This is a genomic window from Enterobacter sp. Acro-832 (assembly GCF_011752745.1).
GTDB classification, from domain to species: domain Bacteria; phylum Pseudomonadota; class Gammaproteobacteria; order Enterobacterales; family Enterobacteriaceae; genus Enterobacter; species Enterobacter quasiroggenkampii.
Map to the genome: position 1 here is coordinate 1 of NZ_VWWX01000007.1, position 115,343 is coordinate 115,343.

A 115,343-nucleotide genomic window follows, 5' to 3' on the forward strand; every position below is an offset into this window, starting at 1 on the left:
GCCTGGCGGCTTTAGCGCGGTGGTCCCACCTGACCCCATGCCGAACTCAGAAGTGAAACGCCGTAGCGCCGATGGTAGTGTGGGGTCTCCCCATGTGAGAGTAGGGAACTGCCAGGCATCAATTAAGTGAAGAGGCCATCCGAAAGGATGGCCTTTTTGCGTTTATACGCTGCACAAACTGATCCCCCATCACCCTGCTTATACGGTAAACTACCTGCGTTTTTGCATCAGGATAGCGTCTATGAACCACTCCCTTAAGCCCTGGAATACCTTTGGCATTCAACGCAATGCTAATCAAATTGTACGTGCCGATACTGCACAGCAGCTGCTGGATGCATGGCAAAGCGCAACAGAAAAAAACGAACCCGTACTGATTCTGGGCGAAGGAAGTAATGTCCTGTTTCTCGACGATTTTGCGGGAACGGTGATCGTTAACCGCATCATGGGAATTGATGTGGAAGAGCGTGCCGACAGCTGGCACGTGCACGTGGGGGCTGGTGAAAACTGGCACCACCTGGTGCAGTTTACCCTCGAAAAAGGGATGGCGGGTCTGGAAAACCTTGCGCTTATTCCAGGCTGCGCCGGATCGTCACCCATTCAGAACATCGGCGCCTACGGCATCGAGCTGAAACATGTCTGTGAATATGTCGACTGCATCGAGCTGGCGACCGGAACGGCGACGCGTTTAACCGCAGAACAGTGCCGTTTTGGCTATCGTGACAGTATCTTCAAACATGAATATCAGGATCGCTACGTGATTGTCGCCGTGGGTTTGCGTCTGTCGAAGAACTGGCAGCCCGTATTGACCTACGGGGATTTAACGCGTCTCGATCCGGCTACCGTTACCGCACGCGACGTTTTTGACTCGGTTTGCCATATGCGGATGACCAAGCTTCCCGATCCCAAAGTTAATGGAAATGCAGGAAGCTTCTTCAAAAACCCGGTGATCAGCGGCGAAAATGCCCGACGCTTTCTGGAGGAGTGGCCAACCGCGCCACATTACCCTCAGGCGGATGGCAGCGTGAAGCTGGCAGCAGGATGGCTTATCGATCAATGCCAGCTAAAAGGCACTTCAGTTGGCGGGGCAGCTGTTCACCGACAGCAGGCTCTGGTACTGATTAACCAACACGATGCAACCAGCGACGATGTGATACAGCTGGCTCACTACGTTCGCCAGCGTGTCGGCGAAAAATTTAACGTCTGGCTGGAGCCAGAAGTCCGCTTCATTGGTCGCACAGGTGAAGTCAACGCTGTGGAGACTATCGCATGAAGGACAATACGGTCCCGTTAACCCTGATTGGTATCCTGGCGGATGGTGAATTTCATTCCGGCGAGCAGCTGGGTGAGCAGCTGGGCATGAGCCGCGCCGCCATTAACAAGCATATCCAGACGCTCCGTGATTGGGGTGTTGATGTATTTACGGTTCCCGGAAAAGGCTACAGCCTGCCAGAGCCGATTCAGTTGCTGAATGAAGACGCGATCCGCAGCCAGATTGGACACGGCAACGTGGCGGTGCTGCCGGTGATTGACTCGACGAACCAGTATCTGCTGGATCGTCTGCCTGAGCTCAAATCCGGCGATGCCTGTGTAGCTGAATATCAACAGGCCGGTCGCGGCCGTCGTGGCCGCAAGTGGTTTTCACCCTTTGGCGCCAATCTCTATCTGTCCATGTACTGGCGACTCGATCAGGGCCCGGCCGCTGCCATTGGCCTGAGTCTGGTCATCGGAATCGTCATGGCAGAGGTGCTGCACCATCTGGGTGCGGATCAAGTGCGTGTTAAATGGCCTAACGATCTGTACCTCAACGATCGTAAACTTGCCGGGATTCTGGTCGAACTGACGGGCAAAACGGGCGATGCGGCGCAAATCGTCATTGGCGCGGGCCTCAATATGGTGATGCGCAATGTCCAGAATGACGTGGTTAATCAGGCCTGGACTAACCTCCAGGAGGCGGGGATCGTCATCGATCGTAACACCCTTGCCGTACGTATGATTAAAGAACTGCGCAGCTCGCTCACGCTTTTTGAGCAGGAAGGGCTGGCACCGTTCCTGTCGCGTTGGGAAAAGCTGGATAACTTTATCAACCGCCCGGTGAAATTGCTGATTGGTGATAAAGAGATCTACGGCACTTCCCGCGGTATTGACGCTCAGGGCGCGCTGCTCCTGGAGCAGGATGGCGTGATCAAACCCTGGGTGGGCGGTGAGATTTCTCTGCGGAGTGCCGAATAACCGGATGGAGTGAATGATGCGAAAACCCGTCTGCGCGACGCTGGCCGTCATGATGAGCTTGTTGTTCTCACCCCTCTCTCAGGCGGGGCAGGCCTGGGAGAGTTATAAAGCACGCTTTTTCAAACCGGAAGGCCGCATTGTCGATACCGGCAATGGCGGCGTGTCGCATACGGAAGGTCAGGGCTTTGCCATGCTGATGGCAGTCGCCAACGACGATAAGGCCACGTTCGATAAGCTCTGGCAATGGACAAACCGTGAGCTGAAGAACAAAGAGAACGGTCTGTTTTACTGGCGCTATAACCCCGCAGAGTCCAACCCGGTCGCGGACAAAAACAACGCCGCCGATGGCGATGTGCTGATTGCCTGGGCGCTGCTTAAAGCCGATGCCCGCTGGCATGACAAACGCTACAGCGCCGCATCGGATGCCATTACAAAAGCGCTGGTTGCTCATAGCGTCATCCGCTATGCGGGTTACCGCGTGATACTGCCCGGCGTCCAGGGATTTAAGCTTGACGGTGAAGTGGTCCTTAATCCTTCCTATTTTGTGTTTCCGGCCTGGCAGGCCTTCGCCGGACGCAGTCATTTGCCGGTCTGGCGCGAGTTGATTAAGGACGGGAAGCGCCTGTTGGGGAAAATGGGCTCGGGTAAAGCGAATCTGCCCGCTGACTGGGTCTCGCTGGCATCAGATGGCAAGCTGGAACCGGCCAAAGGCTGGCCGCCGCGGATGAGCTATGACGCGATTCGTATTCCGCTGTATCTTGCCTGGTCTGATAAGCAAAGCCCACTCCTGACGCCGTGGAAAGCGTGGTTTGGGCAATTCCCCCGGGAGCAAACGCCCGCCTGGGTTAACGTCACCACTAACGAATATGCGCCTTACATGATGGAAGGCGGCCTGTTGGCTGTACGCGATTTAACGATGGGGCAGCCTTCCGGAGAACCCGAAATCACCTCTAAAGACGACTACTATTCGGCAAGTCTGAAAATGCTGGTGTGGATTTCAGCGCAATAATAACGCACTGGCTATCCCCTCTCCCCGATGGGGAGAGGGTTAGGGTGAGGGGGAAATCAGTTACTGCGGATACGGTACCCAATCCCCGCCGTTCAGGCGAACGTACGGTTTGTTCTGATACTGAATCACCACCGCGTTGGCGTTCTCGGAGACTTCTGCCGTTTGCGGCAGTTTGCTGGTGAGCTGATCCCAGTTCACGCTATCTTCCACAAACAGCTTCCCGTCAACGGCACGGGCAACCAGTTCTGAGATTGCCAGATAGCTGGTCGGCTGGGTGATTTCAATCGGTGCGCCCTGATGGGGTGCCTTCATCCCAAAGAACTTGATGCCAGCAGGCACGTTGGTAATCGACGGGCTTGGGATATCACGCAGGCCTGACACCTGCATTCTGTCGCCTTTCAGCGCGCCACCGTGCTCAGGTACCACAACCACCATTACTTTACGGCCTGATTTTTCCAGCTCCGTAAAGAACGCGTCCAGCTCGTCGAAGAGTTTCTGCGCACGCACTTTATAATCCGCCGTTTTGCTCACGCCCGGGAAGTGGTTACCGTCGTGGAGCGGCAGGGTGTTAAAGAACGTCGCGCTGCGTGGATTACTGTCTTTTTCGATGGTCTGCAGCCAGCGTTGCAGGACAGCGGAATCGTCATAGACGGGCGAGCCGTCGAAGCCCAGCAGAGAGACAGGAAGACCGGTTTGATCCATCAGCGGTGCCTGCATCCCCCCCTGTTCGCGCACCTCTTTCAGGAAGTTACCGAACTGGCCGTTATGCCCCAGCATCAGATGCTGCGTAAAGCCCAGTTTGGCGAGGTTATCGAACAGATAACACTGGTTGCCGGCGGGTTGATACAGATTCTTATGCGATGCCTGACCGCAGCTAGCACGCAGCAGGCGGATGGCCGCCGGGCCGCTGTACGAGGTGGCAGAGTTGAAATCTTTAAACTGAATGTCGAAATGAGACCACAGCGGATGAGACATCAAACCTGCAGCGTCCACGTCTGCCCAGGAGAGCGAGCAGATGTTGATCACCAGCAGTTCAAACGGCTGAGCATCCGCCGGCAGCGCATCCGGGAATTTCGTCTGTCGCTTGTCTTCCGCGGTATAGAAACTGGAGAGCCAGGCGTTCAGGTTTGTGGAGGTCGGCGGTGCGGTCTGGGTTGGGATATCGCCCACCACAGGCGTATCGCCTGCCGTGGTGACGGTGGCCGCCGCGCTTCCCCCGGTGGTGGTCACCGTGGTGGTTGGTTGACCGGCAGGCCACAGCGAAAAGTTTGGCCCAGCCAGCGTCAGCACGTTAAGCCAGATCATAATCGCGACGACAAACACCGTGACGCGAATCCACTGTGACAGGAACAGCCAGGCAACCAGCAGCACAAATACCGCGCCTATCATCTGCCAGTTAATAAACCGCTCGGTCAGATCGAGGATATAGCTGGCGCTAAAGCCCGCCACCTGTGAGCCTTGGCTCATAATGCTGTCCGGCCCCGGTAACCAGGTATCATGCCAGAACAGCGCAAAGCCGAGAGGGATGGCTATCCAGTGACGTAAGCGATGCAGCCTGATATTCGGCAGGGGCATCAGCAGGAAGGCCATAAATACCAGGTTAAGAAGGGGATGGAAATTCAGATAGCCTGCCCACAGCAGACCAAACTTTACCAGAAAGTAGAAGTTCCAGCCGGAAAGGCCGCGCCAGTATTGCCAGAGCGGCGAGGGTGACGAAGCGGTATAGGTAGAATTAGTCATGTTTTCGGTCTGCCTTGACGTGTGATGCCCGTGTCAGTGTTCCGGCTGGTTTTACATAGCGAGGTTTTATAAACAGCACTCTGGCCGTATCACGGATACGACGTATGGAATGGCGTGCATAGTAGCCAAGCGGGAAAAAGATCAGCGCACAGACTATAACCAGTTGAATGATATCGCTGATATTCATGATGGTGCGTTCTCCGCGTTGTCCGTTAATAAGCGAAGGGGCTCCGGAACCCGACGCCAGACATGTCCATCATGTCTGGCATTGAGGATCGGTTTCGCATCGCTCTTAATAGCGAGCGGTTTAGCCCATTGTTCAGGCTGGAGCGCACGCATCTGCACCAGCTCCGCGCTGATCGTATTATCTTCGAACCAAATCATACGGTTCGAGAAAATATCCCCGGTAGGCAGGGGGAAGATATGGTTTAGCGCCGTATCGAGGTCGTTTACCCGACAGAAGGACAAAAACAGCACCAGGCGATTGTCGCCAATGGTCATGATGTCACCCGTACGATTGGGGCGACACAAGGTGAGAGCCTGTTCAACGCGGATACCGGGTACAGGACGCAGGGCAACCATAACCCCTTTTCCGTCAGCAGGAAGAAGCGTATTGCTCATCATGTTGCCGACGGCGTCGCAGAAGGTATCCCATTTTTGGTATCCACGCAGCTTCATCGGCTGCGTCATGGAGAGCAGCGTAGAAATGTCTTCCGGTACATGGCGGCTAAACTGCTGGCCCTGAACGCTTTCGATCAGCGTCAGGCAGCGTGACAGCGGCGCGTTCCAGGGAATGACCATATTTGCACCACAGCCCAGAAGCAGACGCTCATCGGTGGCGCGCAGGCTGGTATTGTTTTCGCGCACGATGATTTTTAATGCGCTTCCGCGCTGGCGGCGCAAGGTGTGGATCTGCCTTGCCAGCGTCTCAATCTGGTTATTCTGCATCAATGAGAAGATAAGGGTTGCCGCCTGGGTTGTGCGGGCTTCGTGGAAAAGGTCTTCGTTAGATTCAAACAGCGACCAGTTTTCCGACAGGGCGGGCGCCCCTTCTAAAACCGCGATATGGCTCAGGATGCGTTTTTCATCACTGCGCGGCTGCACCACGGTTTCTTCCTGCTGTGCCAGGTGCCACTTACCCTCGATGTGTTTCAGCGTAAGTTGTTGCCTGGCGCTCACGCCTTTTTCATTACACCAGAAGGCAATATCGTAGAGATAGCTGCCCACCTGGTCACGAACGCTTGCCAGACCGAACAGGGAACGATATTCACCCATTAAAAGTGAGAACAGCTTGTCATTATTACTGCCGGGATTGACTATCAATAGCGTGCAATTTTGAAATTTTGCCCATTTATTGATTTTTTCCAGCCACGGCAGCAGTTTTTCAGCAGGGATATTTTGCAGGACGTTATTTGCACATTTAAGGATCACCAAATAGTGATCCGGATCAATAGTGCACTGAACGTCGCGGGACAAAAAGTATAGACTATCGGCATCGGATGTCATGGAAAATAATCGCACCGTCTGAGGCCCGCGATCGTTTTCCAGCGTGATAATTTTCTTCGGATCTTCGCCCATGCTAATGACGGCCACGCGGGAATCCTTATCCTGGGCAGCAATTGTCTGGTTTACCAGACTGATAGCATCTTCATTCCGGTCCGTATTAATCCACCAGACTCCTCCGACTGGCATGTGGCTCAATTCGTCCCATAATGACTGGATGCCAATAGAAAATATGGAGTCCACGGTGTCCCTCTTTTCGTCTAATTTATCTGTATCTCAGTTTACTAGCGAAAGCGTAGAAATAAACCTAACATTGAAATTAAAGAACATCAGATTTAGCATGTAAATGAAATTTGTCAGGGCAGGAAGCCCCGCAACTTCTTTAGCGTGCGATTTTCCTTAAAGGGATGGAAAAAGAATGGATAATAATGAACCCGGTACCCCAGTCGACTCGACCCTGGGTTACACATTCCAAAACGATTTTCTGGCGCTGACGCAGGCCTTTTCTTTACCTGAAATAGATTACACCGATATTTCCCAGCGGGAACAGTTGGCCGCGGCTATTAAACGCTGGCCGTTATTAGCTGAATTCGCCCATCAACAATAAGGGAGCCATTGATGGCCATACTCGGATTACAGGGTGTCCGTGGGGGTGTGGGTACCACATCTGTTACCGCGGCACTGGCGTGGTCATTACAGCTTTTAGGTGAATCGGTGCTGGTTATTGACGCCTGCGCCGATAATTTACTGCGTATGTCGTTTAACGTCGACTTTACTCGCGAAGAGGGCTGGGCCCGCGCGCTGCTTGACGATAAAGACTGGCAGGATGCAGGTTTGCGCTATACCTCCCTTCTTGACCTGCTGCCGTTTGGTCAACTGACCACCACGGAACGCGAGAATGAAGCCGCATACCAGCGCCTGTTTTCGCAATTTACGCTGGCGCTGCAGAGCCTGAAGGAAAAGGGGCACTACAAGTGGATCCTGCTGGATCTGCCGCACGGTGCCGGCACGCTGACCCGACAGCTTATCGCGCAGTGCGATCATGTCCTCTCGATCGTTAACGTCGATGCGAACTGCCATATCCGCCTGCATCAGCAGGGGCTACCTCAGAATGGCCATATCCTGATTAACGATTTGCGCATAGGCAGCCAGATCCAGGACGATCTGTATCAGGTCTGGCTGCAGAGCCAGCGCCGCCTGCTTCCCATTGTCATCCATCGTGATGAGGGCATGGCGGAATGCCTTGCGTCGAAGCAGCCGCTCGGCGAATACCGCAGCGATTCACTGGCGGCAGAAGAGATCCTGACGCTGGCTAACTGGTGTCTGCTGAACTTCGCCAACCGGGCGGAGCATGCAGGGAGTGATGTATGAGTCGTCTCGCCAGCTGGTTACTCATCCCACCGGTCAGTTCGCGTTTGAGCGAACATTACCGGCATTTTCGCCGTCACGGTGCGTCGGCATTCAGCGCCGCGCTCGGCTGTTTCTGGATGATTCTGGCCTGGATGTTTATTCCACTCGAACACCCGCGCTGGCAGCGCATACGTGCCCGGCACAGTGAACTGTATCCGCACATTAATCCTGACCGGCCGCGTCCACTGGATCCGGCGCGTTATCTCATTCAGGCCATCTGGCTGGTGGCGACCTCATCCCGCGCGGAGATAAAAACGCCGCACTGGCGGAGCTTCTCCCGCGTGCAACAGTTACGTGAACGCTACCATCAGTGGCTGGACAGGCTGCCCAACAGCGTCAGCGATAAGACCAGCCATCTGGATAACCACAAAGAGCTCGGGCATCTCCACCCGGGCTTGCGGCGTTTTATCCTCGGTGTGATCGTCGTGTTCTCGCTCATTCTGGCGCTGGTCTGTATTACGCAGCCTTTCAACCCTCTGGCGCAGTTCACCTTCCTGATCCTGCTTTGGGGCGTGGCGCTGCTGGTGCGCCGAATTCCGGGTCGCTTCTCGGCGCTGATGCTGATCGTGTTGTCGCTGACCGTCTCCTGCCGCTACATCTGGTGGCGTTATACCTCGACGCTGAACTGGGACGACCCGGTGAGTCTGGTGTGCGGCCTGGTGCTGCTGTTTGCTGAAACCTATGCCTGGATTGTGTTGGTGCTGGGCTATTTCCAGGTGATTTGGCCGCTCAACCGCCAGCCGGTTCCGCTGCCAAAGGACACGACCCAGTGGCCAAGCGTCGATCTTTTCGTGCCGACCTACAACGAAGACCTGAGCGTGGTGAAGAACACCATCTATGCCGCGCTGGGCATCGACTGGCCGAAAGATAAGCTTAAGGTCTGGATCCTGGATGACGGCAACCGTCCGGCGTTCCGCCAGTTCGCGGAGGAGGTCGGCGTCGAATACATCGCCCGTCCGACGCATGAACACGCTAAGGCGGGGAACATCAACAACGCGTTGAAGTATGCCACCGGGGAGTTTGTTTCGATTTTTGACTGCGACCACGTGCCGACGCGCTCGTTCCTGCAGATGACCATGGGCTGGTTCCTGAAGGAGAAAGAGCTGGCGATGATGCAGACGCCGCACCACTTCTTCTCGCCGGACCCGTTTGAACGTAACCTTGGCCGCTTCCGCAAAACTCCGAACGAAGGCACGCTGTTCTATGGCCTGGTACAGGACGGAAACGACATGTGGGACGCCACCTTCTTCTGCGGCTCATGCGCGGTTATCCGCCGTAAACCGCTGGATGAAATTGGTGGTATCGCCGTCGAGACGGTCACCGAAGATGCGCACACCTCGCTGCGCCTGCACCGTCGTGGCTATACCTCAGCCTATATGCGCATTCCGCAGGCTGCTGGCCTCGCAACGGAGTCACTGTCGGCGCACATTGGCCAGCGTATTCGTTGGGCGCGCGGCATGGTGCAGATTTTCCGTCTCGATAACCCGCTGATCGGGAAAGGACTCAAGCTGGCGCAGCGTCTCTGCTACGTCAACGCCATGTTCCACTTCTTGTCCGGTATCCCGCGACTGATCTTCCTGACCGCGCCGCTGGCGTTCCTGCTCCTTCACGCTTATATCATCTACGCTCCCGCGCTGATGATTGCGCTGTTTGTTCTGCCGCACATGATCCACGCGAGCCTGACGAACTCCAAGATACAGGGTAAATACCGCCACTCCTTCTGGAGTGAAATCTACGAAACGGTGCTGGCCTGGTACATCGCGCCGCCGACGATGGTGGCGCTGATTAACCCGCACAAAGGTAAATTCAACGTCACCGCGAAGGGCGGGCTGGTAGAGGAGGAGTACGTCGACTGGGTGATCTCCCGGCCGTATATCTTCCTGGTGCTGCTGAATATCGTGGGCGTCATTGCGGGTATCTGGCGCTACTTCTACGGTCCGGAAAACGAAATCCTGACCGTCTTCGTCAGTATGGCCTGGGTCTTCTACAACCTGATTATCCTCGGCGGCGCGGTGGCGGTGTCGGTGGAGAGTAAACAGGTTCGTCGCGCACATCGCGTGGAAATCTGCATGCCAGCGGCGATTGCCCGTGAAGATGGCCATCTTTTCTCCTGTACCGTGCACGACTTCTCTGACGGCGGTCTGGGGATCAAAATCAACGGCCAGGCGAAGGTGCTGGAAGGGCAGAAAGTTAACCTGCTGCTTAAGCGCGGTCAGCAGGAGTATGTCTTCCCCACGCAGGTCGTTCGCGTGGTGGGCAATGAAGTCGGCCTGCAGCTGATGCCGTTGACCAAAAAGCAACATATCGATTTTGTGCAGTGTACGTTTGCCCGCGCGGATACGTGGGCTCTCTGGCAGGACAGCTTCCCGGAAGATAAACCTCTGGAAAGCCTGCTGGATATTCTGAAGCTGGGGTTCCGTGGCTATCGTCACCTTGCAGAATTTGCCCCGTCGTCGGTGAAATTAATTTTCCGGTCACTTACTTCGCTGGTTTCCTGGGTCGTGTCGTTCATTCCTCGTCGTCCTGAGCGGGATGAGGCGAAGCAGGCGGACCCGGTTATGGCTCAACAATGATGATAACGCGATGAAAACAAAACTTTTCTGGTTATGTGCAGTGGCAATGGGGATGAATGCGCTCCCCGCAACAATGGCTAACGCGGCCCCGGGTAACGCAGCGGCAACGCCTGCGCCAACCGTACCTGTCGTCGCGCAAGCAACCGATCCGGTTGTCACCGCGGCACCCGGTCAAACGGAAAACATCCTGCCGAACCAGCCAACGGAGGGGAATACCCAGCCGGCAGACGGCCAGGTCATCGGGCAGGTCATGCCGGGCGTTCGCGGGGCGAATGCGCCCGTCGTTGCGGACAATGCGCCGTCGCGTGACGTGAAGCTGACCTTCGCGCAAATTGCGCCGCCTCCGGGCAGCATGGTGCTGCGCGGCATCAACCCTAACGGCGGCATTGAATTTGGCATGCGCAGCGATGAGGTTGTCTCTAATGCGGTGCTGAACCTTGAATACACGCCGTCACCGTCGCTGCTGCCGACCCAGTCTCAGCTGAAGGTCTATCTGAATGACGAGCTGATGGACGTTCTGCCGGTCACCAAAGAGCAGCTCGGCAAGAAAACGCAGGCTCAGGTGCCGATCAACCCGCTGTTCATCACCGACTTTAACCGTATTCGCCTGGAATTTGTCGGTCACTACCGCGATGTCTGCGAAAACCCGGCCAGCAACACGCTGTGGATGGACGTCGGGCGTAACTCCTCGCTGCAGATGACCTACCAGTCGCTGGCGCTGAAAAACGATCTCTCAGCCTTCCCGGTTCCGTTCTTCGATCCGCGTGATAACCGTCCGCTCACGCTGCCGATGGTGTTTGCCTCGTCCCCGGATGTGACCGAGCAGCTGGCGGCCACCATTGTGGCGTCCTGGTTTGGTTCACGCGCGGGCTGGCGCGGCCAGAGCTTCCCGGCGATGTATGACAAGCTGCCGGACAGAAATGCCATTGTGTTTGCCACCAACGCGAAACGCCCGGCCTTCCTGCGCGATCATCCGGACGTCAACGCGCCGACCGTTGAGATGATAAGCCACCCGGAAAACCCGTACGTGAAGCTGCTGGTGGTCTTTGGTCGTGATGATAAAGATCTGGTGCAGGCAGCAAAAGCCATTGCCCAGGGCAACGTCCTGTTCCGTGGCAACAGCGTGGTGATAGATGAGGTCAAGCCGCTGCTGGCGCGTAAACCTTATGATGCGCCAAACTGGGTGCGTACCGACCGTGCGGTAACCTTTGGCGAGCTGAAAACCTATGAAGAACAGCTGCAGGCGACGGGGCTTGAGCCAGCGCCGATTAGCCTGTCGCTGAATCTGCCGCCGGATCTGTACCTGCTGCGCACCAACGGCATTGATATCAATCTGAACTACCGCTATACCGCGCCAGCCACCAAAGACAGCTCGCGCATGGATATCAGCCTCAACAACCAGTTCCTGCAATCCTTCAGCCTGCAAAGCACGCAGGATACGAACCGCCTGATGCTTCGCCTGCCGGTGCTGCAGGGGCTGCTGGATGGTAAAACGGATGTTTCCATCCCGGCACTGAAGCTGGGCGCGATAAACCAGTTGCGCTTTGATTTCCAGTACATGAACCCGATGCCTGGCGGCTCGGCGGAAAACTGCATCACCTTCCAGCCGGTGCAGAACCACGTGGTGATTGGCGATGAGTCGACCATCGACTTCTCTAAGTACTATCACTTCCTGGCGATGCCGGACCTGCGCGCGTTTGCTAACGCGGGCTTCCCGTTCAGCCGCATGGCCGATCTCTCTGAGTCCATTGTGGTGATGCCAAAATCGCCAAACGAAGGGCAGGTCACGACCCTGCTGGACACCATGGCGACCGTTGGCGGACAGACAGGATTACCGGCAATTAACGTCACGTTGACCGACGATGGCAGCCAGATTCAGAACAAAGACGCTGACATCATGGTGATTGGAACCATTCCGGATAAGCTGAAGGATGACAAACGTATCGATCTGCTGGTAAAAGCGGCCCAGTCCTGGGTTAACACGCCGCTGCGCCAGACCGAATTCCCGAGCATTATGCCGGATGTGAACGACCGTCAGGCCAGCGCGCAGACGACGATAACGTCTCAGGGGGCAATGGCTGCGGTGGTGGGCTTCCAGTCACCTTACAACGAACAGCGTAGCGTGGTGGCTCTCCTTGCGGACAGCCCGCGCGGGTATGAACTGCTCAATACGGCCATGAACGACAGCGGTAAACGTGCCGCTATGTTTGGTTCCGTGTCGGTGATCCGTGAGTCCGGCGTCAACAGCCTGCGCGTGGGCGATGTGTACTACGTAGGCCATCTGCCATGGTTTGAACGCCTGTGGTATGCGCTGGCTAACCATCCGGTTCTGCTCGCTATCCTGGCTGCGGTTAGCGTGGTCCTGCTGGCATGGGTGCTGTGGCGTCTGCTGCGAATCATCAGCCGTCGTCGTCTGAACCCGGATGAGTAAGATGTGATGAAAGCCTTTCGCTGGTGTGTATTAGCAGCGGTGATGCTGGCGGCGCTTCCTCTTCGCGCCGCCTGTACCTGGCCTGCCTGGGAGCAGTTTAAAAAGGACTACATCAGTGAGGGCGGGCGTGTCATTGACCCCAGTGACACGCGCAAAATTACGACCTCGGAAGGGCAAAGCTACGCCCTGTTCTTTGCCCTGGCGGCGAACGATCGCCAGGCCTTTGACCAGCTGCTGACGTGGACGCGCGATAATCTTGCCAGCGGCGATCTCAACGACCATCTGCCTGCCTGGCTATGGGGGCAGAAAGATAAAGAGACGTGGGCGGTGATTGATACCAACTCCGCCTCTGACGCCGATGTCTGGATCGCCTGGTCACTGCTCGAAGCGGGTCGGCTGTGGAAGCATCCGGACTATACCCGCACGGGTAAAGCGCTGCTGAAACGCATTGTCAGCGAGGAGGTGGTGAAAGTCCCGGGGCTTGGCGCAATGCTGCTTCCCGGCAAAGTCGGCTTTGCCGATGAACACGCCTGGCGCTTTAACCCCAGCTATCTTCCTCCGCAGCTAGCGGCTTATTTCACGCGGTTTGGCTCCCCGTGGACCCAGCTTCGTGAAACCAATCTGCGCCTGCTGCTGGAGAGTGCGCCGAAAGGCTTTTCGCCGGACTGGGTGCAGTATCAGAAAAACAGAGGCTGGCGGTTACAGCAGGAGAAAGCGCTGGTGGGCGGCTACGACGCCATCCGCGTGTATCTCTGGGTGGGCATGATGAGTGATAACGATCCTCAGAAAGCCCGGTTGCTGACGCGCTTCCAGCCGATGGCGGCAAAGACCATGAAACGGGGTGTGCCGCCGGAGAAAGTGGATGTGGCGACGGGGAAACGCACCGGCGACGGCCCGGTCGGGTTCTCTGCCGCTATGCTGCCGTTTTTACAACAACGTGATGCCCAGGCGATTCAGCGCCAGCGCGTTGCGGACCATTTTCCCGATAACAATGCCTATTACAGCTACGTGCTGACTCTTTTTGGGCAAGGATGGGATCAGCATCGTTTTCGCTTCACCGCAAAAGGTGAATTAATACCGGATTGGGGCCAGGAATGCGCAAGTTCACAGTAAATCTACTCAGTTTATCGCTTGGCCTGGCGCTTATGCCGTGGGCCCAGGCCGTTAACTCTCCGCAGCAAAAACAGCTGCTGGAGCAGGTGAGGCTGGGCGAATCGACACAGCGTGAGGATTTGGTTCGTCAGTCGCTCTATCGCCTTGAGCTGATTGACCCGAACAACCCTGACGTGATTGCCGCACGCTTTCGCTACCTGCTGCGTCAGGGCGATAACGCCGGCGCGCAAAAAGAGCTGGATCGTCTGAAAGGGATTGCGCCGGGTTCGAGTGCGTACCAGTCATCACGCAACACGATGCTGCTTTCTACTCCGGATGGCCGCCAGCAGCTCCAGCAGGCGCGACTGCTCGCCACTACGGGGCACACGCAGGAGGCGATTGCCGCCTATGACAAGCTATTTGACGGCAACCCGCCGGGTGGCGACGTGGCGACGGAATACTGGAACGTCGTGGCAAAAGATCCTGCTCGCCGCGGCGCGGCCATTAACCAGCTCAAGAAAATAAACAGCAGCAGTCCCGGAAATACGCAGCTGCAGGCGACGCTGTCCCAGCTTCTGTTCCAGAGCGGACGTCGTGATGAAGCCTTTGCGGTATTGCAGGAGATGGCCAAATCCACCAATGGCCGTAGCCAGGCGTCCGATATGTGGTATGACCAAATCAAAGACCAGCCTGCCAGCAGCGCCAGCGTCAGCGCGCTGCAAAAATACCTGAGCGTATTCAGCGACGGGGATAGCGTCGCGGCGGCGCGTGCCCAGCTTGAAGCGCAGCAAAAACAGCTCGCCGATCCGGCGTTCCGCGCGAAAGCCGAAGGGCTGGCAGCGGTGGATGCCGGGCAGGGAAGTAAGGCGGTGGCGGAGCTGCAAAAAGCCGTCAGCGCCAACCATGCTGACAGCGAAGCGGTGGGCGCCCTTGGACAGGCGTATTCCCAGAAGGGCGACCGCGCCCGCGCGGTGGCACAGTTTGAAAAGGCGATTGCCCTCGATCCCCAGAGCGATAACCGGGGTAAATGGGACAGTCTTCTGAAGGTTAACCGCTACTGGCTGCTGATCCAGCAGGGCGATGCGGCGCTGAAGGCGAATAATCCGGCGCAGGCAGAGCGTTACTATCAGCAGGCACGCAATATCGACAATACCGACAGCTATGCCGTGCTGGGGCTGGGCGACGCCGCCGCGGCGCGTAAAGATAACGACGCGGCGGAGCGTTACTATCGCCAGGCGCTGCGGATGGACAGCGGCAACAGCAATGCGGTTCGCGGCCTGGCCAATATTTACCGCGCGCAGTCGCCGGAGAAGGCTTCGCAGTTTATCCAGTCTCTCTCCGCCAGCCAGCGCCGTAGCATAGACGATATTGAACGTAGCCTGACCAACGAACAGCTCTCCGCCCAGGCCGAACAGCTTGAGAACCAGGGGAAATACGCGCAGGCAGCAGACATTCAGCGTCGTCGTCTGGCGCTCTCTCCCGGCGACGTGTGGATAACCTATCGTCTTTCGCGCGATCTCTACAGCGCGGGTCAGCGCAGCCAGGCGGACACCCTGATGCGTCAGCTTGCCCACCAGAAACCGTCCGACCCGGATCAGGTTTATGCTAACGGGCTCTACCTTTCCGGAAACGATCAGGACCGGGCCGCGCTGGCGCATCTGGAGACGCTGCCGCGCAGCCAGTGGAACGGCAATATTCAGGAGCTTGCCGACCGCCTGCAAAGCAACCAGGTGCTGGAAACCGCCAACCGCCTGCGCGACAGCGGCAAAGAGCAGGACGCAGAGAATCTTCTTCGCCAGCAGCCGACCTCCACCCGTATCGACCTCACGCTGGCGGACTGGGCACAGCAGCGTGGCGATCTTGACTCGGCGAAAACGACGTACAACGCCGTCCTGCAGCGTGAGCCGCAGAATGAAGACGCGCTCCTCGGCCTGACCGAGATTTACAGCGCGCAGGGTAACAACGATGCCGCGCGCGCGGAGCTGGCGAAGCTGCCCGCCGCGCAAAACGGCCAGCCGCTGTCGCTCAATATGCAGCGCCGCATCGCGATGGCGCAGGCGGGTCTGGGCGATGCCGCTGCCGCAGAGCAGACCTTCAATAAAATTATTCCGCAGGCAAAATCGCAGCCTGGCTCCATGGAAAACGCGCTGGTGCTGCGTGATGCCGCACGTTTCCAGGCGCAGAACGGCCAGCCTAAGCAGGCGCTGGAAACCTATAAAGATGCGATGGTATCGACGGGTATCACCACGACGCGTCCGGCTGATAACGACAGTTTCACCCGTCTGACGCGTAACGATGAAAAAGACGACTGGCTGAAGCGCGGCGTGCGCAGTGATGCCGGTGAGTTGTACCGTCAGCAGGATGTTAACGTCACGCTGCAGCACGATTACTGGGGCTCCAGCGGTACGGGCGGTTATTCCGATCTGAAAGCGCATACCACCATGCTGCAGGTGGATGCGCCGCTCTCTGATGGACGCATGTTCTTCAGAAGCGATCTGGTCAATATGGATGCCGGGTCATTTGATACCAGGAACGGGACTTACGATCCTAAATGGGGAACCTGCTACGAAACGCCGTGTAGCGGCAACACCCATCAGTCAGACAATGGCGCGAGCGTTGCCGTCGGCTGGCAGAATAAAACCTGGGCGATGGATATTGGCACCACGCCAATGGGCTTTGACGTCGTCGATGTGGTGGGCGGCATCAGCTACAGCAGCGATCTGGGGCCCATCGGCTATACCGTTAACGCCCATCGTCGGCCAATCTCCAGCTCTCTGCTGGCCTTCGGCGGGCAAAAAGATACCAATACCGGCACCACCTGGGGCGGCGTACGCGCCACCGGTGGCGGCGTAAGTATGAGCTATGACAAAGGGGAAGCGAACGGCGTCTGGTCAAGCCTGAACGCGGAAACGCTGACGGGTAAAAATGTGGAGGATAACTGGCGCGTCCGCTGGATGACGGGTTATTACTACAAGCTCATTAATAAAAACAACGAGCGCCTGACGGTCGGTGTGTCCAACATGCTCTGGCACTACGACAAAGACCTGAGCGGTTATACCCTGGGCCAGGGCGGCTATTACAGCCCGCAGGAGTATGTCTCCTTCGCCTTGCCGGTGACATGGCGTAAGCGCACGGAAAACTGGTCCTGGGAGCTGGGGGGCTCGGTCTCCTGGTCCCACTCTAAAACCAAAGACGAGCTGCGCTACCCGATTCAGAATCTGATCCCGACCGATGAGCCAGACCGCTATACTGACCGGGGCGCGATGGAAACCGGCAGCAGTTCTTCCGGGACGGGTTATACCGCACGGGCAATAATCGAGCGGCGGGTCACGTCCAACTGGTTTGTGGGCATGGGCGTGGATATCCAGCAAGCGAAAGACTATACCCCAAGCCACGCGCTGATCTATGTGCGCTACTCTGCTGCAGGCTGGCAGGGCGATATGGACTTACCGCCGCAGCCGCTTATCCCTTACGCGGACTGGTAATCGGATTTTCCTTAATCCATTTGTAAGTCTCTCTTAATAGCGCGGCAATCGGGTATACTCAGGCGCGCCAGGTTTACACCCTGGCGCGCCCTGCGCTTCGAGTTTTGTGGAGAGTCATTTTGCGTGTCAGCCGTTCCTTAACAATCAAACAGATGGCGATGGTCTCTGCCGTCACCCTGCTGTTTGTCCTGCTCTTCTGCGTCATTTTGCTGTTTCATTCCGTACAGCAGAATCGCTACAACACGGCTTCACAATTAGAAAGCATCGCCCGCTCGGTACGCGGCCCGCTGTCTGCCTCCATCCTGAAAGGGGATATCCCCGAGGCGGAAACCATACTGAAACGCATTCAGCCAGCTGGTGTTGTGAGCCGGGCGGACGTCGTGCTCCCCAACCAGTTTCAGGCGCTGCGGATGAGCTTTATCCCGGAACGTCCCGTCCCGATGATGGTGATGCGCCTGTTTGAACTGCCGGTGCAAATTTCGCTTCCCGTCTATTCGCTTGAACGCCCTGCGAATCCGCAGCCGCTGGCCTACCTGGTGTTACAGGCAGACTCCTACCGCATGTATAAATTCGTCATGAGTTGGGTGGTTACGTTAGTGACCACTTGCTTACTTATGACGCTTATTCTCAGCGTGGCGCTCACCTGGTGCATCAACCGGCTGATTGTCCATCCCCTGCGCCGTATCGCCCGCGAGCTGAACACGCTCGCCCCGCAGGATCAGATGGGACACCAGCTTGAGCTGCCGCGTCTGCATCATGACGATGAGATCGGCATGCTGGTGCGTAGCTATAACCTTAACCAGCAGCGCATCCAGCGCCAGCAGGATGAACTGAACAGCAGCGCCACCCGTTTTCCGGTATCGGAGCTCCCCAATAAAGCCTTCCTGATGGCGATGCTGGAGCAAACCGTTGAGCGCCAGCAAACCACCGCGCTGATGGTCATTGCCTGCGAAACCCTGCAGGACACGGCTGGCGTGCTTCAGGAGAGCCAGCGCGAAATGCTGCTGCTCACCCTGGTGGAAAAGATCAAATCTGTCCTCGCCCCGCGCATGGTGCTGACTCAGGTCAGCGGTTACGACCTGGTGGTGATTGCCAACGGCGTAAAAGAACCCTGGCATGCGATTACGTTAGGTCAGCAAGTACTCACTGTCATTAATGAGCGGCTGCCGATTCAGGGTATCCAGCTTCGCCCGAGCGCCAGTATCGGGATTGCCATGTTCTATGGCGATCTGACCGCGGAACAGCTTTATCGCCGCGCCTTCTCGGCGGCCTTTACCGCCCGGCGCAAAGGCAAAAACCAGATCCAGTTCTTCGACCCGGCGCAGATGGAAAAGGCGCAGCAGCGCCTGACGGAAGAGAGCGACATCCTGACCGCGCTGGATAACCGCCAGTTTGCCCTCTGGCTGCAGCCACAGGTGGACCTGCAGACGGGAGAGGTGAAAAGCGCCGAGGCCCTGCTGCGTCTGCAGCAGCCGGATGGCTCATGGGAGCTGCCGGAAGGGCTGATTGAGCGCATCGAGTCCTGTGGCCTGATGGTTACCGTCGGCTACTGGGTGCTGGAGGAGTGCTGTCGTCAGCTTGCCGCCTGGCAGGAGCGTGGCGTGACGCTGCCGCTGTCGGTCAACCTGTCTGCCCTGCAGCTTATGCACCCGACCATGGTTTCAGAGATGCTGGAGCTGATCCATCGTTACCGCATCAAGCCTAATACGTTAACCCTGGAAGTGACGGAGAGCCGACGCATCGACGATCCCAATGAGGCGGTCGCGATTCTCAAGCCGCTGCGTAATGCCGGTATTCGCATTGCCCTGGACGATTTTGGCATGGGGTACGCCGGGCTGCGTCAGCTTCAGCACATGAAGACCCTTCCGGTGGATGTGCTCAAAATTGACAAAGCGTTTGTCGACGGACTGCCGGGCGACAGCAGCATGGTGCAGGCGATTATCCAGATGGCGCGTAGCCTCAACCTGCACCTTATTGCCGAAGGGATTGAAACCGACGCGCAACGCGCCTGGCTGGCAGAGGCGGGCGTGGAGAGCGGGCAAGGCTTCCTGTTTGCCCCTGCAGTCCCTTCGGATGTCTTTGAAGAACGATACCTTTCTGGCACCGATCACCACGCAAAAGCGTAATTTTGTTGCTGGCTTGTGCGAGCCAGCTCAAAGTTCTTAACATTTGTGTTTCAAATTTGAACTGAGTTTATTTCTGTCCTGTTATGTGGGTGTTATTTTAAAGCCGCAGGTTAACCATAACCTTACAAAGCCTGTGGTTTTTCTTCCCAAGGACACCTTATGAAAACCTCACTCTTCAAAAGTCTTTATTTCCAGGTCCTGACAGCCATCGCCATCGGTATTCTGCTGGGTCACTATTACCCTGAACTGGGCGCGCAAATGAAACCGCTTGGCGACGCGTTCGTTAAGCTCATTAAAATGGTCATCGCGCCGGTGATCTTCTGTACGGTCGTCACGGGCATCGCTGGCATGGAAAGCATGAAGGCGGTCGGTCGTACCGGTGCAGTGGCGCTTCTCTATTTTGAAGTGGTCAGTACCCTTGCGCTGATTATCGGTCTGATCATCGTCAACGTGGTGCAGCCAGGCGCGGGGATGAACGTCGATCCGGCGACGCTGGATGCCAAAGCGGTTGCGGTCTATGCCGAGCAGGCGAAGGATCAGGGCGTGGTCGCCTTCCTGCTGGACGTCATTCCTGGCAGCGTCATAGGCGCGTTCGCCAGCGGAAACATCCTCCAGGTGCTGCTGTTCGCCGTGATGTTTGGCTTTGCCCTGCACCGTCTGGGCAGCAAAGGCCAGCTTATCTTTAACGTGATCGAAAGCTTCTCGCAGGTCATCTTCGGCATCATCAATATGATCATGCGCCTGGCGCCCATCGGTGCCTTCGGTGCGATGGCCTTCACCATCGGTAAGTATGGCGTCGGTACGCTGGTCCAGTTGGGTCAGCTGATTATCTGCTTCTATATCACCTGTATTCTTTTCGTGGTGGTGGTGCTGGGCTCCATCGCCCGTGCGACCGGTTTCAGCATCTTCAAATTTATCCGTTACATCCGCGAAGAGCTGCTGATTGTTCTGGGAACCTCCTCGTCAGAATCGGCGCTGCCGCGCATGCTCGATAAGATGGAGAAACTCGGGTGTCGTAAATCGGTGGTCGGGCTGGTGATCCCGACGGGCTACTCCTTCAACCTGGATGGCACCTCGATATACCTGACGATGGCGGCGGTGTTTATCGCGCAGGCGACCAACAGCCATATGGATATTTTCCATCAGATTACCCTGCTGGTGGTGCTCCTGCTCTCCTCTAAAGGCGCGGCAGGCGTGACGGGCAGCGGCTTTATCGTGCTGGCCGCCACCATTTCTGCTGTGGGTCACCTGCCGGTGGCGGGTCTGGCGTTGATTCTGGGGATTGACCGCTTCATGTCTGAGGCCCGTGCGCTAACCAACCTGGTGGGTAACGGCGTGGCAACGGTGGTGGTGGCGAAATGGGTGAAAGAGCTGGATCACAAAAAGCTCGACGATACTCTGAATAATCGTTCAACTGACAGCAAAAATCCTGGCTTATCCTCTTAATCTTGTCACAAATGCCCGTATTCCCTTGTGGGGATGCGGGCTCCTGCGCATAATAACTGTTCATACCTGTCATAATTCGACAAGATTTTTTTTGGGTATATTTCACTTCGGACCGTGACGTTTTGCCGAACGCGCGGTCTAATCGACGTGTTTTCATCGTCATCTTTAAGAGTGAAGCGCGTCGCGAGGCACTCTTTTTTAACCAGGAATGTTGATCAGGGGTTCACATGCAGGGCACAAAAATTCGACTCTTAACCGGCGGTTTGCTGATGATGGCAGCAGCCAGTTATGTGCAGGCAGATGCGCTCCAGCCAGACCCGGCCTGGCAACAAGGGACATTAGCGAACGGTTTTCAGTGGCAGGTGTTAGCCACGCCGCAACGTCCCAGTGACCGTATTGAAATCCGTCTGTCTGTTAATACCGGTTCCCTCACGGAAAGCACCCAGCAAACCGGTTTCAGCCACTTTATTCCCCGGCTGGCGCTCACTCAGAGCGGCAGCCTGCAAGCGGTTCAGGTGCGTTCGCTCTGGCAACAGGCCATCGATCCAAAACGCCCACTCCCGCCGGCGGTGGTCTCGTATGACTACACCATGTTTAACCTGAGCCTGCCTAATAACCGCAACGATCTGCTTAAAGAAGCCCTGACGTATCTCTCCGATGCCTCTGGCAATCTGGCGATTACGCCGGATACCGTCAACTATGCGTTGAGCAACAGCGACATGGTGGCGACCTGGCCTGGAGATACCAAAGAGGGCTGGTGGCGTTACCGCCTGAAAGGCTCGACGTTACTCGGACATGACCCGGCCGAACCGCTGAAACAGCCGGTGGATGCTGAGCAGGTGAAAACGTTCTATCAGAAATGGTACACCCCGGACGCAATGACGCTGATCGTGGTGGGTAACGTGGACAGCCGCGCGGTGGTAGAGCAGATCAACAAAGCGTTTGGCGATCTGAAAGGCAAGCGTGAATCGCCAGCCCCTGTTCCAACACTCTCCCCGCTGCGCGCAGAGCCTGTCAGCATTATGACGGACACCGTGCGTCAGGACCGACTCTCCGTGATGTGGGATAACGCCTGGCAGCCCATCCGTGAGTCCGCGGCGCTGTTGCGCTACTGGCGTGCCGACCTGGCACGTGAAGCGCTGTTCTGGCACGTCCAGCAGACGCTCAGTAAGAACAACGTGAAGAATATCGGCCTTGGCTTTGACTGCCGCGTGCTGTTCCAGCGTGCGCAATGCGCCATCAACGTTGAATCACCGGGCGATAAGCTGAATGCCAATCTGGGCGTCGTGGCGAAAGAGCTGGCAAAAGTGCGTAAAGAGGGGCTCTCTGAAGAGGAGTTCAACGCGCTTGTGGCCCAGAAAAAACTCGAGCTGCAGAAGCTGTTCGCGACCTACGCGCGCGCCGATACCGACATTCTGATCAGCCAGCGTATTCGCTCCCTGCAGAACCAGGTGGTGGACATTGCGCCGGAACAGTACCAGAAGCTTCGTCAGGACTTCCTGAGCGGTCTGACCGTCGATATGCTCAACCAGGAGCTCCGCCAGCAGCTGTCGCAGGAGATGGCGTTGATTCTCCTGCAACCGAAGGGCGAGCCGGAATATGACATGAAGGAACTTCAGACGACCTGGGATTCCATCATGGCCACCGCGCCGCAGCCGACGCAGTCCGCGACGGCTGATGATTTACATCAGGACGCGACGGATATCCCGCAAGGGCAGTAATGGGTCGACATTCCCTCTCCCTGTGGGAGAGGGTTAAGGTGAGGGCTTAAACAGGCATCGCTTCGCGCGGAATAATCGCCCCGCGATACTGAATGACGGTGCTGGCCGTCAGGTGTCCACGCTGTGCCGCGGCTTCCGGTGTTCCACCCGTCAGGCGTACCGCCAGATAGCCCGCGCTGAATGAATCACCCGCCGCCGTGGTATCAATCACTTTCTCTTTGGCAAGCTTCACCGCCGGGACCTCAACCACTGCTTCACCCGCAATCGCGACCAGGCATGAATCCGCACCGCGCTTAATCACCACTTCACGCACGCCAGCCGCCTGCGTGCGTGCAATCACGTCTTCTACCGGTTTCTCACCCCACAGGGCGTCTTCATCGTCGAGCGTCAGGAAGGCGATGTCGGTGCATTGCAGCATCTGCTGATAGACCTGCTGCGTCTCTTCACGGCTGGACCACAGGCGCGGGCGGTAGTTGTTATCGAAAATAACCTTACCGCCGTTGGCACGACACGCGCGCAGCAGCGAGAGCAACTTTTCACGGCTGGCCGGGCTGAGGATAGCCAGGCTGATCCCGCTCAGATAGAGATAGTCGAAGGTCGCCAGCTCCTGGCAGATGGCCGCGGCGGCCTCGCTCTCCAGCCAGAATTTGGCCGCAGCTTCGTTACGCCAGTAATAAAACGTGCGTTCGCCAGTGCTGTCGGTTTCGATGTAATAAAGCCCCGGCAGGCGGTTTTCCATACGCTGAATCAGCGACGTTTCAACCTGTTCACTCTGCCAGGCCTCCAGCATTTGCTGGCTGAAGCTGTCCGTGCCCAGAGCGGTAACATAGTTCACGGTGAGCGCCTCAGGCGCAACCTGACGGGCAATATAAACCGACGTGTTTAACGTATCGCCACCAAATCCGCGGCTCACTTCCGCGCCTTTTTGTGACAGCTCAATCATGCATTCGCCAATCACGGCAATTTTTTTAGACATAATCGTGAACCTGAACAGAAGAATTAACAGCAGTGTGCGCTGAGTGAATTAACCGGTCAACTATATTAAAACAACGTTCCATTATTTTATTTGAGCCAACGCGTGTTCCTGCGCATTTCTGTCATCTTAATTTCATTTTCCCGGTGAATTGAACATAAAGTTCTCAATTGTCGCGCCGATAATCCTGTGACGAGTCCAGAAAGGCCATCCCAACAACAGGACATCTGAAATGAAGTCAGAGCAGGTTATCCAGCGGCTGAGCACCACGCCTGAGGCAAGTATTGAGAACTTGCAGGAGCATCGCTACTGGCTGCAATGTGAGCGTGCGTACACTTATCAGCCGATATACCGAACAGACGGTCGACTGATGGCCATTGAAATTTTGACCGTCGTAACGCACCCCTCAAACCCTACCCAGCGCATCGCACCGGATCGCTATTTTGCCGAAGTTGCTGTTCGCCAGCGTCTGGACGTGCTGGAAGAGCAGCTCCATATGCTCGCAACGAAGCAGCCCTTTTTCGAACAGCACGATATCCTCGCCTCCGTGAATGTTGATGGTCCCACTCTGCTGGCGCTGCGTCAGAACGCGAAATTGCAGGAGCTGATTGCTACCCTGCCGTGGGTGCGCTTTGAGCTGGTGGAGCATGTCCGCCTGCCGCAGGACTCCTCGTTTGCCTCCATATGCGAATATGGCCCGCTGTGGCTGGATGACTTTGGCACCGGCATGGCGAACTTTTCGGCCCTGAGTGAAGTGCGTTATGACTACATCAAAGTGGCCCGCGATCTGTTCATTATGCTGCGTCAGACCCCGGAAGGGCGGAACCTGTTTACGCTGCTATTGCAGCTGATGAACCGCTATTGCCAGGGCGTGATTGTTGAAGGTGTGGAAACGCTGGAAGAGTGGCGTGATGTGCAAAGCTCGCCTGCCGCGGCGGCGCAAGGCTATTTCCTCTCCCGTCCGGTACCCATGGATCGCCTCGATAGCGTGATAACTACCCTCTGATAAGCCCGCTTCCCTTTGTCTGGACTATAGTTTTACAGGACAGGTCATCAGGAAAGGGGATAAAAATGACAAGAACAACCAGGGTAATCTCCTGGACAGCAGGGATTTTCTTGTTGTTGATCGTGGTCGTCGCCATCATTATCGCGACGTTTGACTGGAACCGTCTTAAGCCGACCATCAACCAGAAAGTCTCAACCGAACTGAACCGCCCCTTCGCCATACGCGGTGATTTAGGGGTCGTGTGGGAGCGTCAGAAAGAGGAGCCCGGCTGGCGAAGCTGGATCCCGTGGCCACACGTCCACGCCGACGACATCATTCTCGGTAACCCGCCGGATATCCCGGCGGTCACCATGATCCACCTGCCGCGCGTTGAGGCCACGCTGGCCCCGCTCGCGCTGTTCACCAAAACCGTCTATCTGCCGTGGATCAAACTTCAACAGCCCGACGCGCGCCTGATCCGCCTCTCAGAAAAAAATAACAACTGGACCTTTAACCTTGCCAGCGACGGCGAAAAGGATCCGAACGCCCAGCCTTCTTCCTGGTCATTCCGTCTCGACAATATTCTCTTCGATCGCGGGCGGATCGCCATCGACGACAAAGTCAGCAAGGCCGACGTGGAGATCCTGGTCGATCCGCTGGGCAAGCCGCTGCCGTTTAGCGAGGTCACGGGGACGAAAGCCAAAGGTGACACGGCAAGCGTGGGCGACTATGTCTTCGGCCTGACGGCAAAAGGACGCTACAACGACCAGCCGCTCAGCGGTAAAGGGAAAATAGGCGGCATGCTGGCGCTCCGGAGCGAAGGCACGCCGTTCCCGGTGCAGGCGGACTTCCATTCCGGTAACACCCGCGTGGCGTTTGTGGGGACGGTCAACGACCCGATGAACATGGGCGGCGTCGATCTTCAGCTTAAATTTGCCGGTGATTCGCTGGGCGAGCTGTATGAGCTGACCGGCGTGCTGCTGCCGGATACGCCACCGTTCGAAACGGACGGGCATCTGGTCGCCAAAATCGATACCGAAAAAGCGTCTGTTTTTGACTACCGCGATTTTAACGGCCGCATCGGCGACAGCGATATCCACGGCTCGCTGACCTACACCACCGGAAAACCGAGGCCGAAGCTGGAAGGGGACGTTGAGTCCCGTCAGCTGCGTCTGGCCGATCTCGGCCCGCTGATCGGCGTGGATTCCGGCAAAGGCACAAAATCAAAAGAGGTGAAAAAGGACATTCAGCCTGCGGGAAAAGTGCTGCCTTACGATCGCTTTGAAACCGATAAGTGGAACGTGATGGATGCGGACGTCCGCTTCAAAGGGCGTAAAATTGAGCATGGCAGCACGTTGCCGTTGAGCGATCTCTCGACGCATATCATCCTCAAAAACGCCGACCTGCGCCTGCAGCCGCTGAAGTTTGGCATGGCAGGCGGAACGATTTCCTCAAACATTCACCTGGAAGGCGATAAAAAGCCGATGCAGGGCCGGGCGGAGATTCAGGCGCGCAGGCTTAAGCTGAAAGCGCTGATGCCGAACGTCGAGCTGATGCAGAAAACCCTCGGCGAGATGAACGGCGATGCCGACATTCGCGGCGTGGGTAACTCCGTGGCGGCGCTGCTGGGCAGCGGTAATGGCAACCTGAAGCTGCTGATGAACGACGGGCTGGTGAGCCGCAACCTGATGGAGATCCTGGGGCTGAACGTCGGGAACTACATCATCGGGCAAATCTTCGGCGATGATGAGGTACGGGTGAACTGTGCGGCGGCCAATCTGGATCTGGTGAACGGCGTGGCGCGTCCGCAGATTTTTGCCTTCGACACGGAAAACGCGGTGATTAACGTGACCGGAACCGCCAGCATGGCCTCCGAGCAGCTTGATCTGACGATTGACCCGGAGAGTAAGGGGATCCGTATTATCACGCTGCGCTCGCCGCTGTACGTGCGCGGGACCTTCAAAAATCCGCAGGCGGGCGTGAAGCCCGGACCGCTGATTGCGCGTGGTGCGGTGGCTGCGGCGCTTGCGACGCTGGTTACCCCAGCCGCAGCGCTGCTGGCGTTGATATCGCCATCAGAAGGCGAGGCGAATCAGTGCCGGACCATTTTGTCACAGATGAAGAAGTAAGGTGCGGCCTGTTATTGCCGGATGGCGCTGCGCTTACCCGGCCTACATTTGAATCGTAGGCCGGGTAAGGCGTAGCCGCCACCCGGCATTAGCTTACAGAGCCTGGTGCTTCGTCTCGTGCGTCAGCAGCAGCGCAATCAGCGTCAGCGCCGCCATGGCCGCCAGATAGACGCCCACATAGAACAGACCATAGTTTGCCTGCAGCCAGGTGGCGATATACGGTGCTACGGAGGCGCCCAGAATAGACGAGACGTTATAGGAGAACGACGCGCCGGTATAACGCACTTCCGTTGGGAACAGCTCTGGCAGCAGCGCACCCATCGGGCCGAAGGTCAACCCCATCAGGCTCAGGCCAATCAGCAGATAGGCCATCACCAGCGCCGGGCTGCCTGAACCCAGCAGCGGCGGGAAGACGAACAGAGCAAACAGAATGATCAGCGTGGTGATGGTAATCATGCTCGCGCGACGACCGAACTTATCCGCCAGCAGCCCCGCAATCGGAACCATCACGCCAAACCCGATCACCGCCATCATCAGCATCCACAGCACTTCGTTACGCGGCAGACCCAGCCCAACCGGCGCGGCGGCGGTACTGAAGGTCATGGAGTAAACAGTCATGATGTAGAACAGCGTGTAGGTGGCGAGCATGATAAACGTGCCCAGCACGGTCACGCGAACGTGTTTGGTCAGCAGCGTGCCCAGCGGTACTTTCACCTGTTTGTTCGCCGCGGCCACTTTCGCGAAAACCGGGGTCTCATGCAGAGAAACACGTACGTACAGGCCAATCAGCACCAGCACGGCTGAGAAGACAAACGGGATACGCCAGCCCCAGCTCATGAACTGTTCATCCGTCAGCAGCCAGGAGAGCAGCAGGAACGTCCCGTTGGCAAAGAAGAAGCCAATCGGTGCGCCCAGCTGCGGGAAAGAACCGTACAGCGCGCGCTTGCGCGCCGGGGCGTTCTCGGTGGCCAGCAGCGCCGCGCCACCCCATTCACCACCCAGGCCCAGACCCTGACCAAAACGCGCCAGCGCCAGCAGGACTGGCGCCAGAATGCCGATGGTCTCATACGTCGGCAGCAGGCCGATGGCCACGGTGGAGATCCCCATCGTCAGCAGCGAGGCCACCAGCGTCACTTTACGTCCAATGCGATCGCCAAAGTGTCCAAACAGCGCGGAGCCAATCGGACGCGCAACAAACGCGATAGCAAAGGTCGCCAGGGACTGCAGCGTGGCCGCCGTCGGATCGCCCTGCGGGAAGAAAATGTGCGGGAAGACGATGACCGCCGCGGTGGCGTAAATATAAAAGTCGAAGAACTCGATGGCGGTGCCAATCAGCGAGGCGACGACAACTTTATTGCGCGAATTTACCGGAACGTTTTCCGTTTCTGAGTCGAGTGTGGTGGCGGTTGCTTGCATAATATTTTCTTATTTTTGTCGAACGAAAGGCCATATTACGCACAGCAAAAGCGACATTTCAATCTGTAACAAAGCCGCGACCTGGTGATAAAAGCAACAAAAAGCGGATAATTTTCAGGCCAGCCAAAACACGTCTATGAAATGCTTCACAGATTTTAAATATCAGTCAATAAAACTGGTTTTCGGTTAAATAAAAGTTACGGACTGGATTTATATGCTGAAATGATGAATCGGGCTGAAATTTCAGCCCGGGAGTGGCGTTACCGGTGTGTTTTACCCGGCATTCTCGGGTCGTCTTTGTACTCGGCAGTGGCAATCCATGCTGCGCAGAACAGGGTTAAACGTGCGAAGAAATAGAAGAACGCCATTAACCCCAGCACCGAGCCGAACGCCGCGCCGGAAGGGGATTTCACCAGTGACGGCAGGGTGTAGGTCATCACGATTTTGATCACCTCAAAGCCGATCGCCGCGATCAACGTGCCGCGGATCAGCGCCTTCTTGCGCGGACGATGACGGGGCAAGCGCCAGAAGATCCAGAAGAACAGCAGGTAGTTGGCAAAGATCGAGATCGCCAGCCCAATGCTGCGCCAGGCGGGCTTCAGCCATTCGATGTAATCAAGATAGAGCGCGGAGATGATCATCTGCTGCGCCGAGCCCGCCACGGAGGTAATGGAAAGCGTCACGATGAGCGCGACGAGCAGGCCAATCAGCGAAACAAAATCACGGAGATACTTAACCCAGATTTTCTCCTGGTCCTGCGGCTTACGCTCCCAGACGTCGCGCGACTGGGCGCGAATGGCCTCGCGCAGGTTGCCCATCCAGTTAACGCCAGAGTAAAGGGCAATCAGCAAGCCGACGATACCGACGGTAGTACGCTGCTGCACGGCGGTATTGATGGTGCTTTTGAGCGTGCTGGCAAGGGTTGGGTCACTGACGTTATTCAGGATCTTATTAAAGATATCCTGCAGCAGCGTCGGGTGCGAGGCGAGCACAAAACCGGCCGCCGCAAACGACACCATCAGGATCGGGATCATCGACAGGAAGGAAAAATAGGTGATGGCGGCACCAAACTGGTTTCCCATGCGGTCATTAAAGCGTTCGGTCGCGCGTATCAGATGCGCAATCATGGGAAACTGCTGAATTCTGGCGACAATGCCGGTGACGGTCCCCAGTGCTTTACTGGCGGTACCAGGGGACCTGGCCTCTTCAGGCCCGGTTTCCATCTTTTTGACGGGCTCATACTCTAAATGTTGGGTGGGTCGTTGCGGGTTGTTTTCCGGCGTCACGCGTCTTTTCCTTTTCGTTTGGCTGGATGTTATTGAATTATAGCTTGCGACTAGTCCACGTAAGCTTTTGTGAGTTCGGTCAGCCACTCCATGAACAGATGTACCCGGCGGGAGAGGTTGCGCCGGTGGGGATAAATCAGGGAAACAGGCATCGGTTCGGCCCGGTATTGCGGGAGGATCTCAACCAGCTTCTTCGCGCGCAGCAAATCTCGTACCCCAACCCGCGGAACCTGAATGATGCCCAGCCCGGCGAGGCAGGCAGCCTGGTAGGTTTCGGTGCTGTTAACGGTCAATACCCCGCCCGTTTTTATCCACTGCGTCGCACTGCCGTTATAAAACTCAAAGCCCTGCGGGCGAGTTCCCAGCATAGCGGTGTAGTGAATGACGGCGTGCGAGCCTAAATCGTCCAGCGTGTCCGGGTAGCCAAACCGAGCCAGATAGTCCGGACTGGCGCAGTTAATCACCGACAGCTTGCCCAACGGTCGGGCGATAAGCCCTGAATCCTTCAGCGTGCCGACGCGTACCACGCAATCAAACCCTTCGCGGATCACATCCACCAGACGATCGCTGCTGCTGAGTTCCAGCTCAATGCCCGGATAATGCTGCAGAAACGCAGGGAGTTTGGGGATGACTAAATTTCGAGCAACGGCGACGGGCATATCCACGCGAAGCCGTCCGCTGATGCTGGAGGGATCGTGCTGAAACATCCCGTCGAGTTCATCAAGGTTTGCCAGCAGATCTTTTGCCCGTTCGTAATAGACCATGCCGTCCTGCGTCAGGCTGACGCGACGCGTGGTGCGGTGCAATAGCTGGGTGCCAAGCCGGTTTTCGAGGGCCTGAATCTGCCGTGACACGCTGCCTTTTGGCAGCGTTAAAGTTTCTGCCGCGCGGGAAAAACTCTCCAGTTCCGCGACGCGGACAAACAGCTGCATTGCGTGAATTTTATCCATAGATGAAGCTCATTGTTGTTTCCGATGAAACAGTGAAGCGTTTTAACCCACCTTTATTGATTTTCTATCACCTAATAAGCTCTTACTCAATCCCCATAACAGCCAAAACGAGGTTTATGATGACTGAACGTATCGCATTAGTGACGGGTGGTAGCCGTGGTTTGGGTAAAAACGCGGCCTTAAAGCTGGCGGCAGACGGCACGGGAATTGTGCTGACCTACAACCGTAGCCAGCAGGAAGCGCTGGCGGTTGTGCATGAAATTCAGCAAAAAGGCGTTAACGCGGCGGCAATACAGCTTAACGTCGGGGAAGTCACGAGTTTTGAACATTTTGCCCGACAGCTTGAGGAAACCCTCCGAACCGTCTGGCAGCGTGAAACCTTTGACTATTTATTGAACAATGCCGGAACGGGTTTATATGCGCCCTACACCGACACGACGGAAGCCCAGTTTGATGAGGCGCTGAACATTCATTTTAAAGGACCTTTCTTCCTGACCCAGCGCCTGCTGCCGTTGCTTAACGACGGCGGACGGATCCTTAACGTCTCCAGCGGACTGGCCCGTTTTACCCAGCCGGGCTCGGGAACCTACGCGGCGATGAAGGGGGCGATGGAAGTGCTGACGCGTTATCAGGCGAAAGAGCTGGGGGCGCGCGGTATTTCCGTCAATATCATTGCGCCTGGTGCGATCGAAACCGACTTTGGCGGCGGACGCGTGCGCGACAACGCGGAGCTGAACCAGATGCTGGCATCCCAGACGGCGCTGGGACGGGTGGGGCTGCCGGACGATATTGGCGATGCCATTGCGGCACTGCTCAGCGACAAACTGGGCTGGATGACTGCGCAACGTATTGAAGTCTCAGGCGGCATGTTCCTGTGATATCTGCGCTTAAGGAAATCCTTAAGACGAATGTGTCCAGATACTGATAGATATAAAGAACACGGGGGATTTGTAACGGCTCCATTCGTTGAGTTTTTTCTTAAATAACGCCTCTGTAGAATCCCCCTTCGCTATTCTCAGAGGGGAAAAAACGATGCGAGTAATCATGTTTGACAGGCAGTCACTCTTTATTCACGGAGCGATACACAGTCTTCAGGCGCTAATCCCGGAAATAACTATAACAGGGACCTGTCAGGCACAAGATTTATGGGCTCAGGCTTCTGCTTCGCCGTCAGCTATCGTCATGATTGATGGGAATTTAATTCAGGACGAAGGGAGCGCTTTGCTGGAAGCGATTGTGCATCGCTTTCCGGCGATACGCGTGATTCTGGTTTTGGCGAAAAAAGAGGCCAGATGGGTGGAGCAACTGCGACAGCGAAACGTCATGGCCATTATTCCCCGCAATGCCAGTCCCGAACGGTTTTCCGCCGTGCTGGATTCGGTAGCCCGAGGGATGGTCTGTTTTCCCGGAGAGTGGGTCCGGGAGCCGACGTCGCCTCAGGCGTTATTATCCTTAAGCGAGCGCCAGCGCGAAGTGTTGAAACTGCTGGCGGCGGGCGAGTCAAATAAAGAGATTGGCCGCAATCTCAACATCAGTGCAGCCACGGTAAAAGCGCACCTTGAGGCACTTTTCCGGCGGCTGGACGTGAAAAACAGAACGCAGGCAGCCATGTACTATACCCGGGCGACGGCCTGAATAAGCGCGTCGGGGAGCGACGTTATCTCTCCGAAACTGAATATCATCATGACCAGCGCATCATGCTGCTGTTGGGTTAATGGACGTGTCAGATTTTCCCGCAGCAGCGTCTCACACAGCCGTATATCTTCATGCAGCAAATGGTCTGCCTCCAGCGGTGTGACAGGACCGTGAAAATGTTCCTGGTCACGGATAACGTGGCCATAGCCGATAACCCATAATCCGTTTTCGTCACGATATTTTTCCAGAGAAAGACCCTGATGTTTTTTTATTAACGCGATGGCGGCAGATGATATTTTCAGCCCATGCTCTTTCATATTCGTTTCCTCTTAATGGCGACACTGTAGAGGAAACGGCTTACGAGAAATATCCGCCAAATGGCTGTTGATCACGCCTTGTTATTCAGATATTCATGCCGCAATAAACCAAATAACCAGTCATTATACCAATGCCCCGCAAGGAAATAGCTCTCGCGTAATTCGCCCTCCAGGCGAAAGCGGACTTTTTCCAGCACACGTCGTGAGGCGATATTGCCCGCCGTGACGGTGGCGGTAAGTCGGCGTATATCGCCTTCTTCAAAGGCATAGCGGCAAAGCGCCTGCAGGGATTCGAAGCCGTAGCCTTTTCCCTGCGCCTCGGGGGCGAAAAGGAAACCCACTTCGGCGCAATCCGCCTCCCGATGAATATACCCGGTGACGCCCAGCGGGGCCCGGGAGGCGGCGTCACGCACGACGAGGCACAGCCAGTGCGCGCTGCCTGGCGTCCAGGGCGTCAGACGGGCATCGAACGCCTCGCGAATAACTGCGACGGGGCGGTCTTCCGCCACAAAGCGCATGACGTCGGGATGTTGCTGTAGCGCCAGAAAAAAGGGCCAGTCTTCTTCCTGCAAAGGTGAGCAGTTCAGGCGAGGGGTAATTAAAACGGGCATTCAGATTCTCCTGACACTTTTTAAATGATTTTAGGGTTGTCACTTTATTTCAACAGAAAGTCAGGTATGGTTAACCGCGTATAAATAAAAAGAAAAAAGGCCGTCTCGTGCCCATTCCGGATGTCTTCGTTGTCGCTTAAGGAAAACAATGACTCTCAGCACATCACATCATATTCGCGAACAGTTCGAACACTGTCTGGCGGTCATTCGCCATGCGTCGGTGGAAATTTTGCTTCTTCTGAATGTACATGCATCTGAGGGCAAAGATCCACGCTGGTTTCTGGAACAACTGGACAGCGCGCGATTAGCCCTGGGCGGCTGGGGAGCCGTGGCGAAAAAACTCAACCTGAATGATGCCGAGATGTCGGAATTTACGCTCCAGCTGCGCCTGCTGCAGCAGCGCGTGCCTCAGTATGAAAGCGGACAGGATGTGAGTGAAAACCAGCTGATTGCGGCGATGCGCTTTGTCACCGCGCTGGAGCACCTTCGCCTGCAGCAGCCGCTGTTGACCTACAGCACGGAGCTGTCTCCGGGCAGCGAACTCCAGCAGCAGCAGGCGCACAAGCAGGTGCGGGCGATAGAGCTGATGATAAAAGGGCTCATCCAGCAGGCCTGGCCCGATCAGGTCAAGCTGAACAACCATCTTAAGACCCTGTTTAATGCCGATCGCGTTCGGCGCTGGCTGAAGCTGGGCGAGATCAACGATGTGCTGAGCGGCATGATGTTCAGCGAGCTGGCACAGATGCTGGTGGATAAAAAGGAGTTCAGCCGCTATTACGCTTCGCTGTTCAGCGATCCGTCCATGCTGACGCTGCTGGTTGAACCGCGTAAAACGCTGCAAACCTTCCTCGATGACATCCGGCAAATTCGCAACAACATCACCGTTCAGAAAACGTTGAGCTCGGCGCAAATTCAGCTGCTGGATAACTACTACGCGCAGATCGCGCGGCCCGTTCAACGTGCGTTTGAAGAGGGGAGAACGCGCGTCAATCCGGCGGGATTCATGGCGGTAGATGCCAGCGAACTGCATACCTTCTGGGAAAAGGCGCAGAAAATGGATCGGGTCACCGGCGGGGATCTGTTTGAAGTCCGCGACACCATTGAAAAGCCGACCCAGCGCGCGCCGCGCACCCCCGAACAACGCGAGCAGCTCATTTCCGGTGCGTTATGGGGGGCAGTTGGCGTTATGGTGATTGCCATCGTGGCCGGGGGATTCTGGCTGGTGACCAGCAGTAAACCGCAGCCTGCGGCCGTCAGCGCGGCTGAAGCGGCACCACCACAGGAAATGCGTGAAACGCCTTCCTCGCGCGAAACGCTCACACGCATGGGAGTGACCTGGGACGAGAATAATTTCCGCTCGGCCATTAACCGCAATGACACCCGCGTGACCCAGCTCTTTTTGCAGGGCGGTATGGACTGGAAGCTGTCCTGGACCGAAGAGGCGATGTCGGCAGGCTATGACGACGTGCTGGAGCTGATGTTACGCTACCGGCAAAACATGGTGGAGGAGAAGCCGTGTCGGCGCTTCATCAACACGCTCAGCCACGCAATGTCGAACGGCGAGTCTCTGACCTCGGTACGTAAAGAGTACCTCAAAGCTTTCTGCACCGTGCCTGCGGTGGTGAAACGCCAGCAGCACGATCTCGACATGGCCACACGCCGTGCGAAGTCACAGCCGGATGCCACCACCAAAAAATGGCAGTCTATTCAGAGCGCCATTTATGAGGTGATCCGCTAAGTTGTTCTCCCTCTCCCAGTGGGAGAGGGCCGGGGTGAGGGCACCAGACCGCACCCTGCTTAAGGCTCACCATACAACCCAATCAGCCGCCGCACCACGCCGTTTGTCCAGCCAAAACCGTCCTGCAGCGGATACTCACCCCCGCCACCTTCGCGCGGCGTGCTGCTGGCGATGTGGTACTTCTCAATCAGCTTATGGTGCGTCTGATAAAAATGGTTCACCGTATGCAGCCAGCTCCAGGCGATCTCATCCCCCAGCGAGTCGTTGCCATACTGCTTGAACCCCTGAATCGCCATCCACTGCAGCGGCGCCCAGCCGTTGGGTTTATCCCACTGCTCGCCGGTTTCATACTCGGTCGCCAGAATCCCGCCCGGCGTGAGTAGTCGCGCCTTGACCGCATCCGACAGGCGCTCAGCCTGCTCATGGGTCGCCATACCGACATACAGCGGCACGATGCTGGCGGCAGAAAACAGTGCCAGCTCTTCACGTCGCCAGTCGTAGTCGCGGTAACAGCCGCTCTCCTCGTCCCACAGATAGCGGTTCACCGCCTCGCGACGATCGCTGGCTTTCTGGCGGAACAGGTCGGCCGTCTCTTTGTCCCCTTTCGACGCCGAGATGTTGGCAATGGCGCTTTCCAGCTTGAACAGGAAGGCGTTGAGGTCGATGGGGATAAACTGCGTCGTGCGGATGCTGGCGAGCCGCGACGGATCGCGCAGCCAGCGGGACGAATAGTCCCAGCCGGACGCCGCCCCCGCCCGCAGGTCGCGATAGACCTCGTTTGGCGGTCGCCCCGAGTGGCGCGCGGTTTCCACGTCCTCAATCCACGATTCGTCGCGCGGGGTATCACGGTCATCCCAGTAGCGGTTGAGCAATGAACCGTCCGGCATGCGCACGGCGCTGCGGTAGGCCTGGTTAAGCAGCAGCGACTCCGCGCCGTCCATCCAGAAGGCGTACTCCATTTTGAGGTGATCCAGATAGCGTTTCGCACCACGCACGCCGTCCTCCTCAAACAGCTCCACCATCAGCGCAAAGACCGGCGGCTGGGAGCGGCTGAGATAATAGGTACGGTTGCCGTTGGGGATATGCCCGTAGCGTTCAATCAGCCAGGCGAAGTTGTCCGCCATGCACTTCAGCAGGTCGTTACGACCGCTCTCCGCCAGCCCCAGCATGGAGAAATAGGAATCCCAGTAGTAGGTCTCGCTGAATCGTCCGCCGGGAACGATGTAGGCCTGCGGCAGCGCCAGCAGGGAAGACCAGGGAATATGATCCTGCGGCTCGCGCGTCAGCACCGGCCACAGGTTATCAATGTGCTCCTTCAGGGAGAGGCCCGGGTCGGAGACATACTCGGTGCCGAACGTTTCCGGCATCCAGAAGTGGTTCTCCACAAACTGGCGCAGGTCGAAGTCCCGGTGGCGTCTGACCTTGCGGTAGCGGATCAGGATATCCAGCGGATCCATTTTCGGCGCGCAGTCGGGGAAGGTTTTGCTGTCCGCAAACAGCCGCGTCGACTGCACATGCTCGAACAGTTCAAGATAGCGGTCTGCGGGCGTCAACGCATCGGAGGCGGGTAGCCCCTCGATCATTTCGGGTTCCGGCTCCGCCTCAATCATTTCATCCAGTTTCAACTCGCAGGGATCGGTCTCGTAGCGCAGCTCTTCTGCAATCTCGAATTCGATGTTCTCGGTAGCCTGTAGTTTCTGGTTGAACATGGTGATAGGGACCTCCGGTTGTGTGTTCAAAAGACAGGTTTATCCGGGCGTCTTATAAGCGTAGACATTCGCTTCGGTAGAGGGGGAGGAATATGTGCGGTAGATCACTATTTTCGGAGCATTCGTTTTGCAACGATTTATGTATGTTAACAGTAGCCTCTCCAGGAGAGGCTACAGAACAAGAGGGGAGCCTGCCGGATTAAAGGCCTTGTTTTAGCCGCGTAGCAATCGGTTCAAATTCCTCGGTGGAATGGCGCTTGAGCGTATCAGGTGCGTTATCCTCAATGGCTTTCCAGTAGGCCCACGGCACCGGTTTTTTCCCCAGCTCATAGTCCATGGCGTCCCAGGCATCTTCACGAAACGCATAAAATGCCCAGTGTGCATGATGTTTGTCGAGGACGGTCAGGACATCATTAAGCCACTGCCTGCAGCCCTGCAGCGTGCGAACGCAGCCAAACTCTCCCGCGACAACCCGGTTGGCCGGAATACCGTGCTGTTTCGCCCAGTCAAAGGGCGCGTTCATCCATTTCTCTATGGCCGTAGCGTCCCATTTCACCTTTTTACCGCCGAACGTGACCATGCCGGGATAGTCGAACGGCACCTTGCGGCGTGCATTTGGCGCGCTGGTGAAATCATAGGGCTCGTACATGTGGAAGCTGTAGAGCACCCGCTTATCCTCAAGCGCGGACGGCCAGCCAGAAAAACCACGCGCGGAGGCGTACCAGCCTCCATCGACCATAATCGGTGTGGTGGCATCGACCTCGCGGATGGCGGCAATAATCTGATTGTAGAGAGCGGGAAGGTTACGCGCCGTGCTTTGCTGCTGCTGATACCAGGTTTTTAACGCCTCTGGCGACGCCTGCTCGCTAATGTTGCCTCTTTTTTCAGGCGCGGGTTCATTGACCAGGTTCCAGGCCGCAATGCCCGGTTCGTCCTTCAGGGCCTGGGCCAAATCACGCCAGAACTGAGCGGCTTCCTGCCAGTATTTTTTATCCTGCCAGATGCGGTCATCAAACTGGTTATTGTTATTTTGCGCCCAGCGCATGCCGGGTAAAGAGAGTGGGGCGATAACGACCTGTAGCCCGGCCGCGTGTGCTTTCCTGATGGAGGCTTTGAGGGTCGCGAGGTCTGTCGCCTCGAGCCCACGGTAGCCGTCGGCATTGCCGAGAAGAAAATCTCTCCCGGCAGGTTTCCATTTATCATAAGAGAGGCGAACCCACGTCGCGCCATAGCCTCGCAGCGCGTCATAGTATTCCTGCGTGGGCGGCAGGCGGTTAAAGCTGTTTCCACCGTGCTGAGGGGTATCCCAGAAGGTGATTTGATCAGATGAGGAGGCAGCAAAGCAAAAAAGAAGCAGGGTCAACCCGATAAGCGCTTTCATCTCAATTCCTTTTTAGCGTGATGATGATTTTATATTCGCCGGGATGATGAGGCTTTGTCTTTAAATTATCGAGCCATATAAAAAACTGGCCCGCAAAGGCCAGTTTTGATGACGTGCTTTCCTGCGAAAAGCCCTTAACGCATGGTCACAAACTCTTCCGCCGCCGTTGGGTGGATTGCCACGGTGTTATCGAAATCTTTCTTCGTTGCGCCCATCTTCAGCGCCACGGCGAAGCCCTGCAGGATCTCGTCCATGCCGAAGCCGATGCCGTGGATACCGACAATCTTCTCGTCCGGACCGACGCAGACCAGCTTCATGCGGCACGGCTGACGGTGCGAGGTGACGGCGGTATACATCGCGGTGAAGACCGATTTATACACTTTCACCTGGTCGTCGCCATACTGCTCGCGCGCCTGCGGCTCGGTTAAGCCGACGGTGCCGATTGGCGGGTGGCTGAAGACCACGGTCGGGATGTTGCTGTAGTCCAGATGCTCGTCCGGCTTGTTGTTAAACAGGCGCTCGGAAAGACGACGACCCGCCGCAACGGCCACCGGGGTCAGCTCAACCGCACCGGTATTGTCGCCGACCGCGTAAATGCCCGGTACGCTGGTGTTCTGGAATTTATCGACGACGATATAGCCTTTTTCGTCGGTTTTCACGCCGGTCACGCCCAGGTTGAAGTTATCGTTCGCCGGTTCACGGCCAATCGCCCAGATCAGGCAATCGACGGTCTGGCTGCGGCCATCTTCCAGCTCCAGCGTCAGGCTGCCGTCTGCATTTTTTACGACCGCTTTTGGCACGGCGTTGGTATGCAGAGTTGGACCTTCGGTGTTCATCACTTCAACCAGCGTATCAACAATCAGCGGATCGAAGCTGCGCAGCGGCGCGTGTTTACGCACGAACAGGTGCGCTTCGGCACCCAGACCGTTAATCACGCCAGCCAGCTCCACCGCGATGTAACCCGCGCCCACCACGGCAACGCGTTTTGGCAGGGCAGGCAGTTCGAAGAAACCGTCGGAGTCGATGCCGTATTCCACGCCCGGGATGTTCGGGTGGCTTGGACGACCGCCGGTAGCGATCAGGATGTGATCGGCGGTGATCGTCTCGCCGTTCACTTCGATCGTTTTCGCATCAACAAAGCGAGCGAAACCGTGGATAACGTCGACGTTATTTTTGCCCAGCACGTTGTCGTAGGAGGTATGAATACGGTCGATGTAGGCGGTACGGCTGGCGATCAGCTTGTCCCAGTCGAAGTGGTTGATGGTAGTGTCAAAGCCGTAGTCCGGGCCATACATGTGGATAGCTTCACGGATTTGCGCCGCATGCCACATCACCTTCTTCGGTACACAACCCACGTTCACACAGGTGCCGCCCAGCGCTTTGGCTTCAATCAGCGCGCACTTCTGGCCGTACATGGCCGCGCGGTTGATGGAGGCGATGCCGCCGCTGCCGCCGCCGATGGCGATGTAGTCATAATGCTTAGTCATAGCTTTTGTCCTTAATCGTGAATTGCCGCGATTGTATACCTGAAATCAATAGTTTCCACCGATGGCTGCGATTACTCCGGCACGATCCAACTGACGGAGGTATGGCCCGTACCGGCTGGCACCAGCGTTTTGTGCAGCCACGGCAGCACGTTGTTCATCTGCGCTTCGAGCTTCCACGGCGGGTTAATGACGATCATGCCCGAGGCGGTCATGCCGCGCTGGTCGCTGTCCGGACGTACCGCCAGCTCGATCTGCAGAATTTTGCGGATGCCGGTGGCTTCCAGGTCCTTGATCATGCGCTTAATTTGCGCACGCAGCACCACCGGATACCACAGGGCGTATGTCCCGGTGGCGAAGCGTTTGTAGCCTTCGTGGATACCCGTCACCACCGCCTGATAGTCGGTTTTGATTTCGTACGGCGGGTCGATCAGCACCAGGCCGCGACGGGAGACCGGCGGCAGCTTGGCTTTCAGCTGCTGGTAGCCGTCGGCTTTTTCCACGCGGGCGCGGCTGTCTTTCTGGAATTCAGAGCGCAACAGCGGGAAGTCGCTCGGGTGCAGCTCGGTCAGCTGGATGCTGTCCTGCTCGCGCAGCAGCTGGCGGGCAATCAGCGGGGATCCCGGGTAGTAGCGCAACTGGCCGTTGCGGTTGAAGTGATTCACCACGCCGATGTACGGCTCCAGCTCGGCAGGCAGGTCGTCCTGCTGCCAGATGCGGGCGATCCCTTCCAGATATTCACCGGTACGCTCGGCATGCTCACCGCTCAGCTGATAACGGCCCGCGCCCGCGTGGGTGTCCAGATAGAGAAACGGCTTCTCTTTCTCTTTGAGCGATTCGATGATCAGGCTCTGAACGGTGTGTTTAAGGACGTCGGCGTGGTTGCCTGCGTGGAAGCTGTGGCGATAACTGAGCATGGGTAATGATATTCCGCTGAATTGACGATTTGCCACAGTTTACAGCAGAACGGCGCAGATTACCCGTAGGCCCGGTAAGCGCAGCGCCACCGGGCTCTTTTCGACAACGTCCGGCATTGAAATCCTCTACACTTAACCCCATTCTAGATCGCATATGCACAGCGCCGGATGCGCGCTTCATTCATCTTATTCAACAGGACAGCGTTTATGACCAATCCATTACTGACGCCTTTTTCGTTGCCGCCGTTTTCTAAAATCCTCCCCGAGCATGTGGTTCCAGCCGTTACGCAATCGCTGGACAACTGCCGCGCGGCGGTAGAAAGCGTGGTAGCGCAGGGCGCGCCGTACACCTGGGAAAATCTGTGTCAGCCGCTGGCCGAAGTGGACGACGTGCTGGGGCGTATCTTCTCCCCGGTGAGCCACCTGAACTCGGTAAAAAACAGCCCGGAGCTGCGCGAAGCCTACGAGCAAACCCTGCCACTGCTCTCTGAGTACAGCACCTGGGTCGGTCAGCACGAAGGGCTCTACAAAGCCTATCGCGACCTGCGCGACGGCGACCATTATGCCGAACTGAACACGGCGCAGAAAAAATCGGTCGATAACGCCCTGCGTGATTTTGAACTGTCCGGGATTGGCCTGCCAAAAGAGAAGCAGACCCGCTACGGTGAAATCGCCGCGCGCCTGTCCGAGCTGGGCAACCAGTACAGCAACAACGTGCTCGACGCCACCATGGGCTGGACGAAGCTGATTACCGACGAAGCGGAGCTTTCCGGCATGCCGGAAAGCGCTCTGGCGGCGGCAAAAGCGCAGGCCGAGGCGAAAGAGCAGGACGGCTTCCTGTTAACCCTGGACATCCCGAGCTATCTGCCGGTGATGACCTATTGCGACAACCAGGCGCTTCGCGAAGAGATGTACCGCGCCTACAGCACCCGCGCCTCCGATCAGGGCCCGAATGCCGGTAAGTGGGACAACAGCCCGGTCATGGCGGAAATCCTCGCCCTGCGCCACGAGCTGGCCCAACTACTGGGCTTCGAAAACTACGCCGATAAATCCCTCGCCACCAAAATGGCGGAAAATCCGCAGCAGGTGCTCGACTTCCTGACCGATCTGGCGAAACGCGCCCGTCCACAGGGTGAAAAAGAGCTGGCCCAGCTGCGCGCCTTCGCGAAAGCGGAGTTCGGCGTGGACGAGTTGCAGCCGTGGGACATTGCTTACTACAGCGAAAAACAGAAGCAGCACCTCTACAGCATCAGCGACGAGCAGCTGCGCCCGTATTTCCCGGAAAACAAAGCCGTTAACGGCCTGTTTGAAGTGGTGAAGCGCATCTATGGCATCACCGCCAAAGAGCGTACCGATATCGACGTCTGGCACCCGGACGTGCGCTTCTTCGAACTGTATGACGAGAAAAACGAACTGCGCGGCAGCTTCTACCTCGATCTCTACGCGCGTGAGAACAAGCGCGGCGGGGCGTGGATGGACGACTGCGTGGGCCAGATGCGTAAAGCAGACGGTTCTCTGCAGAAGCCGGTCGCCTACCTGACCTGTAACTTCAACCGTCCGGTGAACGGCAAACCTGCGCTCTTTACCCACGACGAAGTGATCACCCTGTTCCACGAGTTCGGTCACGGTCTGCACCATATGCTGACCCGCATCGAAACCGCAGGCGTGGCAGGCATCAGCGGTGTGCCGTGGGATGCGGTCGAACTGCCGAGCCAGTTTATGGAAAACTGGTGCTGGGAGCCGGACGCGCTGGCGTTTATCTCCGGTCACTATGAGACCGGCGAACCGCTGCCGAAAGAATTGCTGGATAAAATGCTGGCAGCGAAGAACTACCAGGCGGCGATGTTTATCCTGCGTCAGCTGGAGTTCGGCCTGTTCGATTTCCGCCTGCACGCCGAGTTCAGCCCGGAGCAGGGCGCGAAAATTCTTGAAACCCTGGCCGAGATTAAAAAGCAGGTTGCCGTTATTCCTGGGCCAACCTGGGGCCGCTTCCCGCACGCGTTCAGCCATATCTTTGCAGGCGGTTACGCGGCGGGTTACTACAGCTACCTGTGGGCCGACGTGCTGGCTGCGGATGCCTTCTCTCGTTTCGAAGAAGAGGGGATCTTCAACCGCGAAACCGGCCAGTCGTTCCTCGACAATATCCTGACCCGCGGCGGTTCCGAAGAGCCAATGGTGCTGTTCAAACGCTTCCGCGGACGCGAGCCGCAGCTGGATGCGATGCTTGAGCATTACGGGATCAAAGGCTGATTGTTACGTGAAGATCTGCTTAGTGGATGAAACGGGCGCCGGAGACGGCGCCTTATCTGTTCTGGCCGCCCGCTGGGGGCTGGAGCACGATGATGAAAACCCGATGGCGCTGGTGATGACCACAGCGCATCTGGAGTTACGCAAGCGCGACGAACCGAAGCTCGGCGGGATTTTTGTCGATTTTGTCGGCGGGGCCATGGCGCACCGTCGCAAGTTCGGCGGCGGTCGCGGCGAAGCGGTGGCTAAAGCGGTTGGGATTAAAGGAAGCTATCTGCCGGACGTGGTGGATGCCACGGCGGGGCTGGGGCGCGATGCGTTTGTGCTGGCGTCTGTCGGCTGTCGGGTGCGGATGCTGGAGCGTAATCCGGTAGTGGCGGCCCTGCTCGACGACGGTCTGAGCCGTGGCTACGCGGATCCGGAAATCGGCCCGTGGTTGCAGGAACGATTGCAGCTGATCCACGCCTCGAGCCTGACGGCGCTGACCGATATCACCCCGCGCCCGCAGGTGGTCTATCTCGACCCGATGTTTCCGCACAAGCAGAAAAGCGCGCTGGTGAAGAAAGAGATGCGGGTGTTTCAGTCTCTGGTGGGGCCTGATCTGGATGCGGATGGCCTGCTGGCGCCGGCTCGCCAGCTGGCGACGAAGCGGGTGGTGGTGAAACGCCCTGACTATGCGCCGCCGCTGGCGGACGTTGCCACGACCAATGCGGTGACCACCAAAGGGCACCGGTTTGATATCTACTCAGGCACGCCGGAATAAAAAAAAGCCGGGTGGCGGCTTCGCCTTACCCGGCCTACAGTTAGTGCCGTTTGTAGGCCCGGTAAGCGTTAGCGCCACCGGGCTTTTTTGCACTTACTCGTCTTCTTCGTCACGCAGTGGAACAATCAGCATATCCACGTGAACGGTGTTAATCAGCTGGCGCGCGGAAGACATCAGCTTGCTCCAGAAGTCCTGATGGTGACCGCACACCACCAGGTCCATGTCATATTTCTTGATCGCATCAACCAGTACCTGGCCCAGGTCGCCGCTGCCGCTCAGGGTTTCGGTAATCGGGTAGCCTGCGTTAGTGGACAGTTCGCTCAGGGCGTGGTGCGTCTCTTCGGAGATACGCTTCTGCATATCGCCCAGATTGACGTCGATCAGACCGGTGTAGAGGTCGGAGTAATTCACATCAACGTGAATCAGCGAAACTTTCGCGTTGTAGGGACGTGCCATGGATACCGCTTTATCAACGAGCACTTTGCTCTCCGGGGAGAGGTCTACCGCGATGAGAATGTGTTTGTAAGCCATAGTGTTACTCCTTCCTTAAGTTATCGATGACTAAATGGGAAAGCCGTCGTCTGATGCTTTCATTACGGCCCAGTTAAACATATTTTTCAAGCTTTGGTGTTGATAACGATTAACCTTGTGGCAAAAAAATTAACGGATCTCCTACACTATTAAATGAGCCGTTCGGATATTAAAACGCGAACCGGATCGACTTTTGGTCATTCTTTCACTGAACTGTCTGTCAGGGCATTGGGGTGCGGTAGCTCAGAAGCCTTGCTTCGTGGGCGGACGCCGGGGAGGATGTATGATTAGCACCGTCGCATTGTTTTGGGCGTTATGCGTGGTTTGCATAGTGAATATGGCGCGCTACTTCTCATCGTTACGTGCGCTGTTAGTGGTACTTCGTGGTTGCGATCCGTTGCTTTATCAGTATGTGGACGGTGGAGGGTTCTTCACCTCGCATGGACAGCCCAGCAAACAGATGCGTCTGGTGGGATATATCTACTACCAGCGCTACCGCGATCATCACGATGAAGAGTTTATCCGTCGCTGCGAGCGCCTGCGTCGTCAGTTCATTTTAACCAGCGCCCTGTGTGGCCTGGTCGTGGTCAGCATGATTGCATTGATGATTTGGCACTGAGCATCACAGCAGGCGGGGTCAGCCCCGCCTTCTTTCCTCTGGCTCAGGGCTTAACCGTGAACCGAAGATTGGAGATATTGGTCTCAATCGAAGTAACCTTCCCGCTATAGGCGATGTTAACGTCTCCGTTTGTATCAATGCTGGCCGCAGTAATTGTACCCGTACCTTCAATGACAGGATGCTTCATTGCCAACTGATGGATAATGTCGGTGTCTTTCCCTGTTATCTTTTCCGAGAGATAGTAACGGTAGATTGTGGGTACGGTGGCGCCACCCTGATTGTTCACGGTCATATAGAGCCAGACGCTGTCAGATAATTTATAAACGCGTTGAAGTGCATCGTTATTTCGCTGATTAGGCTGGTGGTTTAGCCACACAAATCCAATGACCAGAGCCAGAAGCGAAACCGTAACAAGGCGATGAATCCATTTAGTAGCCGTTTTGAATGGCATACTCTATTCCTTCTCTGATATTGCGTTGGTCCGTTGGATCGTCCCCGTAAGGCGGCTTTTCGTACCATTTTCCCCATTCAGATTTTGACGTGCCAGCACGGCTTTGAGCCCAACCTGCTCCCATAAGAAGGATGTTTGCAGGAATGCCTGCTGCAGTTCCGGCGGCTCCGAAGTTGAAATTACCAAATGCAGCAAAATAAGGGTCGAACTTTTTGTAATCCCAGGGACCACCATTTCGGACTTTTTGGTAGAACCAGTAATACGTTGAGGGAGTGGCCATGTTACGCGACATGCCATGAAGACGTGCTTCACGCATATTATTTGCTATAACCATTGAGCCAGGTCCTGAAATTGGGACAGAAGCCATACATTCTCCTTTGTCTGGTTTTTCTTCTGACCGCCATCATAGTGTTATCTTCGCAACTCTTTTGAGCAAAAAATGTTCAGGAAATCCTAATGTTATAAACTGTTCGATTGCAAATAACAGCCATAAAAAAAGCGGGTCAGTTTCCTGACCCGCTTTTTTGTCGCCTTCAACCGATTAAATCAGCTTCAGCGAAATCCAGTACAGCCCGCCAGACAGCAGGATGGATGCCGGAAGGGTGAACACCCAGGCCATCAGAATGTTGGTCACGGTTTTGCGCTGCAGGCCGCCACCGTCAACAATCATGGTACCTGCCACGGACGAGGAGAGTACGTGGGTGGTGGATACCGGCATACCGGTGTAGCTCGCCAGACCGATAGACACTGCCGCCGTCATCTGCGCGGACATACCCTGCGCATAGGTCATGCCTTTCTTACCGATCTTCTCGCCAATGGTGGTCGCCACGCGGCGCCAGCCAATCATCGTACCGATACCGAGTGCCAGTGCGACCGCCATGATGATCCAGATTGGCGCGTACTCAATGGTGTTGAGCATATCGCCTTTCAGTTTCTTCAGGAGACGCTGGTCGTCAGCATTCACGTCAGGCAGCTTCGCCACTTTATCCGTTACATCAGAGATGCACAGCATAATGCGACGCAGCTGACCACGCTGCTCAACGGTCAGTTTGTCATAACTTTCGATATTGCCCAGCATGCCTTTGGCACGTTCCAGCGCGTTAATCGCGTTTGCCGGATGGCAGTGGAATTCGCCAGGCGCGGTGGTAGCACCGGCTTCCGGAGACGGAATCAACTGGTCAACGCCGGTCGCTTTTTTCAGCAGCTCAGGGTGCTGCTGGAAGTAGGTTTCAACGTTGTTGACCGCATCACGGGTCCGGGTGATTTCGTAGCCGGAGGCGTTCATGTTAACCACGAAGCCTGCCGGAGCAACGCCGATCAGCACCAGCATCACCAGACCAATGCCTTTCTGACCATCGTTCGCGCCGTGTGAGAAAGCCACACCGATTGCGGAAATGATCAGGGCGATACGCGTCCAGAATGGCGGCTTTTTCTTGCCGTCTTTCTTTTCACGCTCTGCTGGCGTCAGGTGAATACGGGAGCGTTTTTTGGTATTGCTCCAGTAACGACGCAGGATGAAGATCAGCCCGCCTGCCACCACCAGACCCACGATAGGGGAGACGATGAGAGAGGCAAAGATCCCCAGTACTTTCGGGATATTTAACGCATCAACAACCGATGTACCGGTCATGAGGGCGTTGGTTAACCCGATACCGATAATCGCGCCGATGAGGGTGTGAGAACTGGATGCAGGCAGGCCGAAATACCAGGTACCGAGGTTCCAGATAATTGCAGCAAGCAGCATTGAGAACACCATAGCGAGGCCATGGCCAGAACTTACGTTAAGCAGCAGATCTGTTGGCAGCATATGCACAATGGCATACGCAACGCTCAGTCCGCCCAGGAGGACACCAAAAAAGTTAAATACCGCCGCCATAACAACCGCAAGCTGCGATCGCATTGCGCGAGTGTAAATAACCGTCGCTACTGCGTTTGCAGTGTCGTGGAAGCCGTTGATCGCTTCGTAAAACAGTACAAAAACCAGAGCAAGCAAGAGTAAAAGCCCGGTATGTAAATCCAGGCCGGCAAACAAATGTAGCATAGGACGTTACGCCATTTTGAGGACATGAACGCGGCGCATTATCCAGGACAAATGCGCAACGGGCAAAGTGAAATATAGACTTTTTTTGACATACCACCTGAATTGAGAAAAGTGCTTGAAAGGATATTCTTTAAATTTCAATGGAATGGCTTTGTAATATCTTTTTACGCTGGTGTGACCACAGAGGAAACTTTACAATCCGCGGCAGTTAACAAAGAGGGTTTTGACGTGGAAAGGTTTGATGCCGTGGTAATTGGCGCCGGTGCGGCGGGTATGTTTTGTGCGGCAATGGCCGGACAGGCGGGTCGTCGGGTGCTGCTGCTGGATAACGGTAAAAAGCCAGGCCGTAAGATCCTGATGTCCGGCGGCGGGCGCTGCAACTTTACTAACCTGTATGTTGAACCCGCGGCCTATTTGAGCCAAAACCGTCATTTTTGTAAATCTGCGCTGGCGCGTTATACCCAGTGGGACTTTATCGATCTGGTGGGTAAGCACGGTATCGCATGGCATGAGAAGACGCTGGGCCAGCTGTTCTGCGACGACTCCGCGCAGCAGATTGTCGATATGCTGGTGGCCGAGTGCGAGAAAGGCGGCGTGGTCATGCGCCTGCGCACCGAGGTGCTGGAGGTCTCCCGTGACGACCAGGGCTACACGCTGCAGCTCAACGGCGAAACCGTCAGTGCCGATAATCTGGTGATCGCCAGCGGCGGCCTCTCTATGCCGGGGCTGGGCGCTTCCCCGTTCGGCTATAAGATTGCCGAACAGTTTGGCCTGAACGTTTTGCCTACGCGCGCCGGTCTGGTGCCGTTCACGCTGCATAAACCACTTCTGGAACAGCTTCAGACGCTGTCTGGCGTGTCTGTTCCCTCCGTTATCACCGCCGAAGACGGCACGGTGTTTCGCGAAAACCTGCTCTTTACCCATCGCGGCCTCTCCGGCCCGGCGGTACTGCAAATCTCCAGCTACTGGCAGCCGGGGGAGTTTGTCACGGTTAACCTGCTCCCGGACTGCGATCTCGATGCGTTCCTCAACGAGCAGCGTACCGCACACCCGAATCAAAGCCTGAAAAACACGCTGGCAATGCAGCTGCCGAAGCGTCTGGTGGAGTGTTTGCAGGTGCTGGGGCAGATCCCCGACGTGTCGCTTAAGCAGCTTAACAGCCGCGAGCAGGAGACGCTGGTGGAGACCCTGACAAACTGGCGCGTGCAGCCAAACGGCACGGAGGGCTACCGCACCGCGGAAGTCACGCTGGGTGGGGTCGACACGAATGAACTCTCTTCCCGCACCATGGAAGCGCGCAACGTGCCGGGGCTCTATTTTATTGGCGAAGTGATGGATGTGACCGGCTGGCTCGGCGGATACAACTTCCAGTGGGCATGGGCAAGTGCCTGGGCATGTGCTCAGGCGCTGGCAGAAGACAAGTGACATCAGCGCGCTGCCACTCGTCACGCTTGGCTTTACGGGCTGACGGTGGTGGCGTCCGTCACGGCCAGAATATTGCTCGCGGCCACGGTCCCCATCTTGATGTATGACGCGGCGGTAACGCCGCCGATATGCGGTGAAATAACCACGTTTTCTACAGACTGCCAGAGGTGCGGCGCCGTCAGCGGCTCGTGGGTAAAGCTGTCCAGCGCTGCGCTGTGCAGCGTGCCATCCCGGAGCGCCGCCAGTAACGATTCACTGTGGATCAGTCCACCGCGTGCCGTATTGACCAGAATGGCGTTCCGCTTGCAGTGTGCGAGCGTCTCGCTATTGATCATTCCCCGATTCTCATCGGTTAGCGGACAGTGCAAAGAGATGACATCGGAACGGGAAAGAAGTCCGGTCAGCGTCTCTGCGCGTTCGCACAGGGCGGGCATGGACTTCGCATAAGGATCGTAAGCCAGCACCTTCATACCGAAGGCATGACCAATAGTTGCCACGCGCGAGCCGATAGCGCCCAATCCGATTAGCCCCAGGGTTAATCCCTCCAGCTCAATGGATTTATGCGTTGCCTTATCCCAGTGCCCGTCCCGTAACCGCTTGTCCAGAGGCACCACGGACTTTGCGCAGGCGAGGATCAGCGCCCAGGTATGTTCAGCCACTGCCGCCGCGTTTGCGCCTGGGGCCGCGCGGACGGCGATATTGCGCTCGGCCGCTGCCGTCTGGTCTATCACATCGATCCCGCTTCCGTGCTTGGAAATAACCTGCAGAGCCGGGGCGGCATCCATGACTTTCGCGGTGATCCGGCCGTAACGAACCAGAATCGCCACGGGATTGTGTCGTTCACACAGCGCGATCAGGTCATCTTCTGTCGGCTGGCGGCCCGCAAACACCACCTCAAAGCCCTGCAGCATCACCATGGCCTGCTCCGCCAGGTCGCTTCCGGTAACCAGAATTACGTCTTTGCCCCCCATCACAGCGTCTCCCCGTCAGCTAACATACCTGCCTTACGAAGCGCGTCATCAAGCCAGTGTGGACGCAAATCGCCTTCACGGATGGCGGCAAGACGCCGGGTCTCCATCTCCAGCTTTTCTTTTGCCAGCGCGATGACCTGCTGAACCTCATCGCGTGGGATGACGACCACGCCGTCGATATCCGCGACAACCAGATCCCCGGCCTGAACCGTCGCCCCGGCGACTGAAATGGGATGATTAACCCGGCCAGAAATTAACTTTGTCGGGCCGCAGGGGTTCAGACCGGCAGAAAAGACAGGGTAGTGGCCTTTGCTCAGGGAATCGGCGTCACGTACAGCGCCGTCAATAATGATGCCCGCAATGCCGCTCGCCTGAGCCTGAGTGGCCATGATTTCGCCCAGCAGCGCGCAGCTCAGGTCGCCTTTGCCATCGACGACCAGGACATCGCCGGGTTGCGCAACCGCCATCGCGGCATGAATCGCCAGATTATCACCCGGACGGACTTCCACGGTGATGGCCGGACCCGCAACGGACATGTGAGGAGCCAGCGGTTTGATGCGGCCGTGAAGCGTACCGCGGCGACCAGCCACGTCGGCCAGAATGGCTGCCTGATACTCGGCAGCCCGACGAACGTCCTCGGCAGAAACGCGTTCGAACTGGCGATTAATCGCTTTTTTTTCAGAAACGGACATGAATGCCTCCATATTGTTTTACTAAGTACAACGCAGGTGTACAGAACAAAACAACTATAGCGGTGTTGCTTTCCTTTTAGCCAGACCCGAGGTGGCGTTTGTGATGTAAACACGAAGTGACTCACAAAATTTGAGGTACACTCACTGCCGGGCTAACAAGGAGATAATGATGGGGAATGAAGGCGTTGTAGCGGTTGAAAAAGCGCTGGCTTTACTGGATTGCTTCCGTCCTGGGGATGAGAGCCTGACGCTGACCGCGCTGGCACAGCTGTCGGGTTATCACAAAACCACGGTTTACCGCTTGATGAATTCTCTTGAACGGATGAATTACGTCGTCAGGCATGAAGACGGCAATTATGCGCTTGGCCCACGTCTGCTTTACCTCGGCAAGCTGTATGAACAATCTTTCCATCTTTCGCGGGTGGTTCAGCCAGAGCTTCAGGCGCTCTCCCTGGCGTCTCAGGAAAGTGCCAGCTGGTATGTGCTGGAGGGTGGGCAGCGCCTTTGCCTGTTTCGCGCGGAAGCGTCGCACGGCCTGCGACACAGCAATCTTCCCGGCAGCCAGTTCCCGCTCGATAATTCGGCCATCAGTAAGGTATTGCGCCATTGGGGGCTCAATGAGAGCCTGCCGGAGGGAGACGCTGAACTCCCTTTCTACACGTCAGGCGCACGCGATCCCCACACCGCGGCGTTTGCGATGCCTGTCTTCGGCGTTCACGACAAGCTGGTTGCGGCGTTAGCCCTGACCGGCCCCATCTCACGGCTGACGGAAGATCGTCGTGAGAAGGAGATAGGGCCTTTGATGAAGGCGGCGGCCAGCCGTCTGTCGCAAAAAATGGGAGCCAGTAAGCCCTTCTGTCTGCAGTTCTTTGGTGAAACGAGCGACGCGGCGGAAGAAAATCTTTAAACGCAGAAGCGGGACACGTGTCCCGCTTCTGTCATCACGAATGCGTGACCTGTTTTTCGTGTAACTGAGCGTTGCGGGCCTGCCGTCCCATAATGAGTACCGCGATACCCCCGGCCAGGCACAGCGCGGCCAGCGGAAGCATAGCCAGCGTATAGCTTCCCGTCTGCTCGCTGATTATGCCGTAGGCATTTACCATGACCACCCCGCCAATCAGGTTCGCGATGGCGCCAATCGCGGCCAGCCCTGCCGCCGCCGAGGAGCTGCTCATCCAGCCGGATGCCAGCGCCCAGAAAGGCCCTTTCGCAGAATACGCGCCTGTCAGGATAATGCTCAGGATCACGATAGTGGCAAAGAGCGAGACGTTTACAAAGGCAGCGAACACGCCGGCGGCAATCATGAACAGCGTCAGCGCGGTATGCCAGCGGCGTTCGTTGGTGCGATCGGAGTGTCGTCCCCAGACAATCATCAGAACCGATGCCAGACCGTAAGGGATAGCGTTAAACAGACCTGTCTCAAGGTTATCGAGATGGAAAGATTTCAGCAGTTGAGGAGACCAGACGCTGATCGTGGTGCCCGCGGACGATGCGCCCGCGTAAATCAGCGCCATCAGCCAGATCTGACGATGCTTCAGCAACTGCCACGTCGTCTGATGTCCAATGTTCTTTTGCTGGCTCCGCTCGGCCTCAAGCGTGGTTTCCAGCCACTTTTTCTGTTCATCACCGAGCCATTTCGCCTGATGAGGGCGATCCCGGAGAATAAACCAGGCCGCAATACCCAGCAGTACTGCAGGTAAGCCTTCAATAATGAACAGCAGATGCCAGCCGCGAAGACCCAGCCAGCCATCCAGCGACAGTATCAACCCGGAAAGCGGGGAGCCGATGAAGTTAGCGAGCGGGATGGCGACCATAAAGGACGCAATAATGCGCGCGCGGTAGCGGGCAGGGATCCACCAGGTCAGATACAGCACGACGCCCGGGAAGAAGCCTGCTTCCGCTGCCCCGAGGAGAAAGCGGACGATATAGAGCGAGGTGGTATTTTGAACCAGCGCCATGCCCATGGAGACGATGCCCCAGCTGATCATAATGCGCGGTATCCACAGCCGGGCACCGACTTTCTGCATGGCCAGGTTACTGGGAACCTCAAACAAAAAATAGGCCACGAAGTAAAGGCTGCTGGCGAAGCCAAACGCCGCTTTGCTGAGGCCAAGGTCCTCATTCATCTGCAGCGAAGCCATGCCGATATTCCCGCGATCGATAATCGAGACCAGGTAACTGACAATCAGAAACGGGAGAATACGCCAGATCACCTTCCGCATCGTCTCTCTTTCTATGTCCTCGGTGGCGGTCGCGCCGTTACGTAAATGTTCTGTCATTGTATCCTCGCAGGGTGTGTTCTTTGTTTTATTAGGTACAACTTAGTTTTATTAAACAAAACCACTATAGCGACGGCGCGTTCTTTTTATCCAGTTAATGGAAGGTTTAAATGATGTAAATAAGAGGTGACTCACAGATAGTGCGCTGCCGATATCGCTCAAGGCTGCTGACCAGCCGCAAGCCGGACGTGCTGGCAGAGAAATAATCACGTAACGCAATTATTGCACCAACTTTTCCTCTCCCTTCGGCTAAGCTTCGACCAGATGCCCCGCCGCGTTCGCGGGGCCATACTTCTTTTGGTCAGAGCACGTACCATGCAGCTACTCAGCATTATTATTTTGCTTACCCTAACCGTGGTGATTCATTCGCTGTGGATGTTTGGCGTTTTAAAATTCATTACGTTAGAGGTCGATTCTGCGGTACGCATTGTTTTACGCAATGTCGGCATCGTGATCTCTATGATTTTCGCCCATCTCCTGGAAGCCGGGCTGTTTGCGGCGTTTTATTTTGTCATCGACGCGTTTAATGACTGGAACACCAGCTTCTACTTTTCGCTGGTGAGTTATGCGACGGTAGGATACGGCGACGTCACGTTACCCCAGCAATGGCGGCTCATCGGCGGGGTGGAAGGGCTGGTGGGCGCGTTGATGGTAGGCTGGTCTGTGGCTGTTCTGGTCGCGGTGCTGCAGCGTTTACGTGGCATGAGCGCCTAAACGGCAGATGCGCAATCCCCGCCTGGTAAGGTAAAGTACCCCTCCTTGCGTAGCCGATTGGGCTGCGGCTTTAAGGGTGAAGAGGCTGATTAACGGCCCGCCCTGTTTCGTTCCTGGTTTACGCCAGTTTGCATGGTTCTGTGTTTTGTCTGCCAAAAGGGTTTTGTATGTCTGCTGCTCATCTCGGTTTCCCGACGGAAACCGTTGTTGTCTTTGTGGTGATGGCCGTTGGGGCGATGTTTATCGACCTCTTCATGCACCGTCACGACAAACCGATCTCGCTGAAAAGCGCCGCAATGTGGTCCATCTTCTGGGTCATGATGGCGATGGCCTTCGCCGGGTTCCTGTACGTTCACCACGGCGCCGAGATGGCGAGCCTGTTCCTTACCGGCTATGCGCTGGAAGAGGTGCTCTCCGTCGATAACCTGTTCGTGATGATGGCGATCTTCGCCTGGTTCGGCGTGCCGGATAAGTACCGTCACCGCGTACTCTACTGGGGCGTGCTGGGAGCGATTGTCTTCCGCGGTATTTTCGTGGCTATCGGCACCAGCCTGTTAAGCCTGGGGCCCTACGTCGAAGTGATTTTCGCGCTGGTCGTCGGCTGGACGGCGGTGATGATGCTCAGACGTAATGAAGAGAGTGACGAAGTGGAAGATTACTCGGGTCATCTCGCCTATCGCCTGGTAAAACGCTTCTATCCGGTCTGGCCGAAAATCAGCAGCAATGCCTTTATTCTGACGCAGAAAGAGGTGGATGCGGAGCTTGAAAAGCCGGAAAACCAGGACGTGATGGTCGGACGCGTGAAGAAGGCGAAGCGCTATGCGACGCCGCTATTGCTGTGCGTGGCCGTGGTCGAACTCTCTGACGTGATGTTCGCGTTTGACTCCGTGCCGGCCATTATTGCCGTGAGCCGCGAGCCGCTGATTATCTATAGCGCCATGATGTTCGCTATTCTCGGTCTGCGTACGCTTTACTTCGTGCTGGAAGCGCTGAAGCAGTATCTGGTGCACCTCGAAAAAGCCGTGGTGCTGCTGCTGTTCTTCGTGGCGTTTAAGCTGGGGTTAAATGCCACCGATCACTTCTGGCATCACGGTTACAGCATTGGCGCGACGGCCAGCCTGTTTGTGGTATTGGGCGTGCTGGCGCTGGGAATTATTGCGAGCGTGATGTTCCCGGGGAAACGTGAGGCCTGATGTTCCGCCCGGTGGCGCTTCGCTTACCGGGCCTACAGTTTGGTTTTCTCCCTCTCCCTGTGGGAGAGGGCTGGGGTGAGGGCACCAGACCGCACCTAACCCTTAATCGGTGAATTCCGGCGCTTGCGCGGCGGGTGGAAGTGCCGCCAGTGCGGATCCTGCGCCGCCGCCAGCAGCTCGTGGTCGCCGCGGGTGTCTCCCCAGGCGCGCAGGTGATAGGCGTTCAGATCGCCATACACTTTTTCCAGCCTGGCCACCTTCTGGGCGCAGCGGCAGTTGTGGCCCGTGATGCGCCCCGTCAGCTTGCCGTTTTTCACTTCCAGCTGCGTGCCAATCAGCTTAATGCCCAGTTTGTCAGCCCACGGCTGAAGCACCAGTGCCGGAGACGCGGAACAGATGGTCACCTCCGCACCGGAATTCACCTCGGCCGCCACGGCCAGAACCCCTTCGGGGCGCATCAGCTTGTTCCAGTATTTTTCGCAAAACGCTTCCGCCTGCTGGCGCAACCAGTGTTCATCCACGCCCGTCAGGAACGTTTTAATCAGCACTTCCTTTAGCTCATCGCGCGTCAGCTTGCGACGCACGCAGTGGAGCGTGGGCAGCGCCATCCGCACCAGGCGGCCCGCGAAGTAACGTTTCCCGAAGGCAAAGCGCAGGAAAGGGATAAAGCTGTCGTGGTGCGTTAACGTCCCATCAAAGTCAAAGACAGAGAGCACGCTGGATTTCGCCACCGTCTCGTCGGCAATCATATTGGTCATAAATACGTCTTAGCTGAAATACACATTCTGTGGATCAGTTTACCTGCTTTACCAGGACAGTCCTTACATCACCACCATTTTTTTCTCGATCTTGCGATCTCAAAGTGAGTCCAATTTTGGCCTCGATAAGAATTGGTGAAAAAACGATCTGTCTATATTATCGCCACATCGCACGATATTTAGGGGAACCCTTTGGCCCCCACAGGTAAGGAAAAACTCACTCACTACCTCTTTCTTCTTGATATGACTCTTAGATCGCTTATTTCAATCCTTACGTTAAGTTTTGCGTCGTTTTCTGCATTCAGTTTTCAACTTCCCGCGTCGATGCTATCGATGAACCATGAACTGGCAGTCTCGCCAGCGAAATCTGCGCTGATGCAACAGGATACGGGCCCGCTGCGCTCGCGCATGCTCGATCAATACCAAAAGTGGAAGGGAACCCAGTATCAGTGGGGCGGAACCACGCGCCGCGGGGTGGATTGCTCCGCGCTCATGCAGCACCTGTTCAGCGATGCGGCGCATCTTAACTTACCGCGCACGACCGGCGAGCAGATCCACCGCGGGGTGCAGGTGACGCAATACCGCCTGAGGCCCGGAGATCTGGTGTTCTTCCAGACGGGTCCGAACCGCAGGCATGTCGGCGTTTATATTGGCAATAGCCAGTTCATTCATGCCTCAAGCAGCCAGGGCGTCACGGTCTCAACCCTGACGGATGCTTACTGGCAAGCGCACTACATTACTGCCCGTCGGGTTGCAGGCAGTGCAGCCTGACCGCCTCAGATGATGTCATCCACGACGCCGCCGTCGACGCGCAGCGCCGCGCCCGAGGTGGCGGAAGCCTGGGGCGAACAGACATAAATCACCATATTGGCCACCTCTTCAACCGTGGCCGCGCGCTGTATCACCGAGCTGGGGCGGTTGGCCATCACAAACTCTTTCGCCAGCTGCTCCAGCGATTTACCGGTTTTTTCGATTTCATCCTTCATCATCTCTGCGAAACCGTCCGACATCGTTGGCCCCGGCAGTACGCTGTTGACCGTCACGCCGCTTCCCGCCACGAACTTCGCCAGCCCGCGCGCCAGGGAGAGCTGCGCCGTTTTGGTCACCCCGTAGTGGATCATATCCGCCGGGATATTGCAGGCCGACTCGGAGGAGATAAACACCACCCGCCCCCAGCCTTTTTGCACCATGCCTGGCAGCAAGGTGCGGGACAGACGCACGCCGGACATCACGTTGGTCTGCCAGTAACGCTCCCAGGTTTCATCGTCGGTGGAATAGAAATCCTGCGGGCCGTAAATCCCGGCGTTGTTAACCAGAATGTCGACGTTATTCGCCACCTTGAGCAGCGACTCGACCCCTTCCGCCGTGCTGAGATCGGCAATCGCGGCGCGCACCTGGACGCCCGGCACCACCTGCTGCAGCTGCTGAATGCCTTTGTTCACCGATTCCGTGCTGCGGCCATTGACGATCACCTCGGCACCGCTTTCTGCCAGCCCTCTGGCAATGGCGAACCCGATCCCGCCGGTTGAGGCGGTCACCAGCGCCACTTTCCCCGTAAAGTCGATTTTCATCATCCGCTCCTTATCGTTTTAACGTTCGGACCTTAAAGCGTAGCAGGTGAGGATGACAGCTCCTGGCTAAAAAGGCGCAGCAGCGTCTCCACCTGCTCGTCAAGCGGGGCGAGGGAGCGCTTAACAATCAGGTGAAGCGGCGTCGCTCTGCGTGCACCGTGGCTCAGCGGCAGGCGTTTCAGGATGCCTTGATCCAGCTGAGTCTGGATGCGTTCCTCCGGCAGCCAGCCGTAGCCGACCTGAGAGAGGACGGCCTCAATGGCGGCATCGATGGTGGAGAAGGTCCATGACTCACCGGCCGCGCGCGCGGCGGGCTGGCTGTCCGCAATCTGAATGAGCGGCCACGGGCGTAGCATGTCATCGTTAAGCGGCGCGTCGAGGTCAAAGAGGGGGTGCTGATGGTGGGCCACGGCAACAAAGTCGATATTCATCAGCCATTCGCCGAGCCCGGTCATGTCCTGGCGGCGGGTGAGGACCATCACATCGGCTTCGTCGTTAATGGCATCGTCCCGGGTGTTTTCCAGCACCTCGGTGAGTCGTACCTGAGTTTGCGGATACTGCTGCTGGAACTGGCGCAGAATGGCAAACAGGCGGCGGCGGGGGAAAATGGAATCCACCACCAGATCCAGCCGCGTGCGCATTCCGTTGCGAAGGGTCGCTGCGCGCGTCTCAACGTACGAAAAGGCTTTCAGCAGCGGTTTAACCTGGTTGAGCAGCAGTTCTCCTGCCGGCGTTAACACCGCCCGTCGTCCTTCCGGCACCAGGAGGGCCACGCCCAGCCGCTCCTGCAGCAGCGACAGGTTATAGCTCACGGAAGACTGGCTGCGGTGCGTTTCTTCCGCCGCTCGGGCAAAGCTGCCCGCCTCGACCACTTTCGCCAGTAAAGACCATTGTTCAAGCGTCGTCTTATGCATAATTTATCTAAAATTTGGATGAATTTGATTAAAACATAGCGTTATTCATTCATTTTTTGAAGGGGTACGATCGTCTCATCAAAACAAAGGAGACATCTTATGAACACCTTCGACAAACACGACTTAAGCGGCTTCGTTGGCAAACACCTTGTTTATACCTACGACAACGGCTGGAACTACGAGATTTACGTCAAAAATGAGACGACCCTGGATTACCGTATTCACAGCGGTCTGGTGGCAAACCGTTGGGTGAAAGATCAGCAGGCTTACATCGTGCGGGTAGGGGAGAGCATCTATAAAATTTCCTGGACCGAGCCAACCGGTACCGACGTCAGCCTGATTGTGAACCTGGGCGACAAACTGTTCCACGGCACCATCTTCTTCCCGCGCTGGGTCATGAACAACCCGGAAAAAACCGTCTGCTTCCAGAACGATCATATTCCACTGATGAACAGCTACCGTGATGCGGGCCCGGCGTATCCAACGGAAGTGATTGATGAATTTGCCACTATCACCTTTGTACGTGACTGCGGCGCCAATAACGAAAGCGTGATCGCCTGTGCGGCCAGTGAATTGCCGAATGATTTTCCTGCTAATCTTAACTAATCGCGACAGTTGATTCCGCGACAATTCAAATTAATAAAAAGTTCCCGGAGGAGGTCGGAATTCCCGCCCAAACCTTCGGGATTTTTATTTTGGTTGAGTATTCATTTACTTTTCCTATAATTTTTAGTGTAAAACAAATGAAATATTATAGTTGCTGCTGTGAGTGGCCCCACAAAAAACAGAAAAAATTGCCGTAAGCGCTATCTTACTGTTGTAAAACACTTTCCTGTGCTTTTTTATATGCTGTTCCTCTTCTGCTTCCCCTCTGTCTTAATTTTTTCCTAAGAAAACGACGCTACTTTTGCTTCAGTTGATGGTTTGTTGACATAACTGTTATAGCGACTTAATTTTATTTGGTCTTTATTTAATAACCATCTTGCATGATTCCATTGAGCTGCCCATAACGACAGCGCAGTAAAAGATGACGCCTTTAATACAGCAAGGAAATTAATAATGAGTGATTTTCTGCCTTTTTCGCGACCGTCGATGGGCGCTGAGGAAATTGCGGCGCTTCAGGACGTTTTGATGTCGGGCTGGATCACCACAGGGCCTAAGAATCAGGAACTTGAAGAGGCATTCTGTCAACTTACCGGGAATCAGCATGCGATTGCCGTCTGTTCCGCCACCGCGGGCATGCACGTTACGCTGATGGCGCTGGATATTGGCCCGGGCGATGAAGTCATTACCCCTTCCCAGACCTGGGTCTCCACGCTGAATATGATCGTATTGCTGGGCGCCACGCCAGTCATGATTGATGTGGATAAAGACACATTAATGGTGACGCCAGAAGCCGTTGAAGCCGCCATTACCCCGCGCACTAAAGCCATTATTCCCGTTCACTATGCCGGCGCGCCGTGTGAAATCGACGCTATCCATGCCATCGGTGAACGTCACGGTATTCCGGTGATTGAAGATGCGGCCCATGCCGCCGGAACGTATTACAAAAACCGTCACGTGGGCTGGAAAGGAACGGCAATTTTCTCCTTCCACGCCATTAAAAACATGACCTGCGCGGAAGGCGGCCTGGTGGTCACCGATAACGCGCAGCTGGCACAGCGGATCCGCAGTCTGAAATTCCATGGCCTGGGCGTAGACGCCTATGATCGCCAGACGCACGGTCGCGCGCCGCAGGCGGAAGTGATCGCGCCGGGCTATAAATACAACCTGGCGGACATCAACGCCGCGCTGGCGCTGGTGCAGTTAGGCAAACTGAAAGAGGCCAACAAACGCCGCCAGGAAATCGCTGAACGCTACCTGCGGGAGCTTGCCGATACGCCGTTCCAGCCGCTCACTATTCCGTCATGGCCGCACGTGCACGCCTGGCACCTGTTTATAATTCGCGTTGATGAAGCGCGCTGCGGGATCTCACGCGACAACCTGATGGCGGCGCTGAAAGAGAAAGGCATCGGTACCGGCCTCCATTTCCGCGCGGCCCACACGCAAAAATACTACCGCGAGCGTTTTCCTGATGTATCGCTCCCGAATTCTGAATGGAATAGCGCGCGTATTTGTTCTCTCCCTCTTTTCCCGGACATGACTCATGACGACACAACCCGCGTCATTACCGCACTCCATCAGCTTGCAGGACATTGATATGTTCAGTGCACCGCCTGTACAAAAAGTATCCGTGGTAATCCCGGTTTATAACGAGCAGGAGAGCCTGCCCGAACTGATCCGCCGTACAACGGCCGCCTGTGACACGATGGGCAAGGCCTACGAAATTCTGCTGGTGGATGATGGCAGTAGCGATAATTCCGCGCTGATGCTGACCGAAGCCGCGCAGGTTGAAGGCAGCCACATCGTAGCCGTGCTGCTCAACCGTAACTACGGCCAGCACTCGGCGATTATGGCGGGGTTTAGCCACGTCACGGGCGATCTGATCATCACCCTGGACGCGGACCTGCAAAACCCGCCGGAAGAGATCCCGCGCCTGGTGGCCAAAGCCGACGAAGGCTATGACGTGGTCGGCACGGTCCGTCAGAACCGTCAGGACAGCCTGTTCCGTAAGCTGGCCTCGCGCACCATCAACCGTCTGATCCAGCGCACGACCGGTAAAGCGATGGGCGATTACGGCTGCATGCTGCGCGCCTACCGCCGCCATATTGTCGACGCCATGCTGCATTGCCATGAGCGCAGCACCTTCATTCCGATTCTGGCGAATACCTTTGCCCGTAAGGCAACGGAAATCCCGGTTCTGCACGCCGAGCGCGAGCACGGGGAATCGAAGTACAGCTTTATGCGTCTCATCAACCTGATGTATGACCTCATCACCTGCCTGACCACCACGCCGCTGCGTCTGCTGAGCGTTTTCGGCAGCATTATTGCGCTGGCGGGCTTTGCGATTTCTGTCCTGCTGGTGGTACTGCGCCTGGTCTTTGGCCCGCAGTGGGCGGCGGAAGGGGTCTTTATGCTCTTTGCCGTGCTGTTTATGTTCATCGGCGCCCAGTTTGTCGGGATGGGTCTCCTCGGTGAATACATTGGCCGTATCTATAACGATGTTCGCGCGCGTCCGCGCTACTTTATTCAACGTGTTGTCCGTCAGGAACACAAAGCATCTCAAGAGGAAATTCACCCATGAAAGCTGTTGTATTTGCCTATCACGATATGGGGTGCACGGGCACGCTGGCCCTGCTGGAAGCGGGCTATGACATTGCGGCAATCTTTACCCATCCGGACACGGCTGGAGAAAACAACTTTTTCGGCTCCGTAGCGCGTATCGCCGCCGAGCGCGGTATCCCGGTTTATGCGCCGGACGACGTCAACCACCCGCTGTGGGTGGATCGCATCCGCGCGCTCGCGCCTGACGTGATCTTCTCGTTCTACTATCGCAACCTGCTCTCTGACGAGATCTTAGGCCTGGCCGCGAAAGGCGCCTTTAATCTTCACGGTTCTCTGCTGCCTGCCTACCGTGGCCGCGCCCCGCTGAACTGGGTGCTGGTGAACGGTGAAACGGAAACGGGCGTGACGCTGCACCGCATGGTGCGCCGTGCGGATGCGGGCGCTATCGTGGCACAGCAGAAGGTCGCTATTGATGCGGACGATACCGCGCTTCAGCTGCATCAGAAGCTGAACGCGACGGCACAGACGCTGCTGCGTGATGCCCTCCCTGCCATCCTTAACGGCACCTTCAGCGAAACCGCACAGGACGAGAGCAAGGCAAGCTGCTTTGGCCGCCGCGCGCCGGAAGATGGTCGTCTGGACTGGAACAAACCGGCTCGCCAGCTGCACAACCTGGTGCGCGCCGTAACCGATCCGTGGCCGGGCGCCTACAGCTTTGCGGGCGTAAGCAAATTCATCGTCTGGAAATCCCGCGTCCGTGACGACATTCCGGCGGCAAAACCGGGCACCGTCGTCTCCGTCTCCCCGCTGATTGTGAGCTGCGGCGAGCATGCGCTGGAGATCGTTACCGGACAAACCGACAACGGCCTGTACGTTCAGGGCACACAGCTGGCGCAGTCGCTGGGCCTGGTGGCCGGGGCGCTGATCACCAGCGCACCGGTTGTTGCCATCAAACGCCGCACCCGCGTTCTGATCCTCGGCGTGAACGGTTTTATCGGTAACCACCTGACCGAACGTCTGCTTAAGGACGATAACTACGAGATTTACGGTCTGGATATCGGCGCGGATGCCATCAGCCGCTTCCTCGACAACCCGCGCTTCCACTTCGTGGAAGGGGACATCAGCATCCATTCCGAGTGGATTGAATACCACATTAAGAAATGCGACGTGGTGCTGCCGCTGGTCGCTATTGCCACGCCAATCGAGTACACCCGTAACCCGCTGCGCGTGTTTGAGCTGGACTTCGAAGAGAACCTGAAGATCATCCGCGACTGCGTGAAATACGACAAGCGCATCATCTTCCCGTCCACCTCTGAAGTGTACGGCATGTGTACCGATAAGAACTTCGATGAAGACACCTCCAACCTGGTGGTCGGGCCGATCAACAAACAGCGCTGGATTTACTCCGTCTCCAAACAGCTGCTGGACCGCGTGATTTGGGCCTACGGTGAGAAAGAGGGCCTGCGCTTTACCCTGTTCCGTCCGTTCAACTGGATGGGGCCACGTCTGGACAACCTGAACGCGGCGCGTATCGGCAGCTCCCGTGCGATCACCCAGTTGATCCTGAACCTGGTGGAAGGCTCGCCAATTAAGCTTATCGAAGGCGGGAAACAAAAACGCTGCTTTACGGATATCAGCGACGGTATCGAAGCGCTGTTCCGCATCATCGAAAACAAAGATAACCGCTGCAACGGTGAAATCATCAACATCGGCAACCCGGACAACGAAGCGAGTATTCGCGAACTGGCCGAGATGCTGCTGGCCAGCTTTGAGCGTCATCCGCTGCGCGATAGATTCCCGCCGTTTGCCGGTTTCCGCGAAGTGGAAAGCAGCAGCTACTACGGTAAAGGGTATCAGGACGTTGAGCACCGTAAGCCAAGCATTCGCAATGCGAAGCGCTGCCTGAACTGGACGCCGACCGTGAAGATGGAACAGACCATTGATGAAACGCTCGACTTCTTCCTGCGCACCGTGGAGCTGTCGGAACAGGTCTCATGAAAAAAGTCGGTTTACGCATTGATGTCGACACCTTCAGGGGAACGCGTGACGGCGTACCCAAACTGCTGGAACTGCTGAGCAAGCACGGTGTGCGCTCCAGCATTTTCTTCAGCGTGGGGCCTGACAACATGGGACGCCATTTATGGCGTCTGGTTAAACCGGCATTTCTGTACAAAATGCTGCGCTCGCGCGCAGCATCCCTCTACGGCTGGGATATTTTGCTGGCCGGCACCGCCTGGCCCGGCAGACGCATCGGCGCGGGTAATGAAGCGGTTATCCGCGAGGCGGCGCAGCATCATGAGGTGGGTCTGCACGCCTGGGATCACCATGCCTGGCAAGCCTGGGCGGGCGTCTGGGATATCCCGCGCCTGTCCCGTGAGGTCGAGCGTGGGATGCTGGAGCTGGAGGCCATTATCGGTCAGCCCGTGCGCTGCTCCGCCGTGGCGGGATGGCGTGCGGATCAGCGCGTCGTGAAGGCCAAAGAGGCCTTCGCGTTTCGCTACAACAGCGATTGCCGCGGAACTGGGCCCTTTTTGCCGCTGTTAGGCGAAAATCGCTACGGTACGGTGCAAATTCCGGTCACGCTTCCCACCTGGGATGAAGTGGTTGGACGCGAGGTTAAGGCGGATGAGTTCAATCGCTACATTCTGGACCGCATTCATCGTGACGCCGGTACGCCGGTGTATACCATCCATGCCGAAGTGGAAGGGATTGCGTATCAGCATGATTTCGACGAACTGCTGACGATGGCCGCTCAGGAGGGCATCGAATTCTGCCCGTTGAGCGAGCTGCTGCCAGACGACCTCAGTACCCTGCCCGTGGGCAAAGTTGTCCGTAATGAACTGGCTGGCCGGGAAGGCTGGCTTGGTTATCAACAAACCGTGAGTCCGGTCCCATGAAAACAGCCCGTTATGGCTTAGCGCTTCTCGCACTGTTTATCGTTTACTACCTCATTCCGGTCGATATCCGCCTGCTCTGGCAGCCTGATGAAACGCGCTATGCGGAAATCAGCCGCGAAATGCTGGCCTCCGGAGACTGGGTTGTCCCGCATTTCCTGGGGCTGCGTTACTTTGAAAAGCCAATTGCCGGCTACTGGGTCAACAGCATCGGGCAGATGTTGTTCGGGCACACGAACCTCGCCGTGCGCGCCGGGTCCATCTTCTCCACCGGTTTAGCCGCGCTGCTGGTCATCTGGATGGCCTGGCGTCTCTGGCGGGATAAGCGGACAGCCATTTTCTCCGGCCTGATCTTCCTGACCCTGTTCCTGGTGTATGGCATTGGCACGTATGCGGTGCTGGATCCTATCATCACCCTGTGGCTGGTGGCGGCGATGTGCAGCTTCTGGCTGGCGTCACAGGCCCAAACCGTTGCCGGAAAAGCGGGCGGCTATGTGCTGCTTGGGCTGGCCTGCGGGATGGGGGTGATGACCAAAGGCTTCCTGGCACTGGCGGTACCGGTGATTGGCGTGCTGCCGTGGGTGATCGCCCAGAAGCGCTGGAAAGAGGTGTTGATTTTTGGCTGGCTCGCGATCCTGAGCTGCGTGCTGATTGTTCTGCCATGGGGGCTGGCCATTGCGCAGCGTGAGCCTGACTTCTGGCGTTACTTCTTCTGGGTGGAGCATATTCAGCGTTTCGCCCAGAGCGACGCGCAGCACAAAGCCCCGTTCTGGTACTACATACCGTTCCTGATTGCGGGTAGCCTGCCGTGGCTGGCACTGCTGCCCGGCGCGTTTCGTCTCGGCTGGAATGACCGACAAAATGCGGGTGGCGGGTTCTATCTGCTGGGATGGGTGGTGATGCCGCTGCTGTTCTTCAGCATCGCCAAAGGCAAGCTGCCGACCTACATCCTGCCGTGTTTTGCCCCGCTGGCGATCCTGATGGCGCGCTATGCCTGCCTCGCGGCGGAGAAAGGCGCCAGAGCGTTGCGCATTAACGGCGGGATTAACCTGGCGTTTGGCGTTATCGGCGTGGTGGCGGCGTTGGTGGTCTCCCCGTGGGGACTGTCTAAGCATCCGGTCTGGACCTCGGTCGAACTGTATAAAGTGTTCTGCGCGGTGGTCGCGTTCCTCATCTGGGCCGCGGTAGGCTGGTTTACGTTCAGGCAGAGTCAGCAGCGCTGGTGGCTGGCGGCGTTCTGCCCGGCGGGCCTGGCGCTGCTGATTGGTTTTGCCATTCCTAACCTGGTGGTGGATTCCAAACAGCCGCAGTCGCTGGTCGACACCGTGCGCGAGCCGCTTCAGGACAGCCGTTACGTGCTGGCCAATAACGTGGGCGTGGCCGCTGGCCTGGCGTGGGAGCTGAAGCGCAATGACATCACGCTGTATGGTCAGAGTGGCGAACTGCGCTACGGGCTGGATTATCCTGATGTGAAAGATCGTTTTGTCGGTAAAGATGACTTCGCGCAGTGGCTGGCAGAGCACCGTCAGCAGGGACGCGTATCGCTGGTTATCCTGCTGTCAAAACGCGATGACCTTTCGCGGGCTAATCTGCCAGAACCGGACAGCCTGTATATCCAGGGCCGTCTGGCCTACCTGCAGTATCTGCCGAAGTGATGACCTGGATCTGGCTGGTACTGGCAAGCCTGCTCAGCTGTGCAGGACAGCTGTGCCAGAAACAGGCTACCCGTCCGGCGAAAGCCGGGCGGCGTGGCGTGCATATCGCGCTGTGGCTTGGCCTGGCCCTGCTGGCGCTGGGCAGCGGGATGCTGGTCTGGCTGGTGGTGCTGCAGCGCCTGCCTGTCGGCATTGCCTACCCTATGCTGAGCCTCAATTTTGTCTGGGTGACGCTGGCGGCGAAGGTATTCTGGCGTGAAACCGTCGCATCGCATCACTGGCTGGGGGTAGGGTTGATCATCATTGGGATTGTTATCCTGGGAGGAAGCCTGTGAAAGGGGCGTTCTGGGCCTTATGCAGCGTGCTGTTAGTCAGCGCCGCGCAGCTGTTGCTGCGCAATGCGATGCAGGCATTGCCGCCGGTCAGCGATGTTCTGGCGCTTATTTCCGCGCTGTGGCACTTCTCATCCGGCACGGGGGCGCTGCTGCTGGGGTTGATGGGGTATGTGGCCTCGATGGGCTGCTGGTATCTGGCGCTGCATCGCATGGCACTCAGCAAAGCGTATGCCTTGCTGAGTCTTAGCTATATCCTGGTGTGGGGCGCTGCGATCCTGCTGCCGGGCTGGGAAGAGCGTTTCTCCTGGCACGGGCTGGTGGGGGTCGGGTTTATTATTCTGGGTGTGTTGACGATTTTTCGGCCAGCACGTCGTCAGCAGAATAAATCAGCCCGGCCCTGAGCTCAAAGGGCGTCGCGGTACAGACCGCAAGACTCAGCGAGTCTATCCGGCAGTGGCTGACTGAGTGAAATGCGCGGGCGGTACTGTCAATGCTAACCATTTGCCAGGCGTGACCGCCGCTCTGTTTAACGATCGCTTCTTTCCGCGTCCAGATGCGCCAGAACGCCGTAAGCTGGCTCTCTGGCGTTTCCTTTTCCAGCTCTTCATGCTCGGCACCGCTGAAGACGGCATTGGCGAGCGTGTGCCAGTTATCCTGCGGGCGAATACGTTCCAGTGAACAGCCCACGTTACCTTCGTCACTGATAATTAACGCAATGTCATCATCCGCGTGGCTAAGGCTGAACCACAGCGGATAGTCGCCGGCAAAAAGGGGTTTCCCCTGTTCGTTGTGGATAATCTCCGGCAGTGACTTCGGGGCCAGCAGACGCGAAAGCAACCCGCGACCCGCCAGCCAGCGCGCACGCTGGGCGCCTTCGGGCGCGTGTCGGGAGAGTGCTTCAGCCCAGCGATTGGTGCTCAGCGAGGAGATTTTTCCCAGAAAAACCTGGTACATATAACGTCTGGCCTTCAGTCAAAACAGAGAGAGTCGCAAAGTTGCGCGGCGAAACCATTACTATAATCTATTGTCCCCGGTAATGGCTAACCAGACGAGAGTGCTTACCCAGGCAACCGGCTTTTTGGCCTCCCCGGCCCGAGCAGGATCGCCAGCTTGCTGCCGCCTTTAGTGGTTTCCATCCAGATCTTACACACGCTGGTCAGGGGGACCGACAGCAGCATACCGACCGGGCCCAGCAGCCATCCCCAAATCAGTAAGGATAAAAATACGACCAGCGTCGACATGCCCAGCCGGTGCCCCATCATGCGCGGCTCGAGAATATTGCCCAGCACCATGTGCACGACGAGGAATAACGCGCCGACCAGCATACATTCGTAGAAACCGTTAAACAGAAACGCCTGAATCATCGGCGGCACGGCGGAAAGCACCGCGCCAATATTGGGAACGTAGTTGAGCAGAAAGGCCAGTACGCCCCACATCAGCGCGAACTGCACGTCCATCAGCATCAGCCCCAGCCAGACAATCACCCCGGTCCAGACGCTCAGCAGCGTTTTCAGCGCCAGATATTTTGAGACTCCCTTCAGCGCCCGGTGTAATCCGGCAATGTGAATTTGGGGATTATTCAACGCAAAGCGCAGTTTATAGGGGACGTGGCGGACTTCAAACAGCATAAACACCACCGTCATGACCAGCAGCAGAATGCTGGCCATCGCGCCGGAAAGCCCCGTCATCAGCGTGGTGGCGTAGGTCATAACCTTCTCGGAATCCATCCTGCGCAGCATCCGTTCAGGTGAGATATGCAGATTGAGAAAGGGCACCATCTCCTGCAGCGCCACAATCTTACGCGTCAGCTCTTTGTTGTACTGCGGCAGCATGGTGGAGAATTCGCTCAGCGAGGCCGCCAGCACGCCGAAGAGCGCCGTCAGGGCAATCAGCATCACGATGACGACGATGGTGATGGCGACCGGACGGCTGACGCCCCGGCGAAGAAACCAGGTGACCAGAGGATTAAGCACAATGGCAAAAAAGAGCGCCAGCAGGAGCTGGACAATAATGTCAGCGGCAGCATGGATACCCGCAAGGATAACCACCAGACAGGCGAGCTTTAATAAGATGTGGAGTCCTGCTTTGTCGGACGGGTTAGCGATCATGCGTGTTCCTTAATATGATGACCCGGTAAGTGTAGTGCCCGGGCTTCGCTTCGTCTGGCACCGTTAATCTGAAAGTCGGTGCTGATTTTCTTATTGGGGCGTGGTAATAGTGAAACACTGTTGTAAAAAATCCAGGTAGAACCCCATGCCCGAACCTGCCGCTGAAACGGCACTGAGCGGACTGCGCCTCAATCTGCGCATCGTTTCCGTTGTTATTTTCAACTTTGCCAGCTATCTCACCATCGGCCTGCCGCTGGCGGTCCTGCCGGGCTATGTCCATGACGTGATGGGCTTCAGTGCCTTCTGGGCGGGGCTGGTGATTAGCCTGCAGTATTTCGCGACACTCCTGAGCCGACCGCATGCCGGTCGCTACGCGGACACGTTCGGTCCAAAAAGCATTGTGGTGGTGGGATTGTGCGGCTGCTTCCTCAGTGGCCTGAGCTACCTGCTGGCTGCCACGACCAGCCACTGGCCGTTGGTCAGCCTGGCGCTCCTCTGCCTGGGCCGCGTCATCCTCGGCATCGGGCAAAGCCTGGCGGGAACCGGCTCGACGCTGTGGGGCGTGGGGGTTGTCGGTGCGCCGCACATTGGCCGGGTGATCTCCTGGAACGGGATTGTCACCTACGGTGCGATGGCGCTCGGTGCGCCGCTCGGCGTGGCCTGCTATGCGTTTGGCGGGCTGTATGGGCTGGCCGTCACCATCATGGCGGTCGCGCTGCTGGCGATTCTGTTTGCGCTGCCGCGCCCGAAAGTGAAGGCCAGCAAGGGCAAGCCGCTGCCGTTTCGGGCGGTGCTGGGGCGCGTCTGGCCGTACGGCATGGCGCTGGCGCTGGCGACCACCGGCTTCGGTGTGATCGCGACCTTCATTACCCTGTTCTATGACGCCAAAGGCTGGGACGGCGCGGCCTTTGCGTTAACCCTGTTCAGCTGCGCGTTTGTTGGCGCGCGCCTGCTTTTCCCTAACGGCATCAACCGTCTGGGTGGGCTGAACGTGGCGATGATCTGCTTTGCGATAGAAATTGTCGGACTGCTGCTGACCGGAATAGCGATGGTGCCCTGGGTCGCGAAAGTGGGCGTCTTCCTCGCGGGAGCCGGTTTTTCACTGGTCTTCCCGGCGCTGGGCGTGGTGGCGGTTAAAGCCGTGCCACCGCAGAATCAGGGCGCCGCGCTGGCGACCTATACGGTGTTTATGGATATGTCGTTAGGCATTACCGGCCCGCTGGCGGGGCTGGTGATGGCCTGGGCAGGCGTGCCGGTGATCTATCTTGCCGCAGCGGGTCTGGTGATCGTGGCCTTGCTGCTGACGTGGCGGCTAAAAAAATGGCCCCCGGTGCAGGCACCGGAGGCCACGTCATCATCGTGAAACGTTACTGGATCACGATGGTGTTAATGATGTTTTCAGCAGCCGTTTGCGCTTTCTGCTGATCTTCCGCTGGCAGGGTGATCTGCAGGGTCAGGAGTTTGTTATCGACCTTGCCCAGCACGACAGAGGAGTACGCGGTCTGGCCTTTCGCAGAGATGATGCTGTCCAGTTGCTGCAGCTTATGGCCTTTCAGCTCGATGGATTTATTGGTCACGACCTGCAGCTGCGGGTCGCGGCCACGCTGCTGATCTTCCAGACGTTTGGACAGGACGGCCAGATCTTCGCTGGTGTCGTCGCCCACAATCACAATGACCGCTTTCTGCCCGGTTGCGTCGGAGTAAACGTGCATGTTGTTCGCCTGAGTGCCCAGCTTGCCGCTCTGGTCAGTCATATCGGCTGGCAGAGAGAAGCTAAGTTTGCCATCCATCAGATTCACCGGCTGGCCGGTCGCATTGCTTTCTGCGGATGCGCCCTGAGCAGGCGTTTTCGTGTCGCTGTTATCACAGGCTGCAAGACCCACAACCAGCAGGCCAATCCCGACATATTTAACCAGATTGCGCATTGACTTCTTCCTTTCGATAAACGGCCATAACGGCTCATTCGTTCATCTTATCACAACTGATAAAGCGAACCCTTAACCTGCCTGCAATGCCGTGATTTCAGATTTATCTGCCAGTCTTTTCAGCAGCATATTCAGCAGCACGCCGTACATCGGCAGGAAGAAGACAATGCTGATGAGCACCTTAAAGCAGTAGTCCACCAGCGCGATTTCCATCCAGTGTTCGGCCATAAACGCATCCGGGCTACGCCAGAAGGCGATGAAGAAGAAGGCCAGCGTATCGCTCACGTTACCGAACAGCGTGGAGGCGGTGGGGGCCATCCACCAGCGATGATTCTGACGCAGGCGGTTAAACACGTGTACGTCCAGAATCTGCCCCAGCGCGTAGGCCATAAAGCTTGCTGCGGCGATACGGGCGACAAACAGGTTGAAGTGGGTTAATGCCTCAAAACCCTGCCAGCTTCCCATATAAAACAGAGACGAAACCCCGTACGAGATGAACAGCGCCGGGAGCATGACCGCAAAAATAATGCGGCGAGCCAGCGGTGCGCCAAAGATACGCACGGTCAGATCGGTGGCGAGGAAAATAAACGGGAAACTGAACGCGCCCCAGGTGGTATGGAAACCAAAGATGGAGATCGGGAGCTGCACCAGATAGTTGCTGGAGGTGATCACCAGCAAATGGAAAAGCGAAAGCCAGAACAACGCTTTTACGCGCTGAGATTCAGAAAACTGCGTCATATTGTGACCTTTTTATACGTTGGGGTGAGGGAACCCAATAAAAACCGCAGCATGATACTGCTTTGGCAGGACATTGCAATGGTTAGTTTTTACGCAATCGTTAACCTGGTTTGCATTGATCGCAACCGGGCGTAAACTACAGCCGTTTTTACCTGACCGAGAAGATCATGACCGACCTGTTTTCCAGCCCAGACCACACCCTTGATGCCCAGGGCCTTCGCTGCCCGGAACCGGTAATGATGGTACGTAAAACCGTGCGCAACATGCAGACCGGTGAAACGCTGCTGATCATCGCCGACGACCCGGCCACGACCCGCGACATTCCCGGTTTTTGTACCTTTATGGAGCATGAGCTGGTGGCACAGCAGACTGAGGCGCTGCCGTACCGGTATTTGATTCGTAAGGGGTAAGTTTTGTAGGCCGGGTAAGGCGAAGCCGCCACCCGGCGAATATGTTTCCTCTGCGGCCTGATGCCCTCACCCCGTCCTTCTCCCACGGGGAGAGGGAGCAAACACTAAAAATGTCCACGTAGTGGCCATTTTGCTTTTACCTAGCCCTTCATCCACGCCCGGATCCCGTCCAGGAACATCTGCGTTGCCATCATGACCAGAATCAGCCCCATCAGGCGTTCCAGCGCGTTTACCCCTTTTTCGCCCAGCAGGCGCAGGAACAGGGACGACTGCAGCAGGATAATGAACGTCCCGCCCCAGGCAATCAGCAGGGCAATCACCAGATGGCTCATCTGATTCGGATACTGATGCGACAGCAGCATCAGCGTGGCCAGAATGGTCGGGCCCGCGACGAGGGGGATCGCCAGCGGCACAATAAATGGCTCTTCACCCGCAGGCAGGCCGCTGCTGCTGCCTTCCGCGCTCGGGAAAATCATCTTAATGGCAATCAGGAACAGAATAATCCCGCCGGAAATCGACACGGTTTCGGCACGCAGGTTCAGGAATGCGAGAATTTTTTCACCCGCAAACAGGAAGATAAACATCACCAGCAAGGCGATGAGCAGCTCGCGGATCATGATCGCCCGGCGACGCTTCGGCTCGGTGTGTTTTAGCACCGACATGAAGATGGGCAGGTTGCCCAGGGGATCCATAATCAGGATCAATAAAACCGCGGCGGAAATGATTTCACTCATGTAAATTATCCCTGAAACTCTCTAAGGTTATTATGATAATTAGCTGTATTTCTGATTGCCGGGCAATCATCGATTAATTTCGCTTGCGACTTTGGCAGCATTTTGTAATGTGAAGCATATCCCAGTTCAATACTGGCTTGCACAATCAGCACACACCCTCAGCAGGAAAAAAATGCTATGAAAAACGTTGGTTTTATCGGCTGGCGCGGTATGGTCGGCTCTGTACTCATGCAACGCATGGTTGAAGAGCGCGATTTCGACGCTATCCGCCCGGTCTTCTTCTCCACTTCTCAGCTCGGCCAGGCTGCTCCGTCCTTTGGTGGTACCACAGGCACGTTGCAGGATGCTTACGATCTGGAAGCGCTGAAGGCGCTCGACATTATTGTGACCTGCCAGGGCGGCGATTATACCAACGAAATCTATCCAAAGCTGCGTGAAAGCGGCTGGCAGGGCTACTGGATTGATGCGGCCTCGTCGCTGCGCATGAAAGACGATGCCATCATCATTCTCGACCCGGTTAACCAGGACGTGATCACCGATGGTCTGAACAACGGCGTGAAAACTTTTGTTGGCGGTAACTGCACCGTCAGCCTGATGCTGATGTCCCTCGGCGGCCTGTTCGCGCAGGATCTGGTGGAGTGGGTCTCCGTGGCGACCTACCAGGCGGCGTCCGGCGGCGGTGCGCGTCACATGCGCGAGCTGCTGACCCAGATGGGCCAGCTGCACCAGAGCGTTGCGACCGAGCTGGCAAACCCGGCATCCGCTATTCTGGATATCGAGCGTAAAGTGACCCAACTGACCCGCAGCGGTGAGCTGCCGGTGGATAACTTTGGCGTACCGCTGGCCGGCGGCCTGATCCCGTGGATCGACAAGCAACTGGATAATGGCCAGACCCGTGAAGAGTGGAAAGGCCAGGCTGAGACCAACAAAATCCTCAATACCGCGAACACCATTCCAGTTGACGGTCTCTGCGTACGTATCGGCGCACTGCGCTGCCACAGCCAGGCCTTCACCATTAAACTGAAAAAAGATGTGTCTATTCCGACCGTGGAAGAGCTGCTGGCCGCGCACAACCCGTGGGCGAAAGTGGTACCAAACGATCGCGATATCACTATGCGCGAGCTGACCCCGGCAGCGGTGACCGGCACGCTGACCACGCCGGTTGGCCGTCTGCGTAAGCTGAATATGGGGCCGGAGTATCTCTCCGCATTCACCGTCGGTGACCAGCTCCTGTGGGGCGCCGCCGAGCCGCTGCGCCGCATGCTGCGCCAGCTGGCGTAATAATTTGTTAAATACCAGGGGTGATTTTCACCCCTTTTTTTTGCGTACTACATGGAGTAACACGCGTATGTCTTATTTTTTATCAGGAGTCATCTAGAGCGTTGGCTATGCTTTAAGGAAGAGTCATTTCTTACCTGAGGTTCGAGCGGAGCAGAATGGATGCACATTTTTGTGCTGTCCCGTTCAGGTCACATTAAAAGTCGTCCCGGAGCGCTTAAAAAGGACGACATAAAAAACAGGATGAATACCATGTCCGATCGTGTGGATAGAGACGTGATTAATGCGCTTATTGCGGGTCATTTCGCTGACCCCTTTTCTGTGCTTGGGATGCACCGTACTGAGGCCGGTCTGGAAGTTCGGGCACTGTTACCGGATGCCACAGAAGTCTGGGTGATTGAACCCAAAACCGGCCGCAAGGTCGGTAACCTGGAATGCCTCGATTCCCGTGGCTTCTTCTCGAGCGTGATGCCTCGTCGTAAAAATCCTTTTCGCTATCAGCTCGCCGTTCTCTGGCACGGTCAGCAAAACCTGATTGACGATCCCTACAGCTTTGGCCCTCTGCTTAAAGAGATGGATGCCTGGCTGCTCTCCGAAGGGACGCATCTTCGCCCTTATGAAACGCTGGGTGCCCATGCCGATACCATGGACGGCATTACCGGCACGCGCTTCTCCGTGTGGGCGCCCAATGCCCAGCGTGTCTCCGTTGTCGGACAGTTCAACTACTGGGATGGCCGCCGCCACCCGATGCGCCTGCGTCGGGAAACCGGCATCTGGGAGCTGTTTATCCCCGGGGCGCACCACGGGCAGCTTTATAAATTCGAGATGATTGACGCCCACGGCAAGCTGCGCATTAAAGCCGACCCGTATGCCTTCGAAGCGCAGATGCGTCCGGATACCGCGTCGCTGATTTGCGGCCTGCCGGAGAAGGTCGTTCAGACGGAGGAGCGTAAACAGGCTAACCGCTTTGATGCGCCGATCTCCGTCTATGAAGTCCATCTCGGCTCCTGGCGTCGCCACACCGATAACAACTTCTGGCTCAGCTACCGGGAGCTTGCCGACCAGCTGGTCCCGTACGCCAAATGGATGGGCTTTACCCACCTGGAGCTGCTGCCGGTCAACGAGCACCCGTTCGACGGCAGCTGGGGCTATCAGCCCACCGGGCTGTATGCGCCGACCCGCCGCTTCGGCACCCGCGATGACTTCCGCTATTTCATTGATGCCGCGCACGCCGCCGGGCTGAACGTCATCCTCGACTGGGTGCCGGGCCATTTCCCGGCGGATGATTTTGCGCTGGCAGAGTTTGACGGTACGAAGCTGTACGAGCACAGCGATCCGCGCGAAGGCTATCACCAGGACTGGAACACGCTGATCTACAACTACGGTCGCCGTGAGGTCTCAAACTACCTGGTCGGGAATGCCCTGTACTGGATCGAGCGGTTTGGCATCGATGCCCTGCGCGTGGATGCGGTGGCGTCAATGATCTACCGCGACTACAGCCGCAAAGAGGGGGAGTGGATCCCGAACGAGTTTGGTGGCCGCGAAAACCTGGAGGCGATTGAATTCCTGCGTAATACCAACCGCATTATCGGCGAGCAGGTGGACGGTGCCGTGACCATGGCGGAAGAGTCCACCGACTTTGCGGGCGTCTCCCGTCCGCCGTCATTGGGCGGCCTGGGGTTCTGGTATAAGTGGAACCTGGGCTGGATGCACGACACGCTCGACTACATGAAGCTGGATCCGGTTCACCGTAAGTATCATCACGATAAGCTGACGTTCGGGATGCTCTACAACTACACCGAAAACTTCATGCTGCCGCTGTCGCACGATGAGGTGGTACACGGTAAAAAATCGATTCTCGACCGCATGCCGGGCGACGCGTGGCAGAAGTTTGCCAACCTGCGCGCCTATTACGGCTGGATGTTTGCCTTCCCGGGCAAGAAACTGCTGTTCATGGGCAATGAGTTCGCCCAAGGGCGCGAGTGGAACCACGACGCCAGCCTCGACTGGCATCTGCTGGAAGGCGGCGACAACTGGCACCACGGGGTGCAGCGTCTGGTACGCGATCTGAACCTGACCTATCGCCACCACAAAGCGCTGCACGAACTCGACTTCGATCCGTACGGCTTTGAATGGCTGGTAGTGGACGACCATGAGCGCTCGGTGTTTGTCTTTGTGCGTCGTGACAAAGCGGGTAACGAGATCATCGTCGCCAGCAACTTCACCCCGGTGCCGCGTGAACACTACCGCTTCGGCATTAACCAGCCGGGCAAATGGCGTGAAATTCTGAATACCGACTCGATGCACTACCACGGCAGCAACGCCGGTAACGGCGGGCTGGTACAGAGCGACGCCATTGAAAGCCACGGGCGACCCAACTCCCTGAGCCTGACGCTGCCGCCGCTTGGCACCATCTGGCTGATGCGGGAGGGCGAATGACGCAGCTTACGGCAGGTAAACCCGAACCGCTCGGGGCGCATTTTGACGGAAAGGGGGTCAATTTCACCCTCTTTTCCGCTCACGCCGAGCGGGTAGAACTGTGCGTGTTTGACGGGGAAGGTAACGAGCACCGTTACGATTTACCCTCGCGCACGGGGGATACCTGGCACGGCTACCTGGCCGGAGGGCGGCCCGGCATGCACTACGGCTTTCGCGTTCACGGTCCGTGGGATCCGGCGCAGGGTCACTGGTTTAACCCGGCGAAGCTGTTGATTGACCCGTGCGCGCACCGCGTGGACGGCGAATTTAAAGATGACCCGCTCTTCCACGTGGGCTACGGCGAGCCTGACCACCGCGACAGCGCGCCCGTCGCGCCAAAAAGCGTGGTGGTGAACGATCTTTATGACTGGGAAGACGATGCCCCGCCGCACACGCCGTGGGGCAATACGGTTATTTATGAAGCCCACGTCAAAGGGCTGACCTACCTGCATCCGTCGATCCCCAAAGAGATGCGCGGCACCTACAAGGCGCTCGGGCATCCCACCATGATCGCCTACCTGAAACACCTCGGCATCACCGCCCTGGAACTGCTCCCTGTTGCCCATTTTGCCAGCGAGCCGCGTCTGCAGCGGCTGGGGCTAAGCAACTACTGGGGCTACAACCCGCTGGCGATGTTCGCGCTCGAACCGCGCTATGCCGTCCATCCGGAAAAGGCGCGGGACGAGTTCCGCGATGCGGTGAAGGCGCTCCACGCGGCGGGCATTGAGGTCATTCTGGACGTGGTGCTGAACCACAGCGCAGAAAGCGATCTCGACGGCCCGACGCTCTCCATGCGCGGAATTGATAACCGTAGCTATTATTGGATCAGGCAGGATGGCGATTACGAGAACTGGACCGGCTGCGGCAACACGCTCAATCTCAGCCATCCGGCGGTCACGCATTTTGCGTATGAATGCCTGAAATACTGGGTAGAGACGTACCACGTCGACGGTTTTCGTTTCGACCTGGCGCCCGTCATGGGACGCACGCCGGCGTTCAGCCAGCAGGCGCCATTGTTTGAGGCGATAAAAAACTGTCCGGTGCTCTCGCAGGTGAAGCTCATTGCCGAGCCGTGGGACATCGGTGAAGGCGGTTATCAGGTCGGGAATTTCCCGCCGCTGTTTGCCGAGTGGAACGACCACTACCGCGACGCCGTACGCCGCTTCTGGCTGGAGCGGAACCTGTCGCTGGGGGAATTTGCCGGGCGCTTTGCCGCGTCGAGCGATCTCTTTAAGCGCGACGGCAAACGCCCCTCGGCCACCGTCAATCTGTTGACGGCGCACGACGGTTTTACGCTCAGGGACTGCGTTTGTTTCAATCAGAAACACAATGAGGCGAACGGCGAAGAGAATCGCGATGGCACTAACAATAACCATAGCTTCAATCATGGTATAGAAGGGTTAGGCGGAAGTCTGGATGTGATAGAGCGGCGACGCGCCAGCGTTCATGCGCTGCTGACAACGCTTTTACTGTCGCAGGGCACGCCGATGCTGCTGGCAGGTGACGAGCATGGTCATAGCCAGCACGGTAACAACAACGCCTATTGCCAGGACAACACCTTAACCTGGCTCGACTGGGGTGAAGCCAACAGCGGGCTGATTCATTTTACTGCTGCGCTGATCCATCTTCGCCAGCAGATCCCCGCGCTGACCGCCAACAACTGGTGGGAAGAGGGTGACGGCAACGTTCGCTGGCTGAATAAAGACGCGCAACCGTTAAGCGCGCAAGAGTGGCAACACGGCGTACCACGCCTGCAAATCCTGCTGTCGGATAAATGGCTGGTCACGCTGAACGCGACGGATGACGTCGCAGAGATTGTTTTACCTGAAGGGGAATGGCGCGCCGTTCCTCCCTTTGCCGGAGCGGATAATCCGGTAGTAATGGCTGTCTGGCACGGGCCTGCGCACGGAGTGTGCGTATTCCAAAGATGATAAAAAAGGAGTTAGTCATGGTTAGATTAGAGAAGAACGATCCCTTAATGTTGGCACGCCAGCTACCATTAAAAACGGTTGCCCTGATACTTGCGGGCGGGCGTGGTACCCGTCTGAAAGATTTGACCATCAAGCGCGCCAAACCGGCTGTTCACTTTGGTGGTAAGTTCCGTATCATCGACTTTGCGCTCTCCAACTGCCTGAACTCGGGCATTCGCCGCATCGGCGTCATTACGCAGTATCAGTCGCATACGCTGGTTCAGCATATCCAGCGCGGCTGGTCATTCTTCAGCGAAGAGATGAACGAGTTTGTCGATCTCCTTCCAGCGCAGCAACGCGTCCACGGCGAGAACTGGTATCGCGGGACAGCGGATGCGGTGACCCAGAACCTCGACATCATTCGTCGCTACAACGCGGAATACATCGTGATCCTCGCCGGGGACCACATCTACAAGCAAGATTACTCCCACATGCTGATCGACCACGTCGAAAAAGGGGCGCGCTGCACCGTGGCGTGTCTGCCTGTGCCCGTTGCTGAAGCGACGGCCTTTGGCGTCATGCACGTGGATGCGGACGACAAAATTATCGACTTCGTTGAAAAACCGGCGAACCCGCCAACCATGCCGGGCGATGACACCAAATCACTCGCCAGCATGGGGATCTATGTCTTTGACGCAGATTATCTTTATGAGCTGCTGGAAGAAGACGACAAAGACGAAAACTCCAGCCACGACTTCGGTAAAGACATCATTCCGAAAATCACGAAAGCTGGCATGGCGTATGCACATCCTTTCCCGCTGTCCTGCGTGCAGTCCGACCCGAATGCGGAACCCTACTGGCGCGATGTGGGCACGCTGGAAGCGTACTGGAAAGCGAACCTCGATCTGGCATCGGTTACGCCTGAACTGGATATGTATGACCAGAACTGGCCGATTCGTACCCATATGGAGTCGCTGCCGCCGGCCAAGTTCGTCCAGGACCGCTCCGGCAGCCACGGTATGACGCTGAACTCGCTGGTGTCCGGCGGGTGCATTATCTCCGGTTCGGTCGTGGTGCAGTCGGTGCTGTTCCCGCGCGTGCGGATAAATTCATTCTGTAATATCGATTCGGCAGTCTTGTTGCCGGATGTCTGGGTAGGGCGCTCGTGTCGTCTGCGTCGTTGCGTGATCGACCGTGCCTGCGTCATCCCTGAAGGGATGGTTATTGGGGAGAATGCGGAAGAAGACGCGCGTCGTTTCTACCGTTCGGAAGAGGGGATCGTGTTAGTCACACGGGAAATGTTGCGGAAGCTGCAGATCAAACAGGAGCGATGATGCAGGTTTTACACGTATGTTCTGAGATGTTCCCGTTATTAAAAACGGGCGGACTGGCAGATGTGCTTGGCGCATTACCGGCGGCGCAAATCGCCGGAGGCGTGGATACCCGCGTCCTGCTGCCCGCCTTTCCGGATATCCGGCGCGGTATACCTGATGCGAAAGTGGTGACCCGCCGTGAAACGTTTGCCGGACGCATTACCCTGCTGTATGGACATTACAATGGCGTAGGGATTTACCTGATCGACGCGCCGCACTTATACGATCGCCCGGGCAGCCCGTATCACGATACGAACCTGTTCGCCTACACCGACAACGTGCTGCGCTTTGCGCTGCTCGGCTGGGTCGGCGCCGAAATGGCGACGGGGCTGGATCCGTTCTGGCGTCCGGATGTGGTGCACGCGCACGACTGGCACGCCGGGCTTGCTCCGGCGTATCTCGCCGCGCGCGGCCACCCGGCGAAATCGGTCTTTACCGTGCATAACCTGGCGTATCAGGGGATGTACTACGCCCATCACATGAATGACATCGATCTGCCATGGTCGTTCTTTAACATGCACGGTCTGGAGTTTAACGGGCAGATCTCGTTCCTGAAGGCGGGGCTGTACTACGCCGATCACATCACGGCGGTGAGCCCAACCTACGCGCGTGAGATCACCCAGCCGGCATTTGGCTACGGCATGGAAGGGTTGCTGCAGCAGCGCCATCGCGAAGGCCGCCTGTCGGGCATCCTGAACGGCGTGGATGAACAAATCTGGAGCCCGGAAACCGATCTCCTGCTGGCGGCGCGCTACGGTCGTGATTCCGTGGAGGACAAAGCGGAGAACAAACGCCAGCTGCAGATTGCGATGGGCCTGAAGGTGAACGACAAAGTGCCGCTGTTCGCCGTCGTGAGCCGCCTGACCAGCCAGAAAGGGCTGGATCTGGTGCTGGAGGCGCTGCCCGGTTTACTGGAGCAGGGGGGACAGCTGGCGCTGCTCGGCGCGGGCGACCCGGTGCTGCAGGAAGGTTTCCTTGCCGCCGCCGCGGAACACCCGGGGCAGGTGGGCGTGCAGATTGGCTACCACGAAGCGTTCTCGCACCGCATTATGGGCGGCGCGGACGTCATTCTGGTGCCAAGCCGTTTCGAACCCTGCGGCCTGACGCAGCTGTACGGCCTGAAATACGGCACCCTGCCGCTGGTACGCCGCACGGGCGGACTGGCGGATACCGTATCCGACAGCTCTCTGGAAAACCTGGCGGACGGTATCGCCAGCGGATTTGTCTTTGAGGACAGTAATGCCTGGTCGCTGCTTCGGGCGATTCGGCGTGCTTTCGTCTTGTGGTCCCGTCCATCGCTGTGGCGTTACGTACAACGTCAGGCGATGTCCATGGACTTTAGCTGGCATGTCGCGGCGCAGTCATACCGCGATCTCTATCAACGCTTGATGTAACGAGGCGAAGTTACTGATATGAACGCTCCATTTAGCTACTCTTCACCCACGCTCAGCGTTGAGGCGTTAAAGCACTCCATCGCCTACAAGCTGATGTTCACCATCGGGAAAGATCCGGTTATTGCCAACAAGCACGAGTGGCTGAACGCCACCCTGTTTGCCGTACGTGACCGCTTAGTTGAACGCTGGCTGCGCTCAAACCGCGCCCAGCTCTCGCAGGAGACGCGTCAGGTTTACTACCTGTCGATGGAATTTTTGATTGGCCGCACGCTGTCCAATGCGCTGTTGTCGCTCGGTATTTATGACGACGTCAAAACCGCACTGGAAGAGATGGGGTTAGATTTAGAAGAACTGATCGACGAAGAGAACGACCCGGGCCTCGGTAACGGCGGTCTGGGACGTCTCGCCGCCTGCTTCCTTGATTCGCTGGCGACGCTGGCGCTGCCGGGCCGCGGCTACGGTATTCGCTACGATTACGGCATGTTCAAACAGAACATCGTCGACGGGCGTCAGAAAGAGTCCCCGGACTACTGGCTGGAGTACGGCAACCCGTGGGAGTTCAAGCGCCACAACACGCGCTACAAGGTGCGCTTTGGCGGACGTATTCAGCAGGAAGGGAAAAAATCCCGCTGGGTGGAAACGGAAGAGATCCTGGCCGTGGCCTACGACCAGATTATCCCCGGCTACGACACTGACGCCACCAACACGCTGCGCCTGTGGAGTGCCCAGGCCAGTAGCGAAATTAACCTCGGGAAATTTAACCAGGGTGACTACTTCGCGGCGGTGGAGGATAAAAACCACTCCGAGAACGTGTCCCGCGTGCTGTACCCGGATGACTCGACCTACTCGGGCCGCGAGCTGCGCCTGCGTCAGGAGTACTTCCTTGTTTCGGCGACCATTCAGGACATCCTTAGCCGCCACCATCAGCTGCACAAAACCTACGCCAACCTGGCGGAGAAAACCGCGATCCACCTTAATGACACCCACCCGGTGCTCTCTATTCCGGAGCTGATGCGCCTGCTGATCGACGAGCATAAGTTCAGCTGGGATGACGCCTTTGAGGTGACCTGTCAGGTTTTCTCATACACTAACCACACGCTGATGAGCGAAGCGCTGGAGACGTGGCCGGTGGACATGCTCGGCAAAATCCTGCCGCGCCATCTGCAGATTATCTTTGAGATTAACGACTACTTCCTCAAGACGCTGCAGGAGCAGTATCCGAACGATACCGGCCTGCTGAGCCGCGCGTCCATTATTGATGAGTCGAACGGTCGCCGCGTGCGCATGGCCTGGCTGGCGGTTGTCATCAGCCACAAGGTCAACGGCGTGTCCGAGCTCCACTCGAACCTGATGGTGCAGTCGCTGTTTGCGGACTTCGCGAAGATCTTCCCGACGCGGTTCTGCAACGTGACCAACGGCGTCACTCCGCGCCGCTGGCTGGCGCTGGCCAACCAGCCGCTCTCTGAGGTACTGGACGAGAATATTGGCCGCACCTGGCGTACCGATTTGAGCCAACTGAGCGAGCTGGAACAGCATATTGATTTCCCGACGGTGAACAAAGCCGTGCGCGAAGCCAAGCTGCTGAACAAAAAACGTCTGGCGGTCTGGCTGGCGATGCACCTCAACGTGGTGGCAAACCCGAAAGCGCTGTTCGACGTACAGATCAAACGCATCCATGAATACAAGCGTCAGCTGATGAACGTGCTGCACGTGATCACCCATTACAACCGCATCAAGGCCGATCCGACGGCCGAATGGGTGCCGCGCGTGAAGATCTTCGCCGGTAAGGCGGCGTCGGCCTACTACATGGCGAAGCACATTATTCATCTCATCAACGACGTGGCGAAGGTGGTTAACCAGGATCCGGATATTGGCGACAAGCTGAAGGTGGTGTTCATTCCGAACTACAGCGTCAGCCTGGCGCAGCTGATCATCCCGGCGGCGGATCTCTCTGAACAGATTTCCACGGCGGGGACGGAGGCATCCGGCACCAGTAACATGAAGTTTGCCCTCAACGGCGCGCTGACCATCGGCACGCTGGACGGGGCGAACGTCGAGATGCTGGAGCACGTGGGCGAAGACAATATCTTTATCTTCGGTAATACGACGGAAGAGGTGGAGGCGCTGCGCAGGAAAGGCTACTCGCCGCGTCAATATTACGAAGAGGATGAAGAGTTGCGTCAGGTGCTGACGCAGATCGCGACCGGCGTGTTTAGCCCTGATGAACCGAGCCGCTACCGCGATCTGGTGGATTCGCTGATTAACTTTGGCGATCACTACCAGGTGCTGGCGGATTACCGCAGCTACGTGGACTGTCAGGACAAGGTGGACGAGCTGTATCGCCAGCCGGAGAAGTGGACCAGCGCCGCGATGTACAACATCGCCAATATGGGCTATTTCTCGTCAGACAGGACCATCAAGGAGTATGCCGAGACGATCTGGCATATTGATCCGGTGAGGTTGTAAAAACAAAGCCGGGTGGCGGCTTCGCCTTACCCGGCCTGGTTGATCCCGTAGGCCCGGTAAGCGTAGCGCCACCGGGCATTTTTTCACATCAGGACGCCAGCGACAGCTCACGCTTTCCCGCATGTTGCAGTAACCACTGCGCCACGCGAGACTGCTGCTCGGCGTTGAGCCACATCCCTTCTTTGGTACGGCGCCAGATAGCATCGTCCAGACGACGCACCCACTCGTGCTCAACCAGGTAACGCAGCTCGGCTTCGTACAGCTCGTGGCCGAAATGCTCGCCCAGATCCGCAATGTCCTTCGCATCGCCCAGGAACAGCTCGGTATTGCTGCCGTAGGTGCGGGCATAGTGGCGCGCCATCCCTTCGGTGATGAACGGGAAGCGACGACGCAGCTTCGCGGCGTAATCATCGCGGTTATCGCCGATATCACCGCCGGGCAGTACCGCGCCCTTGGTCCATGCCGGGCCAATGCCTTTGTAGTACGGCGCCAGTTTTTCCAGCGCGTGCTCGGCCAGCTTGCGATAGGTGGTAAGCTTGCCGCCAAACACGGACAGCAGCGGCGCCTGGCCGTCTACGTCGTGAATATCGAGCGTATAGTCGCGGGTGATGGCCTGCGGTGAGTCAGATTCGTCATCGCACAGCGGACGCACGCCGGAGTAAGTCCAGACCACGTCGTCGCGCGACAGCTGTTTCTTAAAGTGCGCGTTATACACTTTGAGCAGGTAGTTCACTTCGCTCTCGTCGATCTCGACGTTCTTCGGATCGCCTTTGTACTCCACGTCGGTGGTGCCGATGATCGAGAATTCGTCCATCCACGGGATCACAAACACGATGCGCTTGTCTTCGTTCTGCAGAATGTACGCCTGCTTCTGGGTATGCACGCGCGGCACCACAATGTGGCTGCCTTTGATCAGGCGGATGCCGTACGGGGAAGGCAGATGCATGCCCTCGTCAAAGAACTGTTTCACCCACGGGCCGGTGGCGTTCACCAGGCCGCGCGCTTTCCAGCTGAATTTCTCGCCGGTATCGATATCTTCCGCCTCGACAATCCACAGGCCATTTTCACGGCGGGCAGAGGTCGCGCGGGTGCGGGTTTTCACCTCGCCGCCTTTCTTCTCAACCATCTGCGCGTTCGCCAGCACCAGGCGGGCATCGTCAACCCAGCAGTCGGAATATTCGAATCCGCGCACGATTTCAGGCTTAAGGACCGATTCTGAGCCAAAACGCAACCCTTTCGAACCCGGGAGGCTGGTGCGTTTACCCAGATGATCGTACATAAACAGACCAATTCGGATCATCCACGCCGGACGCAGATGCGGGCGATGGGGCAGGCGGAAGCGCATCGGAATCGCCAGATGCGGGGCCATTTTCAGCAGCACTTCACGTTCGGCCAGCGCTTCACTGACCAGGCGGAATTCGTAGTGTTCCAGGTAGCGCAGGCCACCGTGAATCAGTTTGGAGCTGGCGGACGACGTCGCGCAGGCGAGATCGTTAGCTTCCAGCATCAGTACGGATAAACCGCGTCCTGCGGCATCGACCGCAATACCGGCACCGTTGATGCCACCGCCTATCACAATCAGATCTTTGGTTTCCATAACACCCTCATGCACTTTCGTTAAAGCTCAGAAATGTTCGATATCGCTCATAATAGCAAAGGAACGCGCTTTTGGTAACATCAAAAAAACAATTTAGAGTGATATGGATAACATAATGGCGTTTACCCGCCGCCAGGACGTACACTACGGGGTAAAATCTTGTCGTTGACCACTGTAAAGAGAACACCATGGATCAGTTTGAATGTATTAACGTAGAAGAAGCCCACCAGAAGATGCACCAGGGAAAAGCGGTGCTGGTGGACATCCGCGATCCGCAGAGTTTTGCGATGGGTCATACGCCGGGCGCGTTCCATCTCACCAACGACACGCTGGGCGCGTTTATGCGCGATAACGACTTCGACACGCCAGTGATGGTCATGTGCTATCACGGCAACAGCAGCAAAGGCGCGGCGCAGTACCTGCTTCAGCAGGGTTACGACGCGGTTTATAGCGTCGACGGCGGTTTCGATGCCTGGCATCGTCATTTCCCGGCGGAAGTGGAATACGCTTTTGAGCGCTGATCCCGCTATACTGTCCCCTTTTGTGTGGAAATAAGCGACCGCTGCCCATGTTGATGATCACCTCTTTTACCAACCCGCGCGTCGCCCAGGCGTTTGTCGACTATATGGCGACGCAGGGCGTTATTCTGACTATTCAGCAACATACGCAGACCGACGTCTGGCTGGCCGATGAGAGCCAGGCCGGGCGGGTAAACGAGGAGCTGACGCGTTTTCTTGAGAACCCTGGCGACCCGCGCTATCTCGCGGCCAGCTGGCAATCCGGCCAGACCGGCAGCGGATTGCACTACAGCCGCTTTCCCTTCCTCGCCACCATTCGCGAGCGCGCGGGCCCGTTTACGCTGCTGCTGATGGCGGCCTGCATCCTCGTCTTCATTATCATGAACGTGGTCGGCGACCAGAGTGTGATGATTGCCCTGGCGTGGCCCTATGACCCGTCTCTTGAGTTTGACGTCTGGCGCTACTTTAGCCACGCGCTGATGCACTTCTCGGTGATGCATATCCTCTTTAACCTGCTTTGGTGGTGGTATCTCGGCGGTGCCGTTGAAAAGCGCCTGGGCAGCGGCAAGCTGATCGTTATCACCATCATCAGCGCCCTGTTAAGCGGCTACGTGCAGCACAAGTTCAGCGGGCCGTGGTTCGGCGGGCTGTCGGGTGTCGTGTATGCCCTGATGGGCTACGTCTGGCTTCGCGGGGAGCGCGACCCGGAAAGTGGCATCTATCTGCAACGCGGATTAATAACCTTTGCGTTAATATGGCTAATTGCCGGATGGTTTGATCTGTTTGGTATGTCTATCGCCAACGGTGCGCACGTCGCCGGGCTGGCCGTGGGGCTGGCGATGGCCTTTGCCGACACGCTCCATGCGCGAAAACGAACATAATTCTCAGGGATAATTGATGAAACAAACACAACGTCATGACGCCATTATCGAACTGGTAAAAAAACAGGGATACGTCAGCACCGAAGAGCTGGTGGAGCAGTTTGCCGTCAGCCCACAAACCATCCGTCGTGACCTGAACGACCTGGCCGATCAGAACCGTATTCTTCGCCACCACGGTGGCGCGGCGCTGCCATCCAGCTCGGTTAACACCTCCTGGCACGACCGTAAAGCCACGCAGACGGCGGAAAAAGAGCGTATTGCCCGCAAGGTCGCCAGCCAGATCCCGAACGGGGCGACGCTGTTTATTGATATCGGCACCACGCCGGAAGCGGTCGCCCATGCGCTGCTGGATCATGAGAACCTGCGCGTGGTCACCAACAACCTGAACGTGGCTAACACCCTGATGCAGAAAGACGACTTCCGCATCATCCTCGCGGGCGGGGAGCTGCGCAGCCGCGACGGCGGAATTATCGGCGAAGCCACCCTCGATTTTATCTCTCAGTTCCGCCTCGACTTCGGCATTCTGGGGATCAGCGGCATCGACAGTGACGGCTCGCTGCTGGAGTTTGATTACCACGAGGTACGCACCAAGCGCGCGATCATTGAAAACTCGCGCCACGTGATGCTGGTGGTGGATCATTCGAAGTTTGGCCGTAACGCGATGGTGAACATGGGCAGCATCAGCATGGTGGATGCGGTCTATACCGACGTGATGCCGCCGGCGGGCGTGATGCAGGTAATTAAAGATAATAATTTGCAGCTGGAATTGTGCTAACGGTTGTGTCGGGTGGCGCTGCGCTTACCCGACCTACAACACCCGTAGGCCCGTGCAAGCGTAGCGCCGCCGGGCAATGAATTACACTCCGTACCCCATCATCTTCAACAGCTGCTGTGCATGCTGTACCGCATCCTGACGATGCGCCACGCCCAGCTTCTGGTACAGGTTGCGGATATGCGTTTTGATGGTGGTCGCCGCCACCGCCAGCTCGCCGGCAATCTGCTCGTTGCTGTAGCCTGAATAGATCAGCCCCAGAACCTGCCATTCGCGCTGGGTGAGCGGGCTGGTGCGGATAAGCTCCGGCACTTCCGGGTGGTTCAGCAGACGTTCAACGAAGTTCTCATCGAAATGCGCGAACTTGTGCCGATGATGCTGGTTAATCTCGCGCAGAATGCGCTGGGCGCGATGCTGATCCAGCTCCGGCAGCGTGTTAAGCTGAATAAGCTGACGCAGCTGCTGGGCCATCACTTCACCTTCAATCACAAAGTGGCTGATAAACCCGGTGCGGTTAGCCAGCTGCAGCGCCTCCAGCAGCACGCGCTGGGCATCGTTTTTACGACCCGCCTGCCAGTAGAGCTGGTTCTGCAGCAGCAGGTTGCGGTTCAGATCGCTCATCAGGCGCAGGCTGCGCGCGTTCTCGTTCAGCTCTTCCAGCACAATCTCAGCGGGCTCTAATTCACCGAGCAGGATCTGCGCGCGGGCAATGTTGCGCCACTGGCTCTGCAGGAAGTGGTTGTTGGCAAATTCCGGTTTTGGCGTCTGACGCAGCCAGTTGGCGGCGGATTTTTTATCGCCGGTCATCTGCCAGTAAATCACCCGGACCTTATCGGCGTTTGACACCCAGTCGCTATGATACTGACCGTTGCCGAGCAGGTTTTCCAGGCGGTTAAGATGGTTGCGGGCGTTATCGAGATCGCCGCGCGCCAGCGAGCACTGCACCAGCAGCGCCAGACACTGTAACTGCTGCTGAGGCTGGAAACTGGAAAGAACATCCACACCCTGGCGGGCGCAGCTTTCTGCTTCATCCAGACGCGACCATGCCCACAGCAGCTGAGCGCGAATACGCAACAGGAACTCGTGCATCGGCAGCTGTTCCAGGTGCTGTTCACGAATCAGCTGGAACGCTTTTTCCTGGTTTTCCCAGGCAGCCTGCAGGAACCCCTGTGCGAATAAAATCTCGCTCTGCTGGATCAGGCTCCACAGCGCGTAGTGCCAGACATCATGACGACGCGCCATCTGTTCGGTTTGCTGCATCAGTGAAAGCGAACGCGTGAGGTCACCTTTGCAGTGCAGCACTTCGCCGTGTACGGAGGTCGCCACGATGCGGCTGTAGAAGTTGGCCAGCGGCAGTTCATCCAGCGCGACCATCGCCAGCCGTTCCGCTTCGTCCGGGTCGCCGTCGTTAATGGCCACCTGAGCGCGCAACGCGTTGAACTCGCCGTGCAGGGTGGTATCCATCTCGCTTTCCATCTCCTGCTCGGCACGCGCCAGCAGGGTGTTCACTTCGCTGTAGCGATGCTGGCTCTGCATCAGCCAGGCCTGCAGCAGCACCAGACGCGGATTCTCCAGCAGGCTTTCCCACGGCAGGGCTTTGAGGGACTCTTCCAGCAGCGTCAGCTCGCTGTGGTTAAACAGGCCCCACGCATGATTGAGGAGGATATCGCGCAGCATGCTGGCATCCCCGGCGGCGAGCGCGTGGTGGATGGCCTCGCTCGGGAAGCCCTGTGCCATCCAGCTTTCGGCAGCGGCGCGGTGGATCTCCGGCAGTTCAACCGCCAGCTCCCACTGACAGCGCTGGCGCAGGAAGCTACCAAACAGCGGATGATAGCTAAACCACTCGCCGGGATCGTCCATGCGCGTCAGGAAAAGGCCCTGACGTTCAATTTCTTCGAGCTGCAGCTGACCGTTTTCACAGCCCGTCACCCGCACGATGAGGGCATCGTTCATGGAGCGCAGCAGCGAGCTTTTCAGCAGGAAATTACGCGTCGAGGGATCGACACTGTTCAGCACCTCGTCCACCAGGTAATCAGAGAGGTGGCTGGCGTTGATGCCGGCCAGACGCCGCGCTGACTGATGGGCTGGACTGTTGTTTTGCCGGGCAGAGAGGGCGATGAGCTGCAGCGCCGTGGCCCAGCCCGCGACGTCATCACACAGGCGGCTGCTTTCAGCGGCCTCAATGGGTGAGGTCAGGCGGCAGTCAAAGAACTGTTTTGCTTCCTGGTGGGTAAAGGCCAGCTGCTGGCTACCCACTTCCAGAAGCTGATCGCGCACGCGCAGGTTGGCAATACCCAGCTGCGGCAGATTGCGTGACAGCACCACTAACGTCAGGTTTTCCGGCTGATGGCGCAGGAAGAAACGCATTGATTCATGAATCACCGGGTTAGTGATGAGATGGTAATCATCAATCACCACGTATAGCGGGCGATGCCATTCAGCCAGTTCGATAAACAGCTGAGAGAAAAGGGAGGACAGGCTGGCGTACTGGCGCTTTTGCACCATCACCTCACTGGCAACGCAGTGTCCATGGGTGGCTTGCTGTATCGCGGCAATCAGATAGCTGGCAAAGCGCTCCTGCTGGTTATCGCCCTCATCAAGAGAGTACCAGCCAAGATCGCTCTTACCTGCGGCCCATTGCGAAATGAGCGTTGTTTTTCCATAACCTGCAGGGCTCGTAACCAGCGCCAGTCGGAAATTATGCGCGCCGGAAAGTTTAGCCAACAGACGCTCGCGGACCACTGTGTGGTCAAGACGAACCGGGCGACTTAATTTAGACGGAATCAACATAGGTTTCACTTCACTGTGGGGAACGAGAGATTTTATTTTTTTTGCGCTTCGTAATTAATGGTTATAAGGTCGGCCAATAAGTTAACTATTGCAAGTTATGTCTGGATTTGGTGGCTGTGAATTTGCACTCTGTCACAAAACATTCAGGCAGAGGAGGGAACTTTCTGAAAAGGTCTTTGATGCCCCGTCAATGCTGGCTTGTATGGCTGTGCTGCGGCTGCGCTGAAACTGGTTTCAGAAAGGGATAGTGACGTCGAATTTAATATACTTCTGGTAAAGTTAAGGGAGATTAATAATCTCCTTAGCGATTTCCCGATTGCCGAAATATTATTCTACGTAAGTAATTATTTCGGCGGGGTTTAATTTCACCCGAAACCGCATTTCATTTCTTTGACATTCTCCTCGGTTACTTTTTTATCTTCCGGGCACACTCGAACTATGCTCTGAGAGTGGCCTTGATCACACTTTTCTGCTCATCCCCGCTACTCCTCCCTGTCTAATCCCCCTCGGGAGGAGGAAGAGGGGAAATGAGCCAGGCACACTAGCGCCAACTTGTGTTTTCTTTCTAAAGGATGCCGATCCCCTATGTCACAGCCTACCTTCAACAAAGCTCAATTCCAGGCTGCCCTGACGCGTCAGTGGCAGCGTTTTGGCCTTCATGCTGCAAACGAGATGACGCCTCACCAGTGGTGGCAGGCAGTGAGCGGTGCGCTCGCAGAGCAGCTGGATGCTCGACCCCTGGCAAAACCGGTAAAAGGCCAGCGCCATGTAAACTACATTTCAATGGAATTCCTGATTGGCCGTCTGACGGGCAACAACCTGTTGAACCTCGGCTGGTATCAGGAGGTCGGTGACGTCCTTAAAGAACACGATATTAACCTGACCGACCTGCTGGAAGAAGAGATTGACCCGGCGCTGGGCAACGGCGGCCTGGGACGCCTGGCGGCCTGCTTCCTTGACTCCATGGCGACCGTCGGCCAGTCGGCGATTGGCTACGGTCTGAACTACCAGTACGGCCTGTTCCGTCAGTCTTTTGCTGACGGCCACCAGATGGAAGCGCCGGACGACTGGCATCGCAATACCTATCCGTGGTTCCGCCATAACGCGCAGCTTGACGTGCAGGTTGGCATTGGCGGGAAAGTGACGAAACAAGGTCTCTGGGAACCGGCGTTCACCATCACCGGCGAAGCCTGGGATCTGCCGGTGCTTGGCTACCGTAACGGCGTGGCGCAGCCGCTGCGTCTGTGGCAGGCGAAGCACGCCCACCCGTTTAATCTGACTAAATTCAACGACGGCGATTTCCTGCGGGCCGAGCAGCAGGGCATCGACGCCGAGAAGCTGACCAAAGTTCTCTACCCGAACGACAACCACCTGGCCGGTAAAAAGCTGCGCCTGATGCAGCAGTACTTCCAGTGCGCCTGCTCCGTGGCGGACATTCTGCGTCGCCATCACCTGGCGGGCCGCAAGCTGGCGCAGCTGCCGGACTTCGAAGTGATTCAGCTCAACGACACGCACCCGACCATTGCCATCCCGGAACTGCTGCGCGTGCTGATCGACGAGCATCAGCTGAGCTGGGACGACGCCTGGGCCATTACCAGCCGTACCTTTGCCTACACCAACCACACGCTGATGCCAGAAGCGCTGGAGTGCTGGGATGAGAAGCTGGTGAAAACGCTGCTGCCGCGCCACATGCAGATCATCAACAAGATTAACGACCAGTTTAAAACCCTGGTGGACAAGACCTGGCCGGGCAACAAGGCGGTCTGGGCGAAGCTGGCGGTGGTTCACGATAAGCAGGTACGCATGGCGAACATGTGCGTGGTGAGCGGCTTTGCGGTCAACGGCGTGGCGGCGCTGCACTCGGATCTGGTGGTCAAAGACCTCTTCCCGGAATACCACCAGCTGTGGCCAACCAAATTCCACAACGTGACCAACGGCATCACGCCGCGTCGCTGGATCAAGCAGTGCAACCCGCTGCTGGCGGGCCTGCTGGACAAGACCCTGAAGAAAGAGTGGGCCAACGATCTGGACCAGCTCATCAACCTGGAAAAATACGCTGACGACGCGACATTCCGCGAGCAGTACCGGGCGATCAAGCTGGAGAACAAGGTTCGCCTGGCGGAGTTTGTGAAAGTGCGTACCGGGATTGAGATCAACCCGAATGCGATTTTCGATATTCAGATCAAACGTCTGCACGAGTACAAACGCCAGCACCTGAACCTGCTGCACATTCTGGCGCTGTACAAAGAGATCCGCGAGAACCCGCAGGCCGATCGCGTTCCGCGCGTGTTCCTGTTCGGTGCGAAAGCGGCCCCGGGCTACTACCTGGCGAAAAACATCATCCTCGCCATCAATAAAGTGGCGGCGGCGATCAACAGCGATCCGAAAGTGGGCGACAAGCTGAAGGTGGTGTTCCTGCCGGATTACTGCGTCTCGGCGGCTGAAATGCTGATCCCGGCGGCGGATATCTCCGAGCAGATCTCTACCGCAGGGAAAGAAGCCTCCGGTACCGGCAACATGAAGCTGGCGCTGAACGGCGCGCTGACCGTCGGCACGCTCGACGGGGCCAACGTCGAAATCGCCGAGAAGGTGGGTGAAGAGAACATCTTTATCTTCGGCCACACCGTGGAAGAGGTGAAAGCTATCAAGGCCAAAGGCTACGACCCGGTGAAGTGGCGTAAGAAAGACAAAGTGCTGGACGCGGTGCTGAAGGAGCTGGAGAGCGGCAAATACAGCGACGGCGACAAGCACGCGTTTGATCAGATGCTGCACAGCATGGACAAACACGGCGGTGACCCGTATCTGGTGATGGCGGACTTCACGGCCTACGTTGAAGCGCAAAAACAGGTCGATGTGCTGTATCGCGACCAGGAAGCGTGGACCCGCGCGTGCATCCTGAACACCGCGCGCTGCGGTATGTTCAGCTCTGACCGCTCAATCCGTGATTATCAGGCCCTTATCTGGCAGGCAAAACGCTAAGGAAGCGCGATGGAGAGTAAACGTCTGGACAGTGCCGCGCAGGCGGCGGGAATAAGCCTCAGTTACATTAATGCTCACGGCAAACCACAGTCTATTGGCGCCGACACCAAAAGACGTTTGCTGGACGCTATGCACAAAACCGACGCGAAAGCGTCGGCTGCGCCGGTGCCGAACGTGAAGGTATTCACTGCAGGCAAAAAGATGCCGCTCGCGGTGGAGGGACGTGGCGAGTTTAGCTGGCTGCTCACGACCGAAGAGGGGCATCAGCATAAAGGCCACGCCACCGGCGGCAAAACGCTAAACCTTCCGGCGAAGCTGCCGGAGGGCTATCACACCCTGACGCTCACCCAGGACGATCGGCGTTTCCACTGCCGGGTGATCGTCGCGCCAAAACGCTGCTACGAGCCGCAGGCGCTGCTTGAAGGCAAAAAGCTGTGGGGCGCCTGCGTGCAGCTCTATACGCTGCGTTCCGACAGCAACTGGGGGATCGGTGATTTTGGCGATCTGAAGAACATGCTGGCATCCGTGGGCGAGCGCGGCGGTGCGTTTATCGGCCTCAACCCGATCCACGCCCTCTACCCGGCCAACCCGGAGAGCGCCAGCCCGTACAGCCCGTCATCCCGTCGCTGGCTGAACGTGATTTATATCGACGTTAACGCCTTAGATGATTTCAAAAACAGCCAGGAGGCGCAGGCCTGGTGGAAACTCAGTACCACGCAGCAGGCGCTGAAGCAGGCGCGCGAAGCCGACTGGGTGGATTACTCCACCGTCACGGCGCTGAAAATGGCCGCGCTGCGCCTGGCGTGGAAAGGCTTTTCGCAGCGCGATGACGAGCAGATGGCGGCGTTCCGCCAGTTCGTGACGCAGGAGGGCGAGAGCCTGTACTGGCAGGCGGCGTTTGATGCGCTGCACGCGTATCAGGTGAAAGAGGACGAAATGCGCTGGGGCTGGCCGGTCTGGCCTGAAGCGTATCAATCCGTCGACACGCCGGAAGTGAAAGCGTTCTGTAAAAAATATGCCGATGAAGTGGACTTCTACCTGTGGCTGCAGTGGCTGGCGTACAGCCAGTTTGCCGCCTGCTGGCAGGTGAGCCAGGGCTATAAAATGCCGATTGGCCTGTACCGTGACCTGGCCGTGGGCGTGGCGGAAGGCGGCGCGGAAACCTGGTGCGACCGTGAGCTGTACTGCCTGAAGGCCTCCGTGGGGGCGCCACCGGATATCCTGGGGCCGCTCGGCCAGAACTGGGGATTACCGCCGATGGATCCGCACGTCATGGCGGCGCGCGCCTACGAGCCGTTCATCGACCTGCTGCGCGCGAACATGCAGAACTGCGGCGCGTTGCGTATCGACCACGTGATGTCCGTGCTGCGCCTGTGGTGGATCCCGTACGGTGAAACGGCGGACCACGGGGCGTACGTGCAGTATCCGGTTGACGATCTGCTGTCGATCCTGGCTCTGGAAAGCAAGCGTCATCAGTGCATGGTGATCGGTGAAGATCTCGGTACCGTGCCGGTGGAAATTGTCAGCAAGCTCCGCGACAGCGGCGTCTACTCCTATAAAGTGCTCTATTTTGAAAACGACCATGAGAAAACCTTCCGCGCGCCGCAAGCGTACCCTGAACAGTCAATGGCAGTCGCGACGACGCATGACCTTCCTACGCTTCGTGGCTATTGGGAAAGCGGCGATCTGACCCTTGGCAAAACGCTGGGCCTGTATCCTGATGAAGAGGTGTTACGCGGCCTGTATCAGGATCGCGAACTCTCCAAACAGGGGCTGCTGGATGCGCTGCACAAGCAGGGCTGTCTGCCAAAACGTGCCGGGCATAAGGCGTCGCTGATGTCCATGACCTCCACGCTCAACCGTGGTTTGCAGCGTTACATTGCCGACAGCAATAGCGCCCTGCTGGGCCTGCAGCCGGAGGACTGGATTGATATGGCGGAGCCGGTGAACATCCCGGGCACCAGCTATCAGTACAAGAACTGGCGCCGCAAGCTGTCCACCACGCTTGAGGCGATGTTTGCCGATGACGGGGTGAAAAGGCTGATTAAGGATTTGGATAAGCGGCGAAAAGCTGCCGGGAAGAAGTAATAAAAAAACCCGCCAGTGGCGGGTTTTTTATTATCCGGTAGTGCTCATGTAGGTCGGGTAAGGCGTAGCCGCCACCCGACTTAGGGCATCAGACCACCATATTCAACAGCAGCACCCCAACCAGACCGCACACCGAAATAATGGTTTCCAGCGCGGACCAGGACTTGATGGTTTCACCGATCGTCAGGTTGAAGTACTCCTTGAACAGCCAGAAGCCCGGGTCGTTAACGTGAGAGAAAATCACGCTACCGGAACCGACGGCGATAACCATCAGCTCAGGGCTCACGCCCGTGGTGGCAATCAACGGCGCAACGATACCGCCCGCGGTGATCGCCGCAACGGTCGCAGAGCCCAGCGCAATACGCAGAACTGCGGCAATAGACCAGGCCATCAGAAGCGGCGACACGTTGGTTTCATGCATCATAGCGGCGATGTATTTGTCCACGCCGCTGTCGACCAGAACCTGCTTGAATGCACCGCCACCGCCGATGATCAGGAGCATCATGGCAATAATTTTGATGGAAGAGGTCAGCGTGTCGTTGATCTGATCCATGGAGCGGCCACGGTTCAGACCGAAGGTGAACATCGCGATCAGCACGGCAATCAGCGTTGCCATCACCGGGTCACCCAGGAATTCCGCCACGGACAGGAACGCATGACCTTTCGGCAGGATCATCTCTGCCACGGCGCGCATCGCCATCAGGATCACCGGTACCAGAGAGGTCCAGACGCTGACGCCAAAGCCAGGCATCTCTTCTTCGGTGAAGGTTTTGGCGCTGTACAGACCTTCCGGGATAGGCTTATCAATGCCTTTCAGGAAGCGGGCATAAACCGGACCTGCCAGAATCACCGTCGGGATCGCCAGAATCGTACCGAACAGCAGGGTTTTACCCATGTCGGCGTGGAAGATGGTGGCGATAGCGGTTGGACCCGGGTGCGGCGGCAGGAAGCCGTGGGTCACGGACAGCGCCGCGGCCATAGGCACACCGACATACAGCAGCGGGATGCTCGCGGCAGCCGCAATGGTGAACACCAGCGGCAGCATCAATACGAAGCCTACTTCATAGAACAGCGCGAAACCGACGGTAAAACCGGTTAACACCACTGCCCACTGAATGTTCTTCTTACCAAATTTGTCGATAAGCGTGGTGGCAATACGCTGGGCGCCACCGCAGTCCGCCAGCATTTTACCGAGCATGGCGCCGAAGCCCATGATCAACGCCAGGCTACCGAGCGTGCCGCCGACACCGGCTTTAATCGAGCTGATAACTTTCACCAGCGGCATCCCCTGCATCAGACCGACTGCAAGCGCCACCAGAACCAGAGCGATAAATCCGTTCATTTTGAAGCGGATCATCAAGAGCAGTAATAACACAACACCGATAGCAACGATGACTAATGGCATGATTTACCTGGCCTTTGAATTGTTATGGGTAACGTCATTGTTTCAACGACAAATTCCGATTGTCCCAACTGGGAACAGAGAAGTAACGGCACTAATACTGATGCCTTTTAAACGATTAAGTTTAGTCGGCTGTTATGAGTGTGTTTAGTGCCCATGAGAATGATACGGGTAACATGGCGTGATTGAGAATCACCCTGGAAGGCAAAATGTGAATTATGAGACGCAGGTCAACATATAGAGGGGAACGAAGAGGGGGACAGGGTTTTGTAGGCCCGGTAAGCGCAGCGCCACCGGGCAATACAGACGGGCAATGAATCAGTAGTAGGAGTGCTCGCCGCGCTGGTGTTCGGTCAGGTCACGCACGCCTTTCAGTTCCGGGAACTCGTTCAGCAGTTGCTTCTCGATCCCTTCTTTCAGGGTGACATCGACCATTGAACAACCGTTACAACCGCCGCCAAACTGCAGAATGGCAAAACCTTCGTCGGTGATTTCCATCAGGGAAACACGGCCGCCGTGGCCAGCCAGCTGTGGGTTGATCTGGGATTGCAGCAGATACTCAACGCGCTCCATCAGCGGGGCATCGTCAGACACTTTACGCATTTTCGCGTTCGGTGCTTTCAGGGTCAGCTGAGAACCCAGCTGATCGGTGACGAAGTCGATCTCCGCATCTTCAAGATACGGTGCGCTCAGCTCATCAACATAGGCGGTGAGCTGTTCAAATTTAAGGGCAGTGTCGGTGGCTTCCACAGCGTCCGGAGGACAATAAGAAACACCACATTCTGCATTCGGAGTGCCTGGATTAATCACAAACACGCGGATCTGCGTCCCTTCTTCCTGATTTGCCAGCAGTTTGGCAAAGTGCGCTTGTGCAGAATCGGAAATACGGATCATAGCTTTGGCCTAATAGTTGACTAAATTACCTGGGTATAATCATACGCCCATTGAAGAAGGGCTACAAGGTACGGCACAGACACCATACCTGAACCGACGCGGCGCCGCTTTGCAAAAGCAGTCGGGAAAGTTCAGCAACGGTACTGCCTGTGGTGACGACATCATCCACAATCGCGATATGGAGACCGTCGACCGGCAATTCAAGGCGAAAGGCATTTTTGAGGTTTCTTTTGCGAAGCCGGGCGCTGAGCTGATGCTGGATGGAGGTGGCATGAACACGTGTCAGCGCGCGGGCATCATACTGACAGCCAAGCCACCGGGCGAGGGGACGGCAGATTAGGTCACTCTGGTTATAGCCCCGCCGCCAGTGTCGACGTCGGTAGAGGGGGACATTCACCAACCTGTCGATTTTCGGCAATGCGCGGTGGCGCCGCGCCTGTAAAACCGCCAGCAGTAGCAGTCGGGCAAGGGGCTGAGCCAGCGCACTCTGGCCGGAAAACTTCAGCGCGTGAATCAGCCTGCTCAGCGGCGGAACATAATCATCCACTGCCACCAGCGCACTCCACGGCGGGGATTTTTTCAGGCAGCGGCCGCAGGGCAAAGAGGGATTGGTGGCCGGTAAACCGCATTGTGGACAGGTCCCGATACGCCATTGCAGCGATCGCGTGCAGACGGAGCAGATGCCCCATCCGCTGAGTGCCAGCGGCATTCTGCATAGCCAGCACAACCCAGGTACTGTTAGCATGTGCAACCTCCATGTGAAAAAAGAGAACAGTAACTGATGAAGACGCTGTGGTGGCAGACCGTAGGGACAGGAAATTGCCATCTTGTGCTGCTGCACGGATGGGGCCTGAATTCTGAAGTGTGGCGTTGCGTAAGCGAGGAACTTGCCTCGCAATTTACGCTGCATCTGGTGGATTTGCCGGGTTATGGCCGCAGCCGCGGCTTTGGCGCGATGTCGCTTGATGAGATGGCGCAGCAGGTTCTGGACGCCGCGCCGCAAAACGCTGTCTGGCTGGGCTGGAGCCTGGGCGGGCTGGTGGCAAGCAAGATTGCGCTGGATAACCCCGGGCGCGTGAGCGCGCTGGTCACCGTTTCCTCGTCACCCTGCTTTAGCGCACAGGACGCGTGGCCGGGGATCAAGCCTGAAGTGCTGGCAGGGTTCCAGCAGCAGCTAAGCGACGATTTCCAGCGGACGGTGGAGCGTTTTCTCGCGCTGCAGACGATGGGTACAGAAACCGCGCGTCAGGACGCGCGCACGCTGAAGCAGACCGTGCTGTCGCTGCCGATGCCTGACGTTGAGGTGCTTAACGGGGGGCTTGAGATACTTAAGACGATCGATCTGCGTGAACCGCTGGCGTCGCTGGCGCTTCCGCACCTGCGTATCTACGGCTACCTTGACGGCCTGGTGCCGCGCAAAGTGGCTCCGCTGCTGGATGATCTGTGGCCGAACAGCGAATCGCAGATCATTGCCAAAGCCGCACATGCCCCGTTCATCTCTCATCCGGCGGAGTTTTGTTCAGCGCTCATTGCGTTAAGTCAACGTTTCGACTGATTATTTTCTATCCTGCCTGGAAAAAGTAACATACCGCAACCATACTCCAGATGTCGTTGCGGTTGTTCTGCCTACGATAATCAAAACAACAATCCTATGGAGAGTCAGGCTATGAAACTTGTTACAGGTATTGTCACTTCTCTGGTTATTGGGTCACTGTCATTTGGCGTCTTTGCGGCAAAAGAGCTGGAAAAAGATAAAGTTGCCGGCATGAATCTGACGAAAATTGGTGAGATTACTACGTCTGACACCACTGCGCCGATGGACGCGAGAAAAGAGCTGTCGAAGAAAGCGGATGAGCTGGGCGGAACGTATTACGTCGTCACCAGCGCTGAAAAGCAGACCAAAAACGTCCGCGCAACGGCGGACGTCTACAAGTAATACGATAAAGCCGGGCAGCGATGCCCGGCTTTATTAACGCAGTGCCCACCATTCCCTGAGGCAGGCCTTTCCTTCCGGGCAGCTTTTACAGCTGCCGGACAGACAACCGTCCGGCTCTTCCTGAATCCGCACCGCTTTCCCCATGGCTTCCAGTCTCTCCAGCATGGCATCGATCATCGGTTGCGGCGTATGCAGGCTGAGGCTCAGCTGTTTCGCCTCCATTCGCCCCTGCAGCGCCAGCAGATCACGAACCTGAATCAACGATGCCATTGTGTGCTCCTTAGTGACAGTCGCCCGCCGGGCTGTTGCAGCAGGTTGCGGCGGTTTTACGGTTTGCCAGCAGTTCGATGTCGACGCGGCTGCGTGCCCGCCGCAGCAGACCGAGAACGACCACGTTGAACAGCACAACCGCAAGAATGCAGACCAGGCTGTAGCGCGGGTGCTGGCTGAAGTTAACGGTTTGATAAAACAGCGTCGCCAGCGAGTAGGCAATGTTTAACCCCCACAGGATGGAGAAACCCATCCAGCCGCGACTGGACTCGCGGGCAATCGCCCCCATCACGGAGATGCACGGAATATAGAGCAGAACGAAGATGAGATAGCTGTAGGCCGCGGACGCGCTGCCAAATTTCTCGCCCATCACGCCCATGGCACCCGTCGCCATTTCGCCGTCGCCTTTGCTGGCCTCAATCGGGTTCGCCAGCACGCTCAGGCTGAAGGTGTCCTTCAGGCTCTGCCAGGTTTCCTCTACGGCACCGAGCAGCTCATCACCGAGATGAAACTCAGCCGGGTTAAATTCCTGCTCCTGAATGTTCTCGGCGGTGTAGAGCGTATTCAGGGTACCGACAACCACCTCTTTTGCCATCGCGCCGGTAAACAGGCCGACGGTTGCCTGCCAGTTATCCTCATGCACGCCAATCGGTTTGAAGACCGGCGTGATGACGCGGCTGACGGAGGCGAGGGCAGAGTCGTTAATGTTATCCGCTGCCTGTCCACTTAGGGTGAAGCTGTTCAGGGCGCTCAGGAAAACGCTGACGATGACAATCACCTTACCGGCGCGCAGGACGAAGCCTTTCAGACGCTGCCAGGTCTGGATCGCCAGGCTTTTCAGATGGGGGACGTGGTACACCGGCAGCTCCATCACGAACGGTGACGCCTCACCGCGCATGATGGTGTGCTTGAGCATTAAACCGGTCAGGATCGCCATCACGATGCCCAGCACATACAGCGAGAAGACCGCCAGCGCGCCCTGCTGGCCAAAGAAGGCTGCGGCAAAGACAGCAAAGATTGCCAGGCGGGCACCGCAGGACATAAACGGCGCCATCATAATGGTCATCAGACGTTCACGCGGTGCATCCAGCGTACGTGCGCCCATCACCGACGGCACGTTACAGCCGAAGCCGACGATCAGCGGGACGAAGGATTTACCCGGCAGGCCCAGCGCCTGCATCAGACGATCCATCACGAACGCCGCGCGCGCCATGTAGCCGGAATCTTCCAGGAACGAGAGGAACAGATACATCATGCCGATCTGCGGCACCAGCGGCAGAACGGTATTGATACCGCCGCCAATCCCCTGCGCGAGGAAGATGGTGAGCCATTCCGGGAAGTGCAGGGTGTAACCCACCCACTGGATCCCGTGGACGAAGACCGCGACGGAACCGGCGTCAAAAATCGGCTGCAGTGCGCCGCCGATGTTAATGGCAAGCAGGAACATCACGTACATCACCAGCAGGAAGATGGGCAAACCGATGAAGCGGTTAAGCACAATCTTATCCACTGCCGCCGTAAAGCGGCTGGGTTCCGCCGTCAGCGCGTTACTGACCACGTCGCAGATCGAGGCGATGGCCTGGTAACGGGCATCGGCGATGTGCAGCGCCGGGTCGTCCAGCTTGTCGCTAAGACGGGCCACCGTCACGTCCAGCTTATCGGCCGCATGCCCGGCGTAAGCGCGGCTGTAGATATCCCCTTCCAGCATCTGCAGGCCAAGCCACAGACGCTGTTTCGCAGGCATAGCGTTATCCATCTCCTGCGCCAGCACGTTGGCTTCACGCAGGAGAGGCTGTGCGTAATGCACCAGCTCAACGTCGCGATTTCCCGCGTGACGGTCAATGGCCAGCTTCAGCGCATCAATACCGCGCGCGCGCGTCGAGACCAGCGGAACGACCGGGCACCCCAGGCGTGCGGAGAGGGCATCGACGTCGATGCGCAGCTTTTGTTTCTCTGCGATATCGAGCATGTTGAGCGCCACGATGCAGGGGATACCCAGCTCCAGCAGCTGCAGCGTCAGATAAAGGTTACGCTCGAGGTTTGAGGCGTCGACCACATTGATCAGCAGATCCGCGTCGCCGCCAAGAATATAGTGACAGGCGATTTGCTCATCGAGCGAGGTTTGTGACGAAATGGTGGTTAAGGAGTAGGTGCCGGGAAGGTCAACCAGCGTCACCTGGTTGTCTGTCGTCGCGAACTGGCCCTCTTTACGTTCAACCGTCACGCCCGCCCAGTTGCCCACGCGCTGGCGAGCCCCGGTCAGCTGGTTAAAAAGCGTGGTCTTGCCGGAATTAGGATTGCCAATTAAGCCAATAGTTAACTTTTTCATTTTTTTAGACTCACTGAAACCGCTGGCTTGTTATCGGGATAAGGCTTCGACTTCTATTAACGCGAGGTCTTTTTTACGCAGGACCAGATTTACGCGTCGGGTTTCGATATGAACCGGATCGCCTAACGGTGCCACGCGTACGACCTGGAATGACGAGCCGGGCAGCATGCCCAGCGACAGCAGCTTCTGCCGATAGGCCGGGCTAATTTCGCGGGTAAAACCGGTAATCTTCCATGCACTGTCTGGAGTGAATTGCATAACGCCTGATTCCACGAAAGGTTAAATTATCTACTATGCGATGATAATGAGAATAGTTTTTATCAGCAATATTAAAACTGTGACGGAATGTTGTTTGCGATATTAATTTACGGCCTTTTTGACCTTGCTCAATATTTGCTGAAATGCCGGGAAAACGAAAAGCGGAGTATTTGTTAACGGGGTGATAATTCGCGGTTTAAATATGGCTACACACTATTTATTTTAATTCCCTGCGGCCTGCTTGCCGGGCGGCACTGCGTTTGCCCGGCCTACAAAACCGTAGGCCCGGTAAGTGCAGCGCCACCGGGCATTTATGACCTTAGCGTTTTTTACCCATCGCGGCCGCCAGCGCATCCATCATCGCGCTGTTGCCTGCAGGCTGGGCATCCCGCCCGCGCGGTTTTGCCGCTTTCGCGGCCGGACGCTGCTGCTCGCGGCCCCCACCGTTGCCGCCGCGGCGCGCGTTGGTGTCACCCGGCTGCTCGTCCAGACGCATGGTCAGCGCGATACGCTTGCGCTGCAGGTCCACTTCCAGCACTTTGACCTTCACGATATCGCCCGCTTTGACCACGGTGTGCGGGTCTTCAACGAACTTGTCGGCAAGGGATGAGATATGGACCAGGCCATCCTGATGCACGCCGATATCCACGAACGCGCCAAAGTTGGTGACGTTAGTCACCGCACCTTCCAGCACCATGCCTGGCAGCAGGTCGTTCATGGTCTCGATACCATCAGCAAAGGTCGCGGTTTTGAACTCAGGACGCGGATCGCGGCCCGGTTTTTCCAGCTCTTTGATAATGTCGGTAACGGTTGGCACACCAAATTTGTCGTCGGTGAAATCAACGGCTTTCAGGTTGCGCAGGGCGCTGCTGTCGCCCATGAGATCTTTCAGCGCCTGCTGAGTAGCGGCCAGGATGCGTTCCACCACCGGATACGCTTCCGGGTGAACTGTGGAGGCATCGAGCGGGTTATCGCCGTGGTTGATGCGCAGGAAGCCCGCGCACTGCTCAAACGCTTTTGGCCCCAGACGGCTTACCTTCAGCAACTGCTGACGGTTCTGGAACTGGCCGTTCTCGTCGCGCCAGGCGACGATGTTCTGCGCCATCATGCGGGTTAAGCCCGCCACGCGGGTCAGCAGAGGAACGGAGGCGGTGTTCAGGTCAACGCCAACGGCGTTTACGCAGTCTTCCACGACCGCATCCAGCTTGCGCGCCAGCTGAGTCTGGCTCACGTCGTGCTGATACTGGCCCACGCCGATCGATTTCGGGTCGATCTTCACCAGTTCCGCCAGCGGATCCTGCAGGCGGCGAGCGATCGAGACCGCGCCGCGCAGGGAAACGTCCAGGTCAGGGAACTCCTGTGCCGCCAGCTCGGACGCGGAGTAGACGGATGCCCCGGCCTCACTGACGATCACTTTCTGTGCCGTCACTTTCGGGAACTGCTTCTGCACGTCGAGATAGAAACGCTCGGTTTCGCGGGACGCCGTACCGTTGCCGATGGCGACCAGCTCGACGTTGTATTTTTCGCACAGCGCCGCCACCACGACGGCCGCTTTCGCTGCCTGGCCGGTGTGCGGATAGATGGTGTCGGTGGCGACCAGCTTGCCGGTGCCGTCAACGACAGCGACTTTTACACCGGTACGCAGACCCGGATCGAGACCCATGGTCGCGCGCAGGCCAGCAGGGGCGGCCATCAGCAGGTCGTGCAGGTTGCGGGCGAAGACGTTAATCGCTTCATCTTCAGCACGTTCGCGCACGGTGCCCATCAGCTCGGTTTCGAGGTGCATCAGCACCTTGATGCGCCAGGTCCAGCTCACCACGCCTTTACGCCAGCTATCAGCCGGGGCGTTGTTCAGGCGCAGGCCGAGATGGTCGATGATGATCTGCTCGCAGTGGCTCTCTTTCGGCGGCTCGTCAAACTGCGGGTCGGCGTTCAGGGAGAGTTGCAGCACGCCTTCGTTGCGGCCGCGGAACATTGCCAGCGCACGGTGGGAAGGGGTGGTGGAAATCGGTTCGTGGTGATCGAAGTAGTCGCGGAATTTCGCGCCTTCTTCCTCTTTACCCGCGACGACGGTAGAGACGATGTGGGCGTTCTTCCACAGGTAATCACGCACTTTGGCGAGCAGGGCGGCGTCTTCGGCGAAGCGCTCCATCAGAATATAGCGCGCGCCGTCGAGGGCGGCCTTGGTGTCCGCTACGCCTTTGTCGGCGTCGATGAATTTCGCCGCTTCGGTATCCGGATCGTGGGACGGTTCGTTCCACAGCAGGTCGGCCAGCGGCTCAAGACCCGCTTCAATCGCGATCTGTCCGCGCGTGCGGCGCTTCGGCTTGTACGGCAGATAGAGGTCTTCGAGTTCGGTTTTGCTCAGGGTGCCATTGATGGCGCTTTCCAGTTCGCTGGTCAGCTTGCCCTGTTCGCCGATGGATTTGAGGATCGCCTGACGACGTTCTTCCAGTTCGCGCAGATAACCGAGACGGGTTTCCAGGTTACGCAGCTGCGTGTCATCCAGACCGCCGGTGACTTCCTTACGATAGCGTGCAATAAACGGCACGGTGTTCCCTTCATCAAGCAGGCGAACGGCAGCTTCTACCTGTTCGGCTCTGGCCTGAAGTTCACCCGCAATAATGCGGCAGAGCGAATCTTTCATCATGGCTTTATCATCTGTTGAGTCGAAAAAATCAGGGGATAGTTATACGGGCTGACACGGCAAAATGCCAGCCGGGGAGGGCGCTCTCGGACTATTTTACGTAGACGATCTCATTAACGTACCAGCTGGCTTCACCGGCTGGGGTCTGCACGACGGCCAGATCGCCCACTTCCTTTTTCAGCAGCGCGCGGGCCATCGGCGAGTCGATGGAGATGTAATCCTTACGACCAAAAATTTCATCGTAGCCGACAATGCGAAAGCGCAGGGTGTCACCGTCGTCGTTTTCAATCTCCACCCACGCGCCGAAGAACACTTTGCCCTCCTGCTGCGGGGAGTAATCGACAATTTTTAGATTTTCGAGGCATTTCGTCAGATAGCGTACCCGGCGGTCAATTTCGCGCAGCCGCTTCTTGTTGTATTGGTAGTCAGCGTTTTCGCTGCGATCGCCCAGGCTCGCGGCCCAGGTCACCTTTTTGGTTACCTCAGGACGCTCTTCGCGCCAGAGGAAATCCATCTCTTTTTTGAGTTTCTCGTACCCTTCGCGGGTGATCAGGGGCGTTTTCATGGTGCTGCCTTTGCTGCCGGTTCTCTGTTTTGCGCACAATACGTACCACACAGTGTAACAGACAGGATTAATAATGATTTATGTGATGAAATGAACAGATAAGCTGCTGTTAAATATGCTTTGTAACAATTTCGACTAGAATTTATACCAGAATTAACTGGTCGAATACGTGCACTTTTTTAGAATACGCTGTTACAAAGACTATCCGAACCTTTGGGAGTACACACAATGCAAGAAAACTACAAAATTCTGGTCGTGGATGACGACATGCGCCTGCGTGCGCTGCTGGAACGTTATCTGACCGAGCAGGGCTTCCAGGTTCGTAGCGTCGCGAACGCTGAGCAGATGGACCGTCTGCTGACCCGTGAATCTTTCCATCTGATGGTTCTCGACCTGATGCTGCCTGGCGAAGATGGGCTTTCTATCTGCCGCCGCCTGCGCAGCCAGAGCAACCCGATGCCGATCATCATGGTGACGGCGAAGGGCGAAGAAGTTGACCGTATCGTGGGCCTCGAAATCGGCGCCGACGACTATATTCCAAAACCGTTTAACCCGCGTGAACTGCTGGCGCGCATTCGCGCCGTGCTGCGTCGTCAGGCGAACGAACTGCCGGGCGCGCCGTCGCAGGAAGAAGCCGTTATTGCCTTCGGCAAGTTCAAGCTGAACCTCGGCACGCGCGAAATGTTCCGTGAAGACGAGCCAATGCCGCTCACCAGCGGCGAGTTTGCGGTCCTGAAAGCGCTGGTCAGCCATCCGCGTGAACCGCTTTCTCGTGACAAGCTGATGAACCTGGCGCGCGGTCGCGAATACTCCGCTATGGAACGCTCTATCGACGTGCAGATCTCCCGCCTGCGCCGCATGGTGGAAGAAGATCCGGCGCATCCTCGTTATATTCAGACCGTATGGGGTCTGGGCTACGTGTTCGTCCCGGACGGCTCTAAAGCATGAGGCGAATGCGCTTCTCGCCGCGAAGCTCGTTTGCCCGCACCCTGTTACTGATCGTCACCCTGCTGTTCGTCAGCCTGGTGACGACCTACCTGGTGGTGTTGAACTTTGCGATCCTGCCGAGCCTCCAGCAGTTCAATAAGGTCCTGGCCTACGAAGTGCGTATGCTGATGACCGATAAGCTGCAGCTGGAGGACGGCACGCAGCTCGTCGTTCCCCCGGCGTTTCGTCGTGAAATCTACCGTGAACTGGGTATCTCGCTCTACTCGAATGAAGCGGCGGAAGACGCGGGCCTGCGCTGGGCGCAGCACTATGAATTCCTCAGCCAGCAGATGGCGCAACAGCTGGGTGGCCCGACGGAAGTGCGCGTTGAGGTCAACAAAAGCTCGCCCGTCGTCTGGCTGAAAACCTGGCTGTCACCCAACATCTGGGTGCGCGTCCCGCTGACCGAAATCCATCAGGGCGATTTCTCGCCGCTGTTCCGCTATACCCTGGCGATCATGCTGCTGGCGATAGGCGGGGCCTGGCTGTTTATCCGTATACAGAACCGACCGCTGGTCGACCTGGAGCACGCTGCGCTGCAGGTCGGTAAAGGCATTATTCCTCCTCCGCTGCGCGAGTATGGCGCCTCGGAAGTCCGCTCGGTGACGCGTGCGTTTAACCATATGGCGGCAGGCGTGAAGCAGCTGGCGGATGACCGTACGCTGCTGATGGCGGGCGTGAGCCATGACCTGCGCACCCCCCTGACGCGTATCCGTCTGGCGACGGAGATGATGGGAGAAGAGGACGGTTATCTTGCCGAGTCCATCAACAAGGATATCGAAGAGTGCAACGCCATCATCGAGCAGTTCATCGACTACCTGCGCACCGGGCAGGAGATGCCGATGGAGATGGCGGATCTGAACGCGGTGCTGGGCGAAGTGGTGGCGGCGGAAAGCGGCTACGAGCGTGAAATTGATACCGACCTTCAGGCGGGCGAGATCCAGGTACGCATGCACCCGCTCTCCATTAAGCGCGCGGTGGCCAACATGGTGGTTAACGCGGCGCGCTACGGCAACGGCTGGATTAAGGTCAGCAGCGGCTCTGAGCTCAACCGCGCCTGGTTCCAGGTGGAAGACGACGGTCCGGGCATCAAGCCCGAGCAGCGTAAGCATCTGTTCCAGCCGTTTGTGCGCGGCGACAGCGCGCGCAGCACCAGCGGTACGGGCTTAGGCCTGGCGATTGTGCAGCGTATTGTGGATAACCATAACGGGTTGCTGGAGATTGGTACCAGCGAGCGGGGTGGGTTGAGCATTCGCGCCTGGTTGCCGGTTCCGGTGACGCGGGGGCAGGTGAAAGAGAGTTGAAAAAAGGGTGGCACGAGCCACCCTTTTTTACAGGTCGGGTAAGGCGAAGCCGCCACCCGACATGGACTACAGTTTTGGACCCGCACTCACCAGCGCAGCACCCGCCGGGGTATCGGTGTACTTCTCGAAGTTCTCGATAAACAGCTTCGCCAGCGATTCCGCTTTCTCACGCCACTGCTCCGGCGAACCGTACGTATTGCGCGGGTCGAGGATATGCGTATCCACACCCGGCAGCGATGTTGGGATCGCCAGGTCAAACATCGGCAGCGTGAAGGTTTCGGCGTCGTCCAGAGAACCATCCAGAATGGCGTCGATAATGGCGCGGGTATCTTTGATGGAGATACGTTTGCCGGTGCCGTTCCAGCCGGTGTTCACCAGGTATGCCTGCGCGCCGGATGCCTGCATGCGTTTCACCAGCACTTCAGCATACTGCGTCGGGTGCAGCGACAGGAAGGCTGCGCCGAAGCAGGCGGAGAAGGTTGGGGTTGGCTCCGTTACACCGCGCTCGGTACCCGCCAGCTTGGCGGTGAAACCGGAGAGGAAGTGGTACTGCGTCTGGCTGGCCGTCAGGCGAGACACCGGAGGCAGTACGCCGAACGCATCCGCCGTCAGGAAAATAACCTTCGTGGCATGACCCGCTTTAGACACCGGCTTCACGATATTGTCGATGTGGTAGATCGGATAAGAGACGCGGGTGTTTTCCGTTTTCGACGCATCGTCGAAGTCAATGGAGCCGTCGGCACGCACGGTGACGTTTTCCAGCAGCGCATCGCGACGGATCGCGTGGAAGATATCCGGCTCGGCCTCTTCAGACAGGCGAATGGTCTTCGCGTAGCAGCCGCCTTCAAAGTTGAATACGCCGTCGTCATCCCAGCCGTGTTCGTCATCACCAATCAGACGACGTTTTGGATCGGTAGACAGGGTGGTTTTCCCGGTGCCGGAAAGGCCGAAGAAGACCGCCACGTCGCCTTTTTCACCGACGTTAGCCGAGCAGTGCATAGAGGCGATGCCCCGCAGCGGCAGCAGGTAGTTCATGACCGAGAACATCCCTTTCTTCATTTCGCCGCCGTACCAGGTACCGCCGATCAGCTGGATACGCTCGGTCAGGTTGAAGGCAACAAAGTTTTCGGAGTTCAGACCCTGCTCTTTCCACTGTGGGTTGGTGCATTTCGCGCCGTTCATCACGATGAAATCAGGGGTGAAGTCCTGCAGCTCTTCGTCTGTTGGACGAATGAACATGTTTTTCACGAAATGCGCCTGCCAGGCCACTTCGGTGATAAAACGTACGGAGAGACGGGTATCGGCGTTAGCGCCGCAGAAAGCGTCGACAATAAACAAACGCTTGCCGGAAAGTTGATGGGTGACGAGCCCTTTCAGGTGCTGCCAGGTTTCCGGAGAGAGCGGTTTGTTGTCGTTCTTCCCTTTGCCCTTGTCAGCCCACCACAGCGTATCGCGGGTGGTTTCGTCTCGGACGATATACTTATCTTTCGGCGAACGACCGGTAAAGATACCGGTATCGACGGCGATAGCACCAAGATTCGTCAACACACCGCGCTCGTATCCTTCCAGTGCTGGATTGAGCTCTTCCTGATACAGCGTATCGTAGTCGGGGTTGTAGACGACTTCCTGGACGTCGTGAATACCATAAGCCTTGAGATCTTGCGGGGTTAAACCAGTAACACGCATATCACTGCTCCTTAGCCAATATGTACTGCCTGAAATTGTAGGGTTTTTCTGAGGTTGTTTACCGCGACGGGGCTCATAGATTCACGCATCTGGACAAAACCCTTACTAACGGAAAACGCTGCGACTCCAGTCACAGCGCAGGCGGATTATCGCAGGAATCGCTTTTTGGTTGGGGAAAATGTTCCGAAAAGGTTAAAGGCTGGTGATTTTATCGGAAAGAATGTGAATGTAATCGCATACACGTAAGAAAATTACGTAAGAGTTACATTGGGAAAACGATTCAGCTTGGGTGGAGTTTTTTGCCCCTCAGCCCAGCCCTCTCCCCTTTGGGGAGAAGGTTAAGGTGAGGGGAAGAGAGGTTTAGTGAACCTGCGGATCCGCCGGGGAGGCGTTATTGCGGATCTCAGCGATATCCATCGAATTGAACACATAGTGCGTACCGCAGTAGTCACAGTGCATATCAATCTCGCCGTCTTCCGCCATGATGCTGTCGATCTCTTCATCCGGCAGGGTTTTCAGTGCGCCAGCGCAGCGCTCGCGGGAGCAGGTGCACTTAAACTCTACAGACTGCGGGTCGTAGACGGTCACTTCTTCTTCGTGGTACAGACGCCACAGCACGTCGGTCGCCGACAGGTTGAACAGTTCTTCCGCTTTGATGGTTTCGGTCAGCGTCGCCAGGTGCTCAAAATCATTGGTCTGCGCGTCCTGCGCAGGCAGAACCTGAAGCAGCATCCCGCCCGCAGCAGGCTGGCCGTCCACTTCACCGGTGCGGATGAACAGGCGCGTTGGCAACTGTTCAGAACGCATGAAGTAATCTTCCAGGCAGGCTGCGAGGGTATCGCCTTCCAGACCCACCACGCCCTGATAGCGCTCACCTTCCTCTGGGGAGATGGTGATCACCAGGTAGCCATTACCCACCAGCGTTTTGAGGTCAGCATTCTCAGGCACGTCGCCCTGAACGCGCGCCACGCCGCGCATCTGCTGCTGGTTATTGCCGTTGATGACCGCCAGCGTCATCGGGCCGTCACCCTGCAGCTGCACGGTGATATCACCGGCAAATTTCAGCGTCGCCGTCAGCAGGCTGGTGGCAACCAGCAGTTCGCCCAACAGGGTCTTCACCGGCAGCGGGTAGTTGTGGTTTTCCAGAATCTGTTTCCAGGTTTCGGATACGGTGACCAGCTCGCCGCGCACGGCGAATTGTTCAAACAGATAGCGGTGTAATTGGTCGTGTTGGGCCATAATAGTCTCTCGTGCAGGTGAGGGTTACTCGGTCTCACCGTGTTTAAATTTCATCAGATCGCGGCGCTCTTTTTTGTCCGGTCGCCGGTCCGGGTGGGGCATGGTCAGCGCATTCATTTTGCGCGCCAGCGCGGTCTTCTCGCGCTTTTCTATGCTTTCCGCCGTCTCTTCATAAAGCAGTACGGCTTCGGCTGCCGGCCGTCGTTGTTCGGTAATGGCTTTAATCACTACCGTACGTTCATCGTTGCCCTGACGCAGCGTTAAGGTGGCATTCAGCTCAACCAGCTTGCTTGGTTTGCTGCGCTGGCCGTTGTAATGCACTTTTCCGCCGTCAATCATCTCGCGGGCAAGGGCGCGCGTCTTATAAAAACGCGCCGCCCACAGCCATTTATCCAGTCTTACCCCGTCAGAGGGTTTTTCTTTCATGGCCTCTCCTTCACGGTCAGTGAGGGGATCATCTGGCGATAGTCGTTCAGTCCCGGATGGCGCAGATAGCTTTTTTCAGCCAGGCCAGAGTCAGGATTGGTGACGCCCAGACAATAGCGAATGCCAAACTTAGCCGCGGAATCCAGAATGGGTTCGCTGTCATCAATGAACAGCGTGCGTTCCGGCTGCAAACCCGTCTCTTCCTTCACCGCATGCCACAACCGCTGATCCTCTTTCGGATAACCAAATGTGTGGGTGGAAAGTAATAAATCAAGGTGTGATGCCAGACCCGTATGCTCCAGCTTCACGGCCAGGTTATGGGGATGCGCGTTGGTCAGCAAAATGCGGCGCTTGCCGCTTGCTTTCAGCGCGTCCAGGAACGGAACCGTATCCTCGCGCAGCACGGCGCGTGGACCCTGGGCGGTGGTCATGGCACAAATATCCAGACCGAGGCGCTCGCTCCAGTAGTCAAGACAGTACCAGTTTAGCGTATGTTGCACGGCACTATATTGCGAACGAATGAATGCCTGCGCTTCTGCCGGGGAGATCCCCTGCTGCTCGCCATAGGTTTCTGGAACCAGCGTTTGCCAGAAATAGTTATCAAAGGCGAGATCGAGCAGCGTGCCGTCCATATCCAGCAGAACGGTATCAACCTCCTGCCAGGCGATATCAAGATGCATAAGGGGAACTCCAGCCAGAAGAAACGTGCGCGACAGGGTAGCACATCTTGTCGCGCAACGAGGTTATCAGATCAGGCTCTCAGAGGAGGGGATCAGCTTAGGATTGAGGCAGTTTTCGTAATATTGCTGGATCTCGGCAAGCCGGGTGCGCGAGCGCTGGTAGCGGCGCAGTGCCATAAAGCCGTTCCAGAAAATGGCGATCAGCATTGCGGTCATCAGCAGAGAGGTGCCGATGTAACGCCATAGCCCTGCGCTATCCGGCATCCGGTGCAGGCCGATATGGCGAGTGCCGTTGGCGTCGGTGTAAAGGCTTGTGACGATCCCTTCGGCACTGAACGGCGTTTGCATCAGCATCTGCGCCAGGCGCTGGAATTGGCTCCACTGCTCCTGCGCCGGGTAGTCGTAAAGCGCAACCTGCGGGTAAGGCTGATCGACCAGGTCGCTGCCCTCATCGCTGACAATCACAAACCCGCCCGGTGCCGGGCTGTTCAGCGCCTGAGCCGCTCGGGTGGTCTCACGCATCATGAACGGCGACGTGGAGGTGGCGACCAGGTTATCCAGCGATTCAGCGCTCACCGGACGCAGCAGCACGTTGACGCCATCCAGCCGTCCCGCTTCGGCGCGTTTCACCAGCGAGTCCCAGTCTTTACTGTTCCCCAGGTTTACCAGGGCATTTTTAAGACGTATGCACTCATCCTGCGAAGAACAGAGATCCTGCGTTTTCAGAACGATGTCACCAAAATCATCCAGCAGAACCATGCCTGACTTTTGAATGGCCGAGCGCAGCGCGGGGCTGACGCGCGAATCATCGTCCGGTTTCGGGTGCAGCTGGCGGTTAACCGTCTGGGTAAGGGCCGTGGCTTTATTCACCACTTCGGATTCCGGCAGCGGCAGCGGCGGTGCGTCGTTCCAGATAATTTGCGAGCAATCGAATGGCATGAACGGTGAGTTCTGGCGCGTGTTCCACACCCCCGGCGTGTGAATATTACACATCCCGGTTCCCTTCAGGCGCAGCGTGTCCCCCACGCGGACACCGGCTTCATCCAGCTTGTTGACGCTGGTCGCTTCAATGGTTTGCGCCCCTTTGATCCACGACAGGGTGAATTTGATGGGCATATCCAGCGGCACAAAGAGCAGCAGCATGACTAAGACCAGCGCCGCGCCTCCGGCAATGACCGTGCTGCGAAGCCAGTGCTGAAGCGGGAAATTTTTCACTTCATCATGCAGGGATAAGAAGCGCCCCTGACGCACAACGTGGCGGTCAAGGTAGATATCAATATCGGTTTTCTGGCCCAGATCCTGCGCAATCCACGGTTGCCAGTGGCGCGGGTAGATCAGGTCAATAATTCCGAGCGAAATATTGTTGAGGTGTTCCTGATCGTTTTCACCGAACAGACCCCAGCGCTTTGGCGTACCACGCAGGCAGTGGATCTCGCGCAACGAGGTTTTGGCCGGTGGAGCAAAGAGCCCCCACAGTCCGCCCGCCAGCAGCAACACCGCCCCGCCCGCCAGCCAGGGGACAAACACATCCGGCGTCAGCAGGCAGATAAAAAAGAGCAGGAAAGCGGCGACGATCAGCAGAGCTTCACGAATGCCGTCCGGGCGGCTCAGGGCGTATTCTTCATGGGTTTCCTGGCGAATGTTCAGCAGTTCAATCTGCTCTGTCTCTTCGCCACGAATGGAGGCCTGCGTTGAACTGGCGCGTTCCAGCGCAAAACGTGGGGCTTCCTGAAGATATTCATTCAGCGTGTGGCCGTTAAGCGAGATAACCAGAGGCAATGAATCGGTGTGAATCAGCTCAACGCTGTTTTCGTCATTAATGTATTGCTCCCATGACGGAGGCAGATGCACTTCGACGGAATCCAGGTAATAGCGCCATTTGTTGGGGTCATCAGTGGTAATGCCGTAGCGCGTGATGGAACGCGTCACGCAGAGCACGGTGTCACTTTGCGCATTAAGCTTTAGCGCGACGGGCGCAGTGGTAGCTCCCGTTGGCCCAGGCGTGAGCTGAGAACGGTTCAGGATTTCGAGATAGTTTTCAACTGCATCGCGCTCTTCTTGCGTGAGTTTACGCGTGGTCGCGCCCGCAAATGCATTTAAAAAGGGCAGACGATAACGTCGCTGTACGCGACGCCTGTACAACCACCCTGCAACCAATGCGCCGGCCAGCATAGCAGCGAGAACAATCAAAATGGTGCTCATGCTTTCCCCATCTTACTTATCTTCTTACAGGTGTAGTCAGTAGCACCTTTACATTGAATGAGTGTCTGTGGTTGGCTATCGGCAAGTATGGAGTCGAACTTGAGCATTCTGAAGCGCATCCCAGTGACCGGTGATGATAGCAAAGCCTGTTATGGCGCGATATCAGCAAATTCCTGGAAACATTTCAACCTCTTGACATTTGTTTTGAATTGAGGATTGATCCCAAATACGTTGCATAAATGTAAATAAAGAACAATTGACATTGCCGAAACCGTGCGGCGTATCGCACAATAACCCCAGTTCTCACTGCTAAGACCCATCAAGATGAGCAAACCACTACAAAAACCCACCATTCTGAATGTTGAAACTGTCGCCAAATCGCGCCTGTTTAATGTTGAAAGTGTGGATCTGGAGTTCAGCAACGGTGTGCGTCGCGTTTATGAACGTATGCGCCCCTCGTCGCGCGAAGCGGTGATGATTGTGCCGATTGTCGACGATCATCTGATTTTGATCCGCGAATACGCGGTGGGAACGGAATCTTACGAGCTTGGGTTCTCGAAAGGGCTTATTGACCCGGGTGAAACCGTCTTTGAAGCGGCCAACCGCGAGCTGAAAGAAGAGGTGGGCTTCGGGGCGAATGAGCTTTCATTCCTGAAAAAACTGAGCATGGCGCCGTCCTATTTTTCCAGCAAAATGAATATCGTGGTGGCGGAAGATCTCTATCCTGAATCGCTGGAAGGGGATGAGCCGGAGCCGCTGCCGCAGGTTCGCTGGCCGCTGGCGCACCTGATGGATCTGCTGGAAGACCCTGACTTTAATGAGGCTCGCAACGTGAGCGCACTGTTCCTGGTACGGGAGTGGTTGAAGGGGCAGGGGCGACTGTAGGCCATAAAAAAAGCCGGGTGGGGGCTTCGCCTTACCCGGCCTACGATGCTTTGCCCGGTTTTTACCGGGCATTTTTATTTTTAGAACAGCTCGTGCGTTTCGCCGTTATCGATGATCTCTGTACCCACCTCATGCACCGCCTGTGTGGTTGGCTGCGTGCCCTCAATGAAATACTCTTCGCGACTGTTACCACCGTTGGCGAGCTGGCCCGTGCTGCGGTCGATATTGACCGTCACCACGCCCGGCGGTGGCGTCAGCGGCTGCTCCGGCACGCCTTCAAGAACGGACTTCATGTAGGCGTCCCAGGCCGGTTGCGCGCTCTTCGCGCCGCCTTCGTAGCCGGAAATCTGATCTTTAATCGCGCCGGATGCCGTGGTACGTCCTAAATCGCGGCGGTGATCGTCGAAGCCGATCCAGACCGAGGTCACTACGCCGGGACCGTAACCGGAGAACCACGCGTCTTTCGAGCTGTTGGTTGTCCCCGTTTTACCGCCGATATCATGGCGCTGCAGATCGCGCCCTGCGCGCCAGCCGGTACCCTGCCAGCCTGGCTCACCGAAGATATTGGTGTTCAGCGCGCTCTTGATCAGGAACGACAGCGGCGTGTTGATCACATGCGGGGCGTACTCCTGCGCGCCGGTCTGCGCGACCAGCGCCTGGTTCGCCTGCTCGAGCTGCGGCTGCGGCACCACGCCGTTCTGCTGCTCCTGCGACACGGCAGGATCTTCCATGTCCTTATTCTCAAGCACCTCGGATTTCGGCGTATTGCCATAAATGACCGGAATATCGCAGTCAGGGCAGGCAATTTTCGGCTTCGCCTCGAACAGCACGCCGCCCTGATCGTTCTCGATCTTGCTGATGAAGTACGGGTCAATCAGGAAGCCGCCGTTGGCCATCACCGAGTATCCGCGCGCGACCTGAAGCGGCGTAAAGGAGGCTGAGCCTAACGCCAGCGACTCGGTGCGAACGATGTTCTGCGCCGGGAAACCGAAGCGCTGAAGATACTCTGCGGCATAGTCGACGCCCATCGCGCGCATGGCACGCACCATCACCACGTTTTTCGACTGTCCCAGACCCTGACGAAGGCGAATCGGGCCGGCATACTCCGCAGGGGAGTTCTTCGGCTGCCAGTCGGAACCCGCACCCGCATCCCAGCGGGAGATCGGCACGTCGTTGAGGATGCTGGCGAGAGTCAGCCCCTTATCCATCGCGGCCGTGTAGAGGAACGGTTTGATATTGGAACCGACCTGACGCAGCGCCTGGGTGGCGCGGTTAAATTTGCTCTGGTTGAAATCGAACCCGCCGACCAGGGCCAGTACAGCGCCGTTCTGCGGATTGATAGAAACCAGGGCAGAGTTGACGTCCGGCACCTGCGCCAGCCACCAGGATTCGCCGACCTTGCGCACCCAGATTTGCTGCCCGGTCTGTACCGCATCGGTCACTTTACGCGGCGTGGCGCCCTGCAGGGTATCCGAACGGTACGGACGCGCCCAACGGATACCGTCCATGCGCAGGGAGACGGACGTACCGTCCGCGAGCGTTGCAACGGCTTCCTGAGGATCGGCCTGCGTCACCACCGCAGGAAGGAGCGGACCGTAGGTAGGCAGCGCTCTCAGCGTACTGGTGATTTTTTTGCTGTCCCACGCGCTTTCGCCCACCTTCCAGAGCACGTTTGAGGGG

The 115,343-nt window shown here is 57.1% G+C and carries 95 protein-coding genes and 1 rRNA gene (1 of these 96 running past the window's edge); 52 read left to right on the forward strand and 44 right to left on the reverse strand.

Features of this window, described 5'->3' with window-relative positions:
- Position 1: 1 nt before the first annotated feature.
- The 4 genes from rrf to F3J31_RS19685 all read left to right on the forward strand — a co-directional run bounded on the left by rrf (position 2) and on the right by F3J31_RS19685 (position 3,238).
- Positions 2-117 (forward strand): 5S ribosomal RNA (gene rrf / locus F3J31_RS19670).
- Positions 118-241: 124 nt separating this feature from the next.
- Entirely contained in the window at positions 242-1,270 is a 1,029-nt protein-coding gene (gene murB, locus F3J31_RS19675) for a UDP-N-acetylmuramate dehydrogenase (RefSeq protein WP_167214857.1), read from the forward strand.
- Positions 1,267-2,229: a bifunctional biotin--[acetyl-CoA-carboxylase] ligase/biotin operon repressor BirA gene (gene birA / locus F3J31_RS19680; protein WP_167214860.1), complete on the forward strand. Its 963-nt coding sequence runs from the start codon at positions 1,267-1,269 to the stop codon at positions 2,227-2,229. The genes murB and birA overlap by 4 nt, the downstream gene beginning before the upstream one ends.
- 16 nt (positions 2,230-2,245) lie before the next feature.
- The gene (locus F3J31_RS19685; protein ID WP_167214980.1) at positions 2,246-3,238 is read left to right on the forward strand and encodes a glycosyl hydrolase family 8; all 993 of its coding nucleotides are present in this window, start codon (positions 2,246-2,248) and stop codon (positions 3,236-3,238) included.
- A gap of 60 nt (positions 3,239-3,298) precedes the next feature.
- Here F3J31_RS19685 and bcsG read toward each other — a convergent pair whose 3' ends face one another.
- The 3 genes from bcsG to bcsE are packed head-to-tail and all read right to left on the reverse strand — an operon-like array spanning position 3,299 to position 6,724.
- The gene (bcsG, locus tag F3J31_RS19690; protein WP_045909072.1) at positions 3,299-4,978 is read right to left on the reverse strand and encodes a cellulose biosynthesis protein BcsG; all 1,680 of its coding nucleotides are present in this window, start codon (positions 4,976-4,978) and stop codon (positions 3,299-3,301) included.
- Positions 4,971-5,165, reverse strand: a complete 195-nt coding sequence (gene bcsF, locus F3J31_RS19695) for a cellulose biosynthesis protein BcsF (protein ID WP_045909071.1) — start codon at positions 5,163-5,165, stop codon at positions 4,971-4,973. The genes bcsG and bcsF overlap by 8 nt, the downstream gene beginning before the upstream one ends.
- Positions 5,162-6,724 (reverse strand): cellulose biosynthesis c-di-GMP-binding protein BcsE, encoded by a 1,563-nt coding sequence (gene bcsE, locus F3J31_RS19700; protein ID WP_045909070.1) that lies wholly within the window; start codon positions 6,722-6,724, stop codon positions 5,162-5,164. The genes bcsF and bcsE overlap by 4 nt, the downstream gene beginning before the upstream one ends.
- Before the next feature lie 175 nt (positions 6,725-6,899).
- Between bcsE and bcsR the strand changes: the two genes are divergently transcribed.
- The 9 genes from bcsR (at position 6,900) to F3J31_RS19745 (ending at position 22,765) form a co-directional block, all read left to right on the forward strand.
- The gene (bcsR, locus tag F3J31_RS19705) at positions 6,900-7,088 is read left to right on the forward strand and encodes a cellulose biosynthesis protein BcsR (RefSeq protein WP_008503237.1); all 189 of its coding nucleotides are present in this window, start codon (positions 6,900-6,902) and stop codon (positions 7,086-7,088) included.
- 11 nt (positions 7,089-7,099) lie between these two features.
- Positions 7,100-7,852 carry a cellulose biosynthesis protein BcsQ gene (bcsQ, locus tag F3J31_RS19710; protein ID WP_045909069.1) on the forward strand — a complete coding sequence of 251 codons (753 nt, stop codon included), beginning with the start codon at positions 7,100-7,102 and terminating at the stop codon, positions 7,850-7,852.
- On the forward strand, positions 7,849-10,464 hold the full coding sequence (gene bcsA, locus F3J31_RS19715) for a UDP-forming cellulose synthase catalytic subunit (protein ID WP_167214863.1): 2,616 nt from the start codon (positions 7,849-7,851) through the stop codon (positions 10,462-10,464). Before bcsQ ends, bcsA begins: the two co-directional genes overlap by 4 nt.
- A 10-nt stretch (positions 10,465-10,474) precedes the next feature.
- Positions 10,475-12,895, forward strand: coding sequence for a cellulose biosynthesis cyclic di-GMP-binding regulatory protein BcsB (gene bcsB, locus F3J31_RS19720; RefSeq protein ID WP_167214866.1), 2,421 nt, complete (start codon positions 10,475-10,477; stop codon positions 12,893-12,895).
- Positions 12,896-12,901: 6 nt separating this feature from the next.
- Positions 12,902-14,008, forward strand: a complete 1,107-nt coding sequence (gene bcsZ, locus F3J31_RS19725; protein WP_167214983.1) for a cellulose synthase complex periplasmic endoglucanase BcsZ — start codon at positions 12,902-12,904, stop codon at positions 14,006-14,008.
- Positions 13,990-17,472: a cellulose synthase complex outer membrane protein BcsC gene (gene bcsC, locus F3J31_RS19730; protein ID WP_167214869.1), complete on the forward strand. Its 3,483-nt coding sequence runs from the start codon at positions 13,990-13,992 to the stop codon at positions 17,470-17,472. Before bcsZ ends, bcsC begins: the two co-directional genes overlap by 19 nt.
- A 119-nt stretch (positions 17,473-17,591) precedes the next feature.
- Positions 17,592-19,598, forward strand: coding sequence for a biofilm formation regulator HmsP (gene hmsP, locus F3J31_RS19735; RefSeq protein ID WP_167214872.1), 2,007 nt, complete (start codon positions 17,592-17,594; stop codon positions 19,596-19,598).
- A 159-nt stretch (positions 19,599-19,757) separates the two neighbouring features.
- Positions 19,758-21,044, forward strand: coding sequence for a dicarboxylate/amino acid:cation symporter (locus F3J31_RS19740; RefSeq protein ID WP_045909063.1), 1,287 nt, complete (start codon positions 19,758-19,760; stop codon positions 21,042-21,044).
- A gap of 227 nt (positions 21,045-21,271) precedes the next feature.
- Positions 21,272-22,765, forward strand: a complete 1,494-nt coding sequence (locus F3J31_RS19745) for a pitrilysin family protein (RefSeq protein WP_048027805.1) — start codon at positions 21,272-21,274, stop codon at positions 22,763-22,765.
- A 46-nt stretch (positions 22,766-22,811) separates the two neighbouring features.
- Here the strand turns inward: F3J31_RS19745 and F3J31_RS19750 are convergent, their stop codons facing one another.
- A complete protein-coding gene (locus tag F3J31_RS19750) occupies positions 22,812-23,741 on the reverse strand; it encodes a sugar kinase (RefSeq protein ID WP_063622769.1) in 930 nt (309 codons plus the stop codon).
- Positions 23,742-23,970: 229 nt separating this feature from the next.
- Here F3J31_RS19750 and pdeH point away from each other — a divergent pair, with 229 nt between their 5' ends.
- Both pdeH and F3J31_RS19760 read left to right on the forward strand, forming a co-directional pair.
- On the forward strand, positions 23,971-24,744 hold the full coding sequence (gene pdeH / locus F3J31_RS19755) for a cyclic-guanylate-specific phosphodiesterase (RefSeq protein WP_045909060.1): 774 nt from the start codon (positions 23,971-23,973) through the stop codon (positions 24,742-24,744).
- 65 nt (positions 24,745-24,809) lie between these two features.
- On the forward strand, positions 24,810-26,852 hold the full coding sequence (locus tag F3J31_RS19760; protein WP_167214874.1) for an AsmA family protein: 2,043 nt from the start codon (positions 24,810-24,812) through the stop codon (positions 26,850-26,852).
- Positions 26,853-26,945: 93 nt separating this feature from the next.
- Here the strand turns inward: F3J31_RS19760 and F3J31_RS19765 are convergent, their stop codons facing one another.
- The 3 genes from F3J31_RS19765 to F3J31_RS19775 all read right to left on the reverse strand — a co-directional run bounded on the left by F3J31_RS19765 (position 26,946) and on the right by F3J31_RS19775 (position 30,504).
- Complete coding sequence (locus F3J31_RS19765) at positions 26,946-28,268, reverse strand: MFS transporter (protein WP_023617091.1); 1,323 nt, start codon at positions 28,266-28,268, stop codon at positions 26,946-26,948.
- A 260-nt stretch (positions 28,269-28,528) separates the two neighbouring features.
- Positions 28,529-29,554, reverse strand: coding sequence for an inner membrane protein YhjD (gene yhjD, locus F3J31_RS19770; protein WP_111967783.1), 1,026 nt, complete (start codon positions 29,552-29,554; stop codon positions 28,529-28,531).
- Positions 29,555-29,604: 50 nt separating this feature from the next.
- On the reverse strand, positions 29,605-30,504 hold the full coding sequence (locus tag F3J31_RS19775; RefSeq protein WP_045909057.1) for a LysR family transcriptional regulator: 900 nt from the start codon (positions 30,502-30,504) through the stop codon (positions 29,605-29,607).
- A 119-nt stretch (positions 30,505-30,623) separates the two neighbouring features.
- Here F3J31_RS19775 and F3J31_RS19780 point away from each other — a divergent pair, with 119 nt between their 5' ends.
- Positions 30,624-31,382 carry an SDR family oxidoreductase gene (locus F3J31_RS19780; RefSeq protein ID WP_167214986.1) on the forward strand — a complete coding sequence of 253 codons (759 nt, stop codon included), beginning with the start codon at positions 30,624-30,626 and terminating at the stop codon, positions 31,380-31,382.
- 154 nt (positions 31,383-31,536) lie between these two features.
- The gene (locus F3J31_RS19785) at positions 31,537-32,139 is read left to right on the forward strand and encodes a response regulator transcription factor (protein ID WP_048027792.1); all 603 of its coding nucleotides are present in this window, start codon (positions 31,537-31,539) and stop codon (positions 32,137-32,139) included.
- On the opposite strand, the gene F3J31_RS19790 is transcribed toward F3J31_RS19785, so the two are convergent.
- The gene (locus tag F3J31_RS19790) at positions 32,118-32,456 is read right to left on the reverse strand and encodes a lysozyme (RefSeq protein WP_048027789.1); all 339 of its coding nucleotides are present in this window, start codon (positions 32,454-32,456) and stop codon (positions 32,118-32,120) included. The genes F3J31_RS19785 and F3J31_RS19790 overlap by 22 nt on opposite strands.
- Positions 32,457-32,527: 71 nt before the next feature.
- Positions 32,528-33,067 carry a GNAT family protein gene (locus F3J31_RS19795; protein WP_167214877.1) on the reverse strand — a complete coding sequence of 180 codons (540 nt, stop codon included), beginning with the start codon at positions 33,065-33,067 and terminating at the stop codon, positions 32,528-32,530.
- Between the two features lie 148 nt (positions 33,068-33,215).
- On the opposite strand from F3J31_RS19795, the gene F3J31_RS19800 reads away from it, so the two are divergent.
- The gene (locus tag F3J31_RS19800) at positions 33,216-34,805 is read left to right on the forward strand and encodes an STY4199 family HEPN domain-containing protein (protein ID WP_045909052.1); all 1,590 of its coding nucleotides are present in this window, start codon (positions 33,216-33,218) and stop codon (positions 34,803-34,805) included.
- 59 nt (positions 34,806-34,864) lie between these two features.
- Here F3J31_RS19800 and F3J31_RS19805 read toward each other — a convergent pair whose 3' ends face one another.
- The 4 genes from F3J31_RS19805 to F3J31_RS19820 form a co-directional block, all read right to left on the reverse strand.
- Positions 34,865-36,514 carry an alpha,alpha-trehalase gene (locus F3J31_RS19805; protein ID WP_024908843.1) on the reverse strand — a complete coding sequence of 550 codons (1,650 nt, stop codon included), beginning with the start codon at positions 36,512-36,514 and terminating at the stop codon, positions 34,865-34,867.
- A 199-nt stretch (positions 36,515-36,713) separates the two neighbouring features.
- Complete coding sequence (locus F3J31_RS19810; RefSeq protein WP_082142145.1) at positions 36,714-37,895, reverse strand: cellulase family glycosylhydrolase; 1,182 nt, start codon at positions 37,893-37,895, stop codon at positions 36,714-36,716.
- Positions 37,896-38,029: 134 nt separating this feature from the next.
- Positions 38,030-39,382, reverse strand: coding sequence for a glutathione-disulfide reductase (gorA, locus tag F3J31_RS19815; RefSeq protein ID WP_167214879.1), 1,353 nt, complete (start codon positions 39,380-39,382; stop codon positions 38,030-38,032).
- 71 nt (positions 39,383-39,453) lie between these two features.
- Positions 39,454-40,296 (reverse strand): 23S rRNA (adenine(2030)-N(6))-methyltransferase RlmJ, encoded by an 843-nt coding sequence (locus tag F3J31_RS19820; protein ID WP_008503119.1) that lies wholly within the window; start codon positions 40,294-40,296, stop codon positions 39,454-39,456.
- A 207-nt stretch (positions 40,297-40,503) separates the two neighbouring features.
- Here F3J31_RS19820 and prlC point away from each other — a divergent pair, with 207 nt between their 5' ends.
- Both prlC and rsmJ read left to right on the forward strand, forming a co-directional pair.
- Positions 40,504-42,546 carry an oligopeptidase A gene (gene prlC / locus F3J31_RS19825; protein ID WP_048027782.1) on the forward strand — a complete coding sequence of 681 codons (2,043 nt, stop codon included), beginning with the start codon at positions 40,504-40,506 and terminating at the stop codon, positions 42,544-42,546.
- 7 nt (positions 42,547-42,553) lie between these two features.
- Positions 42,554-43,306 (forward strand): 16S rRNA (guanine(1516)-N(2))-methyltransferase RsmJ, encoded by a 753-nt coding sequence (gene rsmJ, locus F3J31_RS19830; RefSeq protein ID WP_045416997.1) that lies wholly within the window; start codon positions 42,554-42,556, stop codon positions 43,304-43,306.
- A 93-nt stretch (positions 43,307-43,399) separates the two neighbouring features.
- On the opposite strand, the gene uspA is transcribed toward rsmJ, so the two are convergent.
- Entirely contained in the window at positions 43,400-43,837 is a 438-nt protein-coding gene (uspA, locus tag F3J31_RS19835) for a universal stress protein UspA (RefSeq protein WP_003861223.1), read from the reverse strand.
- 283 nt (positions 43,838-44,120) lie between these two features.
- On the opposite strand from uspA, the gene uspB reads away from it, so the two are divergent.
- Positions 44,121-44,456, forward strand: a complete 336-nt coding sequence (gene uspB / locus F3J31_RS19840) for a universal stress protein UspB (protein ID WP_003861224.1) — start codon at positions 44,121-44,123, stop codon at positions 44,454-44,456.
- A gap of 43 nt (positions 44,457-44,499) precedes the next feature.
- On the opposite strand, the gene F3J31_RS19845 is transcribed toward uspB, so the two are convergent.
- The 3 genes from F3J31_RS19845 to pitA all read right to left on the reverse strand — a co-directional run bounded on the left by F3J31_RS19845 (position 44,500) and on the right by pitA (position 46,948).
- The gene (locus F3J31_RS19845) at positions 44,500-44,907 is read right to left on the reverse strand and encodes a hypothetical protein (RefSeq protein WP_111967787.1); all 408 of its coding nucleotides are present in this window, start codon (positions 44,905-44,907) and stop codon (positions 44,500-44,502) included.
- Entirely contained in the window at positions 44,885-45,274 is a 390-nt protein-coding gene (locus F3J31_RS19850) for a polymorphic toxin type 44 domain-containing protein (protein WP_205246298.1), read from the reverse strand. The genes F3J31_RS19845 and F3J31_RS19850 overlap by 23 nt, the downstream gene beginning before the upstream one ends.
- Before the next feature lie 174 nt (positions 45,275-45,448).
- A complete protein-coding gene (pitA, locus tag F3J31_RS19855; RefSeq protein ID WP_008503116.1) occupies positions 45,449-46,948 on the reverse strand; it encodes an inorganic phosphate transporter PitA in 1,500 nt (499 codons plus the stop codon).
- 228 nt (positions 46,949-47,176) lie between these two features.
- Here pitA and F3J31_RS19860 point away from each other — a divergent pair, with 228 nt between their 5' ends.
- Positions 47,177-48,373: an NAD(P)/FAD-dependent oxidoreductase gene (locus F3J31_RS19860; RefSeq protein ID WP_048226402.1), complete on the forward strand. Its 1,197-nt coding sequence runs from the start codon at positions 47,177-47,179 to the stop codon at positions 48,371-48,373.
- A gap of 32 nt (positions 48,374-48,405) precedes the next feature.
- Here the strand turns inward: F3J31_RS19860 and F3J31_RS19865 are convergent, their stop codons facing one another.
- Positions 48,406-49,344: an NAD(P)-dependent oxidoreductase gene (locus F3J31_RS19865; protein ID WP_045909047.1), complete on the reverse strand. Its 939-nt coding sequence runs from the start codon at positions 49,342-49,344 to the stop codon at positions 48,406-48,408.
- On the reverse strand, positions 49,344-50,036 hold the full coding sequence (locus F3J31_RS19870) for a diguanylate cyclase (RefSeq protein ID WP_039267176.1): 693 nt from the start codon (positions 50,034-50,036) through the stop codon (positions 49,344-49,346). The genes F3J31_RS19865 and F3J31_RS19870 overlap by 1 nt, the downstream gene beginning before the upstream one ends.
- Before the next feature lie 169 nt (positions 50,037-50,205).
- On the opposite strand from F3J31_RS19870, the gene F3J31_RS19875 reads away from it, so the two are divergent.
- Entirely contained in the window at positions 50,206-50,943 is a 738-nt protein-coding gene (locus F3J31_RS19875; RefSeq protein WP_167214992.1) for an IclR family transcriptional regulator, read from the forward strand.
- Positions 50,944-50,977: 34 nt separating this feature from the next.
- On the opposite strand, the gene F3J31_RS19880 is transcribed toward F3J31_RS19875, so the two are convergent.
- On the reverse strand, positions 50,978-52,315 hold the full coding sequence (locus F3J31_RS19880; protein ID WP_167214882.1) for an MFS transporter: 1,338 nt from the start codon (positions 52,313-52,315) through the stop codon (positions 50,978-50,980).
- Positions 52,316-52,630: 315 nt separating this feature from the next.
- On the opposite strand from F3J31_RS19880, the gene F3J31_RS19885 reads away from it, so the two are divergent.
- Positions 52,631-53,029, forward strand: a complete 399-nt coding sequence (locus F3J31_RS19885; RefSeq protein WP_167214885.1) for a potassium channel family protein — start codon at positions 52,631-52,633, stop codon at positions 53,027-53,029.
- A gap of 167 nt (positions 53,030-53,196) precedes the next feature.
- Positions 53,197-54,222, forward strand: coding sequence for a TerC/Alx family metal homeostasis membrane protein (locus tag F3J31_RS19890; RefSeq protein WP_023616134.1), 1,026 nt, complete (start codon positions 53,197-53,199; stop codon positions 54,220-54,222).
- A 95-nt stretch (positions 54,223-54,317) separates the two neighbouring features.
- On the opposite strand, the gene F3J31_RS19895 is transcribed toward F3J31_RS19890, so the two are convergent.
- On the reverse strand, positions 54,318-54,980 hold the full coding sequence (locus tag F3J31_RS19895) for an HAD family hydrolase (RefSeq protein WP_074180434.1): 663 nt from the start codon (positions 54,978-54,980) through the stop codon (positions 54,318-54,320).
- 324 nt (positions 54,981-55,304) lie between these two features.
- Between F3J31_RS19895 and F3J31_RS19900 the strand changes: the two genes are divergently transcribed.
- Complete coding sequence (locus F3J31_RS19900; RefSeq protein ID WP_175481451.1) at positions 55,305-55,751, forward strand: NlpC/P60 family protein; 447 nt, start codon at positions 55,305-55,307, stop codon at positions 55,749-55,751.
- Positions 55,752-55,756: 5 nt separating this feature from the next.
- Here F3J31_RS19900 and F3J31_RS19905 read toward each other — a convergent pair whose 3' ends face one another.
- Positions 55,757-56,551 (reverse strand): SDR family NAD(P)-dependent oxidoreductase, encoded by a 795-nt coding sequence (locus F3J31_RS19905; RefSeq protein ID WP_167214998.1) that lies wholly within the window; start codon positions 56,549-56,551, stop codon positions 55,757-55,759.
- Between the two features lie 32 nt (positions 56,552-56,583).
- Positions 56,584-57,465: a LysR family transcriptional regulator gene (locus F3J31_RS19910; RefSeq protein WP_167214888.1), complete on the reverse strand. Its 882-nt coding sequence runs from the start codon at positions 57,463-57,465 to the stop codon at positions 56,584-56,586.
- A 99-nt stretch (positions 57,466-57,564) separates the two neighbouring features.
- Between F3J31_RS19910 and F3J31_RS19915 the strand changes: the two genes are divergently transcribed.
- The 8 genes from F3J31_RS19915 (at position 57,565) to arnF (ending at position 65,915) form a co-directional block, all read left to right on the forward strand.
- Positions 57,565-58,071 (forward strand): phenolic acid decarboxylase, encoded by a 507-nt coding sequence (locus F3J31_RS19915; protein ID WP_024908855.1) that lies wholly within the window; start codon positions 57,565-57,567, stop codon positions 58,069-58,071.
- A 453-nt stretch (positions 58,072-58,524) separates the two neighbouring features.
- Positions 58,525-59,664 (forward strand): UDP-4-amino-4-deoxy-L-arabinose aminotransferase, encoded by a 1,140-nt coding sequence (arnB, locus tag F3J31_RS19920; protein ID WP_048027756.1) that lies wholly within the window; start codon positions 58,525-58,527, stop codon positions 59,662-59,664.
- Between the two features lies 1 nt (position 59,665).
- Positions 59,666-60,649 carry an undecaprenyl-phosphate 4-deoxy-4-formamido-L-arabinose transferase gene (arnC, locus tag F3J31_RS19925; protein ID WP_048027754.1) on the forward strand — a complete coding sequence of 328 codons (984 nt, stop codon included), beginning with the start codon at positions 59,666-59,668 and terminating at the stop codon, positions 60,647-60,649.
- The gene (gene arnA / locus F3J31_RS19930; protein WP_167214890.1) at positions 60,646-62,628 is read left to right on the forward strand and encodes a bifunctional UDP-4-amino-4-deoxy-L-arabinose formyltransferase/UDP-glucuronic acid oxidase ArnA; all 1,983 of its coding nucleotides are present in this window, start codon (positions 60,646-60,648) and stop codon (positions 62,626-62,628) included. The genes arnC and arnA overlap by 4 nt, the downstream gene beginning before the upstream one ends.
- On the forward strand, positions 62,625-63,527 hold the full coding sequence (gene arnD, locus F3J31_RS19935) for a 4-deoxy-4-formamido-L-arabinose-phosphoundecaprenol deformylase (protein WP_048226324.1): 903 nt from the start codon (positions 62,625-62,627) through the stop codon (positions 63,525-63,527). The genes arnA and arnD overlap by 4 nt, the downstream gene beginning before the upstream one ends.
- Positions 63,524-65,179, forward strand: coding sequence for a lipid IV(A) 4-amino-4-deoxy-L-arabinosyltransferase (gene arnT, locus F3J31_RS19940; protein ID WP_069720556.1), 1,656 nt, complete (start codon positions 63,524-63,526; stop codon positions 65,177-65,179). The genes arnD and arnT overlap by 4 nt, the downstream gene beginning before the upstream one ends.
- Positions 65,179-65,514 (forward strand): 4-amino-4-deoxy-L-arabinose-phosphoundecaprenol flippase subunit ArnE, encoded by a 336-nt coding sequence (gene arnE / locus F3J31_RS19945; RefSeq protein ID WP_048226328.1) that lies wholly within the window; start codon positions 65,179-65,181, stop codon positions 65,512-65,514. Before arnT ends, arnE begins: the two co-directional genes overlap by 1 nt.
- Positions 65,511-65,915, forward strand: coding sequence for a 4-amino-4-deoxy-L-arabinose-phosphoundecaprenol flippase subunit ArnF (arnF, locus tag F3J31_RS19950; RefSeq protein WP_104949941.1), 405 nt, complete (start codon positions 65,511-65,513; stop codon positions 65,913-65,915). The genes arnE and arnF overlap by 4 nt, the downstream gene beginning before the upstream one ends.
- On the opposite strand, the gene acpT is transcribed toward arnF, so the two are convergent.
- Positions 65,848-66,468: a 4'-phosphopantetheinyl transferase AcpT gene (gene acpT / locus F3J31_RS19955; RefSeq protein ID WP_069720558.1), complete on the reverse strand. Its 621-nt coding sequence runs from the start codon at positions 66,466-66,468 to the stop codon at positions 65,848-65,850. The two genes, arnF and acpT, sit on opposite strands and share 68 nt — an antisense overlap.
- A 104-nt stretch (positions 66,469-66,572) precedes the next feature.
- The gene (locus F3J31_RS19960; protein ID WP_045909021.1) at positions 66,573-67,622 is read right to left on the reverse strand and encodes an AI-2E family transporter; all 1,050 of its coding nucleotides are present in this window, start codon (positions 67,620-67,622) and stop codon (positions 66,573-66,575) included.
- A gap of 145 nt (positions 67,623-67,767) precedes the next feature.
- Here F3J31_RS19960 and F3J31_RS19965 point away from each other — a divergent pair, with 145 nt between their 5' ends.
- Complete coding sequence (locus F3J31_RS19965; protein ID WP_048027718.1) at positions 67,768-68,985, forward strand: MFS transporter; 1,218 nt, start codon at positions 67,768-67,770, stop codon at positions 68,983-68,985.
- Between the two features lie 4 nt (positions 68,986-68,989).
- On the opposite strand, the gene F3J31_RS19970 is transcribed toward F3J31_RS19965, so the two are convergent.
- A complete protein-coding gene (locus F3J31_RS19970) occupies positions 68,990-69,547 on the reverse strand; it encodes a DcrB family lipoprotein (protein ID WP_008503073.1) in 558 nt (185 codons plus the stop codon).
- Positions 69,548-69,619: 72 nt separating this feature from the next.
- Positions 69,620-70,285, reverse strand: coding sequence for a 7-cyano-7-deazaguanine/7-aminomethyl-7-deazaguanine transporter (locus tag F3J31_RS19975; protein WP_008503072.1), 666 nt, complete (start codon positions 70,283-70,285; stop codon positions 69,620-69,622).
- A gap of 167 nt (positions 70,286-70,452) precedes the next feature.
- On the opposite strand from F3J31_RS19975, the gene tusA reads away from it, so the two are divergent.
- Positions 70,453-70,695, forward strand: coding sequence for a sulfurtransferase TusA (gene tusA, locus F3J31_RS19980; RefSeq protein WP_008503071.1), 243 nt, complete (start codon positions 70,453-70,455; stop codon positions 70,693-70,695).
- A 140-nt stretch (positions 70,696-70,835) separates the two neighbouring features.
- Here tusA and yhgN read toward each other — a convergent pair whose 3' ends face one another.
- On the reverse strand, positions 70,836-71,429 hold the full coding sequence (gene yhgN / locus F3J31_RS19985) for an NAAT family transporter YhgN (RefSeq protein WP_003861574.1): 594 nt from the start codon (positions 71,427-71,429) through the stop codon (positions 70,836-70,838).
- Positions 71,430-71,606: 177 nt separating this feature from the next.
- Between yhgN and asd the strand changes: the two genes are divergently transcribed.
- The 6 genes from asd (at position 71,607) to glgP (ending at position 82,328) form a co-directional block, all read left to right on the forward strand.
- Positions 71,607-72,710 (forward strand): aspartate-semialdehyde dehydrogenase, encoded by a 1,104-nt coding sequence (gene asd / locus F3J31_RS19990; protein WP_167214893.1) that lies wholly within the window; start codon positions 71,607-71,609, stop codon positions 72,708-72,710.
- Between the two features lie 249 nt (positions 72,711-72,959).
- Complete coding sequence (glgB, locus tag F3J31_RS19995) at positions 72,960-75,146, forward strand: 1,4-alpha-glucan branching enzyme (RefSeq protein WP_167214896.1); 2,187 nt, start codon at positions 72,960-72,962, stop codon at positions 75,144-75,146.
- Positions 75,143-77,116, forward strand: coding sequence for a glycogen debranching protein GlgX (gene glgX / locus F3J31_RS20000; protein ID WP_167214899.1), 1,974 nt, complete (start codon positions 75,143-75,145; stop codon positions 77,114-77,116). The genes glgB and glgX overlap by 4 nt, the downstream gene beginning before the upstream one ends.
- Positions 77,117-77,133: 17 nt before the next feature.
- Positions 77,134-78,429 carry a glucose-1-phosphate adenylyltransferase gene (gene glgC / locus F3J31_RS20005; RefSeq protein WP_008503066.1) on the forward strand — a complete coding sequence of 432 codons (1,296 nt, stop codon included), beginning with the start codon at positions 77,134-77,136 and terminating at the stop codon, positions 78,427-78,429.
- Positions 78,429-79,862 carry a glycogen synthase GlgA gene (gene glgA / locus F3J31_RS20010; RefSeq protein WP_167215001.1) on the forward strand — a complete coding sequence of 478 codons (1,434 nt, stop codon included), beginning with the start codon at positions 78,429-78,431 and terminating at the stop codon, positions 79,860-79,862. Before glgC ends, glgA begins: the two co-directional genes overlap by 1 nt.
- Before the next feature lie 18 nt (positions 79,863-79,880).
- On the forward strand, positions 79,881-82,328 hold the full coding sequence (gene glgP / locus F3J31_RS20015; RefSeq protein ID WP_025910282.1) for a glycogen phosphorylase: 2,448 nt from the start codon (positions 79,881-79,883) through the stop codon (positions 82,326-82,328).
- Between the two features lie 88 nt (positions 82,329-82,416).
- Here the strand turns inward: glgP and glpD are convergent, their stop codons facing one another.
- Positions 82,417-83,925, reverse strand: coding sequence for a glycerol-3-phosphate dehydrogenase (glpD, locus tag F3J31_RS20020; protein ID WP_048027712.1), 1,509 nt, complete (start codon positions 83,923-83,925; stop codon positions 82,417-82,419).
- A gap of 188 nt (positions 83,926-84,113) precedes the next feature.
- Between glpD and glpE the strand changes: the two genes are divergently transcribed.
- Genes glpE through F3J31_RS20035 form a run of 3 tightly spaced genes read left to right on the forward strand, consistent with a single transcriptional unit; the run spans position 84,114 to position 86,099 of the window.
- The gene (gene glpE, locus F3J31_RS20025; RefSeq protein WP_008503062.1) at positions 84,114-84,446 is read left to right on the forward strand and encodes a thiosulfate sulfurtransferase GlpE; all 333 of its coding nucleotides are present in this window, start codon (positions 84,114-84,116) and stop codon (positions 84,444-84,446) included.
- A 47-nt stretch (positions 84,447-84,493) separates the two neighbouring features.
- Positions 84,494-85,324, forward strand: a complete 831-nt coding sequence (gene glpG, locus F3J31_RS20030; RefSeq protein WP_167214902.1) for a rhomboid family intramembrane serine protease GlpG — start codon at positions 84,494-84,496, stop codon at positions 85,322-85,324.
- Between the two features lie 16 nt (positions 85,325-85,340).
- Entirely contained in the window at positions 85,341-86,099 is a 759-nt protein-coding gene (locus F3J31_RS20035) for a DeoR/GlpR family transcriptional regulator (RefSeq protein WP_008503060.1), read from the forward strand.
- Between the two features lie 81 nt (positions 86,100-86,180).
- On the opposite strand, the gene malT is transcribed toward F3J31_RS20035, so the two are convergent.
- Positions 86,181-88,886: an HTH-type transcriptional regulator MalT gene (gene malT / locus F3J31_RS20040; RefSeq protein ID WP_045909015.1), complete on the reverse strand. Its 2,706-nt coding sequence runs from the start codon at positions 88,884-88,886 to the stop codon at positions 86,181-86,183.
- 585 nt (positions 88,887-89,471) lie between these two features.
- On the opposite strand from malT, the gene malP reads away from it, so the two are divergent.
- Together malP and malQ are read left to right on the forward strand one after the other, a co-directional pair.
- On the forward strand, positions 89,472-91,865 hold the full coding sequence (gene malP / locus F3J31_RS20045) for a maltodextrin phosphorylase (RefSeq protein WP_167214905.1): 2,394 nt from the start codon (positions 89,472-89,474) through the stop codon (positions 91,863-91,865).
- A 9-nt stretch (positions 91,866-91,874) separates the two neighbouring features.
- Complete coding sequence (malQ, locus tag F3J31_RS20050) at positions 91,875-93,953, forward strand: 4-alpha-glucanotransferase (RefSeq protein WP_167214908.1); 2,079 nt, start codon at positions 91,875-91,877, stop codon at positions 93,951-93,953.
- An 88-nt stretch (positions 93,954-94,041) separates the two neighbouring features.
- Here the strand turns inward: malQ and gntT are convergent, their stop codons facing one another.
- From gntT to gntX, 3 genes are all read right to left on the reverse strand, one after another.
- Positions 94,042-95,358 carry a gluconate transporter gene (gene gntT / locus F3J31_RS20055; protein WP_024907902.1) on the reverse strand — a complete coding sequence of 439 codons (1,317 nt, stop codon included), beginning with the start codon at positions 95,356-95,358 and terminating at the stop codon, positions 94,042-94,044.
- A gap of 315 nt (positions 95,359-95,673) precedes the next feature.
- On the reverse strand, positions 95,674-96,249 hold the full coding sequence (gene nfuA, locus F3J31_RS20060) for a Fe-S biogenesis protein NfuA (protein WP_008503055.1): 576 nt from the start codon (positions 96,247-96,249) through the stop codon (positions 95,674-95,676).
- Positions 96,250-96,310: 61 nt separating this feature from the next.
- On the reverse strand, positions 96,311-96,994 hold the full coding sequence (gntX, locus tag F3J31_RS20065; protein ID WP_167214911.1) for a DNA utilization protein GntX: 684 nt from the start codon (positions 96,992-96,994) through the stop codon (positions 96,311-96,313).
- 36 nt (positions 96,995-97,030) lie between these two features.
- Between gntX and bioH the strand changes: the two genes are divergently transcribed.
- Both bioH and F3J31_RS20075 read left to right on the forward strand, forming a co-directional pair.
- Positions 97,031-97,804: a pimeloyl-ACP methyl ester esterase BioH gene (gene bioH / locus F3J31_RS20070; RefSeq protein WP_167214914.1), complete on the forward strand. Its 774-nt coding sequence runs from the start codon at positions 97,031-97,033 to the stop codon at positions 97,802-97,804.
- Between the two features lie 111 nt (positions 97,805-97,915).
- Positions 97,916-98,185 carry a YdgH/BhsA/McbA-like domain containing protein gene (locus tag F3J31_RS20075; protein ID WP_048226350.1) on the forward strand — a complete coding sequence of 90 codons (270 nt, stop codon included), beginning with the start codon at positions 97,916-97,918 and terminating at the stop codon, positions 98,183-98,185.
- Between the two features lie 33 nt (positions 98,186-98,218).
- Here F3J31_RS20075 and feoC read toward each other — a convergent pair whose 3' ends face one another.
- The 5 genes from feoC to greB all read right to left on the reverse strand — a co-directional run bounded on the left by feoC (position 98,219) and on the right by greB (position 104,254).
- The gene (gene feoC / locus F3J31_RS20080) at positions 98,219-98,455 is read right to left on the reverse strand and encodes a [Fe-S]-dependent transcriptional repressor FeoC (RefSeq protein WP_023309498.1); all 237 of its coding nucleotides are present in this window, start codon (positions 98,453-98,455) and stop codon (positions 98,219-98,221) included.
- A 10-nt stretch (positions 98,456-98,465) separates the two neighbouring features.
- Complete coding sequence (gene feoB / locus F3J31_RS20085) at positions 98,466-100,784, reverse strand: Fe(2+) transporter permease subunit FeoB (RefSeq protein WP_167214917.1); 2,319 nt, start codon at positions 100,782-100,784, stop codon at positions 98,466-98,468.
- A gap of 30 nt (positions 100,785-100,814) precedes the next feature.
- Positions 100,815-101,042 carry a ferrous iron transporter A gene (feoA, locus tag F3J31_RS20090; protein ID WP_008503050.1) on the reverse strand — a complete coding sequence of 76 codons (228 nt, stop codon included), beginning with the start codon at positions 101,040-101,042 and terminating at the stop codon, positions 100,815-100,817.
- A 319-nt stretch (positions 101,043-101,361) separates the two neighbouring features.
- Positions 101,362-103,692: a Tex family protein gene (locus F3J31_RS20095; protein WP_025910299.1), complete on the reverse strand. Its 2,331-nt coding sequence runs from the start codon at positions 103,690-103,692 to the stop codon at positions 101,362-101,364.
- An 88-nt stretch (positions 103,693-103,780) separates the two neighbouring features.
- Positions 103,781-104,254: a transcription elongation factor GreB gene (gene greB / locus F3J31_RS20100; protein WP_008503048.1), complete on the reverse strand. Its 474-nt coding sequence runs from the start codon at positions 104,252-104,254 to the stop codon at positions 103,781-103,783.
- A 228-nt stretch (positions 104,255-104,482) separates the two neighbouring features.
- Here greB and ompR point away from each other — a divergent pair, with 228 nt between their 5' ends.
- Positions 104,483-105,202 (forward strand): two-component system response regulator OmpR, encoded by a 720-nt coding sequence (gene ompR, locus F3J31_RS20105; RefSeq protein ID WP_001157751.1) that lies wholly within the window; start codon positions 104,483-104,485, stop codon positions 105,200-105,202.
- Positions 105,199-106,545 (forward strand): two-component system sensor histidine kinase EnvZ, encoded by a 1,347-nt coding sequence (gene envZ, locus F3J31_RS20110; protein WP_008503047.1) that lies wholly within the window; start codon positions 105,199-105,201, stop codon positions 106,543-106,545. Before ompR ends, envZ begins: the two co-directional genes overlap by 4 nt.
- Positions 106,546-106,611: 66 nt before the next feature.
- On the opposite strand, the gene pckA is transcribed toward envZ, so the two are convergent.
- From pckA to F3J31_RS20135, 5 genes are all read right to left on the reverse strand, one after another.
- A complete protein-coding gene (gene pckA / locus F3J31_RS20115; RefSeq protein ID WP_021242192.1) occupies positions 106,612-108,231 on the reverse strand; it encodes a phosphoenolpyruvate carboxykinase (ATP) in 1,620 nt (539 codons plus the stop codon).
- Positions 108,232-108,591: 360 nt separating this feature from the next.
- Positions 108,592-109,470: an Hsp33 family molecular chaperone HslO gene (gene hslO, locus F3J31_RS20120; protein ID WP_023309492.1), complete on the reverse strand. Its 879-nt coding sequence runs from the start codon at positions 109,468-109,470 to the stop codon at positions 108,592-108,594.
- 24 nt (positions 109,471-109,494) lie between these two features.
- Positions 109,495-109,896: a ribosome-associated heat shock protein Hsp15 gene (gene hslR / locus F3J31_RS20125; RefSeq protein WP_063622743.1), complete on the reverse strand. Its 402-nt coding sequence runs from the start codon at positions 109,894-109,896 to the stop codon at positions 109,495-109,497.
- Entirely contained in the window at positions 109,893-110,576 is a 684-nt protein-coding gene (gene yrfG, locus F3J31_RS20130) for a GMP/IMP nucleotidase (protein WP_048027692.1), read from the reverse strand. Before yrfG ends, hslR begins: the two co-directional genes overlap by 4 nt.
- Before the next feature lie 66 nt (positions 110,577-110,642).
- Positions 110,643-112,778, reverse strand: a complete 2,136-nt coding sequence (locus F3J31_RS20135) for an intracellular growth attenuator family protein (RefSeq protein WP_167214920.1) — start codon at positions 112,776-112,778, stop codon at positions 110,643-110,645.
- Positions 112,779-113,102: 324 nt separating this feature from the next.
- On the opposite strand from F3J31_RS20135, the gene nudE reads away from it, so the two are divergent.
- The gene (nudE, locus tag F3J31_RS20140) at positions 113,103-113,663 is read left to right on the forward strand and encodes an ADP compounds hydrolase NudE (RefSeq protein WP_008503041.1); all 561 of its coding nucleotides are present in this window, start codon (positions 113,103-113,105) and stop codon (positions 113,661-113,663) included.
- A gap of 80 nt (positions 113,664-113,743) precedes the next feature.
- Here nudE and mrcA read toward each other — a convergent pair whose 3' ends face one another.
- A protein-coding gene (gene mrcA / locus F3J31_RS20145; protein WP_045909338.1) for a peptidoglycan glycosyltransferase/peptidoglycan DD-transpeptidase MrcA crosses the window boundary here: on the reverse strand, positions 113,744-115,343 show its 3' portion. Its footprint extends 953 nt past the window's final position; the window shows 1,600 of its 2,553 coding nt (coding positions 954-2,553); the start codon falls outside the window, past its right edge — the gene reads right to left on this strand; the stop codon is at positions 113,744-113,746.

What these genes read in the sequence shown, in the direction of transcription:
- yrfG (WP_048027692.1), bottom strand. Translation starts at nt 110,576, where the DNA reads ATGCATCTTGATATCGCCTGGCAGGAGGTTGATACCGTTCTGCTGGAT.
- bcsG (WP_045909072.1), bottom strand. Translation starts at nt 4,978, where the DNA reads ATGACTAATTCTACCTATACCGCTTCGTCACCCTCGCCGCTCTGGCAA.
- feoC (WP_023309498.1), bottom strand. Translation starts at nt 98,455, where the DNA reads ATGGCATCGTTGATTCAGGTTCGTGATCTGCTGGCGCTGCAGGGGCGA.
- gntT (WP_024907902.1), bottom strand. Translation starts at nt 95,358, where the DNA reads ATGCCATTAGTCATCGTTGCTATCGGTGTTGTGTTATTACTGCTCTTG.
- arnC (WP_048027754.1), top strand. Translation starts at nt 59,666, where the DNA reads ATGTTCAGTGCACCGCCTGTACAAAAAGTATCCGTGGTAATCCCGGTT.
- F3J31_RS19820 (WP_008503119.1), bottom strand. Translation starts at nt 40,296, where the DNA reads ATGCTCAGTTATCGCCACAGCTTCCACGCAGGCAACCACGCCGACGTC.
- F3J31_RS20075 (WP_048226350.1), top strand. Translation starts at nt 97,916, where the DNA reads ATGAAACTTGTTACAGGTATTGTCACTTCTCTGGTTATTGGGTCACTG.
- feoA (WP_008503050.1), bottom strand. Translation starts at nt 101,042, where the DNA reads ATGCAATTCACTCCAGACAGTGCATGGAAGATTACCGGTTTTACCCGC.
- F3J31_RS19805 (WP_024908843.1), bottom strand. Translation starts at nt 36,514, where the DNA reads ATGTTCAACCAGAAACTACAGGCTACCGAGAACATCGAATTCGAGATT.
- glgA (WP_167215001.1), top strand. Translation starts at nt 78,429, where the DNA reads ATGCAGGTTTTACACGTATGTTCTGAGATGTTCCCGTTATTAAAAACG.
- arnD (WP_048226324.1), top strand. Translation starts at nt 62,625, where the DNA reads ATGAAAAAAGTCGGTTTACGCATTGATGTCGACACCTTCAGGGGAACG.
- F3J31_RS19965 (WP_048027718.1), top strand. Translation starts at nt 67,768, where the DNA reads ATGCCCGAACCTGCCGCTGAAACGGCACTGAGCGGACTGCGCCTCAAT.
- bcsZ (WP_167214983.1), top strand. Translation starts at nt 12,902, where the DNA reads ATGAAAGCCTTTCGCTGGTGTGTATTAGCAGCGGTGATGCTGGCGGCG.
- F3J31_RS19760 (WP_167214874.1), top strand. Translation starts at nt 24,810, where the DNA reads ATGACAAGAACAACCAGGGTAATCTCCTGGACAGCAGGGATTTTCTTG.
- feoB (WP_167214917.1), bottom strand. Translation starts at nt 100,784, where the DNA reads ATGAAAAAGTTAACTATTGGCTTAATTGGCAATCCTAATTCCGGCAAG.
- F3J31_RS19890 (WP_023616134.1), top strand. Translation starts at nt 53,197, where the DNA reads ATGTCTGCTGCTCATCTCGGTTTCCCGACGGAAACCGTTGTTGTCTTT.
- envZ (WP_008503047.1), top strand. Translation starts at nt 105,199, where the DNA reads ATGAGGCGAATGCGCTTCTCGCCGCGAAGCTCGTTTGCCCGCACCCTG.
- F3J31_RS19775 (WP_045909057.1), bottom strand. Translation starts at nt 30,504, where the DNA reads ATGGATAAAATTCACGCAATGCAGCTGTTTGTCCGCGTCGCGGAACTG.
- bcsB (WP_167214866.1), top strand. Translation starts at nt 10,475, where the DNA reads ATGAAAACAAAACTTTTCTGGTTATGTGCAGTGGCAATGGGGATGAAT.
- acpT (WP_069720558.1), bottom strand. Translation starts at nt 66,468, where the DNA reads ATGTACCAGGTTTTTCTGGGAAAAATCTCCTCGCTGAGCACCAATCGC.
- glpD (WP_048027712.1), bottom strand. Translation starts at nt 83,925, where the DNA reads ATGGAAACCAAAGATCTGATTGTGATAGGCGGTGGCATCAACGGTGCC.
- glgX (WP_167214899.1), top strand. Translation starts at nt 75,143, where the DNA reads ATGACGCAGCTTACGGCAGGTAAACCCGAACCGCTCGGGGCGCATTTT.
- arnE (WP_048226328.1), top strand. Translation starts at nt 65,179, where the DNA reads ATGACCTGGATCTGGCTGGTACTGGCAAGCCTGCTCAGCTGTGCAGGA.
- F3J31_RS19765 (WP_023617091.1), bottom strand. Translation starts at nt 28,268, where the DNA reads ATGCAAGCAACCGCCACCACACTCGACTCAGAAACGGAAAACGTTCCG.
- greB (WP_008503048.1), bottom strand. Translation starts at nt 104,254, where the DNA reads ATGAAAACGCCCCTGATCACCCGCGAAGGGTACGAGAAACTCAAAAAA.
- F3J31_RS19740 (WP_045909063.1), top strand. Translation starts at nt 19,758, where the DNA reads ATGAAAACCTCACTCTTCAAAAGTCTTTATTTCCAGGTCCTGACAGCC.
- F3J31_RS19900 (WP_175481451.1), top strand. Translation starts at nt 55,305, where the DNA reads ATGCTATCGATGAACCATGAACTGGCAGTCTCGCCAGCGAAATCTGCG.
- malP (WP_167214905.1), top strand. Translation starts at nt 89,472, where the DNA reads ATGTCACAGCCTACCTTCAACAAAGCTCAATTCCAGGCTGCCCTGACG.
- F3J31_RS19795 (WP_167214877.1), bottom strand. Translation starts at nt 33,067, where the DNA reads ATGCCCGTTTTAATTACCCCTCGCCTGAACTGCTCACCTTTGCAGGAA.
- hslR (WP_063622743.1), bottom strand. Translation starts at nt 109,896, where the DNA reads ATGAAAGAAAAACCCTCTGACGGGGTAAGACTGGATAAATGGCTGTGG.
- F3J31_RS19910 (WP_167214888.1), bottom strand. Translation starts at nt 57,465, where the DNA reads ATGCATAAGACGACGCTTGAACAATGGTCTTTACTGGCGAAAGTGGTC.
- F3J31_RS19885 (WP_167214885.1), top strand. Translation starts at nt 52,631, where the DNA reads ATGCAGCTACTCAGCATTATTATTTTGCTTACCCTAACCGTGGTGATT.
- bioH (WP_167214914.1), top strand. Translation starts at nt 97,031, where the DNA reads ATGAAGACGCTGTGGTGGCAGACCGTAGGGACAGGAAATTGCCATCTT.
- glpE (WP_008503062.1), top strand. Translation starts at nt 84,114, where the DNA reads ATGGATCAGTTTGAATGTATTAACGTAGAAGAAGCCCACCAGAAGATG.
- F3J31_RS19915 (WP_024908855.1), top strand. Translation starts at nt 57,565, where the DNA reads ATGAACACCTTCGACAAACACGACTTAAGCGGCTTCGTTGGCAAACAC.
- F3J31_RS19960 (WP_045909021.1), bottom strand. Translation starts at nt 67,622, where the DNA reads ATGATCGCTAACCCGTCCGACAAAGCAGGACTCCACATCTTATTAAAG.
- F3J31_RS19895 (WP_074180434.1), bottom strand. Translation starts at nt 54,980, where the DNA reads ATGACCAATATGATTGCCGACGAGACGGTGGCGAAATCCAGCGTGCTC.
- F3J31_RS19975 (WP_008503072.1), bottom strand. Translation starts at nt 70,285, where the DNA reads ATGACGCAGTTTTCTGAATCTCAGCGCGTAAAAGCGTTGTTCTGGCTT.
- F3J31_RS19880 (WP_167214882.1), bottom strand. Translation starts at nt 52,315, where the DNA reads ATGACAGAACATTTACGTAACGGCGCGACCGCCACCGAGGACATAGAA.
- F3J31_RS19905 (WP_167214998.1), bottom strand. Translation starts at nt 56,551, where the DNA reads ATGAAAATCGACTTTACGGGGAAAGTGGCGCTGGTGACCGCCTCAACC.
- F3J31_RS19845 (WP_111967787.1), bottom strand. Translation starts at nt 44,907, where the DNA reads ATGCCATTCAAAACGGCTACTAAATGGATTCATCGCCTTGTTACGGTT.
- F3J31_RS19745 (WP_048027805.1), top strand. Translation starts at nt 21,272, where the DNA reads ATGCAGGGCACAAAAATTCGACTCTTAACCGGCGGTTTGCTGATGATG.
- glgB (WP_167214896.1), top strand. Translation starts at nt 72,960, where the DNA reads ATGTCCGATCGTGTGGATAGAGACGTGATTAATGCGCTTATTGCGGGT.
- F3J31_RS19685 (WP_167214980.1), top strand. Translation starts at nt 2,246, where the DNA reads ATGCGAAAACCCGTCTGCGCGACGCTGGCCGTCATGATGAGCTTGTTG.
- malT (WP_045909015.1), bottom strand. Translation starts at nt 88,886, where the DNA reads ATGTTGATTCCGTCTAAATTAAGTCGCCCGGTTCGTCTTGACCACACA.
- pdeH (WP_045909060.1), top strand. Translation starts at nt 23,971, where the DNA reads ATGAAGTCAGAGCAGGTTATCCAGCGGCTGAGCACCACGCCTGAGGCA.
- bcsQ (WP_045909069.1), top strand. Translation starts at nt 7,100, where the DNA reads ATGGCCATACTCGGATTACAGGGTGTCCGTGGGGGTGTGGGTACCACA.
- F3J31_RS19785 (WP_048027792.1), top strand. Translation starts at nt 31,537, where the DNA reads ATGCGAGTAATCATGTTTGACAGGCAGTCACTCTTTATTCACGGAGCG.
- nfuA (WP_008503055.1), bottom strand. Translation starts at nt 96,249, where the DNA reads ATGATCCGTATTTCCGATTCTGCACAAGCGCACTTTGCCAAACTGCTG.
- murB (WP_167214857.1), top strand. Translation starts at nt 242, where the DNA reads ATGAACCACTCCCTTAAGCCCTGGAATACCTTTGGCATTCAACGCAAT.
- bcsA (WP_167214863.1), top strand. Translation starts at nt 7,849, where the DNA reads ATGAGTCGTCTCGCCAGCTGGTTACTCATCCCACCGGTCAGTTCGCGT.
- F3J31_RS19790 (WP_048027789.1), bottom strand. Translation starts at nt 32,456, where the DNA reads ATGAAAGAGCATGGGCTGAAAATATCATCTGCCGCCATCGCGTTAATA.
- F3J31_RS19810 (WP_082142145.1), bottom strand. Translation starts at nt 37,895, where the DNA reads ATGAAAGCGCTTATCGGGTTGACCCTGCTTCTTTTTTGCTTTGCTGCC.
- arnT (WP_069720556.1), top strand. Translation starts at nt 63,524, where the DNA reads ATGAAAACAGCCCGTTATGGCTTAGCGCTTCTCGCACTGTTTATCGTT.
- ompR (WP_001157751.1), top strand. Translation starts at nt 104,483, where the DNA reads ATGCAAGAAAACTACAAAATTCTGGTCGTGGATGACGACATGCGCCTG.
- asd (WP_167214893.1), top strand. Translation starts at nt 71,607, where the DNA reads ATGAAAAACGTTGGTTTTATCGGCTGGCGCGGTATGGTCGGCTCTGTA.
- tusA (WP_008503071.1), top strand. Translation starts at nt 70,453, where the DNA reads ATGACCGACCTGTTTTCCAGCCCAGACCACACCCTTGATGCCCAGGGC.
- hslO (WP_023309492.1), bottom strand. Translation starts at nt 109,470, where the DNA reads ATGGCCCAACACGACCAATTACACCGCTATCTGTTTGAACAATTCGCC.
- F3J31_RS19750 (WP_063622769.1), bottom strand. Translation starts at nt 23,741, where the DNA reads ATGTCTAAAAAAATTGCCGTGATTGGCGAATGCATGATTGAGCTGTCA.
- glgC (WP_008503066.1), top strand. Translation starts at nt 77,134, where the DNA reads ATGGTTAGATTAGAGAAGAACGATCCCTTAATGTTGGCACGCCAGCTA.
- F3J31_RS19865 (WP_045909047.1), bottom strand. Translation starts at nt 49,344, where the DNA reads ATGGGGGGCAAAGACGTAATTCTGGTTACCGGAAGCGACCTGGCGGAG.
- F3J31_RS19875 (WP_167214992.1), top strand. Translation starts at nt 50,206, where the DNA reads ATGGGGAATGAAGGCGTTGTAGCGGTTGAAAAAGCGCTGGCTTTACTG.
- arnA (WP_167214890.1), top strand. Translation starts at nt 60,646, where the DNA reads ATGAAAGCTGTTGTATTTGCCTATCACGATATGGGGTGCACGGGCACG.
- pckA (WP_021242192.1), bottom strand. Translation starts at nt 108,231, where the DNA reads ATGCGTGTTACTGGTTTAACCCCGCAAGATCTCAAGGCTTATGGTATT.
- birA (WP_167214860.1), top strand. Translation starts at nt 1,267, where the DNA reads ATGAAGGACAATACGGTCCCGTTAACCCTGATTGGTATCCTGGCGGAT.
- prlC (WP_048027782.1), top strand. Translation starts at nt 40,504, where the DNA reads ATGACCAATCCATTACTGACGCCTTTTTCGTTGCCGCCGTTTTCTAAA.
- nudE (WP_008503041.1), top strand. Translation starts at nt 113,103, where the DNA reads ATGAGCAAACCACTACAAAAACCCACCATTCTGAATGTTGAAACTGTC.
- arnB (WP_048027756.1), top strand. Translation starts at nt 58,525, where the DNA reads ATGAGTGATTTTCTGCCTTTTTCGCGACCGTCGATGGGCGCTGAGGAA.
- F3J31_RS19870 (WP_039267176.1), bottom strand. Translation starts at nt 50,036, where the DNA reads ATGTCCGTTTCTGAAAAAAAAGCGATTAATCGCCAGTTCGAACGCGTT.
- glgP (WP_025910282.1), top strand. Translation starts at nt 79,881, where the DNA reads ATGAACGCTCCATTTAGCTACTCTTCACCCACGCTCAGCGTTGAGGCG.
- gorA (WP_167214879.1), bottom strand. Translation starts at nt 39,382, where the DNA reads ATGACTAAGCATTATGACTACATCGCCATCGGCGGCGGCAGCGGCGGC.
- glpG (WP_167214902.1), top strand. Translation starts at nt 84,494, where the DNA reads ATGTTGATGATCACCTCTTTTACCAACCCGCGCGTCGCCCAGGCGTTT.
- F3J31_RS20135 (WP_167214920.1), bottom strand. Translation starts at nt 112,778, where the DNA reads ATGAGCACCATTTTGATTGTTCTCGCTGCTATGCTGGCCGGCGCATTG.
- bcsR (WP_008503237.1), top strand. Translation starts at nt 6,900, where the DNA reads ATGGATAATAATGAACCCGGTACCCCAGTCGACTCGACCCTGGGTTAC.
- F3J31_RS19800 (WP_045909052.1), top strand. Translation starts at nt 33,216, where the DNA reads ATGACTCTCAGCACATCACATCATATTCGCGAACAGTTCGAACACTGT.
- F3J31_RS19970 (WP_008503073.1), bottom strand. Translation starts at nt 69,547, where the DNA reads ATGCGCAATCTGGTTAAATATGTCGGGATTGGCCTGCTGGTTGTGGGT.
- bcsF (WP_045909071.1), bottom strand. Translation starts at nt 5,165, where the DNA reads ATGAATATCAGCGATATCATTCAACTGGTTATAGTCTGTGCGCTGATC.
- F3J31_RS19850 (WP_205246298.1), bottom strand. Translation starts at nt 45,274, where the DNA reads ATGGCTTCTGTCCCAATTTCAGGACCTGGCTCAATGGTTATAGCAAAT.
- F3J31_RS20035 (WP_008503060.1), top strand. Translation starts at nt 85,341, where the DNA reads ATGAAACAAACACAACGTCATGACGCCATTATCGAACTGGTAAAAAAA.
- F3J31_RS19780 (WP_167214986.1), top strand. Translation starts at nt 30,624, where the DNA reads ATGACTGAACGTATCGCATTAGTGACGGGTGGTAGCCGTGGTTTGGGT.
- yhgN (WP_003861574.1), bottom strand. Translation starts at nt 71,429, where the DNA reads ATGAGTGAAATCATTTCCGCCGCGGTTTTATTGATCCTGATTATGGAT.
- uspA (WP_003861223.1), bottom strand. Translation starts at nt 43,837, where the DNA reads ATGGCTTACAAACACATTCTCATCGCGGTAGACCTCTCCCCGGAGAGC.
- F3J31_RS20095 (WP_025910299.1), bottom strand. Translation starts at nt 103,692, where the DNA reads ATGATGAAAGATTCGCTCTGCCGCATTATTGCGGGTGAACTTCAGGCC.
- pitA (WP_008503116.1), bottom strand. Translation starts at nt 46,948, where the DNA reads ATGCTACATTTGTTTGCCGGCCTGGATTTACATACCGGGCTTTTACTC.
- malQ (WP_167214908.1), top strand. Translation starts at nt 91,875, where the DNA reads ATGGAGAGTAAACGTCTGGACAGTGCCGCGCAGGCGGCGGGAATAAGC.
- bcsC (WP_167214869.1), top strand. Translation starts at nt 13,990, where the DNA reads ATGCGCAAGTTCACAGTAAATCTACTCAGTTTATCGCTTGGCCTGGCG.
- uspB (WP_003861224.1), top strand. Translation starts at nt 44,121, where the DNA reads ATGATTAGCACCGTCGCATTGTTTTGGGCGTTATGCGTGGTTTGCATA.
- gntX (WP_167214911.1), bottom strand. Translation starts at nt 96,994, where the DNA reads ATGCTAACAGTACCTGGGTTGTGCTGGCTATGCAGAATGCCGCTGGCA.